The 115,343-nt window shown below is 56.4% G+C and carries 101 protein-coding genes and 7 tRNA genes (2 of these 108 only partly in view); 52 read left to right on the top strand and 56 right to left on the bottom strand.

The window, feature by feature from the left end; translation table 11 throughout:
* Both KIF87_RS05335 and fabB read right to left on the bottom strand, forming a co-directional pair.
* Positions 1–321: the 5' end (the start) of an MFS transporter gene (locus KIF87_RS05335; RefSeq protein WP_213328128.1), read on the bottom strand. It extends 858 nt beyond the left edge of the window; the window shows 321 of its 1,179 coding nt (coding positions 1–321); its start codon is at positions 319–321; its stop codon lies beyond the left edge, outside the window.
* 68 nt (positions 322–389) lie between these two features.
* Entirely contained in the window at positions 390–1,607 is a 1,218-nt protein-coding gene (gene fabB / locus KIF87_RS05330) for a beta-ketoacyl-ACP synthase I (protein ID WP_023312571.1), read from the bottom strand.
* A 158-nt stretch (positions 1,608–1,765) separates the two neighbouring features.
* Between fabB and mnmC the strand changes: the two genes are divergently transcribed.
* Entirely contained in the window at positions 1,766–3,763 is a 1,998-nt protein-coding gene (gene mnmC, locus KIF87_RS05325) for a bifunctional tRNA (5-methylaminomethyl-2-thiouridine)(34)-methyltransferase MnmC2/FAD-dependent 5-carboxymethylaminomethyl-2-thiouridine(34) oxidoreductase MnmC1 (protein WP_213328127.1), read from the top strand.
* A 57-nt stretch (positions 3,764–3,820) separates the two neighbouring features.
* Here mnmC and KIF87_RS05320 read toward each other — a convergent pair whose 3' ends face one another.
* The 6 genes from KIF87_RS05320 to prmB are packed head-to-tail and all read right to left on the bottom strand — an operon-like array spanning position 3,821 to position 8,372.
* A complete protein-coding gene (locus tag KIF87_RS05320) occupies positions 3,821–4,099 on the bottom strand; it encodes a YfcL family protein (RefSeq protein ID WP_029740204.1) in 279 nt (92 codons plus the stop codon).
* 13 nt (positions 4,100–4,112) lie between these two features.
* Positions 4,113–4,658: an elongation factor P hydroxylase gene (locus KIF87_RS05315; protein ID WP_033146101.1), complete on the bottom strand. Its 546-nt coding sequence runs from the start codon at positions 4,656–4,658 to the stop codon at positions 4,113–4,115.
* On the bottom strand, positions 4,658–5,467 hold the full coding sequence (locus tag KIF87_RS05310; protein ID WP_121425240.1) for a sulfite exporter TauE/SafE family protein: 810 nt from the start codon (positions 5,465–5,467) through the stop codon (positions 4,658–4,660). The genes KIF87_RS05315 and KIF87_RS05310 overlap by 1 nt, the downstream gene beginning before the upstream one ends.
* Positions 5,467–6,291, bottom strand: coding sequence for a penicillin-insensitive murein endopeptidase (mepA, locus tag KIF87_RS05305; RefSeq protein ID WP_024908935.1), 825 nt, complete (start codon positions 6,289–6,291; stop codon positions 5,467–5,469). Before mepA ends, KIF87_RS05310 begins: the two co-directional genes overlap by 1 nt.
* Positions 6,292–6,293: 2 nt before the next feature.
* Entirely contained in the window at positions 6,294–7,379 is a 1,086-nt protein-coding gene (gene aroC / locus KIF87_RS05300) for a chorismate synthase (protein ID WP_029742149.1), read from the bottom strand.
* 60 nt (positions 7,380–7,439) lie between these two features.
* Complete coding sequence (gene prmB, locus KIF87_RS05295) at positions 7,440–8,372, bottom strand: 50S ribosomal protein L3 N(5)-glutamine methyltransferase (protein WP_008502612.1); 933 nt, start codon at positions 8,370–8,372, stop codon at positions 7,440–7,442.
* Positions 8,373–8,517: 145 nt separating this feature from the next.
* On the opposite strand from prmB, the gene smrB reads away from it, so the two are divergent.
* Positions 8,518–9,069, top strand: coding sequence for an endonuclease SmrB (gene smrB / locus KIF87_RS05290; RefSeq protein ID WP_032643455.1), 552 nt, complete (start codon positions 8,518–8,520; stop codon positions 9,067–9,069).
* A gap of 46 nt (positions 9,070–9,115) precedes the next feature.
* On the opposite strand, the gene sixA is transcribed toward smrB, so the two are convergent.
* The 4 genes from sixA to KIF87_RS05270 all read right to left on the bottom strand — a co-directional run bounded on the left by sixA (position 9,116) and on the right by KIF87_RS05270 (position 13,789).
* Positions 9,116–9,601 (bottom strand): phosphohistidine phosphatase SixA, encoded by a 486-nt coding sequence (gene sixA / locus KIF87_RS05285; RefSeq protein WP_045330962.1) that lies wholly within the window; start codon positions 9,599–9,601, stop codon positions 9,116–9,118.
* 209 nt (positions 9,602–9,810) lie between these two features.
* Positions 9,811–11,958: a fatty acid oxidation complex subunit alpha FadJ gene (gene fadJ / locus KIF87_RS05280; RefSeq protein WP_213328126.1), complete on the bottom strand. Its 2,148-nt coding sequence runs from the start codon at positions 11,956–11,958 to the stop codon at positions 9,811–9,813.
* Positions 11,958–13,268: an acetyl-CoA C-acyltransferase FadI gene (gene fadI, locus KIF87_RS05275; RefSeq protein WP_063145391.1), complete on the bottom strand. Its 1,311-nt coding sequence runs from the start codon at positions 13,266–13,268 to the stop codon at positions 11,958–11,960. Before fadI ends, fadJ begins: the two co-directional genes overlap by 1 nt.
* Positions 13,269–13,504: 236 nt before the next feature.
* Positions 13,505–13,789 carry a YfcZ/YiiS family protein gene (locus KIF87_RS05270; RefSeq protein ID WP_024907659.1) on the bottom strand — a complete coding sequence of 95 codons (285 nt, stop codon included), beginning with the start codon at positions 13,787–13,789 and terminating at the stop codon, positions 13,505–13,507.
* 366 nt (positions 13,790–14,155) lie between these two features.
* Between KIF87_RS05270 and fadL the strand changes: the two genes are divergently transcribed.
* On the top strand, positions 14,156–15,484 hold the full coding sequence (gene fadL / locus KIF87_RS05265; protein ID WP_029740162.1) for a long-chain fatty acid transporter FadL: 1,329 nt from the start codon (positions 14,156–14,158) through the stop codon (positions 15,482–15,484).
* 44 nt (positions 15,485–15,528) lie between these two features.
* Here fadL and mlaA read toward each other — a convergent pair whose 3' ends face one another.
* Complete coding sequence (gene mlaA, locus KIF87_RS05260; protein WP_213328125.1) at positions 15,529–16,281, bottom strand: phospholipid-binding lipoprotein MlaA; 753 nt, start codon at positions 16,279–16,281, stop codon at positions 15,529–15,531.
* 315 nt (positions 16,282–16,596) lie between these two features.
* Here mlaA and KIF87_RS05255 point away from each other — a divergent pair, with 315 nt between their 5' ends.
* The 4 genes from KIF87_RS05255 to ypdK all read left to right on the top strand — a co-directional run bounded on the left by KIF87_RS05255 (position 16,597) and on the right by ypdK (position 19,512).
* Positions 16,597–17,526: a formate/nitrite transporter family protein gene (locus tag KIF87_RS05255; RefSeq protein WP_063145782.1), complete on the top strand. Its 930-nt coding sequence runs from the start codon at positions 16,597–16,599 to the stop codon at positions 17,524–17,526.
* 75 nt (positions 17,527–17,601) lie between these two features.
* Positions 17,602–17,676 (top strand) — tRNA-Arg (locus KIF87_RS05250).
* A gap of 449 nt (positions 17,677–18,125) precedes the next feature.
* Complete coding sequence (lpxP, locus tag KIF87_RS05245; RefSeq protein WP_213328124.1) at positions 18,126–19,082, top strand: kdo(2)-lipid IV(A) palmitoleoyltransferase; 957 nt, start codon at positions 18,126–18,128, stop codon at positions 19,080–19,082.
* A gap of 358 nt (positions 19,083–19,440) precedes the next feature.
* Positions 19,441–19,512, top strand: coding sequence for a membrane protein YpdK (gene ypdK / locus KIF87_RS23455; protein ID WP_099458937.1), 72 nt, complete (start codon positions 19,441–19,443; stop codon positions 19,510–19,512).
* Positions 19,513–19,564: 52 nt separating this feature from the next.
* Here the strand turns inward: ypdK and alaC are convergent, their stop codons facing one another.
* Positions 19,565–20,803 carry an alanine transaminase gene (gene alaC / locus KIF87_RS05235; protein ID WP_213328123.1) on the bottom strand — a complete coding sequence of 413 codons (1,239 nt, stop codon included), beginning with the start codon at positions 20,801–20,803 and terminating at the stop codon, positions 19,565–19,567.
* 386 nt (positions 20,804–21,189) lie between these two features.
* Between alaC and KIF87_RS05230 the strand changes: the two genes are divergently transcribed.
* Both KIF87_RS05230 and KIF87_RS05225 read left to right on the top strand, forming a co-directional pair.
* Positions 21,190–22,896, top strand: coding sequence for a LytS/YhcK type 5TM receptor domain-containing protein (locus KIF87_RS05230; protein WP_213328122.1), 1,707 nt, complete (start codon positions 21,190–21,192; stop codon positions 22,894–22,896).
* 3 nt (positions 22,897–22,899) lie between these two features.
* Positions 22,900–23,631 (top strand): LytR/AlgR family response regulator transcription factor, encoded by a 732-nt coding sequence (locus tag KIF87_RS05225; protein WP_213328121.1) that lies wholly within the window; start codon positions 22,900–22,902, stop codon positions 23,629–23,631.
* A 35-nt stretch (positions 23,632–23,666) separates the two neighbouring features.
* Here KIF87_RS05225 and glk read toward each other — a convergent pair whose 3' ends face one another.
* Entirely contained in the window at positions 23,667–24,632 is a 966-nt protein-coding gene (gene glk, locus KIF87_RS05220; RefSeq protein WP_023332935.1) for a glucokinase, read from the bottom strand.
* 205 nt (positions 24,633–24,837) lie between these two features.
* Here glk and KIF87_RS05215 point away from each other — a divergent pair, with 205 nt between their 5' ends.
* The gene (locus tag KIF87_RS05215) at positions 24,838–26,073 is read left to right on the top strand and encodes an ion channel protein (protein WP_213328120.1); all 1,236 of its coding nucleotides are present in this window, start codon (positions 24,838–24,840) and stop codon (positions 26,071–26,073) included.
* Here KIF87_RS05215 and ipdC read toward each other — a convergent pair whose 3' ends face one another.
* Positions 26,074–27,732: an indolepyruvate decarboxylase gene (gene ipdC, locus KIF87_RS05210; RefSeq protein ID WP_213328119.1), complete on the bottom strand. Its 1,659-nt coding sequence runs from the start codon at positions 27,730–27,732 to the stop codon at positions 26,074–26,076.
* 185 nt (positions 27,733–27,917) lie between these two features.
* Between ipdC and mgrA the strand changes: the two genes are divergently transcribed.
* On the top strand, positions 27,918–28,916 hold the full coding sequence (gene mgrA, locus KIF87_RS05205) for an L-glyceraldehyde 3-phosphate reductase (RefSeq protein WP_213328118.1): 999 nt from the start codon (positions 27,918–27,920) through the stop codon (positions 28,914–28,916).
* Positions 28,917–29,043: 127 nt separating this feature from the next.
* Positions 29,044–29,394: a DUF2502 domain-containing protein gene (locus KIF87_RS05200; protein ID WP_213328117.1), complete on the top strand. Its 351-nt coding sequence runs from the start codon at positions 29,044–29,046 to the stop codon at positions 29,392–29,394.
* A 33-nt stretch (positions 29,395–29,427) separates the two neighbouring features.
* On the opposite strand, the gene KIF87_RS05195 is transcribed toward KIF87_RS05200, so the two are convergent.
* Positions 29,428–30,666, bottom strand: a complete 1,239-nt coding sequence (locus KIF87_RS05195) for an Nramp family divalent metal transporter (RefSeq protein ID WP_063143495.1) — start codon at positions 30,664–30,666, stop codon at positions 29,428–29,430.
* A gap of 349 nt (positions 30,667–31,015) precedes the next feature.
* Here KIF87_RS05195 and KIF87_RS05190 point away from each other — a divergent pair, with 349 nt between their 5' ends.
* Positions 31,016–32,203 carry a NupC/NupG family nucleoside CNT transporter gene (locus KIF87_RS05190; RefSeq protein WP_008501591.1) on the top strand — a complete coding sequence of 396 codons (1,188 nt, stop codon included), beginning with the start codon at positions 31,016–31,018 and terminating at the stop codon, positions 32,201–32,203.
* Positions 32,204–32,248: 45 nt separating this feature from the next.
* Here KIF87_RS05190 and KIF87_RS05185 read toward each other — a convergent pair whose 3' ends face one another.
* The 3 genes from KIF87_RS05185 to KIF87_RS05175 all read right to left on the bottom strand — a co-directional run bounded on the left by KIF87_RS05185 (position 32,249) and on the right by KIF87_RS05175 (position 34,846).
* Positions 32,249–34,438, bottom strand: a complete 2,190-nt coding sequence (locus KIF87_RS05185; RefSeq protein WP_213328232.1) for a sensor domain-containing phosphodiesterase — start codon at positions 34,436–34,438, stop codon at positions 32,249–32,251.
* A 215-nt stretch (positions 34,439–34,653) separates the two neighbouring features.
* Positions 34,654–34,729: transfer RNA gene (locus KIF87_RS05180), tRNA-Ala, on the bottom strand.
* Between the two features lie 41 nt (positions 34,730–34,770).
* Positions 34,771–34,846 (bottom strand) — tRNA-Ala (locus tag KIF87_RS05175).
* 217 nt (positions 34,847–35,063) lie between these two features.
* Here KIF87_RS05175 and KIF87_RS05170 point away from each other — a divergent pair.
* Together KIF87_RS05170 and KIF87_RS05165 are read left to right on the top strand one after the other, a co-directional pair.
* On the top strand, positions 35,064–35,426 hold the full coding sequence (locus tag KIF87_RS05170; protein WP_048992413.1) for a YfeC-like transcriptional regulator: 363 nt from the start codon (positions 35,064–35,066) through the stop codon (positions 35,424–35,426).
* Between the two features lies 1 nt (position 35,427).
* Positions 35,428–35,811 carry a YfeC-like transcriptional regulator gene (locus KIF87_RS05165; protein WP_213328116.1) on the top strand — a complete coding sequence of 128 codons (384 nt, stop codon included), beginning with the start codon at positions 35,428–35,430 and terminating at the stop codon, positions 35,809–35,811.
* A 50-nt stretch (positions 35,812–35,861) separates the two neighbouring features.
* Here KIF87_RS05165 and gltX read toward each other — a convergent pair whose 3' ends face one another.
* Complete coding sequence (gltX, locus tag KIF87_RS05160; RefSeq protein ID WP_213328115.1) at positions 35,862–37,277, bottom strand: glutamate--tRNA ligase; 1,416 nt, start codon at positions 37,275–37,277, stop codon at positions 35,862–35,864.
* A gap of 258 nt (positions 37,278–37,535) precedes the next feature.
* Here gltX and KIF87_RS05155 point away from each other — a divergent pair.
* The 4 genes from KIF87_RS05155 (at position 37,536) to KIF87_RS05140 (ending at position 37,913) form a co-directional block, all read left to right on the top strand.
* Positions 37,536–37,611: transfer RNA gene (locus KIF87_RS05155), tRNA-Val, on the top strand.
* A gap of 41 nt (positions 37,612–37,652) precedes the next feature.
* Positions 37,653–37,728: transfer RNA gene (locus KIF87_RS05150), tRNA-Val, on the top strand.
* Positions 37,729–37,757: 29 nt separating this feature from the next.
* Positions 37,758–37,833 (top strand) — tRNA-Val (locus tag KIF87_RS05145).
* Positions 37,834–37,837: 4 nt separating this feature from the next.
* A tRNA-Lys gene (locus KIF87_RS05140) sits at positions 37,838–37,913 on the top strand.
* Between the two features lie 47 nt (positions 37,914–37,960).
* Here the strand turns inward: KIF87_RS05140 and KIF87_RS05135 are convergent.
* From KIF87_RS05135 to xapA, 3 genes are all read right to left on the bottom strand, one after another.
* A complete protein-coding gene (locus KIF87_RS05135) occupies positions 37,961–38,851 on the bottom strand; it encodes a LysR family transcriptional regulator (protein WP_213328114.1) in 891 nt (296 codons plus the stop codon).
* 67 nt (positions 38,852–38,918) lie between these two features.
* Positions 38,919–40,175 carry a nucleoside permease gene (locus tag KIF87_RS05130; protein WP_213328113.1) on the bottom strand — a complete coding sequence of 419 codons (1,257 nt, stop codon included), beginning with the start codon at positions 40,173–40,175 and terminating at the stop codon, positions 38,919–38,921.
* A gap of 51 nt (positions 40,176–40,226) precedes the next feature.
* Positions 40,227–41,051, bottom strand: a complete 825-nt coding sequence (gene xapA / locus KIF87_RS05125) for a xanthosine phosphorylase (protein WP_213328112.1) — start codon at positions 41,049–41,051, stop codon at positions 40,227–40,229.
* A 207-nt stretch (positions 41,052–41,258) separates the two neighbouring features.
* Here xapA and KIF87_RS05120 point away from each other — a divergent pair, with 207 nt between their 5' ends.
* Complete coding sequence (locus tag KIF87_RS05120) at positions 41,259–41,597, top strand: FlxA-like family protein (RefSeq protein ID WP_029740388.1); 339 nt, start codon at positions 41,259–41,261, stop codon at positions 41,595–41,597.
* Here the strand turns inward: KIF87_RS05120 and KIF87_RS05115 are convergent.
* On the bottom strand, positions 41,594–42,529 hold the full coding sequence (locus KIF87_RS05115) for a LysR family transcriptional regulator (protein WP_213328111.1): 936 nt from the start codon (positions 42,527–42,529) through the stop codon (positions 41,594–41,596). The genes KIF87_RS05120 and KIF87_RS05115 overlap by 4 nt on opposite strands.
* 89 nt (positions 42,530–42,618) lie before the next feature.
* On the opposite strand from KIF87_RS05115, the gene KIF87_RS05110 reads away from it, so the two are divergent.
* Complete coding sequence (locus tag KIF87_RS05110; protein ID WP_023332950.1) at positions 42,619–43,614, top strand: bile acid:sodium symporter family protein; 996 nt, start codon at positions 42,619–42,621, stop codon at positions 43,612–43,614.
* Here the strand turns inward: KIF87_RS05110 and KIF87_RS05105 are convergent.
* The 3 genes from KIF87_RS05105 to zipA form a co-directional block, all read right to left on the bottom strand.
* On the bottom strand, positions 43,611–43,826 hold the full coding sequence (locus KIF87_RS05105; protein ID WP_003861328.1) for a DUF3820 family protein: 216 nt from the start codon (positions 43,824–43,826) through the stop codon (positions 43,611–43,613). The two genes, KIF87_RS05110 and KIF87_RS05105, sit on opposite strands and share 4 nt — an antisense overlap.
* Position 43,827: 1 nt before the next feature.
* On the bottom strand, positions 43,828–45,843 hold the full coding sequence (gene ligA, locus KIF87_RS05100) for an NAD-dependent DNA ligase LigA (protein ID WP_213328110.1): 2,016 nt from the start codon (positions 45,841–45,843) through the stop codon (positions 43,828–43,830).
* 69 nt (positions 45,844–45,912) lie between these two features.
* A complete protein-coding gene (zipA, locus tag KIF87_RS05095; RefSeq protein WP_213328109.1) occupies positions 45,913–46,890 on the bottom strand; it encodes a cell division protein ZipA in 978 nt (325 codons plus the stop codon).
* Positions 46,891–47,120: 230 nt separating this feature from the next.
* On the opposite strand from zipA, the gene cysZ reads away from it, so the two are divergent.
* The 5 genes from cysZ to crr all read left to right on the top strand — a co-directional run bounded on the left by cysZ (position 47,121) and on the right by crr (position 51,914).
* A complete protein-coding gene (gene cysZ, locus KIF87_RS05090; RefSeq protein ID WP_029739991.1) occupies positions 47,121–47,882 on the top strand; it encodes a sulfate transporter CysZ in 762 nt (253 codons plus the stop codon).
* Positions 47,883–48,045: 163 nt separating this feature from the next.
* Entirely contained in the window at positions 48,046–49,017 is a 972-nt protein-coding gene (gene cysK, locus KIF87_RS05085; protein ID WP_014884739.1) for a cysteine synthase A, read from the top strand.
* Positions 49,018–49,334: 317 nt separating this feature from the next.
* Complete coding sequence (gene ptsH, locus KIF87_RS05080) at positions 49,335–49,592, top strand: phosphocarrier protein Hpr (RefSeq protein WP_000487600.1); 258 nt, start codon at positions 49,335–49,337, stop codon at positions 49,590–49,592.
* 44 nt (positions 49,593–49,636) lie between these two features.
* Positions 49,637–51,364: a phosphoenolpyruvate-protein phosphotransferase PtsI gene (gene ptsI / locus KIF87_RS05075; RefSeq protein WP_023332954.1), complete on the top strand. Its 1,728-nt coding sequence runs from the start codon at positions 49,637–49,639 to the stop codon at positions 51,362–51,364.
* Between the two features lie 40 nt (positions 51,365–51,404).
* On the top strand, positions 51,405–51,914 hold the full coding sequence (crr, locus tag KIF87_RS05070) for a PTS glucose transporter subunit IIA (protein ID WP_003861316.1): 510 nt from the start codon (positions 51,405–51,407) through the stop codon (positions 51,912–51,914).
* A 44-nt stretch (positions 51,915–51,958) separates the two neighbouring features.
* Here crr and pdxK read toward each other — a convergent pair whose 3' ends face one another.
* The 10 genes from pdxK to KIF87_RS05020 all read right to left on the bottom strand — a co-directional run bounded on the left by pdxK (position 51,959) and on the right by KIF87_RS05020 (position 60,297).
* On the bottom strand, positions 51,959–52,795 hold the full coding sequence (gene pdxK, locus KIF87_RS05065; protein WP_213328108.1) for a pyridoxine/pyridoxal/pyridoxamine kinase: 837 nt from the start codon (positions 52,793–52,795) through the stop codon (positions 51,959–51,961).
* 5 nt (positions 52,796–52,800) lie between these two features.
* On the bottom strand, positions 52,801–53,712 hold the full coding sequence (cysM, locus tag KIF87_RS05060; protein ID WP_213328107.1) for a cysteine synthase CysM: 912 nt from the start codon (positions 53,710–53,712) through the stop codon (positions 52,801–52,803).
* Between the two features lie 113 nt (positions 53,713–53,825).
* Positions 53,826–54,920 (bottom strand): sulfate/thiosulfate ABC transporter ATP-binding protein CysA, encoded by a 1,095-nt coding sequence (cysA, locus tag KIF87_RS05055; RefSeq protein WP_008501607.1) that lies wholly within the window; start codon positions 54,918–54,920, stop codon positions 53,826–53,828.
* Positions 54,910–55,785, bottom strand: coding sequence for a sulfate/thiosulfate ABC transporter permease CysW (cysW, locus tag KIF87_RS05050; RefSeq protein WP_023308733.1), 876 nt, complete (start codon positions 55,783–55,785; stop codon positions 54,910–54,912). The genes cysA and cysW overlap by 11 nt, the downstream gene beginning before the upstream one ends.
* Positions 55,785–56,618, bottom strand: coding sequence for a sulfate/thiosulfate ABC transporter permease CysT (gene cysT / locus KIF87_RS05045; protein ID WP_004123378.1), 834 nt, complete (start codon positions 56,616–56,618; stop codon positions 55,785–55,787). Before cysT ends, cysW begins: the two co-directional genes overlap by 1 nt.
* Positions 56,618–57,631 carry a sulfate ABC transporter substrate-binding protein gene (locus tag KIF87_RS05040; protein ID WP_045888597.1) on the bottom strand — a complete coding sequence of 338 codons (1,014 nt, stop codon included), beginning with the start codon at positions 57,629–57,631 and terminating at the stop codon, positions 56,618–56,620. The genes cysT and KIF87_RS05040 overlap by 1 nt, the downstream gene beginning before the upstream one ends.
* Before the next feature lie 173 nt (positions 57,632–57,804).
* A complete protein-coding gene (locus KIF87_RS05035) occupies positions 57,805–58,704 on the bottom strand; it encodes a Dyp-type peroxidase (protein WP_039263701.1) in 900 nt (299 codons plus the stop codon).
* Between the two features lie 92 nt (positions 58,705–58,796).
* A complete protein-coding gene (locus KIF87_RS05030) occupies positions 58,797–59,372 on the bottom strand; it encodes an RpoE-regulated lipoprotein (RefSeq protein WP_213328106.1) in 576 nt (191 codons plus the stop codon).
* Between the two features lie 63 nt (positions 59,373–59,435).
* On the bottom strand, positions 59,436–59,885 hold the full coding sequence (locus tag KIF87_RS05025; RefSeq protein WP_032659317.1) for a DUF2919 domain-containing protein: 450 nt from the start codon (positions 59,883–59,885) through the stop codon (positions 59,436–59,438).
* Positions 59,872–60,297, bottom strand: coding sequence for a GNAT family acetyltransferase (locus KIF87_RS05020; protein WP_032643505.1), 426 nt, complete (start codon positions 60,295–60,297; stop codon positions 59,872–59,874). The genes KIF87_RS05025 and KIF87_RS05020 overlap by 14 nt, the downstream gene beginning before the upstream one ends.
* Positions 60,298–60,509: 212 nt before the next feature.
* On the opposite strand from KIF87_RS05020, the gene amiA reads away from it, so the two are divergent.
* Entirely contained in the window at positions 60,510–61,385 is an 876-nt protein-coding gene (amiA, locus tag KIF87_RS05015; protein ID WP_023308739.1) for an N-acetylmuramoyl-L-alanine amidase AmiA, read from the top strand.
* Positions 61,385–62,284 (top strand): oxygen-dependent coproporphyrinogen oxidase, encoded by a 900-nt coding sequence (gene hemF / locus KIF87_RS05010; RefSeq protein ID WP_213328105.1) that lies wholly within the window; start codon positions 61,385–61,387, stop codon positions 62,282–62,284. The genes amiA and hemF overlap by 1 nt, the downstream gene beginning before the upstream one ends.
* Positions 62,285–62,363: 79 nt before the next feature.
* Here the strand turns inward: hemF and maeB are convergent, their stop codons facing one another.
* A complete protein-coding gene (gene maeB, locus KIF87_RS05005) occupies positions 62,364–64,643 on the bottom strand; it encodes an NADP-dependent oxaloacetate-decarboxylating malate dehydrogenase (RefSeq protein ID WP_121425205.1) in 2,280 nt (759 codons plus the stop codon).
* 246 nt (positions 64,644–64,889) lie between these two features.
* Here maeB and tal point away from each other — a divergent pair, with 246 nt between their 5' ends.
* Complete coding sequence (tal, locus tag KIF87_RS05000) at positions 64,890–65,840, top strand: transaldolase (RefSeq protein ID WP_061714673.1); 951 nt, start codon at positions 64,890–64,892, stop codon at positions 65,838–65,840.
* A gap of 19 nt (positions 65,841–65,859) precedes the next feature.
* Positions 65,860–67,848 (top strand): transketolase, encoded by a 1,989-nt coding sequence (gene tkt / locus KIF87_RS04995; RefSeq protein ID WP_213328104.1) that lies wholly within the window; start codon positions 65,860–65,862, stop codon positions 67,846–67,848.
* Positions 67,849–67,913: 65 nt separating this feature from the next.
* Here tkt and KIF87_RS04990 read toward each other — a convergent pair whose 3' ends face one another.
* Positions 67,914–68,246 carry a tRNA-binding protein gene (locus KIF87_RS04990; protein ID WP_024907583.1) on the bottom strand — a complete coding sequence of 111 codons (333 nt, stop codon included), beginning with the start codon at positions 68,244–68,246 and terminating at the stop codon, positions 67,914–67,916.
* A gap of 137 nt (positions 68,247–68,383) precedes the next feature.
* Here KIF87_RS04990 and ebgR point away from each other — a divergent pair, with 137 nt between their 5' ends.
* The 6 genes from ebgR (at position 68,384) to ygjK (ending at position 78,115) form a co-directional block, all read left to right on the top strand.
* Positions 68,384–69,367 carry a transcriptional regulator EbgR gene (gene ebgR / locus KIF87_RS04985; protein ID WP_213328103.1) on the top strand — a complete coding sequence of 328 codons (984 nt, stop codon included), beginning with the start codon at positions 68,384–68,386 and terminating at the stop codon, positions 69,365–69,367.
* 145 nt (positions 69,368–69,512) lie between these two features.
* Complete coding sequence (ebgA, locus tag KIF87_RS04980) at positions 69,513–72,593, top strand: beta-galactosidase subunit alpha (RefSeq protein ID WP_213328102.1); 3,081 nt, start codon at positions 69,513–69,515, stop codon at positions 72,591–72,593.
* Positions 72,590–73,039 (top strand): beta-galactosidase subunit beta, encoded by a 450-nt coding sequence (locus KIF87_RS04975; protein WP_213328101.1) that lies wholly within the window; start codon positions 72,590–72,592, stop codon positions 73,037–73,039. Before ebgA ends, KIF87_RS04975 begins: the two co-directional genes overlap by 4 nt.
* 182 nt (positions 73,040–73,221) lie before the next feature.
* Positions 73,222–74,658 carry an amino acid permease gene (locus KIF87_RS04970; RefSeq protein ID WP_121425196.1) on the top strand — a complete coding sequence of 479 codons (1,437 nt, stop codon included), beginning with the start codon at positions 73,222–73,224 and terminating at the stop codon, positions 74,656–74,658.
* Between the two features lie 38 nt (positions 74,659–74,696).
* Complete coding sequence (ygjJ, locus tag KIF87_RS04965; RefSeq protein ID WP_213328100.1) at positions 74,697–75,755, top strand: protein YgjJ; 1,059 nt, start codon at positions 74,697–74,699, stop codon at positions 75,753–75,755.
* A 14-nt stretch (positions 75,756–75,769) separates the two neighbouring features.
* On the top strand, positions 75,770–78,115 hold the full coding sequence (gene ygjK / locus KIF87_RS04960; RefSeq protein ID WP_213328099.1) for an alpha-glucosidase: 2,346 nt from the start codon (positions 75,770–75,772) through the stop codon (positions 78,113–78,115).
* A gap of 338 nt (positions 78,116–78,453) precedes the next feature.
* Here ygjK and KIF87_RS04955 read toward each other — a convergent pair whose 3' ends face one another.
* The 3 genes from KIF87_RS04955 to aegA form a co-directional block, all read right to left on the bottom strand.
* A complete protein-coding gene (locus KIF87_RS04955) occupies positions 78,454–79,497 on the bottom strand; it encodes a DUF1176 domain-containing protein (protein WP_213328098.1) in 1,044 nt (347 codons plus the stop codon).
* A 79-nt stretch (positions 79,498–79,576) separates the two neighbouring features.
* Complete coding sequence (gene nudK, locus KIF87_RS04950; protein ID WP_213328097.1) at positions 79,577–80,173, bottom strand: GDP-mannose pyrophosphatase NudK; 597 nt, start codon at positions 80,171–80,173, stop codon at positions 79,577–79,579.
* Between the two features lie 66 nt (positions 80,174–80,239).
* Positions 80,240–82,216 carry a formate-dependent uric acid utilization protein AegA gene (gene aegA, locus KIF87_RS04945; RefSeq protein WP_213328096.1) on the bottom strand — a complete coding sequence of 659 codons (1,977 nt, stop codon included), beginning with the start codon at positions 82,214–82,216 and terminating at the stop codon, positions 80,240–80,242.
* Positions 82,217–82,368: 152 nt separating this feature from the next.
* Here aegA and narQ point away from each other — a divergent pair, with 152 nt between their 5' ends.
* Together narQ and acrD are read left to right on the top strand one after the other, a co-directional pair.
* The gene (gene narQ, locus KIF87_RS04940; protein ID WP_213328095.1) at positions 82,369–84,063 is read left to right on the top strand and encodes a nitrate/nitrite two-component system sensor histidine kinase NarQ; all 1,695 of its coding nucleotides are present in this window, start codon (positions 82,369–82,371) and stop codon (positions 84,061–84,063) included.
* A gap of 142 nt (positions 84,064–84,205) precedes the next feature.
* A complete protein-coding gene (gene acrD / locus KIF87_RS04935; protein WP_213328094.1) occupies positions 84,206–87,319 on the top strand; it encodes a multidrug efflux RND transporter permease AcrD in 3,114 nt (1,037 codons plus the stop codon).
* A 109-nt stretch (positions 87,320–87,428) separates the two neighbouring features.
* On the opposite strand, the gene ypfM is transcribed toward acrD, so the two are convergent.
* Positions 87,429–87,488, bottom strand: a complete 60-nt coding sequence (gene ypfM / locus KIF87_RS04930) for a protein YpfM (RefSeq protein ID WP_015572204.1) — start codon at positions 87,486–87,488, stop codon at positions 87,429–87,431.
* A gap of 387 nt (positions 87,489–87,875) precedes the next feature.
* Between ypfM and KIF87_RS04925 the strand changes: the two genes are divergently transcribed.
* The 3 genes from KIF87_RS04925 to KIF87_RS04915 are packed head-to-tail and all read left to right on the top strand — an operon-like array spanning position 87,876 to position 89,586.
* On the top strand, positions 87,876–88,226 hold the full coding sequence (locus KIF87_RS04925) for an ArsC family reductase (RefSeq protein WP_213328093.1): 351 nt from the start codon (positions 87,876–87,878) through the stop codon (positions 88,224–88,226).
* Positions 88,227–88,236: 10 nt separating this feature from the next.
* A complete protein-coding gene (dapE, locus tag KIF87_RS04920) occupies positions 88,237–89,364 on the top strand; it encodes a succinyl-diaminopimelate desuccinylase (RefSeq protein ID WP_121425186.1) in 1,128 nt (375 codons plus the stop codon).
* 24 nt (positions 89,365–89,388) lie between these two features.
* Positions 89,389–89,586, top strand: coding sequence for a YpfN family protein (locus KIF87_RS04915; protein ID WP_014171111.1), 198 nt, complete (start codon positions 89,389–89,391; stop codon positions 89,584–89,586).
* 38 nt (positions 89,587–89,624) lie between these two features.
* Here KIF87_RS04915 and ypfH read toward each other — a convergent pair whose 3' ends face one another.
* The 6 genes from ypfH to dapA form a co-directional block, all read right to left on the bottom strand.
* Positions 89,625–90,320, bottom strand: coding sequence for an esterase (gene ypfH / locus KIF87_RS04910; protein ID WP_048974870.1), 696 nt, complete (start codon positions 90,318–90,320; stop codon positions 89,625–89,627).
* Positions 90,321–90,393: 73 nt separating this feature from the next.
* A complete protein-coding gene (locus KIF87_RS04905) occupies positions 90,394–92,340 on the bottom strand; it encodes a tRNA(Met) cytidine acetyltransferase TmcA (RefSeq protein ID WP_213328092.1) in 1,947 nt (648 codons plus the stop codon).
* Complete coding sequence (gene ypfJ / locus KIF87_RS04900) at positions 92,340–93,209, bottom strand: KPN_02809 family neutral zinc metallopeptidase (protein WP_032659348.1); 870 nt, start codon at positions 93,207–93,209, stop codon at positions 92,340–92,342. The genes KIF87_RS04905 and ypfJ overlap by 1 nt, the downstream gene beginning before the upstream one ends.
* A gap of 120 nt (positions 93,210–93,329) precedes the next feature.
* Entirely contained in the window at positions 93,330–94,043 is a 714-nt protein-coding gene (gene purC / locus KIF87_RS04895; RefSeq protein ID WP_023332985.1) for a phosphoribosylaminoimidazolesuccinocarboxamide synthase, read from the bottom strand.
* Positions 94,044–94,152: 109 nt separating this feature from the next.
* Positions 94,153–95,187: an outer membrane protein assembly factor BamC gene (bamC, locus tag KIF87_RS04890; RefSeq protein ID WP_213328091.1), complete on the bottom strand. Its 1,035-nt coding sequence runs from the start codon at positions 95,185–95,187 to the stop codon at positions 94,153–94,155.
* Between the two features lie 16 nt (positions 95,188–95,203).
* A complete protein-coding gene (gene dapA, locus KIF87_RS04885; RefSeq protein WP_008501633.1) occupies positions 95,204–96,082 on the bottom strand; it encodes a 4-hydroxy-tetrahydrodipicolinate synthase in 879 nt (292 codons plus the stop codon).
* 145 nt (positions 96,083–96,227) lie between these two features.
* Between dapA and KIF87_RS04880 the strand changes: the two genes are divergently transcribed.
* On the top strand, positions 96,228–96,797 hold the full coding sequence (locus tag KIF87_RS04880) for a glycine cleavage system transcriptional repressor (RefSeq protein WP_029739969.1): 570 nt from the start codon (positions 96,228–96,230) through the stop codon (positions 96,795–96,797).
* Positions 96,797–97,267 (top strand): thioredoxin-dependent thiol peroxidase, encoded by a 471-nt coding sequence (gene bcp / locus KIF87_RS04875; protein ID WP_032659360.1) that lies wholly within the window; start codon positions 96,797–96,799, stop codon positions 97,265–97,267. The genes KIF87_RS04880 and bcp overlap by 1 nt, the downstream gene beginning before the upstream one ends.
* Before the next feature lie 96 nt (positions 97,268–97,363).
* Here bcp and KIF87_RS04870 read toward each other — a convergent pair whose 3' ends face one another.
* Positions 97,364–98,428 carry an AI-2E family transporter gene (locus KIF87_RS04870; protein WP_213328090.1) on the bottom strand — a complete coding sequence of 355 codons (1,065 nt, stop codon included), beginning with the start codon at positions 98,426–98,428 and terminating at the stop codon, positions 97,364–97,366.
* A 221-nt stretch (positions 98,429–98,649) separates the two neighbouring features.
* Between KIF87_RS04870 and bepA the strand changes: the two genes are divergently transcribed.
* Positions 98,650–100,113, top strand: coding sequence for a beta-barrel assembly-enhancing protease (gene bepA / locus KIF87_RS04865; protein WP_213328089.1), 1,464 nt, complete (start codon positions 98,650–98,652; stop codon positions 100,111–100,113).
* Between the two features lie 18 nt (positions 100,114–100,131).
* A complete protein-coding gene (gene arsC, locus KIF87_RS04860) occupies positions 100,132–100,488 on the top strand; it encodes an arsenate reductase (glutaredoxin) (RefSeq protein ID WP_213328088.1) in 357 nt (118 codons plus the stop codon).
* On the opposite strand, the gene KIF87_RS04855 is transcribed toward arsC, so the two are convergent.
* Positions 100,485–101,309 carry a helix-turn-helix domain-containing protein gene (locus tag KIF87_RS04855; RefSeq protein ID WP_213328087.1) on the bottom strand — a complete coding sequence of 275 codons (825 nt, stop codon included), beginning with the start codon at positions 101,307–101,309 and terminating at the stop codon, positions 100,485–100,487. The two genes, arsC and KIF87_RS04855, sit on opposite strands and share 4 nt — an antisense overlap.
* A gap of 146 nt (positions 101,310–101,455) precedes the next feature.
* Here KIF87_RS04855 and celB point away from each other — a divergent pair, with 146 nt between their 5' ends.
* Genes celB through KIF87_RS04840 form a run of 3 tightly spaced genes read left to right on the top strand, consistent with a single transcriptional unit; the run spans position 101,456 to position 105,153 of the window.
* Positions 101,456–102,775: a PTS cellobiose transporter subunit IIC gene (celB, locus tag KIF87_RS04850; RefSeq protein WP_213328086.1), complete on the top strand. Its 1,320-nt coding sequence runs from the start codon at positions 101,456–101,458 to the stop codon at positions 102,773–102,775.
* A 3-nt stretch (positions 102,776–102,778) separates the two neighbouring features.
* Positions 102,779–103,735: a glycosylasparaginase gene (locus tag KIF87_RS04845; protein WP_213328085.1), complete on the top strand. Its 957-nt coding sequence runs from the start codon at positions 102,779–102,781 to the stop codon at positions 103,733–103,735.
* Positions 103,735–105,153, top strand: coding sequence for a leucyl aminopeptidase family protein (locus KIF87_RS04840; RefSeq protein ID WP_213328231.1), 1,419 nt, complete (start codon positions 103,735–103,737; stop codon positions 105,151–105,153). The genes KIF87_RS04845 and KIF87_RS04840 overlap by 1 nt, the downstream gene beginning before the upstream one ends.
* An 86-nt stretch (positions 105,154–105,239) precedes the next feature.
* On the opposite strand, the gene KIF87_RS04835 is transcribed toward KIF87_RS04840, so the two are convergent.
* From KIF87_RS04835 to KIF87_RS04820, 4 genes are all read right to left on the bottom strand, one after another.
* Positions 105,240–105,941 carry a DnaA inactivator Hda gene (locus tag KIF87_RS04835; protein WP_211438414.1) on the bottom strand — a complete coding sequence of 234 codons (702 nt, stop codon included), beginning with the start codon at positions 105,939–105,941 and terminating at the stop codon, positions 105,240–105,242.
* Positions 105,942–106,037: 96 nt separating this feature from the next.
* On the bottom strand, positions 106,038–107,327 hold the full coding sequence (gene uraA / locus KIF87_RS04830; RefSeq protein WP_148242414.1) for a uracil permease: 1,290 nt from the start codon (positions 107,325–107,327) through the stop codon (positions 106,038–106,040).
* An 83-nt stretch (positions 107,328–107,410) separates the two neighbouring features.
* Positions 107,411–108,037 (bottom strand): uracil phosphoribosyltransferase, encoded by a 627-nt coding sequence (gene upp / locus KIF87_RS04825; RefSeq protein WP_023308769.1) that lies wholly within the window; start codon positions 108,035–108,037, stop codon positions 107,411–107,413.
* Positions 108,038–108,253: 216 nt separating this feature from the next.
* The gene (locus KIF87_RS04820; RefSeq protein WP_213328084.1) at positions 108,254–109,684 is read right to left on the bottom strand and encodes a 6-phospho-beta-glucosidase; all 1,431 of its coding nucleotides are present in this window, start codon (positions 109,682–109,684) and stop codon (positions 108,254–108,256) included.
* Between the two features lie 266 nt (positions 109,685–109,950).
* Here KIF87_RS04820 and purM point away from each other — a divergent pair, with 266 nt between their 5' ends.
* The 4 genes from purM to ppx all read left to right on the top strand — a co-directional run.
* Entirely contained in the window at positions 109,951–110,988 is a 1,038-nt protein-coding gene (gene purM, locus KIF87_RS04815; RefSeq protein WP_032643593.1) for a phosphoribosylformylglycinamidine cyclo-ligase, read from the top strand.
* Entirely contained in the window at positions 110,985–111,626 is a 642-nt protein-coding gene (gene purN / locus KIF87_RS04810) for a phosphoribosylglycinamide formyltransferase (RefSeq protein WP_213328083.1), read from the top strand. Before purM ends, purN begins: the two co-directional genes overlap by 4 nt.
* Positions 111,627–111,833: 207 nt before the next feature.
* Positions 111,834–113,894, top strand: coding sequence for a polyphosphate kinase 1 (gene ppk1, locus KIF87_RS04805; RefSeq protein ID WP_213328082.1), 2,061 nt, complete (start codon positions 111,834–111,836; stop codon positions 113,892–113,894).
* A 3-nt stretch (positions 113,895–113,897) separates the two neighbouring features.
* Positions 113,898–115,343, top strand: the 5' portion of a protein-coding gene (gene ppx / locus KIF87_RS04800) for an exopolyphosphatase (RefSeq protein WP_121425173.1). The gene runs 93 nt beyond the window's last position; only the first 1,446 of its 1,539 coding nucleotides appear in the window; the start codon lies at positions 113,898–113,900; the stop codon falls past the right edge of the window.

The following is a 115,343-nucleotide window of genomic DNA, read 5'->3' as shown; positions in this document are numbered from 1 at the left end:
GTCTACGGGCAGGAGAGCAGCCAGCAGCCATGCGCCGCCCGCCAGCCCACAGGCAAACATCCCCTGTAACGCCGAACGTTTTGCACCGTGCTGATCCGCCAGCCGTCCGGCGTAACCGCGGGTTAATACCGTGGCTAAAAACTGAATGCCCACGGCAATGCCGACCATGGTGTTGCCATAGCCCAGTTCCTGATGAACGAACAGCGGGATCACCGGCAGCGGCAGGCCAACGGTCATATAGGTTAGAAATACCGCAAAAGCGATGCGGAACAGCGAGGTGTTCCCGGACGTGGCGTTTTTTTCTGAGGTTGCGGCCGTCATGCATAACTCCGAATTCAGGCATAAAAAAAGGGAGCCATCAGGCTCCCTTCTACTATACATTCAAACGCTTATGCTTTCAGCTTACGCATTACCAGCGTGGCGTTGGTGCCACCGAAGCCGAAGCTGTTTGACATAACGGTGGTCAGCGTCGCGTCCATTGGTTTGGTCACGATGTTCAGGCCAGCAGCCTGCTCGTCCATCTCATCAATGTTGATGCTTGGCGCGATAAAGCCGTTTTCCAGCATCAGCAGAGAGTAGATCGCTTCCTGCACGCCAGCCGCACCCAGAGAGTGACCGGTCATGGCTTTGGTCGCGGAAATCGCCGGGCTGTTGTCGCCGAAGACTTCACGGATCGCACCCAGCTCTTTCACGTCGCCTACCGGAGTAGAGGTACCGTGGGAGTTCAGGTAGTCGATTGGGGTGTCAACGCCGTGCATCGCCATCTTCATGCAGCGCACCGCGCCTTCGCCGGATGGCGCAACCATGTCGGCGCCGTCAGACGTTGCACCGTAGCCCACGATTTCAGCGTAGATGTGCGCGCCACGTGCCAGGGCATGCTCCAGCTCTTCAACCACAACCATACCGCCGCCGCCAGCGATAACGAAACCGTCACGGTGCGCATCATAGGTACGGGAGGCTTTATCCGGGGTTTCATTGTACTTGGTGGACAGTGCGCCCATCGCGTCGAATTCACAGGCCATTTCCCAGCCCAGCTCTTCGCCGCCGCCAGCAAATACGATGTCCTGTTTACCCAGCTGGATCTGCTCAACAGCATTACCGATACAGTGTGCGGAAGTCGCACACGCGGAGCTGATGGAGTAGTTCACACCGTGGATTTTGAATGGGGTCGCCAGGCACGCGGAAACCGCAGAACCCATGGCTTTGGTGACCACGTACGGACCTACTGCTTTCAGACCACGCGGGCTACGCATTGCGTCAGCGCCGAATACCTGCGCTTTTGATGAGCCGCCGGAACCGGCGATCAGACCCACGCGCGGGTTGTTCTGATAAACCTCTTCACTCAGGCCGGAATCTTTGATCGCTTCCTGCATGGAGAGATAAGCATAAATAGAGGCATCGTTCATGAAACGAACCACTTTGCGGTCAATCAAACCGGTGGTGTCCAGTTTGACGTTACCCCATACGTGGCTACGCATACCTGAATCTTTAAACTCTTCAGAGAAAGTGATCCCGGAGCGTCCTTCACGCAGAGATGCCAGGACTTCCTGCTGGTTATTACCGATGCTGGAAACAATGCCCAGGCCAGTAATCACTGCACGTTTCATTCAATACCTCTGTAAGTCGCACTATAGTAAGTTTCGAGTCGCACAATAGCGTACACTTGTACGCCGAACAAGTCCGATCAGACATTTTCTGCGGAAATTTGCACCGATGGACTCACATCGTTAAGATCGTGCCACTGCCTGTCAGACGAGTAACTTACGTGAAACAAAACGCTATACAACCCGCCAACCTCGAATTCAACGCTGAGGGTACACCTGTTTCCCGAGATTTTGATGACGTCTATTTTTCTAATGATAACGGACTCGAAGAAACTCGCTATGTTTTCCTCGACGGAAACCAGCTCAGCACCCGTTTCCCGGAGCATCCGCGGAGCCTGTTTGTGGTCGCGGAAAGTGGATTCGGCACCGGGCTGAATTTTTTAACCCTCTGGCAGGCTTTTAACCAGTTTCACGCTGCACACCCTGAGGCTACGCTACAAAGATTACATTTCATCAGTTTCGAAAAATTCCCGCTCACCGCGCACGATCTGCGGCTCGCTCATCAGCGTTGGCCTGAGCTTGCCACCCTGGCGGAACAGCTTCAGGCGCAGTGGCCGCCTCACATCGGCGGCTGCCACCGTCTGATTCTGGACGGCGGACGCGTAACGCTGGATTTATGGCTTGGCGACATCAATGACCTGACCGATACGCTCGATGATTCGATGAATCAGACGGTGGACGCGTGGTTCCTGGACGGCTTTGCCCCCGCCAAAAACCCGGACATGTGGAGCCAGCATCTGTTTAGCGCGATGGCGCGGCTGGCCCGTCCTGGCGCAACGCTTGCCACCTTCACCTCGGCAGGCTTTGTCCGCCGCGGGCTGCAGGAGGCGGGTTTTACCATGCAGAAGACCAAAGGCTTTGGCCGCAAGCGCGACATGCTGGTCGGCAGGATGGAACAGACGCTGGACGTTCCCGCTCAGGCGCCCTGGTTTGCACGCCGCGCCAGCGCAGCACGTGAGGTGGCGATAGTCGGCGGGGGGATCGCCAGCGCCCTGCTGTCCCTCGCGCTTCTCCACCGCGGCTGGCAGGTCACGCTCTACTGTGCTGACGATGCGCCAGCAAGCGGCGCGTCCGGCAATCGCCAGGGGGCGCTCTATCCGCTTTTAAGCGCGCACGACCCGGCCCTGTTCCGGTTTTTCCCGGCGGCGTTTACCTTCGCCCGTCGCCTGTACGACGCCCTGCCGGTGGCGTTTGACCATGACTGGTGCGGCGTGACGCAGCTCGGCTGGGATGAAAAGAGCCAGCAAAAAATCACGCAGATGCTGTCGCTGGGCCTGCCTGACGAGATTGCCCGCGCGGTAAGTGCACAAGAGGTGGCAGACACCGCTGGCGTGGAAACCGGCTGTGGGGGCATTCAGTATCCGCTCGGCGGCTGGCTGTGTCCGGCTGAACTGACCGCGGCGGTCATTGCCCTGGCGCAGTCGCGCGGGCTGACGGCGCATTATGCTCACACCGTTGAATCGTTGAGACGGACAGAACGCTGGAATCTGCGTTTTGCCGATGGCAAAGCGGCGAGCCATGCCTGCGTTGTGCTGGCAAACGGGCATAACATCAGCCAGTTTATCCAGACAGAAACGCTGCCGGTTTATCCGGTCGGCGGCCAGGTGAGCCATATTCCTTCCGCACCCGAACTGAGCAAACTGCGTCAGGTGCTGTGCTATGACGGCTATCTGACGCCGCAAAATCCGTCTAACGGCCATCACTGCATCGGGGCCAGCTACCATCGTGGCGAAACGGATATGCGCTACAGCGACGCGGATCAGGCGCAGAACCGCCAGCGCCTGATTGACTGTTTCCCAGATGCGGCGTGGGCGAAAGAGGTTGACGTCAGCGAGGGGGAAGCGCGCTGCGGCGTGCGCTGCGCCACCCGCGATCATCTGCCGATGGCGGGAAATGTGCCAGACTATGAGGCGACGCTTGAGGCCTATCAGGACCTTGCTGATAACCGGGATAATGCGGTAAGCGCGCCGGTTTATCCGGAGCTGTATATGCTGGGTGGATTAGGATCTCGCGGGCTGTGTTCCGCACCGCTGCTGGCAGAAGTGTTAGCCGCGCAAATGAGCGACGAGCCGATTCCGCTGGACAGGGTTACACTTGCTGGGCTGAATCCGAATCGCTTGTGGGTACGGAAACTGCTGAAGGGGAAGAAGGTTAAGTAGGGTGTGGCCTGGTGCCCTCACCCGTCCCTCTCCCCGTGGGAGAGGGTGGTGAAACACTTACTTCGCTTTCGCCTGCTGGAACAAAGTGTCCCACATGCCCAGCACCAGCGACTGGTCGCGCGGAGAGAGCTCCCCGGCCAAAATGGCTTTTTCCAGACTGCGAGTGACTTCAGCGTGAACGGCATCGGCAGAGTGATCGTCACCCGCTTCCAGCTCGGCTACCGCGAGCGTCAGGTGACCACGCAGATAACCGCTGGCGAACAGCTCATCATCACTGGCGTGTTCCACCATGTCATCAATTAACGCCAGAATGCGTGATTCAAATTCTGCGATCATCTTCTTTCCTCTGTTAAAGATCTTCCGGCCAAGGGAAGCATTCCGCCGTGATAACCGGCGTGTGGTAATAATTCTGTAAGGCCTCGATCAGGCGTGCCGGACGTTCCGGGATGCCTTTCTCAAGATATTCCATCACCTGCGCATGCACACGGCGCTGGAAGACGATACGGTCTGGCTCGAAGTCGCCTTCGAGGTTGTCACAGCTCACGTTGAACGGGAAACCCGCCGCGACGCAGAATAGCCATTCCAGCGCCTGCGGCTTCACTTCCACATCCTCAAACTGCCCCTGCGTTGCGGCGTCACGTCCGTCCGGGCAGTACCAGTAGCCGAAGTCCACCAGCTCGCGCCGCGCTTTACCCGCAATGCACCAGTGTGAAATCTCGTGCAAGCCGCTGGCGTAAAAGCCGTGGGCAAAGACGATGCGGTTATACGGAACCTCTGCATCAGCAGGAAGATAGATCGGTTCGTCGTCGCCTTTAATCAGACGGGTATTAAAATCGTCAGCAAAACAGCCGTCGAAAATCTCAATCAGCTGTTCGTATTTATGCGTACTGTTCATTAGTGCATCCCCAACCAGGTGAGGATCTCCTGTCCATGGCTGTCATAAAGAAGTTTGGCGCTCATTACGGCCGAGACGATGACGATCATCGGGCGAATCAGTTTTTGTCCTTTGCTTAACACCAGACGCGAGCCCGCGCGCGCGCCCAGGAACTGCCCTGCCATCATCACAAATCCGGTTGCCCAGATGACCTTACCGCCGATGATAAACAGCAGCAGGCCGCCGACGTTTGAGGTCGCGTTGAGCACTTTGGCATGGGCAGTGGATTTGGCGAGGTTAAACCCGGCCAGCGTCACGAACGCCAGCGCATAAAATGAACCGGCCCCCGGCCCGAAGAAACCGTCGTAAAAACCCACACAGCCCCCGGCAATCAGCGCAAACGGCAGGCCGTGCAGACGACGCTGGCGGTCCTCTTCACCGAGCTTTGGCATCAGCAAAAAGTAGAGGCCAATGCAGATAACCAGAATCGGCAGGATCTGACGCAAAATATCAGACTGCACGTGCTGAACCAGCAGCGCACCTGAGGTCGAGCCGATAAAGGTCATCAGAATATTCAGCTTCTGATCGGCAAGGTTTACCACCTTACGCCGAATAAAGTAGAGCGACGCAGAGAGCGATCCGCCGCAGGCCTGAAGTTTGTTCGTGGCGAGCGCCTGGGCAGGGCTCATCCCCACCGCCAGCAGTGCCGGAACGGTCAGCAAACCGCCCCCGCCCGCCAGGGCATCGATAAAACCGGCTAACATCGCAACAAAAAACAGTGCCGCCAGCATCCACGGTGACACCATAAACAGATCGACGAAATTATCCATTAAAGTACATGCTCATCCAGTAGCGCCTGGCAGGAAGGCGGCAACGGAGGCGGTGTCTTCTTCTCAGGCTTAGAGGTTCCAGGTTTTGCCGGTTCAAACCAGCTTTGCAGTTCCGCACCGCAGCCATCGCCTGGCGGCGGTAGCGGCTGATCTTCACATTCCAGGCTATTTGCCGGGCAGCGCAGACGAACGTGCATGTGCGCACGATGCTGGAACCACGGGCGCACTTTGCGCAGCCAGTCGCGATCGGTTCCGGCATCCAGACAAAGCTGCTGCTTGATGGCCGGGTTAACGAAAATCCGCGTGACGTCGTTATCTTCCGCGGCCAGCTTGATCATGCTGGATACGTCCCGCGTCCACAGGGACGGCACAACGCGCTTACCGTCGCTCGCCACCAGATCCAGCGCCTGCGGTTTCAGTAGTTGGGCAGAGGTCCAGCGGGTTTTCGGCAGCTGCAGGAAGATATCGACATCCAGTCCGGTCTGGTGACTGGCGTGTCCACCGTTAAAGCGACCGCCGGCAGGCATCCCCATATCGCCAATCAGCATCGTGCCCAGCCCCAGGTTATGCACCTGGTTTCCCAGACGCTGGATGAACAGCACCAGATCCGGGTGGCCGAAATAACGTCGCTGATCGGTGCGCATCACCTGATAGGTATCAGACTGGAGAGGAAGCTCCTGGGCACCGACGATACAGCCGTTGGAAAAGGCGCCAATGGACTGCGCGCTCCCCGCCACCGGGTGGGTGATTTTTTGCCATGGCGTCGCGGCCAGACTGGCTCCACTGGCAAGCAGCGCCAGCAGAGCAATTGCGGTTTTTTTCATGTTTACCAGCGTGGAATGGTGGTCGTCACATCCGCATTCTGCGCGCGCTGGCGCAGGAAGTGATCCATCAGCACGATCGCCAGCATCGCTTCAGCGATCGGCACCGCGCGGATCCCCACGCACGGATCGTGACGACCTTTGGTGATCATCTCAACTTCTTCGCCATCGCGGTTAATCGTGTGGCCCGGCACGGTGATGCTGGAGGTCGGCTTCAGCGCGATGTTGGCAACAATCTGCTGCCCGCTGCTGATACCGCCCAGGATGCCGCCCGCATGGTTGCTCTGGAAGCCCGCCTTCGTGATTTCGTCGCGGTTCTGACTGCCGCGAAGCTGAACCACGTCAAAGCCGTCGCCAATCTCTACGCCCTTCACCGCGTTGATGCTCATCAGCGCGTGGGCAATGTCGGCGTCGAGACGGTCAAATACCGGCTCGCCCCAGCCAGCCGGGACACCATCGGCCACCACGGTGACTTTCGCCCCAATAGAGTCGCCCTCTTTTTTCAGGCCGCGCATCAGTTCGTCCAGCGCCTCCAGCTTGTCGGCATCGGCGCAGAAGAACGGGTTTTGTTCAACCTGATCCCAGTCTTTGATCGCCAGCGGAATGTCGCCCATCTGGGTCAGACAGCCGCGAATGACGATGCCAAACTTCTGCTGCAGGTATTTCTTAGCAATCGCCCCTGCCGCCACGCGCATCGCGGTTTCACGCGCGGAAGAACGCCCGCCGCCGCGATAGTCGCGGAAGCCGTACTTTTGTTCGTAGGTGTAGTCGGCGTGGCCCGGACGGAAGACGTCTTTGATGGCGCCGTAGTCCTGGGACCGCTGATCGGTGTTTTCGATCAGCAGACCAATGCTGGTCCCGGTGGTGCGGCCTTCAAAGACGCCGGAAAGAATTTTTACCTGGTCCGGCTCGCGACGCTGCGTGGTGTAGCGAGAGGTGCCCGGACGACGACGGTCGAGGTCGTGCTGTAAATCGGCTTCGGTCAGTTCGATGCCTGGCGGTACGCCATCAACGATACAGCCCAGCGCCAGCCCGTGCGACTCGCCAAAGGTGGTCACGCGGAATAACTGTCCAATACTGTTTCCTGCCATCACGGCTCCGATATTGTTGTTTGTGTTTGAGCGTTGTGAAACGGGCCGAAGCCCGCTGGATTAATCTTTATAGATGCTGAAGTGTTCGCGCGCGTCGAGCAGCTGCGCTTTGGTCAGCATAAAGACGCCGTCACCGCCGTTGTCGAACTCAAGCCAGGTGAACGGCACATCCGGGTACTGCTCTATCAGATGTACCATGCTGTTGCCCACTTCACAAATCAGAACGCCGTCGTCGGTCAGATAATCCGGCGCGCAGGCCAGAATGCGGCGGGTCAGCTTCAGGCCGTCAGAGCCTGACGCCAGACCCAGCTCCGGCTCGTGACGGTATTCGTTCGGCAGATCGGACATGTCTTCCGCATCAACGTACGGCGGGTTGGTGACGATCAGATCGTACTGCAGCGTCGGCAGATCGCGGAACAGGTCAGAGCGAATTGGCGTAACGTGATGGATCAGGCCGTGCTCTTCAATGTTGTGCTCGGTTACGGCCAGCGCGTCGGTAGAGATATCGACGGCGTCCACTTCCGCTTCCGGGAAGGCGTACGCGCAGGCAATCGCGATGCAGCCGCTGCCGGTACACATATCCAGAATGTGCTGCGGCTGATGGCCGATCAGACCTTCAAAGTGGTTGTTAATCAGCTCGCCAATCGGCGAGCGCGGCACCAGCACGCGTTCATCGACATAGAACTCGTGGCCGCAGAACCAGGCTTTGTTGGTCAGGTAGGCGACCGGAATGCGCTCGTTCACGCGGCGGATCACGCGCTCAACGATGCGGTGTTTTTCGCTGGAGGTCAGGCGCGCGGTGCGCATGTCTTCCGGGATATCCAGCGGCAGGTAGAGGGACGGCAGCACCAGCTGCACGGCTTCATCCCACGGGTTATCGGTACCGTGACCGTACCAGATATTAGCGGCGCTGAAGCGGCTAACCGACCAGCGCAACATGTCCTGTATGGTATGCAGCTCGTTTACTGCTTCATCGACAAATATTTTATCCACTCTTTCCTCCAGGGCATGCTCGCATAATTTTCGGCGGCTAGTTTGCCATGAAGACGGCGATAAATCAGCAATGACGCGTCTCGCTTGAGGTTAAAAAATGCGTTTAGTCGGGTACACTGTCGGAAATACGAGATGAGAATGACGAATGAAAAAGAAAACATCGCTCAGCGAGGAGGATCAGGCGCTCTTCCAACAGCTAATGACCGGGACGCGTAAAATCACGCAGGACACCATCGTCCATCGCCCGCAGCGTAAAAAAATCAGCGAAGTACCGGTCAAACGCCTGCTGCAGGAGCAGGCGGATAACAGCCACTATTTTTCAGATGAATTTCAGCCGCTGCTCAATACGCAGGGGGCTGTAAAATACGTACGCGAAGACGTCAGCCATTTTGAGCTGAAAAAGTTACGTCGCGGAGATTATTCGCCGGAGCTGTTTCTCGATCTCCACGGTTTAACGCAGATGCAGGCAAAACAGGAGCTGGGGGCGTTGATCGCTGCCTGTCGCCGTGAACATGTTTTCTGCGCCTGCGTGATGCATGGCCACGGTAAACATATCCTCAAACAACAGACGCCGCTATGGCTGGCTCAGCATCCACACGTGATGGCTTTTCATCAGGCACCCAAAGAGTACGGCGGAGATGCCGCATTGCTGGTGTTGATTGAAGTGGAAGAGTGGCAGCCGCCAGAGTTGCCCTGACAGAATGGCGGGAAGCACATTGCACCCCGCCATATCGCACGTCACGTCAGATCGCTTTTGCCATCTTCAGGTTGCACGGACTCATTTGCCAGTTGAAGACACCTTTGCCCGTTTCGTCGAGAGAAACATTGGCAATGGCGGATGTCGTGAACATCGGCGGGGTCTCGCCTGGGCACAGCTCAGATACCAGATAGCCAACCAGTGGCAGGTGGGAAATGACCAGCGCGGAAGCGACACCTTCATTGCACAGCGCCTGAAGATAAGCGCTGACAAGGCCTACATCGCCACATGGGGTGAGTTCAGGGAGAACATCCACACTGGATGGCAGGTTCATACACTCCCCTACCACGTCCAGCGTCTGTTCTGCACGCAGGAACGGACTCACCAGAACGCGTTCGATGTCCACTTTTTGACCGTTAAGCCAGGTCGCCATCAGACGAGATTCGTCGCAGCCACAGACGGTCAAAGGACGTACTGAGTCACTGGCGGCATCGAGTGCCGCGTCGCCGTGACGCATGATAAAAACTTGCATATTGCACCGCTTTTGTTAACCAGAATCACCGGCGTTAACTACCCGCGATAAATGCTGCGAGGTAGAAAACCCGATGGTCGGGCATTGTGCCTGATCCATTCGGTGAATGAAACGCTGTTTTTTACCTCAATGGCGTAAGTATAGTCAATCTCTGTTTACAAAATCGCCAGAACAGGTTCATTCACTTCCGGATTTACCCTTCTTTGACCTCAGCTTACGAGGACAGTTTCCCTTGCAGGCCAAAATGTCTGGCCGCGTTCCGCCATCTGCAATAATTCGTCACACGGTGTAAACCGTGGACCATATTGCGAAGCCAGACGTTGCAGGATAGCAACCACTTCACCCGTGCCGAGCGTATCCATGTAACGGAACGGACCGCCAAGGAACGGCGGGAAACCAATGCCAAATACCGCGCCGATGTCACCATCGCGTGCGCTCTTGATCACCTGTTCACCAAAGCAGCGTGCCGCTTCATTGAGCATCATCATCACGCAGCGCTCAGCGCACTGAACGGCGGACAGTTTTCCCTGACCGGTGGTCGAAATAAGCCCATAAACCGAAGGGTCGAGCTGTTTCTTGCTTTTACGCCCTTTCGCGCCGTAAAGATAGAAACCGCGTTCATTTTTTCTGCCTTTGCGATCGTCCTTCAAAATCGCAGAAACAATGTTTGCAGGTGGGCTAAAACGATCGCCATATGCGGCTTCCAGCACTGGTATAATTTTAGTGCCGGTATCTATTCCCACCTCATCCAAAAGTTGGATTGGGCCAACGGGGAAACCAAACTTTACCAATGCCTCGTCGACGTGCTCGATTTTCTCGCCTTCCGTCAGCAACCGCATTGCTTCATTAATGTAGGGAGCCAGAATGCGGTTAACGTAGAAGCCGGCTTTATCTGCTACCACGATCGGCGTTTTACCCTGCTTCTTCGCAAGCTTGACTACCGTAGCGATGGTTTGCGGACTGGTGGTCGCATGCGGAATCACCTCCACCAGCGGCATTTTTTCGACCGGGCTAAAGAAATGCAGTCCGATCACCTGCTCCGGACGCTCGGCTTTCGCCGCGATATCGCCAATGGATAATGACGACGTATTGGAGGCAAAAATGGTATGCGGGGCGCAATGTTGCTCAACGTCTGCCACCATCTGCTGCTTAAGCGCCAGATCCTCAAACACGGCTTCAATCACCAGATCGCGGTGCGCAAAACCGCTGTAATCCGTGGTACCGGAAATCATCGACAGGGTTTTATCACGCTCGCTTGCCTTGATATGGCGGCGTTTGACCTTTTGATCAAGGTTCTGCCAGCTGTACTGCAGCGCGTGGTTGATCCCCTTAGGATTAATGTCTTTGATTCGTACAGGTAATTTGCCTTTGCTGGCGGTAACAAAAGCGATACCGCCGCCCATGAGCCCCCCGCCCAGTACGCCAATGGCACGCAGTGGCGCAGATTCTGCCTCGCTGCCGGGATCTTTTTTCACGTCCGTGCTGGCGAAGAAGATGCTGCGCAATGCCTGTGACTGCGGCGTCATCGCCAGTTCGCCAAAGGCTTTAGCTTCAGCGGCATAGCCGCTGCTGCTGCCTTGCGACAGCCCGGTTTCGATCACGTCGAGGATCCGCTTTGCCGCCGGGTAATTGCCTTTGGTTTTTTGTTCGGTCTTTTTGCCCACCATGCTGAACAGGAGCGTTCTCCCCAGCGGGCCGGCCAGCACGCGCTCACGTACCGGCAGAGGACGTTTTTCCTGACGCCCTTTCAGCGCAAGCTCAACGGCGGCCTCCAGCAAAATGGACTGCGGCACAACGTCATCGACCAGACCGGCTTTCAGCGCCTGACGGGCGCGCAGCTGTTTACCGGTTAAGATCATCTCCAGCGCCGTGCTGACGCCCACCAGGCGCGGCAGTCGTTGCGTTCCGCCGGAGCCTGGCAGCAGGCCCAGCTGCACTTCCGGCAAACCCAGAATGGTTTTCGCATCGTCAGTACAAATCCGGCTATGGCAGGCCAGCGCCAGCTCTAGCCCGCCGCCCAGACAGGCGCCGTGGATCGCGGCAATGACCGGGATCGGCAGGCCGTTAATCTCCGCCATCACCTGCTGGCCCTGACGCGCCAGCTCTTCGGCTTCCAGAGCGCTTTGCGCCCGGGCGATCATGTTGATATCGGCCCCGGCGATAAAGTTATCCGGCTTGGCAGAGATAAACACCAGACCACGAATGGCTTTGTTGTCGCGGATCTGCTTTAGCATCGCGCGCACCTGAACACCAAATTCGGCCTTCAGGGTATTCATCTTTTCATCAGGCACATCAATAGTGATAACGGCCACGTTATCGAGGCGAACCGTCAGATTAAATGCAGATGGCATATCCATTATTCAGCCTCCAGAACCATTGCTGCGCCAAGGCCACCCGCAGCACAGGCGGTAACAAGGCCAAACCCGCCGCCACGGCGACGGAGTTCATGTAATGTTTGTGTGATCATCCTCGCCCCTGTGGCGGCAAACGGATGACCATAGGCGATAGAGCCGCCCAGCACGTTGAATTTACTCTGATCCACTTCGCCCGTGGCGTGGGCGCGGCCCAGCACATCGCGCGCGAAACGCTCGCTTGCCAGCAGCTGTACGTTTGCCAGGGTTTGCGCGGCAAACGCTTCGTGCATATCAATCAGGGTTAAATCAGCCAGCGTCAGCCCCGCGCGCTCCAGTGCCAGCGGCGTGGACCACGCCGGACCTAACAGCATGTCCTGCCAGACATCAATGGCGGTGAAAGCATAGCTGCGTAAATACCCCAGGGGAGTGATGCCCAGCTCCTTCGCGCGGGATTCGGTCATCAGGATCACGGCGGCTGCGCCATCCGTCAGCGGCGTGCTGTTCGCCGCCGTCACCGTGCCGTGCTTGCGGTCAAACGCCGGGCGCAGCTTTGCGTAATCCGCCAGCGTCGAGGTGCCGCGAATATTGTTATCTTCCGCGAGCGGTTCACGGTAAGGCGGGATGTAAGCCGTCATCACCTCGTCGGCAAGTTTGCCTTCCGACCAGGCCTTCGCAGCGAGCTGGTGCGAACGATGCGCCAGGGCATCCTGCTGTTCACGGGTAATACCATACGTTTTAGCCATCTGCTCGGCGGTATCGCCCATGCGCAGGCCGGTGGAGTATTCCGCGACGGCAGGTGGTACAGGCATGAGGTCGCGCAGGCGTAAACGTGAGAAGAGTTTGAGTTTCTGACCCATCGTGCGGGCTTTATTGGCATCCACCAGGATGCGCGCCAGCTTTTTACTGACCCCAATCGGCAGCACTGAAGAGGAGTCCGCCCCACCCGCAATCCCGGCGCGAATTGTGCCTGCCATCAGGCTTTCAGCGACGTTAGCCACGGCCTGGAAACTGGTCGCACAGGCGCGGCTGACGCTGTAGGCATCGGTATGCACGTTCATCCCGGTACCGAGGACGATTTCACGCGCAATGTTGGGGGCTTCTGGCATCTGCACAACCTGACCGAACACCAGCTGTTCAATGACCTCAGGCGGAATTTCGCTGCGAGCCAGCATCTCCCCCACTACCATTTTCCCCAGGTCGACGGCCGGTATGCCATGAAACGCCGTTGCCTGACGCGCAAATGGCGTGCGCAATCCACTGACTATGGCAATTCGATCGCCCTGACGGGTAATAAGCGGTAATGCCTGACTCATAACACTCCCCTGTAAAAAATTTTCTCAAACATAAAGTGGTCTGACCTGATAATAGTCTTAACCATTTTTTTACATTCAGCCAATCGGGGAAACGAAAAAGTGCGAGCTAAGGCACAGAGAAGAAAAAGAAAATGCCCCAAGGAAAAAGCAAAACGGTAACCCGTAGGTTACCGTTTTTAGTGTTTGCACCCTCTCCCGTGGGAGAGGGTCGGGGTGAGGGCATCAGGCCGCAGAGATTAACGCAGGCCCAGCTGGAAAATCAGCGTTTCTGCTTCGCAGGCGAAGACAAAGTCGATGTCCAGCTTCACGCCGCCTTCCACTTCGGTAAAGGTAGACTTGATTTCACACGGATCGGATTCAACGTCACGCGCACGCTTGCTCAGTGCGGTCAGGGTCTCTTCCGCTTCTGCGCGGTTGGTGAATACGCGGCTGTAAGAGGCGGTGCAATCGGTGTTGTCCATAATGGTCCCAACATCCATACAGCAGCAAACCGGGGTTTCATCAGCACTGCATTTACTCATAGCTCAATTTCCTCTGTATTCGCGCAGCGCGCGAGATAAACACGATGCTGCTATTTTACGCCCCGGCGCGGGCTCTCTCCAGCCGTTAATGGCGCAAAATCGGATAAGTGACCAATATCACACTAAAAAATGATCTAAAACAAAAACCACCCTTTTGGGTGAGTCGCGATGGTCACAATTTTGCCAACCAGATCTCGTTTCACGAAACATGTTTGAAAATATTAATAAACAAACTTGCAACATTCAGGCTGGTCAGACCTATACTCTGGCCACTGGTCTGATTTGTCTGTCATACCTCAGACCCTACACTTCGCGCTCCTGTTACGGTATGTAACAATTATTGAATAAAAATAACTCAATGAGGTTATGGTCATGAGCCAGAAAACCCTGTTCAACAAGACTGCGCTGGCAGTCGCAGTGGCACTCGTCTCCACTTCCGCCTGGTCAGCGGGCTTTCAGTTAAACGAATTTTCTTCCTCTGGCCTTGGCCGTGCGTATTCCGGGGAAGGCGCTATTGCTGATGATGCAGGTAACGCGAGTCGTAACCCTGCATTAATCATGATGTTTGATCGTCCGACTTTCTCTGCCGGTGCTATTTTTGTCGATCCAGGCGTTGATATCTCGGGCCGTTCTCCGACAGGTGCCGATCTGAAATCGGATAACATTGCCCCAACGGCATGGGTTCCAAACATGCACTTCGTGGCGCCGATCAACGACCAGTTTGGCTGGGGTGCATCCGTGACCTCTAACTACGGTTTAGCAACCGAGTTCAATAACGACTATGCAGCTGGGGCGTTTGGCGGTAAAACCGACCTGGAAACCCTGAACCTGAACCTGAGCGGTGCTTACCGTCTGGATAATCACTGGAGCTTCGGCGTAGGCTTTGACGCTGTGTATGCTAAAGCGAAGATCGAACGTTACGCGGGCGACCTGGGTAAAGTCGTTGCTGGCTCAGGCGCGCTACCACCAGCCCTGGCACAGCGAGTGGCTGGTATCCCAGCAGACACTCAGATTGCTTATCTGAAGGGCGACGAATGGGGCTTTGGCTGGAACGCCGGTATCCTCTATGAACTCGATAAAAACAACCGTTACGGCTTTACCTACCGTTCCGAAGTAAAAATCGACTTTGATGGCGATTACAAAAGCAGCCTCCCTTCTGCTTATAACCAGATCCTCGGCAACTTCGGTCTTCCTATGGGGACCAATGGCCAAACCACTGGCGGCTCTCTGAGCCTGCACTTACCAGAAATGTGGGAATTGTCGGGTTATAACAAAGTGGCGCCACAGTGGGCAGTTCACTATAGCCTGACCTACACCAGCTGGAGCCAGTTCCAGGAGCTGAAGGCGACCAACAGCAACGGCGACACGCTCTTCTATAAAGATGAGAGCTTCCGTGATGCTTACCGCATCGCGCTGGGGACCACCTACTATATGGATGACAACTGGACATTCCGTACCGGTATTGCCTTCGATGATAGTCCGGTACCAGCAGACAAACGCTCTATCTCTATTCCGGATCAGGACCGCTTCTGGCTGAGCGCAGGTGCGACCTATGCATTCAACAAAGATGCCTCTATTGATGCGGGCATCTCTTATATGCACGGTCAAAAAGTTAACTTCAAGGAAGGTCCGTATGAGTTCTCTTCCGAAGGTAAAGCCTGGCTGTACGGCATGAACTTCAACTACGCGTTCTAATTGCGCTGAAATCAAAAAAGGTGAGCATTGCTCACCTTTTTTATTTATTCCGAATCGATGTCTTTCAGTTCGTTTTCGATCGCCTTCGCGTTTGGATTCTCTTCCGGCTTAAGCTTACCGCCGTTGGCAATAAAGTCATGATTCTGGAAGTACGCTTCACGTACCATAATGTACGGGTCAGAAGACTGGCGCAGCAGACCATCAGAGTCGAGCAGTTGCGCGCGGGTTTCAATCCCTTCCACCGTCCATTTACCCACCGACAGCGGCCAGGTCAGCCATGACAAGACCGGATACAGCGTATCCGCCATATCGCCGCCATCATCACGGAGGGTAAAACTACCGTAGAACGGTAAATGCATGTACGGACCATACCCGACGCCGTAGTGCCCCATCGTGCTGCCGAAACGGTGCGGCTGTTCACGCTGCAGTTTCGGATTAGCCATACCTGCAACATCAATAAAGCCACCCATCCCCAGAATGGAGTTCAGGAAGAAGCGGGTAAAGTGGACCATCCCCTGATACGGGTCGCCCTGAAGGAAGTAGTTCACCATTACCGCAGGCTCTTCGAGGTTGCTGGTAAAGTTACTTAACCCGTTACGCGCAGGTTGTGGAACATAATCGCGCCATGCTACAGCCACCGGACGAACCACATACGGGTCCAGTACGTTGTAGTTGAAGCTATACATTGAGCGGTTAAATCCTTCGAGAGGATCGGAGCGTCCCGTTTGCTCACCGGAGCTGGCGCAGCCCACAAGCATCGTCGCGCCAAGCGCAAGCGCCGACAGCCGAAGTTTCATAAATATCTCCCTGTTCAGTATGGCTATCGTTGATTGCCATCCGTAACGGAGCCGTTGACGCTCCGTCTGTAAACGTGCAAGCGATTGTAACAGCACGTTTACCGATGTCTATGAGCACAATTACGGGCAGTAACCACCGTGACTCTGATCTCAGCATAGCCTGGCTTTTGGAATTCGTTTCGCTGGCAATTTTATAATGACTTTGAAAGAGATGTATCACCTTTGTTGTCATTGCCGCCAATTTAAGAGCATCCCCACAGGCATCCCGATAAAAGCCGCTACGCTTAACAGAAAGATCAACCTCCGGGAGCAAATATGAAAGACGTGGGCGAAGAAAAAATTGGCGAGAACAATGAGGATCTTGAAATTGAAAGCGAGGAGAAAGCGCGCGGCGAGAAGATAGAAATTGATGAAGATCGCCTCCCCTCCCGCGCGATGGCCATCCACGAACATATCCGCCAGGATGGCGAAAAGGAGATGGAGCGCGACGCGATGGCCCTCTTCTGGTCAGCCATCGCTGCCGGGCTCTCTATGGGCGCGTCACTGCTCGCAAAAGGGATATTTCATGTGCAGCTGGAAGGCGTGCCCGGCGGATTTTTACTGGAGAACCTCGGCTATACCTTTGGCTTTATTATCGTCATCATGGCCCGCCAGCAGCTGTTTACCGAAAACACGGTGACCGCCGTGCTGCCGGTGATGCAAAACCCCACCCTCGGCAATTTCGGTTTATTGATGCGGCTTTGGAGCGTGGTCCTGCTGGGTAATATTATCGGCACGGGGATCGCAGCATGGGCGTTTGAATATATGCCGATCTTTGATGAACCCACCCGGGATGCGTTTGTGAAAATTGGCATGGATGTGATGAAAAACACCCCGATCGAGATGTTCTCAAATGCCATCATCTCCGGCTGGATTATCGCCACGATGGTCTGGATGTTTCCTTCAGCGGGGAGCGCCAAAATTGTGGTGATCATATTGATGACGTGGCTGATTGCGCTGGCGGACACCACGCATATTGTGGTCGGTACCGTGGAAATCCTCTATCTGGTCTTTAACGGTACGCTTCACTGGAGCGATTTTTTCTGGCCGTTCGCCCTTCCGACGCTGGCGGGAAACATCTGCGGCGGAACGTTTATCTTTGCGCTGTTAAGCCATGCCCAAATCCGCAACGACATGTCGAACAAACGCAAAGCTGAGCTTAAGGCACGGGAAAATGATGATAAATCGACAAAAAAATCGACCTGAACGGTGACTCTTTGAGCAGTCAGGCGGCAATGCGCTTAACCCAAAGTGTAAATAGAGCTATACTCGTGCCGCCTCGTCCCCTTAGTTAAATGGATATAACGAGCCCCTCCTAAGGGCTAGTTGCAGGTTCGATTCCTGCAGGGGACACCATGCTCAGTCAATCTTTTCAGCGCAACGATAATCCGGCACGCACCGTATCCTTCCGGTAAAATTCTCAAATAACCCTGTTTCAGCCGTAGTAATCCTCATCCAAGCCTTGCAAGGACGTGACAGCTCGGCGGCAATCCGTTGGATCCCATACAAAAAAAGCCCATCTGGTATGGCCACATCCAGCCCGCTCAACAGCGTACACATCAGATACAACTGTTATGCCCCAGCAAAGACGCCATACCACGTTGAAGTCTATAAAATCTGTAAAATCAAACACCTCCCAAACTGCCGCTTTTTTAATCAAAAACGAGTAATAGCACATATCGTATAACGGTGTTACATTATGCCGCCCACCCAATGTCAGCTATGGCCAGGTAACGCCGTAAAGATCGGTAAAGCCTGCAACCATGACCTTGTACTACGGTCTAATAGGCACGTGGTATCGCACTATGCGTTACTTTCACCGGCTCTACATAGGTTTCTCTATTTTGTCTCAATCCAATTTCAAACGCGCATTTTTGCACCCGCGTTACTGGTTCACATGGTTTGGTCTTGGCGTACTCTGGCTGCTGGTTCAACTTCCGTACCCTGTTCTGCGTTTGCTGGGATCTAAACTGGGCAGCGCTTCCCGCGTTTTCCTGAAACGTCGCGAATCCATCGCGCGTAAAAATCTTGAGCTTTGCTTTCCTCAGTACAACGCTGAAGAGCGCGAGAAACTCATCGCTGAAAACTTCAAGTCTATCGGCATGGCGCTGCTTGAAACCGGCATGGCCTGGTTCTGGCCGGATGAGCGTGTCCGCAAGTGGTTTGACGTGGAAGGCCTGGATAACCTTAAGCGCGCACAGATGCAAAAGCGCGGCGTGATGGTCGTTGGCGTTCACTTTATGTCGCTGGAGCTGGGCGGCCGCGTGATGGGGCTTTGTCAGCCAATGATGGCAACCTACAGACCGCACAACAGTGCGCTGATGGAGTGGGTGCAGACGCGAGGCCGCATGCGTTCCAATAAGGCGATGATCAGCCGTAACAACCTGCGCGGTATGGTCGGTGCCCTCAAGAAAGGTGAAGCCGTCTGGTTTGCACCCGATCAGGATTATGGACGTAAAGGCAGCAGCTTTGCGCCCTTCTTTGCGGTGAAAGACGTTGCGACGACTAACGGCACCTTTGTCATTTCGCGTCTGTCTGGCGCCTCCATGCTGACCGTGACGATGGTGAGAAAAGCAGATAAGTCAGGCTATCGTCTGCACATCTCGCCTGAAATGGCTAACTACCCGGAAAACGAGTGCGAAGCCGCAGCGTTTATCAATAAAGTTATCGAAACTGAAATCATGCGTGCGCCAGAGCAGTATCTTTGGATGCATCGCCGTTTCAAAACGCGCCCTCTTGGCGAAGCCTCTCTCTATATTTAAGTCTTCCGGGAAGGTTAGTTTCGCTAAGAAACTAACCTTTTCAATCACCTGTCTTGCCGCTGAAAAACCGTCTTTGATTGCGTCGCCCAAAGTGAATTTATTGCGAAGCGAAATCAAACTGTCGCCGTTCCACGACACTCGTAAGTGACGGAAATTATTTAAAAAAATGCCTCTTGTCACCCCTCATTTTTAGGCGTACATTAGCGCCGTCTGGCAACAGGAAAGCACAGAATTCTGAGCTGGAGTTAACGGCGTAACGGGAAAATTCTCATTTCCGTTTTGACCGGATTTCAGTTCTCTATAATCAGGTGGACTCTGTTTTTAAATGCGTACCACAAGATACGCGGAGCGATGAAACGTGAAATATTTCTTTATGGGCATTTCGGTGATTGTTTTAGTCTGGGCCGGAACCTTTGCCCTGATGATCTAGTGAAGAACATGCAGTCAAAAAAACAGGAGCCATCGGCTCCTGTTTTTTTATGTCATGACGACGCGGGGTGTTCTGCGACGCTCTTTGAGGTGAGAAGACCGTCGGCCCGGAACATACTCTTGATGCCCCTCACCGCCTGACGAATACGGTCGCTGTTTTCAATCAGGGCAAATCGCACATGGGTGTCGCCGTAATCACCAAAGCCAATGCCCGGTGACACACACACCTTCGCATCCTGCAGCAGTTTTTTGGCAAACTCCAGCGAGCCCATCGCCGCATATGGCTCCGGAATTTTCGCCCAGACGTACATAGATGCTTTCGGCATTTCCACCATCCAGCCCGCTTCATGCAGCCCTTTTACCAGCACGTCGCGACGGCGCTTATACTGGGCGGCAATCTCGTGAACACACTGCTGGTCGCCTTCCAGGGCAGCGATAGCCGCGACCTGCAGCGGCGTGAAGGTACCATAGTCGTGATAACTCTTAATGCGCGCCAGTGCATTCACCAGCGTTTTGTTACCCACCATAAAGCCAATACGCCAGCCCGCCATGTTGTAGCTTTTCGACAGGGTAAAGAACTCTACCGCCACGTCACGCGCGCCCGGGACCTGCATAATCGACGGGGCTTTCCAGCCGTCATAGACGATGTCCGCATAGGCTAAATCGTGAACCACCAGCACGTCATAACGCTTGGCCAGCGCGACAACTTTCTCGAAGAAATCAAGCTCCACGCACTGGGCCGTTGGGTTCGACGGGAAACCGAGGATCATCATCTTGGGTTTCGGATAGCTTTCGCGAATCGCACGTTCCAGCTCGTTAAAGAAATCGACACCTTCCACCAGCGGCACGGAGCGGACCTGCGCCCCGGCAATCACCGCGCCGTAGATATGGATCGGGTAGCTTGGATTAGGCACCAGCACCGTATCGCCATGATCCAGCGTGGCAAGCATCAGGTGTGCCAGCCCCTCTTTCGAGCCGATGGTGACAATCGCTTCACTTTCCGGATCGATATCAACCTGATAGCGATCCTGATACCAGCGCGAGATCGCGCGACGTAACCTGGGAATACCGCGAGAGGTTGAGTAGCCGTGCGTATCCGGGCGCTGGGCAACCGTGCAGAGCTTCTCAACGATATGCGGTGGCGTTGGGCCGTCAGGGTTACCCATGCTGAAATCAATGATATCTTCGCCGCGCCGACGCGCAGCCATTTTCAGCTCAGCAGTGATATTGAAAACATAAGGGGGGAGACGATCGATACGCGTAAAACGGCGTTCAGGACTGAATTCAGCCATAGATTCCTCAGATTAACGTTAGCGCCCGGACCGTCCGAGCGACGCTGCCACCGATGTGGCATGTTTAGAAAATAACCTGAAAAAAATCATGCTGTCGAGAGGGAAATGAAAAAAAAGCGATCGTCTGAAAACAGGAACTCGGCTGCGCCTAAAAGCGGAAGCCTCTGTTTCGGGATCGGCTTTCTGATAGCCGTTGTTTAACATGATGATATCAAACCAGTTACCTGACGGTGCGCGGGCATGGAAAAAACAGGACGCATCGGTCACCGCCAGATAATCCCCTTTGCAAATTATGGTTTTTCCTCATTTGATAAACCTGACGGATAGCTGGTCAATACGCGCCAGGTTTTTTATCATGGTTCTTTCCCGTTATCCCAGGTCTACTCGTGCACGAAATATTCACTATGCTGCTGGCGGTTTTTGACCGCGCGGCATTAATGCTGATTTGCCTGTTCTTCCTCATTCGCGTTCGCCTGTTTCGCGAGCTGTTGCACAAATCAGCCCACTCGCCAAAAGAGCTGCTGGCCGTTACCGCCATCTTTTCGCTGTTCGCCCTGTTCAGCACCTGGTCCGGCGTGCCGGTAGAGGGTTCGCTGGTTAACGTGCGCATAATCGCCGTCATGTCCGGCGGGATTTTGTTTGGTCCGTGGGTGGGCGTCATCACCGGCCTGATTGCCGGGACGCACCGCTACCTGATTGATATCGGTGGCGTAACGGCAGTGCCGTGCTTTATCACCAGCATTATCGCCGGGGTGCTTTCCGGCTGGATCAGCCGAAAAATCCCGAAAAAACAGCGCTGGCGCGCCGGGATTGTTGCAGGCATGGTGTGCGAAACGCTGACCATGATCCTGGTCGTCGTCTGGGCCCCCACCACCGCGCTGGGGTTGGATATCGTCTCGAAAATCGGTATCCCGATGATCCTGGGCAGCGTGTGCATCGGTTTTATCGTGCTGCTGGTGCAAAGCGTAGAAGGGGAAAAAGAGGCCAGCGCCGCCCGTCAGGCCAAGCTGGCGCTGGATATCGCCAACAAAACGCTGCCGCTTTTCCGCCACGTTAACGCGGAATCGTTGCGTCAGGTCTGCGAGATTATCCGTCACGACATCCATGCTGACGCCGTCGCCATCACCAACATTGACCACGTGCTGGCCTACGTTGGCGTCGGGGAACACAACTATCGCGACAACGATGACACCATCAGCCCGACCACCAGGCAGGCGATTAACTACGGTAAAATCATTATTAAAAACAATGATGAAGCCCACCGAACGCCGGAGATCCACTCGATGCTGGTGATCCCGCTGTGGGAGAAAGGCGTCGTGACGGGTACCCTGAAAATTTATTACTGTCACGCGCATCAGATCACCTCCTCCCTGCAGGAGATGGCGATTGGCCTGTCGCAGATTATCTCCACCCAGCTTGAGGTTTCGCGGGCGGAACAGCTGCGTGAGATGGCAAATAAGGCAGAGCTGCGCGCGCTGCAGAGCAAAATCAATCCCCATTTCCTGTTTAACGCGCTGAACGCTATCTCCTCGTCCATTCGTCTTAATCCGGACACCGCGCGCCAGCTGATTTTCAACCTGTCGCGCTATCTGCGCTACAACATCGAACTGAAAGATGACGAGCAGATCGACATTAAAAAAGAGCTGTATCAAATCAAGGACTACATCGCGATTGAGCAGGCACGTTTTGGCGACAAGCTCACGGTCATTTACGATATTGATGAAGAGGTCAACTGCGTGATCCCGAGCCTGCTTATCCAGCCGCTGGTCGAAAACGCGATTGTTCACGGTATTCAGCCCTGTAAAGGCAAAGGCGTCGTCACCATCAGCGTGACCGAAAGCGGCAACCGCGTGCGTATTGCCGTGCGCGATACCGGCCACGGGATTGATCCAAAAGTCATTGAGCGCGTGGAGTCTAACGAGATGCCCGGAAATAAAATCGGCCTGCTGAACGTGCACCACCGGGTCAAGCTGCTTTACGGCGACGGACTGCATATTCACCGTCTTGAGCCGGGCACCGAAATTTCTTTTTACGTCCCGAATGAGCGCTCTCTCGCACATACGACGACATCACTGTTGCCCCAGGTGGAGTAGCCTATGAAAGTTATCATCGTAGAAGATGAATTCCTGGCTCAGCAGGAGCTCACCTGGCTTATTAAAACCCACAGCCAGATGGAGATTGTGGGTACGTTTGATGATGGTCTGGACGTGCTGAAGTTTTTGCAGCATAACCGGGTCGACGCCATTTTCCTGGATATCAATATCCCGTCGCTGGATGGCGTATTGCTGGCGCAAAACATCAATCAGTTTGCCCATAAGCCGTTTATCGTTTTCGTTACCGCCTGGAAAGAGCACGCCGTAGAGGCCTTCGAGCTGGAGGCGTTTGACTACATTCTTAAGCCTTATCAGGAGTCGCGGATTGTCAGCATGCTGCAAAAGCTGGAGGCCGCATGGCAGCAGCAGACCGCCCCCGCTAGCGCCACCCCAGCGGTACGGGAAAACGACACCATTAATCTGGTCAAAGACGAGCGCATCATCGTGACGCCGGTCAATGATATCTACTATGCCGAAGCCCATGAAAAGATGACGTTTGTCTATACGCGGCGGGAATCGTACGTGATGGCAATGAACATCACCGAGTTTTGCAGCAAGCTGCCAGCGGCACACTTTTTCCGCTGCCACCGTTCGTTCTGCGTGAATTTAAACAAGATCCGCGAGATCGAACCCTGGTTTAACAACACCTACATTTTGCGTCTGAAGGATCTGGATTTTCAGGTGCCGGTGAGCCGCAGCAAGGTGAAAGAGTTCCGCCAGCTGATGCACCTGTAAAGAAAGCGCCCTCTCCCGCGGGAGAGGGCTATGCGTCAGAGGATTTGACCAAGAACCTGACGCAGATGGGCGCCCGAACCCAGCAGGCCAGGGTTATCATGCACGATCAGATAAACCGGAATGTCCTGCACGTAGCTTCTGAAGCGCCCTTTATCTTCAAACCCGCCGCGGAAGCCCGAGGCTTTAAAGAAGTCGAGGAAGCGCGGTACGATCCCGCCCGCAATATAGACCCCACCGAAGGTGCCCAGCGTTAGCGCCAGGTTGCCGCCAAAACGTCCCATGATCACGCAGAACAGCGACAGGGCACGACGGCAGTCAATGCAGCTGTCCGCCAGCGCGCGTTCGGTGACGTCTTTCGGCTGCAGGTTTTCCGGCAGACGACCGTCAGATTTCACAATCGCCCGGTAGAGGTTCACCAGCCCCGGACCTGAAAGGACGCGCTCGGCGGAGACGTGGCCGATCTCAGCGCGTAATTCTTCGAGGATAATGCCCTCTTCTTCGCTGTTTGGCGCAAAGTCTACGTGGCCGCCTTCACCCGGCAGGCTCACCCAGCGCTGGGCAACATGCACCAGATGCGAAACGCCCAGGCCGGTACCGGCCCCGTAAACCGCAATCGGCTTGCCTTCGACCGGTTCAGCGCCGCCAAACTGGATCAGATGCTCAGGCTTCAGCATCGGGATCGCCATGGACACCGCGGTGAAGTCATTGATGATTTCAAGATGCGAAAAACCGAGGTTTTTTTTCATCTCTGCGATGGAGAATGCCCAGGTATGGTTGGTCATTGCGACCCAGTCGCCGGTTATCGGGCAGGCAATCGCGATGCAGCCGTCTTCAACGCTTACCTGATGCTCGTCCAGATAGACGCGGACAACGGCCTCAAGGCTTGGATAATCCAGCCCTGAGTAGGTTTTCGCCCGGGAAATCTCACCGCTACTTACATCGCATAATGCGAGGCGCGCGTTCGTGCCGCCCACATCACCTACCAAAGCATACTTTGTCATTCTTCTACTGCTCCGCTAAAGTCAGAATAAATCTTTGGGACACTGTAAATTCAAGGCGTGATAACAACAACGGCCGTAAGGTGAATGCCCATGGATTATCGATCTTCGTCACAGAATAACTTTACCGTTTCAGCACCTTTTGCACTATTGCCATAAAGCTTAATGTGCAAAGTAACGTAATACCGTTTTGTACAAGGAAATCATCATGCTCCACCCGCGAGCCAGAACCATGCTGTTGCTGGCCATTCCGGCGTTAATCATTGGCGTGGCCTCAAGCCTGGTGCTCATTGTCGTGATGAAAGTCGCGTCGGTGCTGCAAACAATATTATGGACAGCGCTTCCGGCAAAACTGGGGGCCACTGCAGATTCTCCTGCCTGGATCGTTGTGATGCTGACGTTGACCGGTATTGCGGTGGGCCTGGTAATCCGTTTCAGTCCCGGCCATGCTGGACCAGACCCGGCACAGGAACCGCTGATTGGCGCCCCGGTTTCCCCTTCGGCACTGCCGGGGCTGATTATCGCGTTGATTATCGGTCTGGCGGGCGGCGTTAGCCTGGGGCCTGAGCATCCGATTATGGCGGTGAATATTGGCCTGGCGGTTTTCCTCGGCTCACGCATTTTGCCCCGGGTCGGCGCGCTGGACTGGACCATTCTCGCCTCAGCAGGCACCATCGGGGCGCTTTTCGGCACGCCCGTCGCTGCCGCACTGATCTTTTCGCAGACGCTCAGCAGCAATAACGACGTCCCGCTGTGGGATAAGCTGTTTGCGCCGCTGATGGCCGCAGCCGCTGGCGCGTTGACGACCAGCCTGTTTTTCCATCCCCATTTTTCACTCTCCCTTCCCCACTACGGCCAGATGCAGATAGCCGATATTTTCAGCGGCGCCATCGTTGTCGCCATCGCCATCGCGCTGGGGATGGTCGCGGTATGGTGTCTTCCCCGCCTGCACCGGCTGGTGCATAAACTGAAGCACCCGGTGTTAATCCTGGGGGCCGGAGGTTTGATTCTTGGTATTTTAGGGGCAATCGGCGGGACGGTGACTTTGTTCAAAGGTCTGGACGAGATGCAGCAGCTGGCCTTCAGCCAGGTGTTCAGCGTCTCCGACTATCTGCTGTTTGCCGTGATTAAGCTGGCCGCGCTGGTGGTGGCTGCAGCCTGCGGTTTTCGCGGTGGACGCATCTTCCCGGCGGTCTTTGTTGGCGTAGCGCTGGGGCTGATGCTGCACGAACATGTCGATGCGGTGCCGGCGGCCATTACCGTCTCCTGCTCTATTCTGGGGCTGGTTCTGGTGGTCACGCGCGACGCGTGGCTCAGCCTGTTTATGGCGGCGGTGGTGGTACCCGATTCAACGCTTTTCCCCCTGCTCTGTATCGTGATGTTGCCCGCCTGGCTCCTGCTGGCGGGCAAACCGATGATGATGGCCTGGCGAAACGACAAGTGATCAGGCGTTATTGCGCGCTTCCAGCGCTCTGGTAAGCGCCCCCAGCAGCGGTGGGATATCTGCTTTCGGCAGCATCACCTCAATCAGCGAGAGCCGCTCGTGGTGCGCGACTTTTTCCAGTACGTCCGCCAGCTCCTCCGCTTCACTGACTCGCCAGCTCTGGGCCTGAGGATCAAGGCTCAGGGCCTGCGGGATTTGCGTCCAGTTCCATAGCGCGATGTCGTTATACCGCTGCTCCGGCCCGTGGATCGCTCTTTCCACCGTGTACCCTTCGTTGTTAAGGACCAGAATGATGGGGTGTTGTTTATCCCGCAGCATCGAGCCAAGCTCCTGGATGGTGAGCTGCGCCGCGCCATCCCCCGTCAGCACAATCACGCGCCGGTTCGGGCAGGCGGTTTGCGCGCCAAATGCCGCCGCCAGCGTGTAGCCAATCGATCCCCACAGCGGCTGGACGATAAAATTCACGTCAGCCGGAAGACGAAGGTCGATCGCGCCGAAGGCAGAGGTTCCCTGATCCGCAAGAATGATGTCTCCCGGGCGGATAAACGTCTGCAACGTTTTCCAGAAATTCTCCTGCGTCAGCGAGCCATCCGGCTGCGGATAGGCCATCGCGCTTTGAGAGGCCGGTAGCGGCGTATCGTGCACGTGCTGTTTACACAGCTCCACCAGCGTTTCGATTGCCTGGAGCATGGGGATGCCGGTAAACCAGACGTCGCCGACGCGTGAGGCATGAGGCTGAACTTCAATTGTTTGTGACGGGGTTAACTGATGCGTGAAGCCAGCGGTCAGGGTATCGGTAAATCGCGTGCCGATGCACAGCACCGTGTCTGCCCCTTCAATCGCCTCCTTTACCGCGCCGGCGCTGGCCGAACCGCTGTAGGTGCCGTAAAAGCCGGCGTGACGCTCGTCAAATATGCCTTTCCCCATCAGCATGGTGGCGTGCGCCATCGGCACGTCCTTAACCCATTTCTGCAAGGCATGCTTCAGGCCATGGCGCAGGACAAGGAAATCGGCCAGCAGCGCAGTACGCTTGCTCATGGCCAGCCTGTTCTCTGCGGCATCCCGGAACGCTTTCAGGCAGGCGCTATCGGCATGCGCGTGCCGGAGAGTGAGAGCGTTTACAGGCGGCGTGGCGGCCTTTTTAGCCACGTCGGCGGGCAACATCAGATAGCCGGGGCGACGTTCCCGGAGCATGGTAGTTAACACCCGGTCAATCTCATAGCAGGCGTTTTGTTCGGTCAGGATCGCCTGTGCAGCGGTGATGGGTTCGCTCATATGGTAAAAATGACGAAACTCACCGTCGCCCAGCGTATGGTGCAGCAGTTCCCCTCTTTGCTGTGACGCCGTACCCGGCGCGCCCACAATATGCAGCACCGGAACGTGCTCGGCATAGCTGCCCGCAATGCCATTCATCGCACTTAACTCTCCTACGCCAAATGTCGTCAGCAGCGCGGCGAAGCCCTTACATCGGGCATATCCGTCCGCGGCATAGGAAGCATTTAACTCGTTGGCACAACCCACCCAGCAGATATCCGGGCTGTCTATCACATGGTCGAGAAACTGCAGGTTATAGTCGCCCGGCACGCCAAACAGATGATCGGCTCCACAATCTGTAAGACGGTCCAGCAGGTAATCGGCGACGCAGTATGGGGTACGCATAAACAGGTATCCTTCTAATGTTGACCTCACCTTGAGTATTAAATAAGCGTGATGACTGTCCAGAATTGGCGATAAGTAGGGCATGGAAAGAATGCTTTACAAAAAAGGCTGCGCTATGCTGCTTTTTTTCACGTTAATGTAAACGCATACACTGATTTTTTTCTTCAGCGCCAGAGGTCACAAGAATGGGTTATCAGCCGGACAAAAATCGTTATCGGACAATGGAGTATCTCCGTTGCGGCCAAAGCGGGCTCAGGTTGCCCGCCATCTCGCTTGGGCTGTGGCATAATTTTGGCGACACCACGCTTATCGAAAACAGCCGTCAACTTTTACAGCGCGCGTTCGACCTGGGCATTACGCATTTCGACCTTGCCAACAACTATGGTCCGCCTCCCGGCTCCGCCGAACGTAATTTCGGCCGTATTTTGCAAGAGGATTTCCTGCCCTGGCGCGATGAGCTCATCATCTCCACCAAAGCGGGCTATACCATGTGGGAGGGTCCGTACGGCGACTGGGGGTCACGCAAATATCTGCTGGCGAGCCTGGATCAAAGCCTGAAGCGCATGGGGCTGGAGTATGTGGATATTTTCTATCATCACCGTCCTGACCCGCAAACGCCGCTGCTGGAAACCATGAAAGCGCTTGACCATGTGGTGCGCCAGGGAAAAGCCCTGTATGTCGGGTTATCCAACTACCCTGCAGAACTGGCCCGCAAGGCGATTGATATTCTTGACGATCTCGGTACGCCCTGCCTGATCCACCAGCCGAAATACTCTCTGTTTGAGCGTGCTCCGGAAGCAGGACTGCTGGACGCGCTGCAGGAAAAAGGGGTTGGCTGTATTCCCTTCTCGCCGCTGGCCGGCGGGCAACTGACCAACCGCTATCTGAACGGCATTCCGGCTGATTCACGCGCGGCAAGCGGCAGTCAGTTCCTTAACCCTGACCAGATCACCGAAGAGAAGCTGGAGAAGGTAAGAAAGCTGAACGCCATGGCGGAAGAGCGCGGCCAGAAGCTGTCCCAGATGGCGCTGGCCTGGGTATTACGCCATGAGACGGTGACGTCAGTGCTGATTGGGGCAAGTAAAACGGCGCAGATTGATGACGCCGTGGGCATGCTGGAAAACCGCCATTTCTCTGCGGAAGAACTGGCCCGTATAGAAGGGATTCTGAGCAGCTCAAAATAAAACCGCTTTTAGCAAAAAGTGCTCTCACCCAGGAATTCGGAGTTGAGGCGATGAAACGAGGCTTTACCAACTCGTAATATTGCGTTAACAGGCCCAACAAAGGCCCCGATCGTGAAGGAGAAAGAGTATGTTCAGGTCACTGATTCTTGCAGCGGTATTACTGGCTTCAGCCCCGCTGATCGCCACTGCGGGCGAAATCACCCTGTTGCCATCAGTAAAATTACAAATTGGCGATCGTGACGACTACGGCAGATACTGGGACGGTGGCTACTGGCGCGACCGTGACTACTGGAACCGTCACTATGAGTGGCGCGGAGACCGCTGGTGGAAACACGATAACGGCAGACACCGCGGCTGGTATAAAGACAACGCCTATGAGCGCGGCTACCGTGAAGGCTGGAACGATCGTGACGACCGTCGCGGCGGCTGGGGTCGCGGCAAAGGTCACGGGCATGGCCATCACGGTCATGACGACTAACAGCAAAAAGGAGCCTCCCGGCTCCTTTTTCTTTTAGAGTCCCAACGCTGTGCCAATCAGCAGCCACAGGTTCAGCGCCACCACCACCACCACGATGGCCCACCCGGTCCGTTTCACCAGCGTTGAGTTGACCAGTTCGCCCATCAGGGTTTTGTTGCTGGTAAAGATCAGCAGCGGCACCAGCGCCAGCGCGATACCAAAACTCAGCAGCACCTGGCTCATGACCAGAATTCGCGTTGGGTCGAGCCCCATCAGAATCACGATAAATGACGGGAGCATGGTAACAGAGCGACGAACCCACAGCGGAATATGGAACCGAACAAATCCCTGCATCACCACCTGGCCTGCCAGCGTGCCCACTACCGTAGAAGAAAGACCGGCAGCCACCAGGCTGAGACCAAATATCGTGGCGGCAGCATGGCTGAGCAATGGCTCCAGCGTGAGATAGGCCTGGTCGAGATCGGCAATACCGGTATGACCGTTAAAGTGGAAAGCCGCGGCTGCGGTAGCCATCATCGCCAGATTGACAAACCCCGCAATGGTCATGGCGATCGCCACGTCCCATTTGGTGGCGGAGTAACGCTCTTTGCGCGTCCCACCGTGGAGATGCTGAGTTAGCGAGGAGTGGAGGTAAATCACATGCGGCATGATGGTCGCCCCCAATACCCCGGCGGCCAGGAACACCGCTTCCGAGGTTGGCAGGCTTGGGATCACCATACCTTTACCGAGCTGCGCCAGATTCGGCTGTGAGAAAATCAGCTCGACGATATAGGCCGCCGCAACAAACAGCAGCAGACCGCCGATGACCTTCTCCAGCGGCTTTTGGCCCCGACGCTGCAGCATCAGGATCAGGAAAGTGGCAATCCCGGTCAGTACCGCCCCCTGCAACAGCGACACACCCAGAATCAGCTTAAAGCCGATCGCTGCGCCGATAAATTCAGCGAGGTCAGTGGCCATGGCGATGATTTCAGCCTGAACCCAGTAGAGCCAAACGGCAGGACGTGGGTAATGGTCGCGAATTTGCTCCGCCAGGTTTTTACCCGTGGCAATCCCCAGCTTTGCGGAGAGCATCTGAATCAGCATCGCCATCAGGTTAGCCCAGACGACCACCCACAGCAGCTTATAGCCGAAGCTGGCCCCGGCCTGAATATTGGTCGCAAAGTTACCTGGATCGATATAGCCAATGGCAGCGATGAACGCAGGTCCCATTAATGCGAACCGCAGCTTGCGCGCGGCCCTGCCACTGCTACCCTCTACGCGACTGTTTGTCATTTCTGCCTCTGAAATATAGCCTTTGCTATGTTTAATGCTATCAAAATGAGAATGATTATCAAGATCATTTGTGAAGTTTACAGTGATTTCTCTGATAGCTTTGAACGATAGGCGGGCGGGTAAGTGGGGCGATCTAACAGAAACTGAAATCGCGCGCGCTTTTTGTGAAGACTAGCACACAAACTTAACTTTTCACTCATTTACCTAACATAACAAAAATGTATTGTGGATCACTATTTTTGAGACTCGTCACAGGATGTAACTATAGTGTGTCTTCGATCTCGTTTTCTTTTCGCTTGTTACATAGAATGTGCACGAAAATTAAACCTGCCTCATATTTGGAGCAAATATGGACCGCGTCCTTCATTTTGTCCTGGCACTTGTTGTCGTTACTGCACTTGCATTGCTGGTCAGCACAGACCGCAAAAAAATTCGTATCCGTTATGTTGTCCAGCTGCTGGTCATTGAAGTTTTACTTGCGTGGTTCTTCCTGAACTCCAACGTAGGCCTCGGCTTCGTAAAAGGCTTCTCCGAAATGTTCGAAAAACTGCTCGGATTCGCCAACGAAGGGACCAACTTTGTCTTCGGTAAAATGAACGACGAAGGTCTGGCGTTCTTCTTCCTGAAGGTTCTCTGCCCAATCGTCTTCATCTCCGCGCTGATCGGTATTCTGCAGCACATCCGCGTTCTGCCGTTCGTTATTCGTGGAATTGGCTTCCTGTTATCCAAAGTGAACGGCATGGGCAAGCTGGAATCCTTTAACGCCGTCAGTTCCCTGATCCTCGGTCAGTCTGAGAACTTCATCGCGTATAAAGATATTCTCGGCAAAATGTCCCGCAACCGCATGTACACCATGGCGGCAACCGCAATGTCTACCGTTTCCATGTCTATCGTGGGCGCGTATATGACCATGCTGGAGCCAAAGTATGTTGTTGCGGCGCTGGTTCTGAACATGTTCAGCACCTTTATCGTGCTGTCGCTGATCAACCCGTACCGCGTTGACGCCAGCGAAGAGAACATCCAGATGTCAAACCTGCACGAAGGCCAGAGCTTCTTCGAAATGCTGGGTGAATACATTCTGGCGGGCTTCAAAGTGGCGATTATCGTTGCCGCCATGCTGATTGGCTTCATTGCGCTGATTTCTGCGCTGAACGCCCTGTTCGCCGCGGTGCTGGGTATCTCCTTCCAGGGGATTCTGGGCTACATCTTCTACCCTGTTGCATGGGTGATGGGTGTTCCGGCTCACGAAGCGCTGCAGGTAGGGAGTATCATGGCAACCAAACTGGTGTCCAACGAATTCGTTGCGATGATGGATCTGCAGAAAATTGCCAGCACGCTTTCTCCGCGCGCGGAAGGCATTCTGTCCGTGTTCCTGGTCTCCTTCGCGAACTTCTCGTCCATCGGGATTATCGCGGGTGCGATTAAAGGTCTGAATGAAGAACAGGGTAACGTGGTTTCTCGCTTTGGCCTGAAGCTGGTTTACGGCTCTACGCTGGTGAGCGTCCTGTCTGCTTCCATCGCGGCACTGGTCCTGTAACCTTTACCGTTAAACAAAAAACCGGGAGCCTGGCTCCCGGTTTTTTTATGCCCGCAACGCTTCCAGCGGTTTGGGTTTACCTATCAGGTAGCCCTGCAGGTAATCCACGCCAAAGCGAAGCAGCATCTCGCGCTGGGCCGGTGTTTCTACGTACTCCGCTACGACGCACAGCGATTTCGTCTTCGCCAGATTACACATCGACTGGACGATCATCGCATCCATATCGTCGGTACAAATGTCTTTAACAAAGCAGCCGTCAATTTTAATGATATCTGCCTGCAGGCGTCTGAGACGCTCGTAGTTGGCGTAGCCGGTACCAAAATCATCAATGGCAATCCGGAAGCCGTAATCGCGCAGCTGCTGAATATTGTGCATGCTGCAGCCTGAATTTGAGAAGGCCTGCTCTTCGGTGATCTCAATTACGACGGCCTGAGGCGCAACGCCGTAGCGTTCAAAGAGCGCGCAAATCTCGGTCGCCACCTCTTTTTGCATCAGCGTGAGCGGCATCAGATTGACAGAGAAACGGGCGCCAGCGTGCGTGGCAGGGTTATCGCGCAGCCACAGCAGTAATTTCTCCATAATGCACATATCAAACCGGTGGCTGAGGTTGAACTGGGCAATCAACGGAATAAAGCGGTCAGGAGTGAAGATCTCGCCCTCGCTCTCCATACGCGCCAGGATTTCGTAATACCCGCTCCCGTCCGCCTTCTGGATCGGCTGCGCGTATAAATGGAATTGATCCGTCTCCAGAGCATGCTTAATCCGCGCCAGCATCAGGACGCGCTCCGTTGTTTGTCCTGATGCCGCCTCGAGGCTATTCGTGAGTGCGAGAACGTTTTGCGCTCCGCTGGCCTGCTCTGCCAGCCAGCTCAGCTGCCCCAGCGTGTGATGCAGCTTTTCGCCATTTTCGACCATTCCCCAGGACGCGCCAAATTCAATATCCAGCCCTGCGTTGTTCCAGAAAATCTTACTGCTGTTGAGCCGATCGACCATATGCTGGAGACGTTCAGCAATTTCCGGCCCCAGTAATACCAGCACCAGCTCGCTTCCCGGGAGCTGGAAGAGCTTCTCATCCTTCTGCAAAAGTGGCTGCAGCGACGTGGCGATCGTGCGTTTGCAGTGGACACGCATGAGGATCCCATAGTGGCGGCTCAAAAACTCCAGGTTATCCATACGCAGAATGCACACTTTGGCATCCGGGTGAGTCTCAAGATACTCCTCCAGCGCGCGAATATTGGGCAATCCTGTCAGCGGATCGGTGAGCGCTCTGTCCTGCCAGCCCCGCTTGAGCCATTCGCTACGCTGATAGATCCGCGACATGTAAAGCAGACAGATAGCGAAAGAGATAAGCACGGACAGGATAAAAGAGAGCGAATGGCCCGTTTCCACCCCGTTAAGGAAGTTGTAGTTGTAGGTCAACAGCAGGAGCGCGGATGCGGACCACAGCAGGGAGATAAGCGCATAGGTCAGGCGGCTTATCGCTAAGGTGAAAAGAATAAAAATCAGCGGCATCAAATAGCCGGCAATGACGGGTGATTCAAAAGGACCGCATAAAATGACGAGAATGAAACTTAAAAGCATTAGCCAGACAAAAATATATAATGAATTCTTGTGAAAAAACACGGGCTTCACGCTTTGTCGCCAGAAGTTCCTCGCATAGCGAGGATTAATTATCATTCTTAATGGGTAATAGAACATCATGGTAAAAATCAACGCCGCACAGATCAGGCTCAGTATATCTACAACGTTATAAATTACCGTTCCCTCGCCGAAAAAGGTCGATATTGTCACAGGAAAATCAAATAAATAGCCCGCCATATACATCGACAGCTTAATACCTATCGGCACGATAAAACCTAGCCAGAATATACGTAAACCGATGTGCTTGTTAGGGATACAGTAGCGCCAACGCTTACCCAGCATGATGCGCAGAACGCCGCAGGCCGTGAACAATGCAAAGGTCTGACAAAACAGTAATACTGCATATTGTAGCGGTGCTAAATTAATATAAAATAGATTAGTGACAGTAAAACCTAACACAATGGGAAGAATAGCCCTGCGCCCAAATAGCAGAACTATCGCCAGCATAACGCTCAGCGGTAGCCATGCTAAATAAACGTCGTGACCATTAACAATTGCACGGGGAGAGAGATAACGGGAGACAGGTACCGCAATCAGACAAAGTGTCAGGGCAATTATAAATATCTTTACATTATTGTACGTTTTTCTATTCATTAAGCTGATGAGTATATTATCCGTTCGAATCATTGACCGGATGGATAATAGGTTTATTAATTGCACGAATCAAGTTCAAGTCTATTTATAGACTGGTTTATTGATGTCGATTGAGGTGAGGTATGAGAATACCTGCTTTTTGATAACAAAATACGGGAGAGGGTGTTACAAACACATAAAAAAAACCCTCGTCTTTTGACGAGGGTTTACAATTTTGGTGGAGCTAAGCGGGATCGAACCGCTGACCTCTTGCATGCCATGCAAGCGCTCTCCCAGCTGAGCTATAGCCCCACATGTTACTTTACTAACCGCACTCTGTTGGGTTCAGAGTTTGGTGGAGCTAAGCGGGATCGAACCGCTGACCTCTTGCATGCCATGCAAGCGCTCTCCCAGCTGAGCTATAGCCCCATCGTAAAGCTGTCATGTTGACGGGCGGCATAATATGAATTCCGCTGCGGAGTGTCAACGGCAAAATCAATTCCAGCCATTCAATCGCCGAAAAATCATGCAAATGAATCACTTTGCGAGCCTGCTCGCAGTCAGGAGTTAAGCCTGTCACGTTTTCACGTAAAACGGTGCTATAAAATGAGCCGTTAATTAACCCCACAGATATTCAGGAAATTGCATGATCAAGGAACGAATGACGCCAGAAGAGTTAGCCCTCCTCACTGGCTATAGCCGCCAGACCATCAATAAATGGGTACGCAAAGAGGGTTGGATTACGTCACCAAAGCCAGGCGTCCAGGGCGGGAAAGCGCGCCTGGTACATGTGAACGAAAAAGTCCGTGACTTTATCCGCAGCGCACGTCGGGCAAGTGAAACGTCCGAACTGCCAGAAGGCACCAGCCATGACGGTTCGCTTCACACCCTACTCCTGACGCTGGCCAATGAAATGACGCCGGAAGAGCAGAAGCAGATGACATCGCTGTTAATGCGGGAAGGGATTACCGGATTGTTGCAACGTTTAGGGATTCGCGATCAGAACTGATATGAAAAAATTACGTAGCAAAATGACCACGGAAGAGCTGGCGGAGAGTTTGGGCGTTGCCAGACAAACGGTTAATCGCTGGATACGCCAGCAGGGCTGGAAAACGGAAGGACTCAACGGCGTGAAGGGTGGTCGGGCACGGCTCATTCATGTTGATGCGCGCGTGAAGGAACATATTATGAGCCTTCCGGCGATCCGTAACCGTCAGGCGGTTTACCATCTCGCGGAGGTCACCGCTTCCTACAGTGAACCCTCTTCAAACCTGTCTCCGGGTATTATTGAGACGCTGGAGAGTATGACTCAGCCGGAGCAGAAGCGTCTGGTCGCCTTATTGAAACGCGAAGGCATAGACGGCTTTCTTACGCGGCTGGGAATTACGGAATAAAAGGCATAAAAAACGGCAGGTTACCCTGCCGTTTTTTATCTGAAGCGTAATTACTGCTGATTTTCACGTTCAGCGATAAAATCCAGCGCCTTGTTAATGCGCGCCACGCTGCGTGACTTGCCGATGGCATGAACCGTCACATCCAGCGCCGGAGACTGACCCGCACCGGTCACCGCAACGCGCAGTGGCATACCGACTTTACCCATACCGACTTCCAGCTCGTCTGCCGTCGCCTGAATGGCGTGATGCACATTCTCAGCGGTCCACTCGGTGAGTGCAGCCAGCTTGTCACGCACCACTTCCAGCGGCTGACGCGCAACCGGACGGAGGTGTTTCTTCGCGGCGTCCGCGTCGAACGCATCAAACTCTTCATAGAAGTAGCGGCAGCTTTCGGCAATTTCTTTCAGCGTTTTACAGCGCTCGCCGAGCAGTTTCACCAGATCCGCCAGCTCAGGGCCGGTGCGGGTATCAATATTTGCCTGCTCAATGTGCCACTGCAGGTATGTCGCCACATATTCTGGCTGCATGGTATTGATGTAGTGATGGTTCAGCCACTGGAGCTTTTCGGTATTAAACGCGCTCGCTGATTTGCTCACAGAGCTCAGAGAGAACAGTTCGATCATCTCTTCGCGGCTGAAGATCTCCTGGTCACCGTGGGCCCAGCCCAGGCGCACCAGATAGTTCAGCAGCGCTTCCGGCAGATAGCCGTCGTCGCGATACTGCATGACGCTCACCGCACCGTGACGTTTAGACAGTTTTTTCCCGTCATCACCGTTGATCATGGAGACGTGCGCATAAACTGGCACAGGGGCGTTCAGCGCCTTCAGGATGTTGATCTGGCGCGGGGTGTTGTTGATATGGTCTTCACCACGGACAACGTGGGTAATTTCCATATCCCAGTCGTCAACCACTACGCAGAAGTTGTACGTTGGGGATCCGTCGGTGCGGCGGATGATCAGATCGTCCAGCTCCTGGTTGCTGAATTCAATTGGGCCGCGGATCTGGTCGTCAAAGATCACCGAGCCCTCTTGCGGGTTAGCAAAACGCACCACGCAAGGCTCATCAGCAGCATGCTCGCTGTGGTCGTGGCGGCAGCGGCCGTCATAGCGCGGCTTCTCACCGTTCGCCATCTGCGCTTCACGCAGCGCATCCAGACGCTCTTTCGAGCAGTAGCACTTATACGCCGTGCCCGCGACCAGCATCTCATCAATGACGGCGTTATAGCGGTCAAAGCGTTTGGTCTGGAAATACGGGCCTTCATCCCATTCCAGATTCAGCCAGTTCATCCCATCCATAATGGCTTCAATTGCTTCCGGCGTGGAGCGCTCAAGATCGGTGTCTTCAATACGCAGCACGAACTCACCTTTGTTGTGGCGTGCGAAAAGCCAGGAATAGAGAGCGGTACGTGCACCACCGACGTGCAGATAGCCTGTCGGGCTCGGCGCGAAGCGAGTTTTGATTTTCATGAAATGGCCTTACGTTATAAAGATGCCGGCAATCGGCAAATCCTGGGGAAAAAACGATGGGCAATATTCTATCACTGTGGGGGGAATCCTCAATGTTGATCCCTTTATCGTGACCGAGTTTGCGATTTTTGTTTAGAAATCATGCGCCACAGCCCGTTTCACGATCGTTTTGTTTAATTTTACGACGAACGAATAAAAACTTTAGAAAATGCGTTGACTCATTTTCAACTCTCCCTATAATGCGACTCCACACAGCGGGGGTGATTAGCTCAGTTGGTAGAGCATCTCCTTTACACGGAGGGGGTCGGCGGTTCGAGCCCGTCATCACCCACCATCTACTTCGGTAGACTCGCAGTGTAGATAAGAATTGAGATTGGGCGATTAGCTCAGTTGGTAGAGCATCTCCTTTACACGGAGGGGGTCGGCGGTTCGAGCCCGTCATCGCCCACCATTCTCACCTTATCGCAGCAGTTCCGAAATGGGCGATTAGCTCAGTTGGTAGAGCATCTCCTTTACACGGAGGGGGTCGGCGGTTCGAGCCCGTCATCGCCCACCATTTCGGGTCGTTAGCTCAGTTGGTAGAGCAGTTGACTTTTAATCAATTGGTCGCAGGTTCGAATCCTGCACGACCCACCAATGTAAAAAAGCGCCCTAAAGGCGCTTTTTTTCTATCTGCGTTTTGTCTACTTCACAGCCGTCAACGTCGTAATTAACGTCTTCACCGCGGGCGTCGCCTGCTTCTCGTCATACACCACATATAAATCTGCCGGTATACGCTCTTTCAGCGGGCGGAACACCACGCCCGGCCACTGCATTTGCGCGTAGCTGTCTGCGGCGAGCGTAATCCCCATCCCCATGCTGATCATCGCCAGCACCGTTTGCGGTTCAACGGCTTCGCGCACAATCATCGGCGAAAAACCGGCCTGCTGGCAGACGCGATGTAAAAATGCCCAGTCTGAATGGGCAGACGGCATCGTGACAAAATACTCGTCCTGCAATTCTGCGAGCGCAATGGAAGGCTCCCTGACCAGCCGGTGATCTTCCGGCATCGCCACCAGAAAAGCCGCCTCACGCAACCGCAGGCTGGTAAACCCCGCGGTAGGTTCCGTTGCCATTCGCCAGATCCCGACATCCAGCTCCCGGCGCTCGAGCAGCGCCATCTGCATTACCGGCGATTTTTCGCGAAAAACGACATCAACGTTCGGATGCTCTTTCAGGAAAGCGCGCATCACCGTGCGCACCTCGCTCCACATGGCGGTGCCGACAATCCCCAGCTCAATGCGCCCTGCTTCCCCCCGGCCAATTTGCTCGACGCGAGCCAGAGCCTGGTTTGCGCTGGCGAGCAGCCGACGGGACTCTTCCATCAGCACTTTACCGGCATGCGTCAACGCGACGCTCCGCGAGTGGCGAATAAACAGTAACGTGCCCAGCTGACTTTCCAGCTCTTTAATATGCAGGCTTAACGGCGGCTGAGACATGTTGAGACGGGCCGCAGCCCGTCCAAAATGCAGTTCCTCCGCCACGGCCAGAAAATAGCGCAGCAGCTTGAGATCGGTCCGATAGACGCGTTCCATCAAAACATATCCTGGCGATAACACTTATGCGCCTACCTTAAAGCCTTTCAGCGTCCGGAGGGAAAATTTAGTGCGCAACTGTGCGCATCCCGCTGTTTTTACAGGTGTGGCGGTAGTTAAAGCTGAAGTAAAAGACCACCGCGAGCGCCAGGGCATAGGCCGCAAATACCAGCCAGATCGTCTGCCAGTCCTTCACCCCGTCCACCGAGAAATAATCCACTGCCATACCGCTCAATACCGAACCAAAATACGCCCCGATACCGTTAACGGTCGTCATAAACAACCCTTGCGCGCTGGCGCGGATATCGGCGCTGACCTCCTGTTCAACAAATACCGAGCCTGAAATATTGAAGAAGTCGAACGCGCAGCCGTAGACAATCATTGAGAGCATGAGCAGCACAAAGCCCGTCGCGGACGGATCGCCAAAGGCAAATAGCCCGAACCGCAGCATCCAGGCCACCATGCTCATCAGCATGACGGCTTTAATGCCAAATCGTCCGAGGAAGTACGGAATGGTCAGAATGAAGAACACCTCGGACATTTGCGAAACGGAGAGCAGGATGGACGGATATTTGACGATAAAGCTATCTGCATACGCCGGATTACGCGCAAAATCATGCAGGAAGGGGCTGCCAAACGTGTTGGTTATCTGCAGCACGGCGCCCAGCAGCATCGCGAATAAAAAGAACACCGCCATGCGGGGCTGTTTAAACAGGATAAACGCATTGAGGCCCAGCTTGCTTGCCAGAGACGGAGACGCTTTTGTCTTCGCAACCGGAATAGCCGGTAGCGTCAGAGAATAGAGCGCCAGCAGCAGGGACGCGGCTGCCGCTATATACAGCTGCACGTTGCTCAGCTCCGCCCCCATCAGGCTTATGGCCCACATCGCGGCAATAAAGCCCACGGTGCCATACACCCGCACTCGCGGAAAATGGCTTACCGTATCCAGGCCTGCCTGTTCAAGACAGGAGTAGGAAATGGTGTTCGACAGCGCAATGGTGGGCATGAACGCCATCGCATTCACCAGCATGACCCAGAACATCAGCCCGGGCTCATTGACCTGCGCGGCATAGCAGAGCGCGACGGCACAGACGAGGTGGCAAATCACGTAGGCACGGTCGGCCCGCAGCCACTTGTCGGCAATAATCCCCACCAGCGAAGGCATAACGATCGCGGCAAGTCCTTTGGAGCTGTACACCATGCCCACGTCGGAGCCGGTAAAGTGTAGGGTGTTAATCATGTAAGCGCCGAGGGTAACCAGCCAGCTCCCCCAGATAAAATATTGCATAAAGGACATCATCTTTAAGCGAGTCGTGATGTTCATAACCCATTCCTTATAGCAGTGTGGCCCTGGCGGGCCACTTTATTGTTTTACTCAGGCAATATGGCGAAGAAAACCGCAGATAAGATTGATAAAGTTCTGGCGGGAGAGCTCGGCGGCGGCAAGAGTTTGTTCATGCGAGAGTTTGACCTCACCCAGACCTTCGGCGAGATTGGTAATTGCAGAAACGGCCACGACCTTCAGGCCGCAGTGGCGCGCGGAAATCACTTCAGGCACCACGGACATCCCCACCACATCGCCGCCGATAATCTGCATCATGCGGATCTCGGCCGCCGTCTCAAAGTTCGGGCCGGGATAAGAGACAAACACCCCTTCATGCAGCGGGAAGCCTTCTTTCGTTGCCACGGTTTGCAGAGCGGCACGGTAATCCGCGTCGTAGGCATTGGCCAGAGAGAAGAAACGATCGCCAAAGCGCTCATCGTTCAGCCCCACCATCGGCGTGCCCGGCATGGTGTTGATATGGTCGCTCAGGGCAACCAGGCTTCCTGGCTGAACCTCCGGGCGCAGCGAGCCCGCCGCATTGGTGCTAAACAGCAGCTCGCACCCCAGCAGCGCAAAGGTGCGGATCGCATCGGTCATGATGGTCATCCCGCGCCCTTCATAGAAATGGCCGCGCCCCTTCATGCAGGCCACAGGCACCCCGGCCAGATGCCCGAGCACCAGCTCGCCGGCATGCCCATGCACGGTGCTCACCGGGAAGCCCGGCAGCTTTTCGTAGCTCAGGGAAACGGCGTCATCAATCTGGTCGGCGAGCGCGCCCAGGCCAGAGCCGAGAATAAACGCCACGCGAGGCGTGAAGTTCGGCTTAGCGGCGCGAATGATGTCGGCGCAGTACCACGGGTTATTCGAGAGGGTCATAGAGGCTCCTTAAGGATTAAGATCGCGATAGCGGGGATCGCATGACTTACGTCTTATATCCGCAGCCTGCCGGTGACCTCCAATACACTTTCACCGCACCATCAATACTGATTGTGTATCGATGCAACTCCCTGCCAGATATGGCAGTTTTGCTCAAGCTAATCCCATCGGTGCCGATACCTCTGTTTTATAACGCGAGGAAAAAGTATGACGACCATTCAGGCTTCAACCCAACAGATTCAAACCAGCGGCGCGAGTGGAACTTCGAGCAGTAACGATATCTCTGCACAAATCACACGCATTCTCGACAAGATCAAAAAGCTGACTCAGCAGTTAAAAGAACTGGCAAACAGTCCCGTCAGCACCGATGAGAAGAAGAAGCAGCAGGAACTTATTCAGACCCAGATCAAAGTGCTGCAGGCGCAGCTCGCCGCGCTGCAGCGCCAGCAGGCCGAAGAGGCCCAGAAGAAGCAGGATCAAAAGCTGGGCAAAGTGGAAGGGGTGAACAGCCCGTCAGACACTAATCAGATTGATATCTACATCTAATCTTCTGATGCGTTAAACAGTGGGTCGCGTATGCGGGCTTCGGTTAATCGTTGTGCCTGGATACGCACCACTTCCCAGATAGCCTGCGCCGCCCCCGAGAGTGAGCGATTTTTTCGCCGCACCAGCATCAGCTTTCGCTCGACAACGGGCGTTAATCGCCTGACGGCCAGCCGGCTTCCCTGCGGCAGGGGAAGCGCCAGGGCGGGCAAGACGCTGATGCCAATACCGGCTTCCACCATCGGAAACAGCGTCGCCGGGTGACCAATCTCCTGCACGATAGTTGCTTTTACCCCCTGATTCACCAGCGCGGAATCAATCAGCGGACGGCTGCCCGAGGCATAATCCTGTAAAACCAGGTTCGCGCCCTGCAGGGACTGCCAGCTGACCTCCGGCAACGTGGCCAGCGGATCGTCGTCACGGCAGAGCAGCAAAAAGGGCTCAGAAAGTACGCTTTCGCACGCCAGATCGGTCACCTGACCGGGATCGATAACAATACCAAAATCCACATCTCCCTGGCGGATGCTCTCCAGCACCCACTGCTGCGGCCTGTCATGCAGGACAAAATCAATGTCCGGGTAGCGATGACTGCCCTCGGCAATACACTGCGGGATAAGGTGCGCAGAGATCGTCTGACTGGCCGCGACGCGCACGGTTCCCGAAAGCTGCTGCCCCAGCCTCCCCACGTCTCTGAGCGTACTGTTCAGCTCATCCAGCAGCCGTTCGAGGCGCAGGGCCAGCTGCTGGCCTGCTTCGGTCAACACCACTTCGCGCGTGGTGCGGTCAAGCAACTTCACCCCGGTCTGATTCTCCAGCTCTTTTACGCTGTGGCTGACCGCCGACTGGCTCAGACCGATGATATCCCCTGCCCGGCTAAAGCTGCGGGCATGGGCAACGGTGACGAAAATACGAAGCTGACGTAAGGAGTAATTCATCTGTTTAGTTCATGAATGGATGCAATAAATCAATTTTATTTCTCAAATGGAAAAAAGCACAATAGCGATATCTGATTTCAGGAGTCATTATGAAACTATTTCGTATTCTTGATCCGTTCACGCTTACCCTGGTAGTTACCGTATTACTGGCCTCGTTTTTCCCGGCTCGCGGCGGTTTCGTCCCATTCTTTGAAGGGCTGACCACGGCGGCCATCGCGTTGCTGTTCTTTATGCATGGTGCCAAGCTCTCCCGCGAGGCCATTATCGCGGGCGGCGGACACTGGCGACTGCACCTGTGGGTGATGTGCAGCACCTTCATCCTGTTCCCGATACTCGGCGTACTGTTTGCCTGGTGGGCACCGGTCAATGTCGACCCAGCCCTGTATACCGGGTTCCTGTATCTGTGCATTCTCCCCGCTACCGTGCAGTCTGCCATCGCCTTTACCTCGCTGGCAGGCGGCAACGTAGCGGCAGCCGTTTGTTCAGCGTCCGCCTCCAGCCTGTTAGGGATTTTCGTCTCTCCGCTGCTGGTGGGCCTGCTGATGAACATGCACGGTGCGGAAGGCAACCTGGAGCAGGTCGGCAAAATCTGTCTGCAGCTGCTGCTGCCGTTTGTGCTGGGACATCTTTCCCGACCGTGGACCGGCGCGTTTGTGGCGAAGCATAAAAAATGGATTTCAAAAACCGACCAGACCTCAATTCTGCTGGTGGTTTACTCCGCCTTCAGCGAAGCGGTCGTGAACGGGATCTGGCACAAGGTGGGCGCAGGCTCGCTGCTGTTTATCGTGGTGGTCAGCATCGTCCTGCTGGCGATTGTGATTGCGGTAAACGTCTTTGTGGCGCGCAGGTGCGGCTTCAACAAAGCGGATGAAATTACGATTGTGTTCTGCGGTTCGAAAAAGAGCCTGGCGAACGGTATCCCGATGGCCAACATTCTGTTCCCGACCTCGGTGATTGGGATGATGGTGCTGCCGCTGATGATTTTCCATCAGATCCAGCTGATGGTCTGCGCGGTGCTGGCGCGTCGCTACAAGCGCCAGACCGAGAAGCTGGCGCAGGAAGAGACCCGCGCCGCGAAGGCTTAAGGACGTTTCAGGGGCTGAACCAGCTGGGTCAGCCCCTCGGTTTTGATCAGTAACGTGATAGCCATCAGCTCGCCCAGCCGCCCTGCCGGGAATTCATCCTTGCGGGCAAACCACAGCAGATACTCCTCCGGCAAATCAATCAGCCTGCGGCCCTTGTATTTACCGAACGGCATCTCCGTATTGGCGATCTCAACGAGCTGTTCTTTCTCCACGTTACTCTCCTAACAGACGCATCATTTCCGCTTCATCGATCACCGCAATGCCGAGCTCCTGGGCTTTCGCCAGCTTCGAACCCGCCGCTTCACCGGCGATCACCAGGTCGGTTTTCTTCGACACGCTGCCCGCCACTTTGGCCCCCAGCGCCACCAGACGCGCTTTCGCATCGTCGCGTGAAAGCTGGCTCAGGCTGCCGGTCAGCACTACCGTTTTACCGGCGAACGGGCTGTCGATCTCTTCGGCGTTGACCACCACCGGCGCGGGCCACCTGATGCCCTCTTCCAGCAGCTTGCCGATGACTTCACGGTTGCTCTCTTCGGCGAAGAAGTTAAAGACGTGCGTGGCAACGACGATGCCGACATCCGGAACTTTCTGCAGCTCGTCAATGCTTGCCTTTTCCAGCGCCTCCAGCGTACCAAAGTACGCCGCCAGGCCCGCGGCCGTCGCTTCACCCACTTCACGAATGCCCAGCGCGTACAGGAAGCGGGCGAAGGTGGTCTCTTTCGCGGCTTCCAGCGCGTTAACCACATTCTGGGCTGACTTTGGCCCCATGCGATCAAGGCCAGTCAGTTTACCTGCCGTCAGCCTGAAGAGATCCGCTGGCGTGTGGACATACTCTTTCTCAACCAGCTGATCGATAATTTTATCGCCCATGCCGTCAACGTCCATCGCCCGACGGGAGACGAAGTGCTTCAGCGACTCTTTACGCTGCGCGCCACAGATTAAGCCCCCCGTACAGCGCGCCACCGCTTCGCCTTCCACACGCTCAACGTCAGAGCCGCACACCGGGCAGTGGGTCGGGAAGACGATCTCGCGCGTTTCGGCAGGGCGTTCTGACTCCACGACGTTAACCACCTGCGGGATCACGTCGCCCGCGCGGCGAATCACCACTTTGTCACCAATGCGCAGGCCCAGGCGTTCGATTTCATCGGCGTTATGCAGCGTGGCATTACTCACCAGCACGCCCGCCACCTGCACGGGCTCGAGACGGGCAACCGGGGTAATGGCACCCGTACGGCCGACCTGGAACTCTACGTCGCGGACGAAGGTCATCTGCTCCTGAGCAGGGAACTTAAACGCCACCGCCCAGCGCGGCGCGCGCGCCACAAAGCCCAGCTGTTCCTGCAGCGCCAGTGAATTCACCTTGATGACGACGCCATCAATATCAAACCCGAGCGTCGGACGGTCCTCTTCCACCTTGTGGTAAAACGCCAGTACCGCTTCCGGCGAGTCGCAGAGCTGAACGCGGTTGCTCACCGGCAGGCCCCACGCCTTAAACTGCAGCAGACGCCCGAGGTGCGTATCCGGCAGCTCGCCGCCCTCAAGAATACCCACACCGTAGCAGAAGAAAGTAAGCGGTCGCTTCGCGGTGATACGCGGGTCAAGCTGGCGCAGAGAGCCTGCCGCCGCATTACGCGGGTTAGCAAACACCTTCCCGCCGGTGCGACGCGCCTCTTCGTTAATTTTCTCGAAGCCCGCCTGGGGCAGGAACACCTCGCCGCGCACTTCCAGACGCGCAGGAATGTTGTCACCCTGCAGTCTCAGCGGGATCGCGCGGATGGTACGCACGTTGGTGGTGATGTCTTCGCCCGTCGTGCCGTCGCCACGCGTCGCGGCGCGCACCAGCAAGCCGTTTTCGTAGAGAAGACTGACCGCCAGGCCATCCAGCTTGAGCTCGCAGCACCAGGTGAGGGAGTCGCTGCTTTTCAGGCGATCCTGCACGCGCTTGTTAAACGCCAGAAAGCTCTCTTCATCGAAGACGTTATCCAGCGACAGCATCGGCACCTCATGGCGCACCTGGCTGAAGGCACCCAGCGGCTCAGCGCCGACGCGCTGGGTGGGGGAATCCGGCGTGATGAGCTCTGGATGCTGCGCCTCTAACTCGCGCAGCTCGCGCATCAGGCGGTCATATTCCGCATCCGGGACTTCCGGCGCGTCCATAACATGATAGAGATATTCATGATGGCGAAGCGTGGTTCGCAGTTCAGTGAGTTGTTGTTCGATTGAGTCCATATCGCACCATCAATGAGAAAAAACCCCCGACAGGCGGGGGTTGAGGAGGAGTCGAAGTAAACGCGACGATTACGCGTTAGCTTCCTTAACTTCGCGGATGCGGTCCTGATACTCGCGCAGCTTCTGCGGGGTCATCATTCGACGCTGATCGTCGAGCACCACGCCACCGACTTCGTCAGCGATGTGCTGAGCGGACTGCAGCATCAGCTTAAAGTTTTGCAGTTCGTCGCCGTAGGACGGCACCTGCATAAAGATAGTCACGCCCGGGGTCACGAAATCACCGGTCATTTCCGGATCAAAGGTGCCAGGGTTAACCATGTTGGCCAGGCTGAACAGCGCCGGGCCGCTACCGTCAGGGCTCAGGTGGCGATGGAAAATGTTCATATCGCCAAACTTGAAGCCTGCCTGTTGAATACTGTTAAGCAGCACGTCACCGTTGAGATGGCTACCGTGATGCGCGGCCACGTTCATGATGATCACCGCTTCTTTACGCTGCGGTTTTTCAACAACCGGCTCTGGCTCTACAACGGGCTCAGGCTCAACGTGTGGGGCCGGAGCGGTCTGAGGCGCAGGCTGTACGTGAACAGGCTGCTGCGGCTGTTGTACCGGCTGAGCGGGCTGTTGTTGCACGGGCTGCTGCACCGGTTGCTGGTGAACCGGCTGGGCAGGCTGCTGATAGACAGGCTGTTGCGGCGGCTGGCGCACCGGCTCTTCCACAGGCTGAGGCGCTGGCTGGCGCGGCTGTGCAGAAGCATACGGCGGTTGATACTGGTGCTGCGAAGGACGAGGCGCTTCATGCTCCCCATGGCCTGCGCCGGGCGCAGTATTGACCCGATGAACACGAACTTCACCCACGCCGTCGTCATCGCTGCCGTCGATGTCATCTTCACTGTCATCGTCGTCACGACTGGACTTCATGCGCTTCAGTGGGCGATCGCGAAACATCGAGGAACGCTCTTTACGGCTGGTCCAGAAACCATGTACCAGTAAAGCGATTATGGCGATCGCGCCAACAATGATTAATATCAGACGCAAATCCTGCATCATTATATTCTCTGTTGTTCTAACACCTTGCCACCACGGCAAACATTTACTCACTAAGAGTATTTGCCGTTTACGTCAAGTGCAAGTGTGTGCAGAGCATTCACAGCATAAAGATGAAGGAAATCGTGCTTTTTGCTGGTTTTTCGAACATTTCCGAACTGGTCATTGCTCCGTAAGTGGATAATATAGGCGGGCAATTCCACTGGTTGTGTAAAAAGGAGTACAGCCTGGCTATGGTTTCAACATCTTCTTCTCCCCCGCGCAGCGGCGTCTGGTATTTTTCTCAGGGCTGGAAACTGGTCTCCCTGCCGGGGATTCGACGCTTCGTCATTCTCCCGCTGTTGATCAACATTATTCTGATGGGCGGCGCGTTCTGGTGGCTGTTCACAAAGCTGGAGAGCTGGATCCCGTCGCTGATGAGCTATGTGCCGGACTGGCTACAGTGGCTTAACTACCTGCTCTGGCCGGTGGCGGTGATCTCCGTGCTGCTGGTGTTTGGGTATTTTTTCTCGACGATTGCGAACTGGATAGCCGCACCGTTTAACGGTCTGCTGGCGGAACAGCTGGAAGCGCGGCTTACCGGCGCAACGCCGCCGGATACGGGCGTGCTGGGGATCATGAAAGACCTGCCACGCATCATGAAGCGCGAGTGGCAGAAGTTTGCCTGGTACCTGCCCCGCGCGATCGTGCTGCTTATCCTCTACTTTGTGCCAGGCATTGGCCAGACGGTGGCGCCGGTGCTGTGGTTCCTGTTCAGCGCCTGGATGCTGGCCATTCAGTACTGCGATTATCCGTTCGATAACCACAAGGTGCCGTTTAAAGCGATGCGCACCGCCCTGCGCAGCCAGAAGGTCGCTAATATGCAGTTTGGCGCGCTGACCAGCCTGTTCACCATGATTCCCTTCCTGAATCTGTTCATCATGCCCGTCGCCGTCTGCGGCGCGACGGCGATGTGGGTCGACTGCTACCGTGCTAAGCACGCGTTATGGAAATAATGCAAAAATGTGTAAAGCAGGGGTGGCTTGTGCCGCCCCTTATTCCATACTGATCCCCATTATTTCCTTGCAGTATATAGATATGCGAATTCCTTACTTCCCCCTACCTGCTTAGCAGGTATGCTGGGTCGGTATCCCAATTTCATACAGTTAAGGACAGGCCATGAGTAAGATTTATGAAGACAACTCGCTGACTATCGGTCATACGCCCCTGGTTCGACTGAACCGTATCGGTAATGGACGCATTCTGGCGAAGGTCGAATCACGTAACCCGAGCTTCAGCGTAAAATGCCGTATCGGTGCAAACATGATTTGGGATGCTGAAAAACGTGGCGTACTGAAGCCGGGCGTTGAGCTGGTGGAACCGACCAGCGGCAATACCGGTATCGCTCTGGCCTATGTGGCGGCCGCGCGTGGCTACAAGCTGACGCTGACCATGCCAGAAACCATGAGCATCGAGCGTCGTAAGCTGCTCAAAGCTTTGGGCGCGAACCTGGTGCTGACCGAAGGCGCGAAGGGCATGAAGGGTGCCATTCAGAAAGCCGAAGAGATTGTGGCCAGCGATCCGGCGAAATATCTGCTGCTGCAGCAGTTCAGCAACCCGGCTAACCCGGAAATTCACGAGAAGACCACCGGTCCGGAAATCTGGGAAGATACCGACGGCCAGGTTGACGTCTTTATCTCCGGCGTGGGTACCGGCGGTACGCTTACCGGCGTGTCACGCTATATTAAAGGCACAAAGGGTAAAAAAGACCTGATCACCGTGGCCGTTGAGCCGACTGACTCACCGGTTATTACCCAGGCACTGGCGGGTGAAGAGCTCAAACCAGGCCCGCATAAAATCCAGGGTATCGGCGCAGGCTTCATTCCGGGCAACCTGGATCTGAAGCTGATCGATAAAGTGGTTACCATCACTAACGAAGAAGCCATCTCTACCGCGCGTCGCCTGATGGATGAAGAAGGCATTCTGGCGGGTATCTCTTCCGGTGCGGCCGTTGCGGCAGCGCTCAAACTTCAGGAAGATGAAGCCTTTACCAATAAGAATATTGTGGTTATCCTTCCTTCCTCGGGTGAGCGTTACTTGAGCACCGCACTGTTTGCCGATCTGTTTACTGAAAAAGAGCTGCAACAGTAGTGCCAGCATGTTAATAACGCGTAAAAAAGCACCTTTTCAGGTGCTTTTTTGTGGCCTGCTTCAAACTTTTGCCCCTCCTGGCATTGCTTCACCCCGTTGGGTCTGGTATTTAAACCAGCAATTATTTTGATGCGTGAAATTAATCAGTGAACGAAATAGCCTTGCTGAATCGATTTTATGATTTGGTTCAAGTCTTGCTTTCGCTGCATAATGTTTAATGACGATCGAAACGTCAGCGCTAACAATACAGGCTAAAGTTCAGTCGCCAGGCTAGACTTTAGTTCCACAACACTAAACCTATAAGTTGGGGAAATACAATGTTCCAGCAAGAAGTTACCATTACCGCTCCGAACGGTCTGCACACCCGCCCTGCTGCTCAGTTTGTTAAAGAAGCAAAAGGCTTCACTTCTGAAATCACTGTGACTTCCAACGGCAAAAGCGCGAGCGCAAAAAGCCTGTTCAAACTGCAGACTCTGGGCCTGACTCAGGGCACCGTTGTCACCATCTCTGCAGAAGGTGAAGACGAGCAGAAAGCAGTTGAGCATCTGGTTAAACTGATGGCTGAGCTCGAGTAAGTTTCCGGGTTCTTTTAAATATCAGTCACAAGTAAGGTAGGGTTATGATTTCAGGCATTTTAGCATCCCCGGGTATCGCTTTCGGCAAAGCACTGCTGCTGAAAGAAGACGAGATCGTCATCGACCGGAAAAAAATTTCTGCCGACAAGGTTGATCAGGAAGTTGAACGTTTTCTGAGCGGTCGTGCCAAGGCATCTGCGCAACTGGAAGCAATCAAAACTAAAGCTGGCGAAACTTTCGGTGAAGAAAAAGAAGCCATCTTCGAAGGGCACATCATGCTGCTCGAAGATGAGGAGCTGGAGCAGGAAATCATAGCCCTGATTAAAGATAAAGGCATGACGGCCGACGCGGCTGCGCATGAAGTTATCGAAGGTCAGGCAACTGCCCTGGAAGAACTGGATGATGAATACCTGAAAGAGCGTGCGGCTGACGTACGTGACATCGGTAAGCGCCTGCTGCGCAACATCCTGGGCCTGGCCATCATCGACCTGAGCGCGATTCAGGATGAAGTGATCCTGGTTGCCGCTGACCTCACCCCGTCTGAAACCGCACAGCTGAACCTGAAAAAGGTCCTCGGTTTCATCACCGACGCGGGTGGCCGTACCTCCCACACCTCTATCATGGCGCGCTCTCTGGAACTGCCTGCCATCGTGGGTACCGGTAGCGTCACCTCTCAGGTGAAAAACGGCGACTATCTGATTCTGGATGCCGTAAACAATCTGGTTTACGTCAACCCAACCAATGAAGAGATCGATAAACTGCGCGCGGTTCAGGAGCAGGTTGCGACTGAAAAAGCGGAACTCGCTAAGCTAAAAGACCTGCCAGCCATCACCCTGGACGGCCATCAGGTAGAAGTGTGCGCAAACATCGGTACCGTCCGCGACGTTGATGGCGCTGAGCGCAACGGTGCGGAAGGCGTAGGTCTCTATCGTACAGAATTCCTGTTCATGGACCGCGACGCGCTGCCAACGGAAGAAGAGCAGTTTGCTGCTTATAAAGCCGTGGCTGAAGCGTGCGGCTCTCAGGCGGTTATCGTCCGTACCATGGACATCGGTGGCGACAAAGAGCTGCCGTACATGAACTTCCCGAAAGAAGAGAACCCGTTCCTGGGCTGGCGTGCAATCCGTATCGCGATGGATCGTAAAGAGATCCTGCGTGACCAGGTTCGCGCGATCCTGCGTGCCTCTGCTTTCGGTAAACTGCGCATCATGTTCCCGATGATCATCTCTGTTGAAGAAGTGCGTGCACTTAAGAAAGAGATCGAAATCTACAAACAGGAACTGCGCGACGAAGGTAAAGCATTTGACGAGTCAATCGAGATCGGCGTGATGGTGGAAACACCTGCCGCGGCGACCATTGCGCGTCATTTAGCCAAAGAAGTTGATTTCTTTAGTATCGGCACCAATGATTTAACGCAGTACACCCTGGCAGTTGACCGTGGTAATGATATGATTTCACATCTCTACCAGCCAATGTCACCGTCCGTACTGAACTTGATCAAGCAAGTTATTGATGCTTCTCATGCAGAAGGTAAATGGACTGGCATGTGTGGTGAGCTTGCAGGCGACGAACGTGCTACACTTCTGTTGCTGGGTATGGGTCTGGACGAATTCTCTATGAGCGCCATTTCCATCCCGCGCATTAAGAAGATTATCCGTAACACGAACTTCGAAGATGCGAAGGTATTAGCAGAGCAGGCTCTTGCTCAACCGACAACGGACGAGTTAATGACGCTGGTTAACAAGTTCATTGAAGAAAAAACAATCTGCTAATCCACGAGATGCGGCCCAATTTACTGCTTAGGAGAAGATCATGGGTTTGTTCGATAAACTGAAATCTCTGGTTTCTGATGATAAAAAAGACTCCGGAACTATTGAGATTGTTGCTCCGCTCTCCGGCGAGATCGTCAACATCGAAGACGTGCCGGATGTAGTGTTTGCTGAGAAAATCGTTGGTGATGGCATTGCTATCAAACCAACTGGCAACAAAATGGTTGCTCCAGTTGACGGCACCATCGGTAAAATTTTTGAAACCAACCATGCGTTCTCTATCGAATCTGATAGCGGTATCGAACTGTTCGTTCACTTCGGTATCGACACCGTTGAACTGAAAGGCGAAGGCTTCAAACGTATCGCGGAAGAAGGCCAGCGTGTTAAAGTTGGCGACCCGGTGATTGAATTCGATCTGCCACTGCTGGAAGAAAAAGCCAAGTCTACCCTGACGCCGGTTGTTATCTCCAACATGGACGAAATCAAAGAACTGATCAAACTGTCTGGCAGCGTCACCGTGGGTGAAACCCCGGTTATCCGCATCAAGAAGTAATTCTTGCCGCACAGAAAAATGGCGCCTTCGGGCGCCATTTTTGTTTATGCGGGGAGGATAAGCTCGTCGTAACCTTTCGACTGGGTATAAAGCATCACGTCAGTCACCCGATCGCCGGCCATGCGGATGGCATCGGCAACGGTTTTCCCCTCTACAATTCCGCTCACCAGCTCTGAACAGAACAGGTCGCCCGTCCCTTTCAGATCGGTTTCAACGCGCGGGTGCGCGCTGACGGTCACGCCCTCATTCGTCACCAGCACCACGTGGATGTTTTCCGGGTCGTCAGCGACCGGCGCGCTGGTGATCGCCACCCATTTCAGGGTGTCGGAGAGCAATCCCTGTGCCGCCGCGATGGCGCTTTCCGGCGTTCGGCACGGTTTGCCGCTCAACACTTCCAGCTCATAGACGTTTGGCGTGATCCCCTGCGCCAGCGGCAGCAGGTGCTCCCGATACGCCTGCGGGATCTCGGGCTTCACGTACATTCCGCTGTCGATATCGCCGATAACCGGGTCGACCAGCACCAGCAGGTCGGGATGCTGCGCTTTGACCGCCTTCAGCCACTGCGCCAGCAGAACGATCTGGCTGGCACTGCCCATATAGCCGGTGGTGACCGCTTTAAGCTCGCGCAGGATCTCACGCTCTTCCAGCGCCTTAAGGTAGCCGCTGAACCACTCGTCGGGGATCACTCCACCATAAAACGTGTCGTAGTGCGGCGTGTTGCTAAACAGTACCGTCGGCACGGCGGTAACGTTCAGCCTGTGGGTACGAATATTCGGTACCGCAATGCTGTTCCCCACGCTGCCGTAAACCACCTGCGACTGCACGGCGACAATGTCGGTTTGCTGCGCCCGGGTATTATCCCGGAATAGAATCATCTCCATGACGCTTAAATCCCCGCCCCCTGCGAATAACTCTCTTCACCAAAGACGCCGGTAGAAAGATAGCGATCGCCGCGATCGCAAATAATCGCCACCACCACCGCCCCCGGGTTTCCCTTTGCCACCCGAATCGCACCCGCTACCGCGCCGCCCGAGCTGACGCCGCAGAAGATACCTTCGCGCACGGCCAGCTCACGCATGGTATTTTCCGCCTCGCGCTGGTGAAGATCCAGCACCTGGTCCACAAGCTGGGCATTAAAGATGCCCGGCATGTACTCTGCGGGCCAGCGGCGAATCCCCGGAATGCTGCTCCCCTCTTCCGGCTGTAGGCCAACAATGGTGACAGCTTTTTCCTGCTCGCGCAGAAAACGCGATACACCGGTAATGGTGCCGGTCGTCCCCATGCTGGAGACAAAGTGGGTGATGCGCCCGTCGGTCTGCTGCCAGATTTCCGGGCCGGTCGAGGTGTAGTGCGCGTAAGGGTTGTCCGGATTGTTGAACTGATCGAGCAGTTTGCCTTCGCCGTGCTGAGACATGGACAACGCCAGGTCGCGTGCGCCCTCCATACCCTGCTCTTTGGTTACCAGAATCAGCTCGGCCCCGTAGGCACGCATCGCGGCGCGGCGCTCCTGGCTCATGTTGTCCGGCATCAGCAGCTTCATGCGGTAGCCTTTCAGCGCGGCGATCATCGCCAGGGCGATACCGGTGTTGCCGCTGGTGGCCTCAATCAGCACGTCGCCAGGCTTAATTTCTCCGCGTTTTTCGGCCTGGACAATCATCGACAGCGCCGCGCGGTCTTTCACCGACCCCGCCGGGTTATTGCCTTCAAGTTTGACCCAGATTTCACTGCCGTTGTCCGGCCCCATGCGCTGAAGCTTGACCAGAGGAGTGTTGCCGATGGTGTGTTCTAATGTATTCATGATCGCTGTCCAATAAAAAGCCCGGTGGCGCGCAGCGATCCGGGCCTACAGACGTCATATTGTAGGCCGGGTAAGCGCAGCGCCACCCGGCAAAACTACGTAATCCTAACCTATCAGGCTGACTCCGCCAGAGCAATATCCTCGCGCGTCTCGATGCGCTCCTTCCCGTGATAAATACGGGCGTGCTGCAGCCCAACAAACAGGCGCTCGCCCCGGTGCGGCGGCACGTCGTCGCGCATGACCACGGTCAGCGGCTCGGTATACCAGCCCAGCGGCTGTACCACCAATTGGGTGTAGTGACCTTTAGGGCTAGCTTCCAGCACCTGCACCGGCAGCGGTGAATCCAGGCTGGTTCGGCGGCTTACGTCCACTTCCCACGGACGCAGGAACAGATCGACCGGCCCCTGATGCGCGGAGGTATAGCCCAGCGGCCAGCGGTGCGCGCCAACGTGGAACTGGCCGCCGCGAATAGTGCCCTGAAGACGGTTTACCTCGCCCATAAACTCCAGCACAAAACGGGTCGCCGGTTCGCGCCAGAGCTGTTCCGGCTCGTCAACCTGCTCAATGTTGCCCTGGCTCATGACCACCACGCGATCCGCAACTTCCATCGCCTCTTCCTGATCGTGGGTCACGAAGACGCTGGTGAATTTCAGCTCTTCATGCAGCTGGCGCAGCCAGCGGCGCAGCTCTTTACGCACCTGCGCGTCCAGCGCGCCGAAAGGTTCATCCAGCAGCAGGATTTGCGGCTCAACGGCCAGCGCGCGCGCCAGCGCCACGCGCTGCTTCTGACCGCCGGAAAGCTGGGCCGGAAAACGGTCCGCCAGATGCGCAAGCTGCACCATCTCCAGCAGTTTGGTCACTTTCGCCTTAATGGTTGCCGCATCCGGGCGCTCGCGACGCGGCAGCACGGTCAGGCCAAACGCAATGTTGTCGAACACGGTCATGTGGCGGAACAGCGCGTAATGCTGGAACACAAAACCTACTTTACGATCGCGGGCATGCAGGCGGCTCACGTCGGTGCCGTGAAAGCGGATGTGCCCGCTGGTCTGATGCTCAAGCCCGGCGATAATACGCAGCAGCGTGGTTTTACCCGAGCCAGACGGCCCCAGCAGCGCCACCATTTGTCCGGAAGGGATATCCAGCGAGATATCATTCAGCACCTGGGTGCGACCAAAAGACTTCTTAATATTGGCAATCTCAATGCTCATGATTTCCCTCCTGATGCTGACGTTTTTCCTGATTTTCTAAACGCCACTGCACCACACTCTTCAAAAACAGGGTCAAAATGGCCATCAGCGTCAGCAACGCTGCGGCAGTAAACGAGCCGATGGTGTTGTAGTCCTGCTGCAGCAGCTCAATCTGTAGCGGCAGCGAAAGGGTTTCACCCCGGATGGAGCCGGAGACGACGGAAACGGCACCGAACTCGCCAATCGCGCGGGCGTTGGTCAACACCACGCCGTAAAGCAGCGCCCAGCGGATATTCGGCAGCGTCACGCGACGGAACATCTGCCAGCCTGACGCACCCAGCAGCACCGCCGCTTCGTCTTCGTTGCTGCCCTGGCTTAACATCACCGGCACCAGCTCACGCACCACAAACGGACAGGTCACGAAGATGGTGACCAGCACCATGCCCGGCCAGGCGAACATGATCTGCAGGTTATGCTCGTCCAGCCAGCCGCCCAATGGGCCGTTGGAGCCGTAAAAGAGCAGGTACACCAGACCCGCCACCACCGGCGATACGGCGAAAGGAATATCCAGCAGGGTCAGCAGCAGCTGACGTCCCGGAAAGTTGAAGCGGGTCACCAGCCAGGCCAACAGGGTCCCGAACACGAGGTTCACCGGCACGGTGATCAACGCGATCAGCACGGTCAGCCAGATGGCATGCAGCATATCCGGGTTCGCCAGGTTTTCCAGCGCGGGCATCAGGCCCTTGCTGAACGCCTGAACGAAGATATAAACCGTCGGCACGACGAGAATGAGGGCGGAAACCAGCACGCCCGCACCAATCAGAAACCATTTACCCCAGTTGATGCGGGGTGCATCGTATCGCTTCAATTGCGTAACTTCCGCCATCAGTGACCTACCACACGTCGACCAAAGCGACTTTGCAGAGTGTTAATCGAGTACAGCAGCAGCAGCGAGGCCGCCAGGATCACCGAGGCAATTGCGCTCGCCGCCGGATAATCAAACTCCTGCAAACGGATGAAAATCATCAGCGAGGTGACTTCTGTTTTCCAGGCAATGTTCCCGGCGATAAAAATCACCGCGCCGAACTCACCGAGGCTGCGGGTAAACGACAGCGCAACGCCCGCCATCAGCGCTGGAGACAGCTCCGGCAGAACCACCTTGCGGAAGCTCTGCCAGCGCGTGGCGCCCAGCGTTTCCGCCGCTTCTTCGTATTCCGGACCCAACTCTTCCAGCACCGGCTGCACGGTACGGACCACAAACGGGATGCTGGTAAAGGCCATCGCCACCGCGATACCGAGCCAGGTGTAGGTCACTTTGATGTCAAATTTCGCCAGCCACTCGCCGTACAGCCCGTTCACGGAGAAGAGCGACGCGAGGGTTAAGCCCGCCACCGCCGTCGGCAGCGCAAACGGCAGATCCATCAGGGCGTCAAGCAGCGTGCGGCCCGGGAAGCGATAGCGGGTTAAGATCCACGCCATCAGCAGGCCAAACACGCCGTTAAAAATGGAGGCGACAAACGCCGACAGCAGCGTCACCTTATAGGCCGCCACCACCTGCGGGTTGGTGACCACGTCCCAGTACTGCGCCCAGCTCATCTGAGCAAGCTGCATCACCAGCGCGCTGAGCGGCAACAGCAGGATCAGGCAGACGAACAGCAGGCTGGTCCCGAGGCTTAAGGTAAAGCCCGGCAGCACGCGTTTTGTCGAGACTGCAAACATTACTTATGCCCCGCCGCCAGCAATTTGTCTAACTCACCGCCGCTGGCAAAATGCGTTTTCATCACATCAGGCCAGGAGCCGAAATGATCTTCCACGCGGAACAAATCGGTCTGCGGGAATTTGTCTTTCAGTTTGTTCATCACGTCCGGGTTATTCACGCGGTAGTAGTAATCGGTAATGATGGTCTGCGCCTGCGGGCTGTACAGGTAGTTGAGATAGGCTTTTGCCGCTTTCTCGGTACCGTTTGCCTGCACGTTTTTATCCACCCACGCCACCGGGAACTCGGCCAGGATGTTGGTTTTCGGGATAACGACCTCAAAGCCCTGCGCTTCATACTGTTTGCGGATGTTATTCACTTCCGATTCAAAGCTGATAAGCACATCGCCGAGACCACGTTCTGCGAAGGTCGTGGTCGCCCCACGGCCGCCGGTATCAAACACTTCGACGTTTTTCAGGAACTGGGTCATGAACTGCTCGGTTTTGGCCTTATCGTTACCGTCAGCCTTGTCCGCCGCGCCCCACGCCGCTAAATAGGTATAACGCGCGTTACCGGAGGTTTTTGGGTTCGGGAAAATCAGCTTCACGTCGGAACGCACCAGGTCGCTCCAGTCGTGGATATTCTTCGGGTTGCCCTTACGCACCAGGAAGCCCATGGTCGAATAGAACGGCGAGCTGTTGTTCGGCAATCGGCTCTGCCAGTCGGCCGGAAGCAGCTTGCCTTTGTCGTGCAGGATCTGCACGTCGGTCACCTGGTTGTAGGTCACCACATCCGCTTTCAGGCCCTGCAAAATCGCCAGCGCCTGCTTGGACGACCCGGCGTGGGACTGCTTGATGGTCAGCTTGTCGCCGTTATTGTCTTTCGCCCACTGCTGTTCGAACGGTGGATTAAGGGCGGCAAACAGCTCGCGGGAGACGTCATACGAACTGTTTAACAGTTCAGTCGCCTGCGCCTGTGCCACCAGCAGTAAACCTGCCAGCGCCAGAGTTCCTTTTTTCAGTACAGTAACGGCCATTGCGCACCCTTATAAATGTGATGACTATCTTATAGTCATAATATTTATAACGGGGATGAAAGGAGTAACGGTTTTATATACCGTTTGGTGATTTAGAAGCAGAAAAGGGAATAAGGGGTGCGGCCTGATGCCCTCACCCCGGCCCTCTCCCACAGGGAGAGGGGGAAAGGCCATTACAGCGCCAGCAGACGCTCAACGGACGGCGCAAAGTAGTAGCCGCCGGTCACCGGTTTGGTGAAGCGCAGCATGGCGTCGCGCTTGCCGTCGGTATCGCCGAACATGCTCAGCAGCTGCTGCTCAATGTTATACAGGCGCGCGCAGTAAGCGCAGAAGTAAAGGCCGTGCGTGCCGCTGGCGGTACCGTACGGCAGGCTCTGGCGAACAATCTTCAGCCCTTTGCCATCTTCTTTCAGGTCAACGCGGGTCAGGTGAGAGGTAACGGGACGGTCGTCGCCGTCGATCTCTTCGTTGGCTTCTTTAGTACGACCAATCATCATCTCCTGGTCGTGCACGCTCATGCGGTTAAGCTGCTTGAGGTTGTGCTCCCAGCGCTGCACGAACACGTAGCTGCCGCCCGCGTCCACGCCGTCTTTGATTACCGCGACTTCACGACGCGTCTCTTCCCCAGCCGGGTTTTCCGTCCCGTCGACGAAGCCGCTCAGATCGCGCTCTTCGACCCAGCGGAAACCGTGAACCTCTTCCTGCACCTCAATGCTGTCGCCAAAGGCCGCCACCGCCGCCTGGGCAACGGAGAAGTTCACATCGTGACGCAGAGAAAGAATGTGGATCAGCACGTCGTACTGGGTCGCCGGCGCCAGACCTTTGCCGTAAGGGATGAAGTCTTTCAGCTCTTCCGCCCCTTCGCCACCGCTCAGCTGACGCCAGACGTTATTGCCAAAGGCAACAACGGCGCCGAGGTGGGCTTCCGGGAATTTGGCCTGGAAGGTGGCCAGCTTATCAACAAACGCTTTACTGGCCGCACGCAGGGCATCCACGTCCCCTTTAACATTGGCTTCAATCCAAATCGCCGCGCGGCAATGTTCTGGCAAAATGCCACTCTGAACCTGAGACATCGCTCCTCCTGAAATAAAGATGCCACGTCAGCGTGGCATTGATGGCGGGTATTATACCCGGATTTCAGCGAGGCGGTTTGTTCAGGCGCAAATTACTGCTTCCAGAGTATTTTGCTCACTTTCCAGCTCTTAAGCGTGTCGTCAGACGGCATCAGTCCTTCCGGGCCGCTCCAGGTTCCGGTGAAGACATAGCTGATGTGCTGGCTGCCTTCAGCCTTACATTCCACCGCAACCTTATCGTCAGACGGCGCGCTGGTGCAGTTGCCAAAAGCCTGCTTATAAAGTTCGCTAAACGGCGTACCCACCTTCACACCGCTCGCCGTCGGAATATCTTCATCCATCACGGCAATTCGGTTTACCGTGCCTTTGTCACCGTTGATCACCAGCGCCAGCTTGTCGCCCTTCAGCGCTTCGTAATAGCGAACAATATTGCCATTCTCCGTTTTCATGCCGCTGCGCAGGCGGTAATCGCTGCTGAGCGCATCCTGAATAGCATTCTGATCCAGCGCCGTCGCGGCGGTAATTTTCCCCACGCCCTGCTCGGTCACTTCCGTTGATGAGCCAAACCAGTTCCACGGATACGCGGCGGACCAGTTAATGGAGGAGAGCGTCGAACAGCCGGTCAACGCCAGCGGGAGAGCGCATAAAAGTAAACGCAGCGATTTCATTGAAACGTCCTTTCTTGTTAAATCAACGCTTGTTGGAGTGCGACATCGGCAAAAAGTGCCGGATTAATCATCCTGATGCGCAAAACAGGCGCGAAGACGCGGGTTGGTCAGCAGCCACAGCAGGGCCACAATATCGGCAACTACCAGCGCAACGCCAGTGCCCGTCAGCGGTTCACCGTACCACCAGAGTACCGGCTGCCAGAAGAGCAGCGCAACCTGGGCGAGGATCAGCAGCCAGCGAAGCGCGCGCCAAAAGCGGGGGATCGCCTGCCGTCGTCCGCTGCATAAAAAAGCGATCACCGCCGGTACGCCCGGCAGCAAGCCGAGCCAGAAGGCATCATGATCGGGATAAAAGAGATTCAGCAGCGTATCGCCCTGCCCGCGCGACGCGGCGGCCATCACAAACAGCACCCAGGTCCGGGCCTGCAGCAGCAGAACGCACCAGAATAAAAAGGGCAGCCTGACGCGGCCCTGCGCGTCATAGTCTGCCGGATGGATTTCAGTACTCTTCATCTTCGATCAGACGCTTTCCTAAACTCAGCACGTCAGCGTGTTCATAGCCCAGACGCTCATACATGCCCAGCACCACGTCGTTATCTTCCCGCACCATGATCTGGATTTTCGGACAGCCGCGGGCGATAAGCTTCTTCTCGAGCCGGTTCAGCAGCGCATTGGCGATGCCGCGGCCACGGTATTCCGGGTGGACGCCCAGATAATAGGCCGAGCCGCGGTGGCCGTCGTACCCGCCCATTACCGTCCCCACAACCTCACCGTTGACTTCCGCGACCAGAAACAGACTGACGTCGTGATTCACCTTACGTTCGATATCCATTTCCGGATCGTTCCACGGACGCAGCAGATCGCAGCGCTCCCAAAGGGTGATCACCTCTTCGAAATCTTCCTGGCGAAAAACGCGTATCTCCATGGTATTAACCGCCTTTTCGGGTTTAAAAACAGTGATTATGGCGCGAAGCACGCCTTTAGCCAATAACCGGGGAAAATCTCGCCAAAATTTGGCATAATGTCACTTTGTCACGTATTGAAATGAAAAGTAAAACAATTCTCAATATGGACTGTCGTAACGGGAAACACGATACGATATAACACCAGGACCCCTTTTTTTAGTATTCAGGCCGCATGAGCACATTCAAACCATTAAAAGCACTCACATCGCGTCGTCAGGTTCTCAAAGCGGGGCTGGCGGCCTTAACGTTAACGGGCATCGCAAAGCAGGCTCAGGCGAAAGACGAGAGCACGCTCAAAACCAGTAACGGACACAGCAAACCGAAAACCAAAAAGCCTGGCGCGAAGCGTCTGGTGATGCTTGACCCGGGCCACGGCGGTATTGATACCGGCGCCATCGGCAAAAACGGGTCGAAAGAAAAACACGTCGTGCTGGCAATTGCAAAAAATGTGCGCGCAATTTTACGCAGTAACGGCATTGACGCCCGTCTGACGCGCTCTGGCGATACCTTTATTCCGCTGTATGACCGCGTAGAAATCGCCCACCAGCACGGCGCGGATCTGTTTATGTCGATCCACGCCGACGGCTTTACCAACCCTTCTGCGGCCGGTGCCTCGGTGTTTGCGCTTTCCAACCGTGGCGCCAGTAGCGCCATGGCAAAATACCTCTCCGACCGCGAAAACCGGGCGGATGAAGTCGCCGGGAAGAAAGCCACTGATAAAGATCATCTGCTACAGCAGGTGCTGTTCGACCTCGTGCAGACGGATACGATCAAAAACAGCCTGACGCTCGGCTCGCATATTCTGAAGAAGATTAAGCCGGTGCATCGTCTGCACAGCAAAGGCACCGAGCAGGCGGCGTTCGTGGTCCTGAAATCACCGTCCATCCCGTCCGTGCTGGTGGAAACCTCCTTCATTACCAACCCGGAAGAAGAGCGGCTCCTCGGCACCACGGCGTTTCGTCAGAAGATCGCCAACGCCATCGCCTCCGGCATTATCAGCTACTTCAACTGGTTCGATAACCAGAAAGCGCACTCCAGGAAACGTTGATGAAACCCGATGCTCAACTGGTAAAAACCTTCCTGCTGCAGCTGCAGGATGAGATCTGCCAGAAACTGGCCGCCGCAGACGGCGGTGAATTTCAGGAAGATAGCTGGCAGCGCGAGGCCGGGGGCGGCGGGCGCAGCCGCGTGCTGCGAAACGGCGGCATCTTTGAACAGGCGGGCGTGAATTTTTCCCACGTTCACGGCGACGCCATGCCCGCGTCTGCGACGGCGCATCGCCCTGAGCTGGCGGGCCGCAGCTTCGAGGCGATGGGCGTCTCGCTGGTGGTACATCCGCACAACCCGTTTGTGCCCACCAGCCACGCCAACGTGCGCTTTTTCATTGCGGAAAAACCGGGCGCCGACCCGGTCTGGTGGTTCGGCGGCGGTTTCGACTTAACGCCCTACTACGGCTTCGAAGAGGATGCCGTGTACTGGCACACCACCGCTCGGGACCTCTGTCTGCCGTTTGGCGAAGAGGTCTACCCGAAATTTAAAAAGTGGTGCGACGACTACTTTTACCTGAAGCACCGCGACGAGCAGCGCGGCATCGGCGGGCTGTTCTTTGACGATCTCAACGCGCCTGATTTTGATACCGCGTTCAGCTTTATGCGCGCGGTAGGCGAAGGCTATACCGACGCCTATCTGCCGATTGTGGAGCGCCGTAAAAACACCGACTACGGCGTGCGCGAACGTGAGTTCCAGCTTTACCGCCGCGGGCGCTACGTGGAGTTCAACCTGGTGTGGGATCGCGGGACGCTGTTCGGCCTGCAGACCGGCGGGCGCACGGAGTCGATTCTGATGTCGATGCCGCCGCTGGTGCGCTGGGAGTACTGCTACGAACCAAAAGAAGGCAGCCCGGAGGCTGCCTTGCGTGAGTTTATTCAGGTTCGGGACTGGGTGTAGCTGCCGGATGGCGCTGCGCTTATCCGGCCTACTCAACCCGTAGGTCGGGTAAGCGAACGCGCCACCCGACACCACGCGCTTACAGAGGCTGCGTCTGCGCCTCAACCACCGCCAGCGCCACCATGTTCACGATACGACGCACGGAGGCAATCGGCGTTAACACATGCACCGGTTTCGCCACGCCCATCAGTACCGGTCCTACGGTCACCCCTTCAGAGCTGGAGACGCGCAGCAGGTTATAGCTGATACGCGCCGCTTCCACGTTCGGCATAATCAGTATGTTGGCCGATCCCTTCAGCGGGCTGTCCGGCATACGTTCGTTACGGATGCTCTCCACCAGCGCGGCGTCGCCATGCATCTCCCCGTCAATCATCAGCTCCGGCGCACGCTCGCGCACCAGCTCCAGCGTCTGGCGCATTTTGCAGGCCGCCGCTGATTTAGACGAACCAAAGTTAGAGTGCGACAGCAGCGCCACCTTCGGCTCGATGCCAAAGCGACGGACGGTCTCGGCGGCCATCACGGTGATCTCCGCCAGCTCGTCCGGGGTCGGATCGTCGTTAACGTAGGTATCGGCAATAAAGGTGTTGCCGCTCGGCAGCAGCAGCGCGTTCATCGCCCCGGCGGTATGGACGCCGTCGCGATAGCCGAAGATCTCCTGCACCACGCTAAAGTGCTCGTGGTAATCGCCGATGGTACCGCAGATCAGCGCATCCGCCTCGCCGCGATGCACCATGATCGCGCCGATCACCGTGGTGTTGCTGATCACCGCTTTCTGCGCCTGCTCCTGGGTGATCCCCCGGCGCTTCATGATCGCGTAGTATTCGCTCCAGTACTCTTTGAAGCGCGGATCGGATTCGTTGTTAACGATCTCGAAGTCGACGCCCGGCTTAATCTGCAGGCCCAGCTTCTGGATACGCATCTCAATCACGCTCGGACGACCAATCAGGATCGGTTTCGCCAGGCCTAAGGTGATCAGCTCCTGGGTGGCGTGCAGCACGCGCGCCTCTTCCCCTTCCGCCAGCACGACGCGCTTCGCGTCGGCGCGCGCCTGGGAGAAGATCGGCTTCATGAACAGGTTCGTTTTATAGACAAACTCGGTGAGCTTATCGACGTAAGCGTCGAAGTCCTGAATCGGACGCGTCGCCACGCCAGAGTCCATCGCCGCTTTGGCCACCGCTGGAGCAATTTTGACAATCAGACGCGGGTCGAACGGTTTTGGAATGATGTAGTCCGGTCCGAAGCTCAAATCCTGATCGCCGTAGGCTGAGGCAACCACCTCGCTCTGCTCGGCGTGGGCCAGCTCCGCGATGGCGTGAACGGCGGCAAGCTTCATCTCTTCGTTGATCGCCGTTGCGCCAACGTCCAGCGCGCCGCGGAAGATGAACGGGAAGCAGAGCACGTTGTTGACCTGGTTCGGGTAGTCGGAACGACCGGTACAGATAATGGCGTCTTCACGCACCGCTTTCGCCAGCGGCGGCAGGATTTCCGGCTCAGGGTTCGCCAGGGCCAGGATCATTGGCGCACGCGCCATCTTCTTCACCATCTCCTGGGTCAACACTTTCGGACCAGAGCAGCCGAGGAAGATATCCGCGCCGTCGATCACGTCGTCCAGGGTGCGTTTACCGTCGTCGTCCACCGCATACGCCGCTTTGGTTTCCGCCATGTTCGGCTCGCGGTCTTTATAGATAACGCCCTTGGAGTCGCAGACCACAATGTTGTGTTTCTGCATACCCAGCGCTACCAGCAGGTTCATACAGGCGATGGCCGCCGCGCCTGCGCCAGACACCACCATGCGCACGTCGGAGAGATTTTTCTCAACCACGCGCAGGCCGTTCAGAATCGCGGCGGTGCTGATAATCGCGGTGCCGTGCTGGTCATCGTGGAACACGGGAATGTTCATACGCTCGCGCAGCTTCTGCTCGATATAGAAACATTCCGGCGCTTTGATGTCTTCCAGGTTAATCCCGCCGAAGGTCGGCTCCAGCGCGGCCACCACGTTGATGAATTTGTCAGGATCGAGTTCGTCCACCTCGATATCGAACACATCGATACCGGCGAATTTCTTGAACAGTACCCCCTTCCCTTCCATCACCGGCTTGCCGGCCAGCGCACCGATGTTGCCCAGCCCCAGCACCGCCGTGCCGTTAGAGATCACGGCGACAAGATTGCCACGCGCGGTGTATTTGTAGGCCGCCAGCGGGTCTTTTTCGATTTCCAGACACGGGGCAGCGACGCCCGGCGAATAGGCCAGCGCCAGATCGCGCTGGGTTGCCAGCGGCTTGGTTGGGGAGACCTGGATTTTCCCCGGGACAGGAAACTCGTGAAAATCGAGGGCACTCTGTTTTAACTGATCGTCCATCTTGTTATTCCTTTTACGTATCGGTCAGATAGTATCGCCGCAGGACAGCGCATAAACTTTGAAGGCTGCCAAACTCTCACCATCACACATTAAAAATTGTTATCAATTTATAACAGCCATGTTACCCGTCTCAAAAGCAATGCCTCCCCCGTCTGCTATGCTTTTTTGTTAAGTCCATCATGATTTTTCCAGAAGTGTGAACTAACGCACTCATCTAACTCTTTTATTTCCAAGGAGTAATCATTTATGAACCAGCTAGACGGCATCAAAAAATTCACCACCGTGGTTGCAGACAGCGGCGATATCGAGTCGATTCGCCACTATCAGCCGGAGGATGCGACCACCAACCCTTCGCTGCTGCTGAAAGCGGCCGGGCTTGCCCATTTTAGCCATCTGATTGATGACGCCATTGCCTACGGTAAACAGCGCGGGAAAACGCAGGAGCAGCAGGTCGCCGAAGCCAGCGACAAGCTGGCGGTTAATTTTGGTGCGGAAATTCTTAAAAGCATCCCGGGACGCGTCTCAACCGAAGTCGACGCCCGTCTCTCGTTCGATAAAGAAAAGAGCATTAATAAGGCGCGTCGTCTGGTTGAGCTCTATCAGGAACAGGGAATCGATAAATCACGCATTCTGATCAAGCTCGCCTCCACCTGGGAAGGCATCCGCGCGGCAGAGGTACTGGAAAAAGAGGGCATCCACTGCAACCTGACGCTGCTGTTCTCGTTTGCCCAGGCGCGCGCCTGCGCTGAAGCGGGCGTGTTCCTCGTCTCGCCGTTTGTCGGGCGCATCTACGACTGGTATCAGGCGAAACAGCCGATGGATCCGTACGTGGTGGATGAGGATCCGGGCGTAAAATCGGTCCGTAATATCTACGACTATTACAAACAGCACCGCTACGAAACCATCGTGATGGGGGCCAGCTTCCGCCGTACCGAGCAGATCCTCGCCCTGGCAGGCTGCGACCGCCTGACCATCTCCCCTAACCTGCTCCAGGAGCTACAGGACAAAGAAGAAACGGTGATCCGCAAGCTGGTGCCGACCTCCACAGTTCTGCCAAAACCGAAAACCATGACCGAAGCGGAGTTCCGCTGGGAGCACAACCAGGACGCGATGGCTGTCGAAAAACTGGCGGAAGGTATCCGCCTGTTCGCCGTCGACCAGCGCAAACTTGAAGATCTTCTCGCCGCCAAACTTTAACCTTGCCACGGAGTGAACTATGTCCCGTAAAGAGCTAGCCAATGCCATTCGCGCCCTCAGCATGGATGCCGTGCAGAAAGCCAATTCCGGCCACCCCGGCGCGCCGATGGGCATGGCTGATATTGCCGAAGTGCTGTGGAACGATTTTCTGAAGCACAACCCGAATGACCCCACCTGGTACGATCGCGACCGCTTTATTCTCTCCAACGGTCACGCCTCAATGCTGCTCTACAGCCTGCTGCACCTTTCCGGCTACGATCTGCCGCTCGAGGAGCTGAAAAACTTCCGCCAGCTGCACTCCAAAACGCCGGGTCACCCGGAGATTGGCTATACGCCCGGGGTGGAAACCACCACCGGGCCGCTCGGTCAGGGGCTGGCCAATGCGGTTGGGCTGGCCATTGCCGAACGCACGCTGGCGGCGCAGTTTAACCAGCCGGACCATGAGATTGTCGACCATTACACCTACGTGTTTATGGGCGACGGCTGCCTGATGGAGGGGATCTCCCACGAGGTCTGCTCCCTGGCGGGCACGCTGGGGCTCGGCAAGCTGATTGGCTTCTACGATCACAACGGCATCTCCATCGACGGGGAGACCGAAGGCTGGTTTACCGACGACACGGCAAAACGCTTCGAAGCCTACCACTGGCACGTGGTGCACGAGATCGACGGCCATGACCCTGAGGCGGTGAAAAAAGCAATTCAGGAAGCGCAGAGCGTGAAGGACAAACCGTCCCTGATTATCTGCCGCACGGTGATCGGCTTCGGCTCGCCGAACAAGGCGGGCAAAGAAGAGGCGCACGGCGCGGCGCTGGGTGACGAGGAAGTGGCGCTGACCCGGCAGAAGCTGGGCTGGAAATACCCGCCGTTTGAGATCCCGAAAGAGATCTACAGAGCCTGGGATGCCCGTGAAGACGGTGAGAAAGCCCAGCACGCCTGGAACGATAAATTTGCCGCCTACAAAAAAGCGCATCCTGAGCTGGCGGCCGAGTTTTCCCGCCGCATGAGCGGCGGTCTGCCGGAAGACTGGGACGATAAAACCCAGGCGCTGATTGAAAACCTGCAGTCCAACCCGGCGAAAATCGCCACCCGTAAGGCGTCGCAAAATACGCTGAACGCAATCGGCCCTATTCTGCCCGAACTGCTCGGCGGCTCGGCGGACCTGGCGCCAAGCAACCTGACGATCTGGTCCGGCTCAAAATCGCTCAAAGAGGACATCGCCGGGAACTACATCCACTACGGCGTGCGCGAGTTCGGGATGACCGCCATTGCCAACGGCATCGCCCATCACGGCGGGTTTGTGCCGTACACCGCAACCTTCCTGATGTTTGTCGAGTACGCCCGTAACGCGGCGCGCATGGCGGCGCTGATGAAGGCGCGGCAAATCATGGTCTACACCCATGACTCCATCGGGCTGGGGGAAGACGGGCCCACGCACCAAGCGGTTGAACAGCTGGCGAGCCTGCGCCTGACGCCCAACTTCAGCACCTGGCGTCCGTGCGATCAGGTCGAAGCGGCGGTGGGCTGGAAGCTGGCGGTGGAACGCCACAATGGCCCAACGGCACTGATTCTGTCACGCCAGAACCTGGCGCAGATCGAGCGTACTCCGGAGCAGGTGAAAAACATCGCCCGCGGCGGCTACATTCTGAAGGACAGCGGCGGCAAGCCGGACGTGATCCTGATTGCCACCGGTTCCGAGGTGGAAATCACGGTGAAAGCGGCGGAGAAACTGACCGCCGAAGGACACGCGGTGCGCGTAGTTTCCCTGCCTTCTACGGATATTTTTGACGCTCAGGACGAGGCGTACCGGGAATCGGTCCTGCCGTCCAGCGTCGCGGCTCGCGTGGCGGTGGAAGCCGGTATTGCCGACTACTGGTACAAGTATGTCGGGCTCAAAGGGGCGATTGTCGGGATGCGGGGCTACGGTGAGTCCGCCCCTGCCGATAAGCTGTTCCCGTACTTCGGCTTTACCGTTGAGAACGTGGTGGAGAAGGCGCTGAGCGTGCTGTAGTGCTTTTGCCGGGTGGCGCTGTCGCTTACCCGGCCTACAAAAATCGGGTGGCTTTGCCACCCTTTTTATACCACCCGCACACCCGCCGCCATCGCCCGCTCCGGCGTTAACAACACGCTTTCGCTGGCGTCATCGGTTTCCGCGCAGAGCAACATGCATTCAGACGTTTCGCCGCGCATCTTCGCTTTCGCCAGATTACACAGCACCACCACCGTTTTTCCCATAAGCTCTTCTTCCCGGTAATAGGGCACCAGGCTGGTGACGGTTTGCAGCGTTTTTCCGCCCACATCAATCTGCGCGATATAGAGTTTATCTGCGTTAGCGTGGCGCTTAACGTCCACGATCGTCCCCACGCGGATCTCCAGCTTTGCAAAGTCATCGTAAGCTATCGTGTCCATGCTCTCTCCTTAGTAAAATTTTACTAAATACTAGCACGCAATTTGCCGGAAGCAATGGGCAGGATATTTAGTAAAAACTGATGCATGTCCTGGCCCATCCTTTACAATGGGTTATCACGTGGGGAATAAGGACAAACATGGCTACGCTCAAAGACATCGCGACGGAGGCTGGCGTTTCGCTGGCGACGGTATCCCGGGTTTTAAACGATGACCCAACGTTGAACGTAAAAGAAGAGACCAAACACCGCATTCTGGAGATTGCGGAAAAGCTGGAATATAAGAGCACAACGTCTCGCAAAATGCAGTCTGCCTCGGTGGGTCAGCAACACATTCTGGCACTCTACAGCTACCAGCAAGAGCTGGAGATTAACGACCCTTACTACCTTGCCATCCGCCACGGCATCGAGACGCAGTGTGAAAAACTGGGCGTGGAGCTAAGCAACTGTTACGCCAGTGCCACCCTGCCGGAGAGTAAAAAACTGACCGGCGTACTGATTGTGGGCAAACCTTCATCAGCCACTCGCCGTAGCGCAATGGCCCTGACGGACAACGTCTGCTTTATCGATTTTCACGAGCCCGGCAGCGCCTTCGACTCCGTCGACATTGACCTCTCGCGCATCAGCAAGCAGATCGTTGATTTCTTTATCGATCAGGGCGTTAAGCGCATTGGCTTTATCGGCGGGGAAGATGAACCCGGCAAAGCCGATATCCGCGAAGCCGCTTTTGTCGAGTATGGCCGTTTGAAAGGAGTGGTATCTGAACAGGATATCTGGCGCGGCGGTTTTTCCAGCTCGTCCGGATACGAACTGGCAAAAACCATGCTGGCTCAGACAAGCTGGCCAACCGCCCTGTTTGTGGCCTCTGATTCGATAGCCATCGGCGTCTTGCGCGCTATCCATGAAAAAGGGCTGGCGATCCCGGAGGACATTTCGCTCATTAGCGTGAACGATATCCCGACCGCCCGCTTCACCTTCCCGCCGCTCTCTACCGTACGCATCCACTCTGAAATGATGGGCAGCCAGGGGGTTAACCTGCTGCTGGAAAAATCCCGCGATGGCCGGGCGCTGCCGCTGCAGGTCTTCGTGCCGAGCGTGCTGAAACTGCGCGGCACCACCCGCTAATCCCCTCGTTTGACACGCTGCCGGGCATGCCCGGCTTTTTTTTATTTCGTGATCGAGTTAAAGCAAATCAATTTTACTGATTTTATTTAGTAAAATATTTACTAAAATCCTCAGCAATGATGTTTTACCCCTACAGGGAGATCGCATGAATCGCTGGGAAAATATTCAACTCACGCATGAGAACCGGCTCCCGCCGCGTGCGTACTTCTTCTCATATGACACCGTCGCGCAGGCTCGCTCCTTTGCTCGCGAGGCCAGCAGCCGCTTTTTATCACTCAGCGGCCAGTGGAATTTTCGTTTTTTCACCCATCCGCTGCTGGTGCCGGAAAACTTCACCTCTGAGTACATGGCCGACTGGAGCGACATAACCGTACCCGCCATGTGGCAGATGGAAGGCCACGGTCAGCTGCAGTACACCGACGAAGGCTTTCCCTTCCCGGTCGACGTCCCCTGGGTGCCTGCGGATAACCCAACCGGGGCGTATCAGCGCTACTTCACGCTATCGGACGGCTGGGGTAAGCAGACCCTCATCAAGTTTGACGGCGTCGAAACCTATTTCGAAGTCTATGTGAATGGTCACTACATTGGCTTTAGCAAAGGCAGCCGACTGACCGCCGAGTTTGATATCAGCCACGCGGTGCATGGCGGGCAAAACCTGCTCTGCGTGCGGGTAATGCAGTGGGCGGATTCTACCTACATTGAGGATCAGGACATGTGGTGGACGGCCGGTATTTTCCGCGACGTCTATCTGATCGGCAAAAATCCCACTCACGTGCGCGACGTCACGATCAAAACCACCTTTGACGAAGCTTACAAAAACGCCACCCTCTTCTGTCAGCTTGAGCTGGAAAACCTGGCCCCGCACGCATCAGCCGTGTCGCTGGAGTATGCCCTGTATGATGGCGAAGCAGCGATCCACCAGGGCACAACCGACAGCCTGACCGTAACCCGCAGCGCGGAAACCGCCTTTAGCATTGAGGTCAAACAGCCTCAGCAGTGGTCTGCGGAATCCCCCTATCTCTATCATCTGGTAGTAACGCTAAAAGATGCGAACGGGCAGACGCTGGAGGTTATCCCGCAGCGTATTGGTTTTCGCGACATCAAGGTGCGCGACGGTCTGTTCTACATCAACAATCGCTACCTGAAGCTGCACGGCGTAAACCGTCACGACAACGATCACCAGAAAGGCCGCGCCGTGGGCATGGATCGGGTCGAGCGCGACCTGATCCTGATGAAGCAGCACAACATCAATTCGGTGCGCACCGCCCACTACCCCAACGATCCACGCTTCTACGAGCTGTGCGACATCTACGGCCTGTTCGTGATGGCGGAGACGGATGTGGAATCACACGGCTTTGCCAACGTCGGCGACCTGAGCCGCATCACGGACGATCCGGTGTGGGAACATGTCTACGTTGAGCGCATCGAACGCTATATTCACGCGCAGAAAAACCATCCTTCAATCATCATCTGGTCGCTTGGAAACGAGTCCGGCTACGGCTGCAATATCCGCGCCATGGCGCGGGCGGCAAAGGCGCTGGACGACACGCGCCTGCTGCATTACGAAGAAGATCGCGACGCCGAGGTGGTGGATATCATCTCTACCATGTACACCCGCGTGCCGCTGATGAACCTGTTCGGCGAGTATCCCCACGCCAAACCGCGGATTATCTGCGAATACGCCCACGCGATGGGCAACGGCCCCGGCGGTCTGAGCGAGTATCAAAACGTCTTCGATCGCCACGACTGCATTCAGGGCCACTACGTCTGGGAATGGTGCGACCACGGTATTCAGGCGGCAGATGCCAGCGGCAATACGTATTACGCCTACGGCGGCGACTTTGGTGATTACCCGAACAACTACAACTTCTGCCTCGACGGGCTGATCTACTCCGACCAAACGCCGGGTCCGGGCCTGCGCGAATATAAGCAGGTGATTGCCCCGGTCAAGCTGCGCTGGCAGAACGGCGAGCTGCACGTTGAAAATCGCTTCTGGTTCACCAGCCTGGACGATTACACCCTGCTCGTTGAGGTGCGTGCCGAAGGTGAAACCCTGTACAGCCAGCCGCTGACAATGACCGGGCTGGCCCCCAACAGCACCCGCAGCGTGAGCCTGAACCTGCCCGAACTCGATGAGCGCGAAGCATTCCTGACCGTGCGCATCAGCAAAAACAGCCGCACCCGCTATAGCGAAGCGGGGCACGAGATTGCGGTGTATCAGTTCCCGCTTAAAGCGCGCACGGCTCACGCTACGCCGTTTATTAATGCCAACGCCACGCCGCTGCTGCTGGAAGAGGACCGCCTGAACTGTACCGTGACGGGACACAACTTCCGCGCAAGCTTCTCAAAAATGACGGGAAAACTCAGCGCCTGGCAGGTTAACGGTGAGGATAAGATTACCCGCGAACCGAAGATTAATTTCTTCAAGCCGATGATTGATAACCACAAGCAGGAGTATGAGGGACTATGGCAACCCAACCACCTGCAGATTATGCAGGAGCATCTGCGCGGTTTTGAGATCGAGCAGCAGGACGATGCGGTCGTCATTACAACCCGCACGCTGATTGCTCCACCGGTGTTTGATTTTGGTATGCGCTGCACCTACCGCTGGCGCATCGCCGCAGACGGGCAAATTAACGTTGAGCTGAGCGGCGAACGCTACGGTGATTACCCGCACATTATCCCGTGCATCGGCTTTACACTCGGCATCAACGGCGAATTCGACCAGGTGAGCTACTACGGACGCGGCCCCGGAGAGAACTACCCGGACAGCCAGCAGGCCAGCACCATAGACCTGTGGCACACCGCGGTGGACGAGATGTTCGAAAACTACCCGTTCCCTCAGAACAACGGCAACCGCCAGCAGGTGCGCTGGGCAACGCTCGCCAACCGTCACGGCAGCGGTCTTCTGGTGGTGCCTGAACAGCCCATCCATTTCAGCGCCTGGCACTACACGGCAGAGAACATCCACGCCGCGCAGCACTGCAACGAACTGCGCCGCAGCGATGACATCACCCTCAATCTTGATCATCAGGTACTGGGCTTAGGCTCCAACTCCTGGGGAAGCGAAGTGCTGGACACCTGGCGCGTCTGGTTCAGGCCTTTCCGCTACGGCTTCACCCTGCTCCCGCTGGAAGGCGGACAAACCGCCGCGCAGGCACTGTTACACCATCGGTTCGGCACCGGTTTCTTCTCCATGAATTCGCACAGCGAGGCAGAAAAATGATCGTTCTCGACAGCCTGGAACAGTTCCAGCAGCGTTATCGCACGGGCCGTAAATGGCAACGCTGCACGGAGGCCATTAACAATATCGACCACATCCAGCCCGGCGTTGCCCATTCGATTGGCGACTCTCTGGCCTATCGCGTGACCCATGATGCCAGCACCGACGCGCTGTTCGTCGGCCATCGCCGCTATTTCGAGGTGCATTACTACCTGCAGGGCGCGCAGAAAATTGAGTACGCCGCAAAAGACGCCCTTCAGCTTGTGGAGTGCTACCGGGATGAAACCGACCGCGAATACCTGAAAGGCGTAGGCCATACCGAACTCATCCATGAGGGGCAAATCGTCATTTGTGAGAATCATGAGGCCTATCGCTTTATCAGCGAAACGCCTGCTAAAAAAGTCGTCCTCTATGTGACCATCGAAGACGGCTATTTCCATAACAAATAAAAATCCAGCGGTGCCAATGAAGCACCGCTATACCCTAAATAATTCGAGTTGCAGGAAGGCGGCAAGAGAGCGAATCCCCGGGAGCATAGATAACTATGTGACTGGGGTGAGCGAGTGCAGCCAACGCATCTGCAACTTGAAGTATGACGGGTATCTATCCTCCTCGTACCCGGAGATATATTATGTCTGAAACTACCAAGCGTAATACCATCGGCAAATTCGGCCTGCTGTCGCTGACGTTTGCCGCCGTATTTAGTTTTAATAACGTTATCAACAACAATATCGAGCTGGGCCTCGCCTCGGCGCCGATGTTCTTTTTAGCCACCCTGTTCTACTTCATTCCTTTCTGCTTAATCATCGCGGAGTTTGTCTCCCTGAATAAAAACTCCGAAGCCGGGGTGTACGCCTGGGTGAAAAGCTCGCTGGGCGGGCGCTGGGCGTTTATTACCGCCTACACCTACTGGTTCGTAAACCTGTTCTTCTTTACCTCGTTATTACCCCGCGTCATCGCCTACGCCTCTTACGCCTTTTTGGGCTATGAGTACATTCTTACGCCGTTTGCCACCACGGTCCTGAGCATGGTGCTGTTCGCTTTCTCAACCTGGGTGTCCACCAACGGGGCGAAAATGCTGGGGCCGATCACGTCTGTCACCTCAACGCTGATGCTGCTGCTGACCCTCTCCTATATTCTGCTGGCCGGTGCGGCGCTGATGGGCGGCGTGCAGCCAGCCGACCCGATTACCGTTGACGCGATGATCCCGAACTTTAACTGGGCGTTTCTTGGCATCACCACCTGGATATTTATGGCCGCCGGGGGCGCAGAGTCCGTTGCGGTATACGTTAACGACGTGAAGGGCGGGTCAAAATCCTTCGTCAGGGTGATCATTCTGGCGGGGATTTTCATCGGCGTGCTCTACTCCATCTCCTCGGTGCTGATTAACGTCTTTATCAGCAGCAAAGAGCTGAAGTTCACCGGTGGTTCTGTACAGGTGTTCCACGGCCTGGCGGTATGGTTTGGCCTGCCGGAAGTGCTGATGAACCGCTTTGTCGGCCTGGTCTCCTTTACCGCGATGTTCGGTTCCCTGCTGATGTGGACGGCGACCCCGGTCAAAATCTTCTTCTCTGAAATCCCGAGCGGCATCTTTGGAGCAAAAACCGTGGCGCTGAACGAAAACGGCGTACCGGCGCGCGCGGCGTGGATCCAGTATTTGATCGTCATTCCGTTAATGATTATCCCAACCATGGGATCGAACACCGCGCAGGAGCTGATGAATACCGTCATCAACATGACCGCGGCCGCGTCAATGTTACCGCCGCTGTTCATCATGCTGGCTTACCTGAATCTGCGTCGTAAGCTCGATCATCTCCCGCGTGATTTCAAAATGGGCTCACGCACCACGGGGATGGTGGTGGTGTCGATGCTGATTGTGATTTTTGCCATCGGCTTTGTGGCCTCAACCTTCCCCACCGGTGCCAATATTCTGACGATTATTTTCTATAACGTCGGTGGCATTGTGTTATTCCTCGGATTTGCCTGGTGGAAATACAGCAAATACGTCAGGGGATTATCAAAAGAACAACAACAAATAGAAGCGTCACCTGCCTCAAATATTAATTAACACTTAAGGCATGGATATTTTCTCATTGGGATGAGTGCATGAAAATTAAAGAGAAAACGATTGGGGCACTCGCTGCCCTCTCCTTCTGCTGCCCGTCATTTGCCGCAGAAGAGGCACGGCCAGCAGAGCACGACGATACCCGAACCCCGGAAATCACCTCTCCATCATTTCGTTTTTATGGCGAGCTGGGGGTCGGCGGATATATGGATTTAGAAGGCCAGAATAAGCATAAATACAGTGACGGCACCTATATTGAGGGCGGTCTGGAAATGAAGCACGGGCACTGGTTCGGCCTGATTTACGGCGAGGGCTGGACCGTACAGGCTGACCATCAGGGAAACGCCTGGGTGCCAGACCACAGCTGGGGCGGATTCGAAGGTGGGCTTAACCGCTTTTACGGCGGCTACAAAACTGACGACAGCACCGAGATCATGCTCAGCCTGCGTCAGGACTCCTCCCTCGATGACCTGCAGTGGTGGGGGGATTTCACGCCCGACCTGGGATATGTGATCCCCAACACCCGCGACATTATGTACGCGCTCAAGGTACAGAACCGCTCCGGTAACCTGCGCTACAGCGTCACCGCCACGCCTGCGGGGCACCATGACGAGAGCAAAGCCTGGCTGCATTTTGGCAAATACGATCGCTATGACGATAAGTATACCTATCCGGCGATGGCCAACGGCTATATCCAGTATGACATCGTCAAAGACGTCACCTGGATGAACGGCCTGGAGGTCACCGACGGGACAGGCCAACTCTTCCTGACCGGCATTCTGTCGCCCAACCTGGCGGCGCGAGCCTGGCATCACACCGGACGCGCCAGCGGCAGGGACACCTCCGGCACAGAGACCGGGTATATGGTCAGCGCCATGATTGAAGCGTTAAAAGGCGTCTATCTCTCCACCGCTTACAGCTACGCAAAGCATCGCCCGGACAATGCCGCCGATGAAACGACCTCGTTTATGCAGTTCGGTATCTGGTACGAGTACGGCGGTGGCCGCTTTGCTACCGCGGCCGACAGCCGCTTCTACATGAAAAATGCCTCCGGCGACCCGAGCGACCAGGTCTTCCTGATGCAATATTTCTACTGGTAAAAGGATCTTCCATCATGAAACTCAGCCTTACACCGCTGGCCTGCGCGCTGGCGCTCAGCTTTTCGGCTCACGCCACCACCCCAGCTGATTTTAAAAACGTCATCAACCGCGCCGGTGCACCGGAATACATGCACGATTTCGACGCTGACGACCACCAGCGTTTCAGTCCCTTTTTCGATTTGGGTGCCTGGCATGGGCATTTGCTGCCGGACGGGCCGCAGACCCAGGGAGGATTTCCCGGCGTAGCGCTGCTCACCGAAGAGTACATTAACTTTATGGCGACCAATTTCGATCGCCTGAGCGTGTATCAGAACGGCAAAAAAGTCGATTTTACCCTTGAGGCTTACAGCCTGCCCGGCGCGCTGGTGCAGAAGCTGAATGCGAAAGATGTGCAGATCGCGATGACGCTGCGCTTTGCCACCGCGCGGACCTCGCTGCTGGAAACCCGCATCATCAGCAAGTCACCGCTCGACCTGGTGTGGGACGGCGAACTGCTGGAAAAGCTGGAGGCTAAAGAGGGCAAACCGCTGTCGGATAAGACCATCGACGGCGCGTATCCCGATTACCAGCGCAGGCTGCTCCCCGCGCGTGACGGCCTGAAAGTGACCTTTGGCAAAGTGCGCTCCACCTGGGATCTGCTGACCTCCGGCAGCTCCGAATATCAGGTGCATAAATCCCTCCCCGTTGACACCACCGTCGACGGGCTTAGCTTTACCAGCCGCGCGCACATTACCGGCAGCACCACGCTGTATACCACCTACTCCCATCTGCTGAATGCCGATGAGGTAAAGCGCGAGCAGGTGCAGATCCGCGATATTCTGGCACGCCCGGCCGCTTATATGACGGCCTCGCAGCAGCGCTGGGAAGGCTATTTGCAGAAAGGGTTAACCAACCCTGATGCGACCCCAGAGCAAACCCGCGTGGCGGTGAAGGCCATCGAAACGCTGAACGGCAACTGGCGCTCACCGGGCGGCGCGGTGCGCTATAACACGGTGACGCCATCCGTCACCGGACGCTGGTTCTCCGGCAACCAGACCTGGCCGTGGGATACCTGGAAACAGGCGTTTGCCATGTCGCATTTCAACCCGGAAATCGCCAAAGAGAACATTCGTGCAGTCTTTTCCTGGCAAATCAAACCCGACGATCCGGTACGCCCGCAGGATGCCGGCTTTGTGCCGGACCTCATCGCCTGGAACCTGAGCCCGGAACGCGGCGGCGACGGCGGCAACTGGAACGAGCGTAATACCAAACCGAGCCTGGCGGCGTGGTCGGTGATGGAGGTGTACAACACCACGCAGGATAAGGCCTGGCTGGCGGAAATGTATCCTAAGCTGGTGGCCTATCACGACTGGTGGCTGCGCAACCGCGACCACAACGGCAACGGCGTGCCGGAGTACGGCGCGACGCGCGACAAGGCCCATAATACCGCCAGCGGCGACATGCTATTCACGGTGAAAAGAGGCGATAAAGAAGAATCCCTCTCCGGACTGAAGAACTATGCCAGAGTCATCGACAAGGGCCATTACGACAGTCTGGAGATCCCGGCGCAGGTTGCGGCCTCGTGGGAATCAGGGCGCGATGACGCCGCCGTCTTCGGTTTTATCGATCAATTCCAGCTGGATAAATACATCGCAAACGGCGGTAAACGCAGCGACTGGACGGTGAAGTTTGCCGAAAACCGCGACAAAGAGGGCAAGCTGCTGGGCTACTCGCTGCTGCAGGAGTCCGTCGACCAGGCGAGCTATATGTACAGCGACAATCACTATCTGGCACAGATGGCGAGCCTGCTGGGTAAAGAGCAGGAGGCCAGCCGCTACCGCCAGCTGGCGGATAGGCTCGCGAGCTACATCAATACCTGCATGTTCGATGCGAAGAGCGGCTTTTACTATGACATCCGTATCGAGGATAAACCGCTGGCGAACGGCTGTGCGGGCAAGCCTATCGTCGAGCGAGGTAAAGGACCGGAAGGCTGGTCGCCGCTGTTTAACGGTGCGGCCACGCAGGAGCATGCTGATGCCGTGGTGAAAGTGATGCTGGATCCGAAAGAGTTCAACACGTATGTGCCGCTCGGGACTGCCGCGCTAACCAACCCGGCATTTGGTCCGGATATCTACTGGCGCGGCCGGGTCTGGGTCGACCAGTTCTGGTTTGGCCTGAAAGGGATGGAACGCTACGGCTACCGGGAACAGGCACAAACGCTGGCAGAAAGCTTCTTTAAGCACGCAAAGGGGTTAACGTCCGACGGCCCGATTCAGGAAAACTACAATCCGCTAACCGGGGCGCAGCAAGGCGCGCCTAATTTCTCGTGGAGCGCGGCGCACCTTTACATGCTGTACAACGACTTTTTCCGTAAACAGTAACGGGGAGCTGTCTGCTTTGCCGGGTGGCGCTATCGCTTACCCGGCCTACGGTTCGAGCTTTTGCAGGCCGCAGGATTCGTAGGCCGGGTAAGGCGAAGCCGCCACCCGGCACATTGTCACATAATGCAGGATTGGTAGGCCGGGTAAGGCAAAGCCGCCACCCGGCACATTGTCACAGACCGCAGGATTCGTAGGCCGGGTAAGGCCAAGCCGCCACTCGGCATATTGTCACAGACAGCAGGATTGGTAGGCCGGGTAAGGCCAAGCCGCCACCCGGCACATTGTCACAGACCGCAAGATTCGTAGGCCGGGTAAGGCGAAGCCGCCACCCGGCAAAACTAGCGTGTGATCCACAGCGTGGGCCAGGCATCTGGCCCGTTCCAGCTGTCGCAGCTGGGCTCCTCGGCGTAGCGCACCAGGCGGAAGCGCTGGCCGTCAAAACGCCAGCGCGTCTGGATCCCGCAATCACCCATACCGCGTCCCAGCGCGAGCGTTGTCAGCTCGCGCGTCTTCTCATCGAAGCTGGCGTTCATCAACTCCATTTCACTGCCGTCGCTTGACGGCGTAAACGGCAGACGCAGCCTGACGCTGCGGGCGGTGAACGGTTTTTTGCGTGATACCAGCCACGCCAGATCGACCGTGTTATAGGCCCCCGCCTCGCAGCTGACGATCAGCAGCGCTTTGTCATCGGTTAACGCGGTGACGCGCACTTCCCGGCGGTTAGGATCCAGCGAGCACTGGCTGCTGTTCATCCGTCCGGTACCATAGTCCAGCAGGTCGTTCAGTTCGGCGTGGGAGAGTGGCGTCGGAGTCGGGTTGACGACCGCCACCTTTTTTAAGGCGGGTGCAGGCGGAACGCTTAACGGCGGATCGTCACCTTTCTTGATCCACGCGGTTTCGCTGCCGACGCGCTTTTGCTGCGCATCAATGAACAGCAGCGCGGCTTTCAGACCGCTCAGTGAAATAACCTGCTTACCGCCGCGAAGGGTCAGGGCCTTCCCTTCCTGGATGTTTTTCAGAAAGGCGGTGATGGTGCCCGCATCGTCCGTTTTCAGATGCCAGGGCGTGAGCTGCCAGCGCTGTTTGTCCAGCTTCAGGGGAACGTTATCCAGCAGCAGCCGGGGGGCAATCTCTGGCTCTTTGACCGAGGGCGTATCAAGACCGCCAAGATCGATACGCAGCGTGGCATCCGTTTTCGCCCCGGCGCTTCGGGTGAGCGTCATAACCAGACCACGGTGTTCACCCGTGTTGCGCGCAAGGCAAAAGTTCTGGTTATTGCAGGTCACCTGCCAGTCAGAGAAGGCTTGCTGGGCAGATGCAGCCCGCACCTGCGGCGCGAGGAGCACACAAAACAGGTAAAACAAAAAGACGCTGTAGCGCATGAATGGCACAATCCCGGAACGAAAACGCGTAACTGGGCAGTATCTTCGTGTTCCAGCCGGGGTTGCTCAATCGGATTTATCAGATATACCCGTCGGACTTCAAATTCATTAACCCGGTTGTCTGTAAATACTGCAGTAATATCACTGCCTTACCATCCCTGATTTCCCCTGAACGCATCATCTCCAGCGCCCGGGAAAAAGGAAGTTCCAGCACTTCGATATCTTCATCCTCAACGCCACCGCCCCGGTGGGTGCGCTGCGCGTCGCTGTACTCCGCAATAAAGAAATGGACGAGCTCCGTCACGCCGCCCGGTGACATAAACAGCTCAAAGACCTTTCTGACCTCGCCCACTTCGAAGCCGGTTTCCTCGACGGCCTCTTTGCGGATGCAAACTTCCGGCTCATCATCATCGAGCAGGCCCGCGCAGGTTTCAATCAGACGTCCGTCGGGATTGCCGTTGACCCATGTCGCCACCCTGAACTGACGGATCAGCACCACGCTCTGCTTTTCTCGGTTATAGAGCAGAATGGTTGCTCCGTTGCCGCGGTCGTAGACCTCGCGTTTGTGGCGGATCACTTCACCGTTGTTACGCGTAAGGTCATAGGTGATGTTACGCAGGACAAAGTAGTTTTCAGAGAGAATTTTGTCTTTGATAACGTCAATTTTCAGGGTCATACGGGTTCCACAACACAATGAGTCGTCCTATACTACGCCGTGAATCCCGCTTTGTCGCCCGCCGGTTTAATGATGTTTTGGCGCGTTAACCCCAAGCCAGTCGAGTATCCCTTGCGCCGCATGACGCCCTTCCGCCATAGCGGTCACCACCAGATCGGCGCCGCGTACCGCATCGCCCCCGGCGAAGATCTGTGGGTTAGTCGTCTGGTAACGGTAACGGCTCTCGACGGAGGCAACGATCCGCCCCCAGTCATCCGTTTCGACACCCTGCGCCTGCAGCCACGGCATCGCGTGCGGGTTAAAACCAAACGCCATGATGACCGCATCCGCGGCCATCACGAACTCGCTGCCCGCCACGGGAACGGGCCGACGCCGTCCCTGCGCGTCCGGCTCTCCAAGCTCGGTACGCAGCATCCGAATACCGTTGACCTTTCCGTCAGGATCCAGCGTCAGCTCAACCGGCTGGACGTTAAATTCAAACGCCGCGCCCTCTTCTCTGGCGTTCTTCACCTCTTTCTTCGAGCCCGGCATGTTGGCCTCATCCCGACGATAGGCGCAGGTCACCTTCGCCGCACCGTGGCGTAACGCGGTGCGGACGCAGTCCATCGCGGTATCGCCCCCGCCAAGCACCACCACGTTTGAACCCTGGGTGTCGATAAACGGCTCGCTGGCCGTTGCCTCCAGCCCCATAACATGCCGCGTGTTGCCTACCAGAAAAGGCAGCGCGTCATAGACCCCCGGCGCGTCTTCATGCGGGATACCCGCCTTCATCGAGCGGTAGGTTCCCACGCCAATAAACAGGGCGTCGTAATCGTGCTTTAACTGCGACATCGACACGTCCTGGCCCACCTCGCAGTTCAGCTCGAAGCGGATCCCCATCGCGGTAAATATCTCTCTGCGCCGCGCGAGCAGCGATTTGTCCAGCTTGAATGCCGGGATGCCAAAGGTCAGCAATCCGCCAATTTCCGGATGCCGGTCATAGACCGTCACGCTCACGCCGCTGCGCGCCAGCACGTCAGCGCATGCCAGCCCGGCGGGCCCCGCACCGACGATCGCGACGCGTTTACCCGACGGCGTGACGGCGGACATATCCGGCCGCCAGCCCATCGCCAGCGCCCGATCGGAGATATAGCGCTCGATGTTGCCGATGGTCACGGATCCCGCCTCTTCACGTATTGTGCAGGCACCTTCGCATAATCGGTCCTGCGGGCAGACGCGGCCGGTAATTTCAGGTAAACAGTTGGTCTGATGAGAAAGCTCGACCGCGCCGGTGATGTCCCCCGCGTTGAGGCGCTCAATCCACTGCGGGATGTGGTTATGCAGCGGGCAGGTCCATTCGCAAATGCTGTGCTCGCCGCATTTCAGGCAGCGCGACGCCTCGCGGGCGGCCTGCTCGGCCCGAAACGGCAGGTAAATTTCGTTAAAATGGCCCACGCGCTCTGCGGCCGCGAGTTTGTCAGGCTCGCCGCGTGGCGCCGTCGCCTGCATCTGCTGCAGTTTGGTGCGCGGAGCAGTTTCTCCGACGACTTCCGCATGCCAGGGCTGCGCCTCCAGGCAGGCCGTGTGCTGTCGGCGCGACTTCGCCAGATTATCAAGGACAGCAGGCGTCACCAGTGAGAGGACATCTGCCGGGCAATTTTCGATACAGGCCGGGCCGCGTGGCCGCGTCAGACAGAGATCGCATTTGTTCGCCGAGGCCTTCACGCTGCCGCTGTCGAGCGGGGTGACGATAATCTCCATCGTGCCAAACGGGCAGGCCACCACGCAGGCCTTACAGCCGATGCATTTTTGTTGATTCACCTGTACGCTGTCATCGCATTTACTGATGGCGCCGTTCGGGCAGCTTTGCGCGCAGGGTGCATTTTCACAGTGATGGCAGGTGACGGGGCGTCGCTTGTCGCCGGATTTCAGGACCGTAATACGGGGATGAAAATGGCGCTCGCTCAGGACATGCTGCTCATCGTTGTGCGCCATCACGCAGGCCACTTCACAGGCGCGACACCCAATGCACTGCTGGCTGTTCGCCATAATAAAACGATTCATAACCACACCTGTTTTTGGTTCAATAACCTTATTCTTTGTATGAATATGGTATTTACGCATCACGGCGCGATCGGGCAATGTTCAAATGCCCAGGATGCCCAATTATTTACAGTGAACCTGTGGCAGATCAATTTTATTCAGAGAGCCGTTCTGTGACCGTTAAACGACCCGTTTCCGGAAGCCTTGCCTGGGCTTTCTTTTCGATCATTGTCTTATCCGTGCTGACCAGCACCGTCGCCCTGCTGACGCTTGCCAGCAGCCAGCGTGACGCCGAAGCCATTAATATCGCGGGTTCGCTGCGCATGCAGAGCTATCGCCTGGGCTACGAGATGCAGCGCAACAGCCCTTCCCTTGCCGCGCATCGCGACAGCTGGCAACGGACGCTGAGCGCGCCTGCCCTGCAGAAGCTGAACCGCTGGTACGTCCCGGACAATGTCAAAGCGCGCTACCAGCAGCTGCACGTGGCCTGGCTGGAGATGGATGCGCACATCGCCCGCGGCGACAGCGCGTGGTATCAAACCCACATTGAGGATTTTGTTGGCCGCATTGATGCCTTTGTGCTCGCCCTCCAGCACTACACCGAACATAAAATTCAGACGGTGACCCTGCTCTCTCTGGCGGGCGCTCTCGGGATCCTGCTCCTGACGCTGTTTACCCTGCGACGCATCCGTCGCCAGGTGGTGCTGCCGCTGAACAATCTGGTGGCGGCCAGTGAACGGGTTGAGCGCGGGGAATTTGCGACCCCGGCGCCGGATACCGCCCTGCCGAACGAGCTGGGCCAGCTTTCCCGCGCCTTCAACCACATGTCCGCCGAGCTCGCTACGCTTTACCGTTCGCTTGAGGCCTCGGTCGCGGAAAAGACGCGGCATTTGCATGAAGCCCACCAGCAGCTCGACATGCTGTTCAAGTGCTCTCAGGCGCTGAATACCGGCCAGATAGACAGCCACTGCTTCCGGCATATCCTGCAGATTGTCCATGACTATACGCAGATGAATTATCTGGAACTGCGCACCAGCGACGACTGGCGGCTGTGTGAAGGGACGGAATCTGAGGGCACTCCTCTGCAAAACCTGCCGGTACTGATGCAGGACACCCTTTACGGCGAGCTACGCTGGCAAAGCGAGACGGACAGCGTCCCCCTTCCGCTGATGAGAAGCGTGGCGACCATGCTCGGGCGCGGGCTGTACTTTAACCAGGCGCAAAAGCATTACCAGCAGCTGCTGCTGATGGAAGAGCGCGCCACCATCGCCCGCGAGCTGCACGATTCGCTGGCGCAGGTGCTGTCGTATCTGCGCATTCAGCTGGCGCTGCTCAAACGCGCCGTGCCGGAGGACAATACTCCGGCGCAGACCATCATATCCGACTTCTCCCGCGAGCTGAACAATGCCTGGCAGCAGCTTCGCGAACTGCTTACCACCTTCCGCCTGACGCTGAACCACGCGAATTTACCCGCAGCGCTGCAGGAGTCGCTTGACGTCCTGCAGAGCCAGACGCAGGCGAAGCTGCATCTTGACTGCCGCCTCTCCTCGCTGGCGCTGGACGCGCAAAAGCAGGTGCATCTGCTGCAGATCGTGCGTGAGGCCGTGTTGAACGCCATTAAGCACGCGCAGGCCAGCGAGATCACCGTAAGCTGCGTGACCGCAGCGGACGGTACGCACAGCGTCAGCATTCGTGACAACGGTATCGGGATTGGCGAAGCCAGCGAGCCGCCGGGACACTACGGGCTGAACATTATGCGCGAACGCGCGCAACGACTCGGCGGAATGCTGCACTTTTCGCAGCCGCAAAACGGCGGCACGCTGGTCAGCGTGACGTTCCCGGCGCCCGCGCCGTTAACGGGTAAATAACGGTAAAGAGGGACGCGCAGGGAAAAGCGCATGATAATTTACATTATCTCCTTTATTTCTCCACGTTTGACCTGGCCCTTACCGCTAAAGTTATGCGGGCAATAAACAATAATGACGTGCAGCAAAACGAGGTCACACTTTCATGGCGAATTTTTTCATCGATCGCCCCATTTTTGCCTGGGTGCTTGCCATCCTGTTGTGTCTGACAGGTGTCCTGGCGATTACTTCACTTCCTGTTGAGCAATATCCCGATCTGGCACCGCCTAACGTGCGCGTCACCGCAAACTACCCCGGCGCTTCCGCACAGACGCTGGAAAACACCGTGACGCAGGTTATCGAGCAGAACATGACGGGTCTGGATAACCTGATGTACATGTCCTCGCAAAGTAGCGCCACGGGCCAGGCGACGGTGACCCTGAGCTTTAAGGCGGGCACCGACCCGGACGAAGCGGTGCAGCAGGTACAAAACCAGCTGCAGTCGGCCATGCGCAAGCTGCCCCAGGCGGTGCAGAATCAGGGCGTGACCGTGCGTAAAACCGGTGATACCAACATTTTGACCATCGCGTTTGTCTCGACAGATGGCTCGATGGATAAGCAGGACATTGCCGACTACGTCGCCAGTAATATTCAGGATCCCATCAGCCGTATTAACGGCGTCGGCGATATCGACGCTTACGGCTCACAGTACTCAATGCGCATCTGGCTCGATCCCAACAAGCTGAACAGCGTCCAAATGACGGCAACCGACGTGACGAATGCCATCAAAGCCCAGAACGCCCAGATTGCGGTGGGGCAACTGGGGGGAACGCCGTCCGTCGATAAACAGGCCCTGAACGCCACCATCAATTCACAATCCCTGCTGCAGACGCCGGACCAGTTCCGCAACATCACCCTGCGCGTGAATCAGGATGGGTCGGAAGTGCGTCTGGGCGATGTCGCCACGGTGGAAATGGGGGCGGAAAAATACGACTACCTTAGCCGCTTTAACGGCAATCAGGCCTCCGGCCTGGGGATTAAACTGGCCTCCGGTGCAAACGAAATGGCCACGGCCAAACTGGTGCTGGACCGTCTGGACGAGCTTTCACAATATTTCCCGCACGGGCTGGAGTACAAAGTCGCCTACGAAACCACCTCCTTCGTTAAAGCGTCGATTGAGGACGTGGTGAAGACCCTGCTGGAAGCCATCGCGCTGGTGTTCCTGGTGATGTACCTGTTCCTGCAAAACTTCCGCGCGACGCTGATCCCCACCATTGCCGTCCCGGTGGTGCTGCTGGGGACCTTTGCGGTGCTTTACGCGTTCGGGTACAGCATTAACACCCTGACGATGTTTGCGATGGTGCTGGCCATCGGCCTGCTGGTGGATGATGCCATCGTGGTGGTTGAAAACGTCGAGCGCATCATGAGCGAAGAAGGTCTCTCACCGCGCCAGGCGACGCGCAAATCCATGGGGCAAATTCAGGGGGCGTTAGTCGGTATTGCGATGGTGCTGTCGGCCGTCTTTATCCCGATGGCCTTCTTTGGCGGCACCACCGGGGCGATTTACCGTCAGTTCTCGATAACCATCGTCTCGGCGATGGTGCTCTCCGTGCTGGTGGCGCTGATCCTCACCCCTGCGCTGTGCGCCACTATTCTGAAACCGCTGCACAAAGGGGAGCAGCACGGGCAAAAAGGCTTCTTCGGCTGGTTTAACCGCATGTTCAACCGCAATGCCGCGCGGTACGAATCTGCCGTCGGTGGCGTGCTCCATCGCAGCCTGCGCTGGATGATGATTTACGTTGTGCTGCTGGGCGGCATGGTCTGGCTGTTTATGCATCTTCCCACCTCGTTCCTGCCGATGGAAGACCGGGGAATGTTCACCACCTCGGTGCAGCTCCCGAGCGGCGCAACGCAGCAGCAGACGCTGAAAGTGGTCCAGCAAGTGGAACAGTACTTCTTCACCAAAGAGAAAGATAACGTTGTGTCGGTCTTCTCCACCGTGGGCTCTGGCCCGGGCGGAAACGGACAGAACGTCGCCCGCATGTTTGTTCGCCTGAAGGACTGGGACGAGCGCGATACCAGAACGGGAACGTCATTTGCCATCATTGAACGCGCGACGAAAGCCTTTGCGCACATCAAAGAGGCGCGCGTCTTCGCCAGCAGCCCGCCGGCGATAAGCGGCCTGGGCAGTTCCGCCGGGTTTGATATGGAACTGCAGGATCACGCCGGGGCGGGCCACACGGCGCTAATGGCGGCACGCGATAAGCTGCTAGCGCTGGCAGGCAACGATCCGGGCCTGACCCGCGTTCGCCATAACGGCCTGGACGACAGCCCGCAGCTCCAGGTGGATATCGATCAGCGTAAGGCGCAGGCGCTGGGCGTCTCGATCAACGATATCAATGACACCCTGCAAACGGCGTGGGGCTCAAGCTATGTGAATGACTTTATGGATCGTGGCCGCGTGAAAAAAGTGTATGTCCAGTCCGCCGCGCCGTTCCGCATGCTGCCGGATGATATAAACCGCTGGTTTGTCAGGAATAACGCTGGCGGCATGGTGCCGTTCTCCGCGTTTGCCACCTCGCACTGGGAGAGCGGCTCGCCGCGTCTGGAGCGCTATAACGGCTACTCTGCGGTTGAAATCGTCGGGGAAGCCGCGCCGGGCGTCAGTACCGGTACCGCCATGGATACCATGGAAAAACTGGTGCAGCAGCTGCCCGCCGGTTTTGGTCTGGAGTGGACGGCCATGTCCTACCAGGAGCGTCTCTCCGGCGCGCAGGCCCCCGCGCTTTACGCGCTCTCTCTGCTGGTGGTCTTCCTCTGCCTTGCCGCACTGTATGAAAGCTGGTCGGTCCCGTTCTCCGTCATGCTGGTCGTGCCGCTTGGGGTTATCGGCGCCCTGCTGGCGACCTGGATGCGCGGCCTGGAGAACGATGTGTACTTCCAGGTGGGTCTGCTCACCGTGATTGGCCTGTCGGCGAAAAACGCCATTCTGATCGTTGAATTTGCCAACGAGATGAATGCCAAAGGCCACGAGCTGATGGCCGCCACGCTGCACGCCTGCCGTCAGCGCTTACGCCCGATCCTGATGACGTCGCTGGCGTTTGTCTTTGGCGTACTGCCGATGGCAACCAGTACGGGTGCAGGCTCCAGCAGCCAGCATGCCGTCGGAACGGGGGTCATGGGCGGCATGATTTCGGCCACCGTTCTGGCCATTTACTTCGTGCCGCTGTTCTTTGTGCTGGTGCGTCGCCGCTTCCCGTTAAAGGAACGCGCTGAGTAAGTGATTGAAATAAAAAAAGGCGGCTTTATCGGCCGCCTTTTTATTGTGTGATTAATTCACACTATGGTTATTTTACTTATTTTAGTGCTCTTGCAATTCTTACTGAATGTCATTTACGAAGCATGCCTTCGATAAAATCTTTCCAGTTCCCCAGTTCACGTTCAATCATAACAACCTCTCTTATTATTATGCGCATTCTACAAAAACGGACCATCATTGTGAAGACTATTTAACCAATTGCTGTGATTGTACCCCACGTCCTGCGGGGATTTATGATAAATATGAACGGAGAGCCATCAATTTTTTGTGACGGCTAGCAATATTTTGAAATAACCCCACGGACGGGTGAGTTTTATTTTACCCGCTGAGTTTATTCGAAATTTAAACCTTATGGACATCTATGCTTAAAGGGTGAAATAATATTCAGCGTACAGATGTGAGTTGAATTAAGATGAAGTGTAAATCCAGACGATTCCTGAATGTGTTATATTCCACTTAAGGATATATCTTCGAATTTACTGAACATTTAATCGCCATAAGAGCAAAAGGATTCACCATGGTTGTGATGTACGGCATTAAAAATTGCGACACTATCAAAAAAGCCCGCCGCTGGCTGGAAGCAAACGGCGTGGAGTACCGCTTCCACGATTACCGTGCCGACGGGCTTGATGCAGAATTTCTGCATAACGCGATCGGCGAACTGGGGTGGGAAGCCCTGCTGAATACGCGCGGCACCACCTGGCGTAAACTCGACGAATCTCTGCGCGCCAGCATCAACAACGCCGACAACGCGGCGAAACTGATGCTCGAGATGCCGGCAATTATCAAACGCCCATTGCTCTGCGCGCCAGGGCAGCCTATGCTGCTGGGTTTCAGTGAAACCCTTTATTCCGACTTTTTTCGTTGAGGTGTAGTTTATGTCATGCCCGGTCATTGAGCTGACTCAGCAGCTTATTCGCCGTCCTTCCCTTAGCCCGGACGACGCAGGTTGTCAGGCACTTATGATTGAGCGCCTGCGTGCCATCGGTTTCACCGTTGAACGCATGGATTTTGGCGATACCCAGAACTTCTGGGCGTGGCGTGGCCAGGGTGAAACGCTGGCCTTTGCCGGGCATACTGACGTCGTTCCCGCCGGTGACGCGGATCGCTGGATTAACCCGCCGTTTGAACCGACCATCCGCGATGGCATGCTGTTTGGTCGCGGCGCGGCAGACATGAAAGGCTCTCTGGCGGCGATGGTCGTGGCGGCAGAGCGCTTTGTGGCTCAGCATCCAAACCACAAAAACCGTCTGGCGTTTTTAATCACCTCCGACGAAGAAGCCAGCGCCCATAACGGTACCGTGAAGGTCGTTGAAGCGCTGATGGCGCGTAACGAGCGTCTCGACTACTGCCTGGTCGGTGAGCCGTCCAGTACCGAAGTGGTGGGTGATGTCGTCAAAAACGGGCGCCGTGGCTCGCTGACCTGTAACCTGACCATTCACGGCGTTCAGGGGCACGTTGCTTACCCGCATCTGGCCGATAACCCGGTCCATCGCGCTGCGCCAATGCTGAGCGAACTGGTGGGCATCGAGTGGGATAAAGGCAACGAATTCTTCCCGCCAACCAGCATGCAGATTGCGAACGTCAAGGCCGGGACCGGCAGCAACAACGTGATCCCGGGTGACTACTTCGTCCAGTTTAACTTCCGCTTCAGCACCGAACTGACCGATGAGATGATCAAGGCGCGCATTGTCGCCCTGCTGGAAAAATATCAGCTGCGCTACACCGTGGAGTGGTGGCTTTCCGGCCAGCCGTTCCTGACGCAGCGCGGTAAACTGGTGGATGCGGTGGTGAACGCCATCGAGCACTATAATGAAATTAAGCCACAGCTGCTGACAACGGGTGGCACCTCAGACGGACGCTTTATCGCCCGTATGGGCGCCCAGGTTGTCGAACTGGGTCCAGTGAACGCAACCATTCATAAAATAAATGAGTGTGTCAATGCGGCAGATTTGCAACTGCTGGCCCGTATGTATCAACGTATTATGGAGCAACTCGTCGCCTGACGAACGCTCTGAGAGGAATAGCGAATGGATTGGCTTTCAAAGTACTGGTGGATTCTGGTGTTAGTTTTTCTGGTTGGCGTATTGCTTAACGTGATTAAAGATCTTAAGCGCGTTGACCATAAAAAATTTCTCGCCAACAAACCGGATCTTCCCCCGCACCGTGATTTTAACGACAAGTGGGACGATGACGACGACTGGCCGAAGAAGGACCAGAAGAAGTAATCGTTAAGTTTCCCCTCTCCCCGGGAGAGGGGGAAACCTCACATAAACTCTACGATATCATCGTTATCCGGCTTACCGCCGCTGAGCGCTTCATCAAAGTAGTGCTTCGGTACGGTATAGCGCAAACGATCGAGCGCGAACTGCATGCTACGGTCGTCAATCGCGTGGCCCAGCTCGTCAACGATATCCAGCGTCACATCCCCACCTTCGCGAATCAGCGCTTCCTGGGCGGCAACCGCATGCGAGAGCTCAATCACCCGGTCTTCACCACCGTGGATCAGGTGGATCGTGGTCTGCGTGGTCGCGCTGGTCGGTAACGTCGCAAAACGGCCGTTAAACGCGATGACGCGTGAAACCAGACCCGGCTGCGCTTTAACGCTTTCCAGCGACATGATTGACCCCTGCGAGAAGCCAATCAATGCGGTTGCGTCGGCACCCACGCCGCTCTGCTGCTGCCAGTAGCGGACGATATCGATAAAGGTGGGCATGATGGCGTCGATGCGAGCCTGACGATTCTCTTCCGTCACGCCCTGAACAGAGAACCACTGGCGTCCGTTCGGACCACACGGCTCTACGCCACCGATGCTGACAATCAATGCCTCCGGAAACACGGGCGCAAACCAGCTGCCAATCTGACCCATATTGACGGCATTATCGCCAACGCCATGAAACAGAAGCAGTAACTGTTTAGCCGGTTTGTCAGGGCTTTGAACAACAAAATGGTCGTGTTTCATGGTGGTCTCCTTAATAGATGACCTGGATTCTACGCCTCCCGACGTGAATGACCATGCCACTTTACTGAAGAAGTCATTGAAAAAATTGCCATTGCAAAATATCTTCTTTCAGCTGCTGGCTGCGCGGATAGTCAAGGCTTTCAATCGCTTGCGCGGTTTCACTCCGCAACGTTGCCAGCAACGCTTTTCGCCCGACGTCTTCCGTTTTTCCTTCCATTTTCCCACGCAGGGCCGGAAGCGGCATGTCCACGATTAACAACAGCCGCGTCAGAGCGGCAACCGAGGTTGAAAACGCCCGATGAGCGAAAGCAAACCCCGCCAGCTCCAGCCAGTCGTCATTATTAAGGGTAGCTTCCCAGCCATCCTCCACGGGGATCTTTTCACCGTTCCAGGCCGATAACACCCGCGCATCGCGCTTCAGTCGCCGCTGCGCCTGCTCGCACAGCTGACGCCCTGCCTGACTCTGCGGCAGCAAGGCCATCGCGGTGTAGCAGCCGCTGCTGGCTTCACGATGGCTGCCCATCCGCACCAGCACAAACCCGCACTGCTGCCAGAAATGCCAAAGCTCATCGGTATAGCCAAAGCTCACCGACAGATAATCTTCGCCGCTGGCGCTGCGAACAAGCGCCTGGCCAATCCCTTCCCGCTGACGGTGAGGATGTACGGCAATGCGGGTCACCCGTCGTCCTCTGAGCGTCGCCGCCAGCGGAGAGCCGCCGTGCGCCGCCAGAGACTGCGCTACCAGGTTACCGCGCGGACGCCGGTACCCTGCCCACACGGCGCGGCTAAGCTCGGGGGACAGCCCGCCCTCCTCTACCAGCCAGAGCGCCCCGGCGATATCCGGGTCCGTTTCGGCAACGGCAAACCGCTGTCCGGGCGCGTCCATCATGCGGCGTAAATCGAGCGGCGAGGTGCGATAGTGCGCCGCACAGAGGAGCTCGTACACGCTCGCTGCAAGCGCCGGGCGGCTTTCCCATGCCGCCGGCGTCAGGGACGTTAGACGCACCTCTCCCTCCGGGCGGCGGTCGATAAGCGTATCGTCAAACAGCAGCGCGCTGGCGACAACCCGCTCAAGCGGGCAGCCCGCAGCCCAGCGTACCGGTGTAGATAAGCTGTAGCGCTGCAGCCCGGCAAACCGACCGCAGAATTTTAGTAAGAATCCCCGGCCCGTCCCTTCATATCCCTGCACCGTGGTGGTCAACAGCACGCGAGGGAAACGGACTGCTAACTTTTCCAGCAGAGGTCCGGGGATCGCAGCGGCTTCATCGACAATCAGCCAGTCAGCCCGGTGTGAAGAGGCAAGCAGCGCGTCCGGGGCCATAAAATGAAAATGCTCTCCGGCAAAGCGGGCGATGATATCCGTCGCCCCCTTCGACGGCGCGGTGACCACGGCGCTGCCCGCAATGCGGTTCAGCAGCATTCCCGCCAGGGCTGATTTTCCGCGCCCTCGCGCGGCGGTGACGGCCACTATGCCCTCCGCCATCCCCTGCAGCACATCCAGGATCTCAGCCTGTTCGCGCTGCGGGGCGCCGCTGGCAGGCTGCCAGTCAGGCGCGTCGGGTAAAGGTGGAAGAGATAACGCACGGCCCTGATGCCAGACAATCGCGTCGGGGTCGGCGGCAATCGTCCGGCAGAAATGGTGTACAAAATGCGGAGTGGCTATCGCTTCGGCGCCGTCGCTCCAGCGCAGTGAATCGCTGTCTGGCAACTCGGCCCACGCGTCGAGTGGTGGAACCCGCAGCACCAGAAGGCTTCCGGCGCTCAGCGTTCCGCTCAGGGCGGCAAACGCGGCGACATCAAACCCGGCGCTGGCGTCAAAAACGGCATGCCGGAACTCGCGGCCCAGCAGGCCGCTGATGGCTTTTGAAGGATGTTCGTCCAGCCTTACCCAGTCTCCGGGAAAGGCGTCACGCAGGGCAACCGCCTGGCTTAACGTCCACTGCGCCTCGCCGCTGAGCACCACCAGCCGACGATGGCCGGTGCGCTCAAGCTCGCCTATTAGCTGTTCAAACTCCAGCATTACATCGCTTTGCCGAAGGTATTACACTGCGCCGGATCGCCGCTGTCGAAGCCGCGTTTAAACCAGCTATAGCGCTGCTGTGAGGTACCGTGAGTGAAGCTGTCCGGCACGACGCGCCCCTGGCTCTGCTGCTGAAGACGGTCGTCACCGATAGCCTGAGCGGCATTTAACGCCTCCTCAAGATCGCCGGATTCCAGCACGCCCTGCTGCTGCATGCTGTGGCCCCAGACGCCCGCGAAGCAGTCTGCCTGCAGCTCCATTTTAACGGAAAGGCGGTTCACTTCAGCCTGAGACGCATTTTGCTGAAGCTGGCGCACTTTTGGCTCAATCCCCAGCAGCTTTTGCACGTGATGGCCGACTTCATGCGCGATCACATAGCCCTGGGCAAAATCACCGTCAGCGCCAAGCTTGCGTTTCATGTCATCGTAAAAAGAGAGATCGATATAGACGGTGCCGTCTGCCGGGCAGTAGAACGGCCCCATCACAGATTGCCCGGTACCGCATCCGGTGCGGGTTGCCCCCCGGTACATCACCAGCTTCGGCTGCTGGTAGGTACGCCCCATCTTCTCGAACAGCTGACCCCAGGTGTCTTCTGTTGTGGCGAGAATAACGGAGGTAAATTTGGCCGCTTCATCTTCATTCGGACTGATGGAGCGCTGAGAATGCTCCTGCTGCTGCAGCGGCTGACCGGTCATCAACCCGGTGAGGTCAACGCCGTAGTAACCCGCGACCAAAACCACAATCAGCAGGATTATACCGCCCTTGCCGCTGGGTAACCGGAAGCCTGGCCCACCCATTGAAGGACCGCCGCCGCCATCACTGCGTCTGTCTTCTACATTGTCACTTTCACGACGCCCTTGCCAGCGCATAACCACCTCGAACTATTCCATTTATAATAGCTATGATCGTAGGCGGTTAACGGCAAGATTACCATAGGAAACAAGGGTAAGACGCCAAAGGATGGAAACATCCTTTGGCAAGTGAGGGAGTTAGTCGAGCTTAACGCCTAAACGGTGAGCAACCGCTTCGTACGCTTCAATCAGGCCACCCAGGCTCTGACGGAAACGGTCTTTGTCCATTTTATCCAGGGTTTCTTTATCCCACAGGCGGCTACCGTCCGGTGAGAACTCATCGCCCAGCACCACTTCGCCTTTGAACAGACCAAACTCCAGCTTGAAGTCGACGAGGATCAGGCCCGCGTCATCAAACAGTTTTTTCAGCACGTCGTTGGCTTTGTAGGTCAGCTCCTGCATACGCGCCAGGTTCTCTTTGCTCACCCAGCCGAAGGTTTCGCAGTAGGATTCGTTGACCATCGGGTCGTGCATGGCATCGTTTTTCAGGAACAGATCGAACAGCGGTGGATTCAGTTCGATACCTTCTTCAATGCCGAGACGCTTCACCAGGGAGCCCGCCGCACGGTTACGAATAACGCACTCAACCGGAACCATATCCAGTTTTTTCACCAGACATTCCGTATCGGACAGCAACGCTTCCATCTGGGTCGGGATACCCGCTTCGGCCAGCTTGGTCATAATGAAGTGGTTGAACTTGTTGTTCACCATGCCTTTACGATCGAACTGCTCAATGCGTGCGCCATCCCCTGCTGACGTATCATTGCGGAACTCGAGCACCAACAGATCCGGGTTTTCCGTGCTGTATACGGTCTTCGCTTTGCCACGATACAACTCAGCTTGCTTCTGCATCTTCATTACTCCTGGTGTGATGATTTGTGTTCAAAACTGGGGATATTATGCCACGCACACGTTTGCGTAGCACTAAAATAAAAAGGGCTGGATTCACCAGCCCTCGTATTTATTTGCTGAATGCTGCCTGGAAGACAGCGACCAGCGCATCGTTCTGCGACTGGGTCAGCGTGTGACCTTTTGGATCGATAAACTGCAGACTGCTGCGGTTATCAAGGTCGCCTACCTGAATCTTGTAGTCACCGGAGGCAAGCTGAGGATCTTTCGCGCCCAGTTCCTGCCATGCGCTGTCGGAGAGCGGCTTATACGTTGCCGTCATGCTGCCGGTCGAACGCGTGCTGTCGGTCACTTTCATGCCCACTTTTTCCAGCGTCGCTGGCAGACGCTGCCAGGTCTGGTTAAACGGTGCACGAACCACCAGCATTGGCAGGCCGGTATCATCCGCACCGCTTTGCACATCGAAGGTCGCGCCGTTGCGGCTCTGCGCGGCGTTGGCGGCATCAGTAGCGGTCTTATCCAGACCCGCGGCAATCACGTTCAGCATTTCGGTGCTGTAACGCTGCAGGGACGCGGCATCCGCAACCGGTTTACCCGCCTGCTCCAGGTTCAACAGCTTAACGTTAACCGCCTGCTGATAACCCTGCGGTTTTACGGAGACTTGATAACGACCGCGGTACTGCTGGTCTTCATCCAGACGGTTCCATTCGATCCAGTCGGTGGTTAACGTCTGGCTGGCGTCATCGCGTTTATCGATGGTGTAGTTCTTCGACTGAATGACGCTGACAACCTGCGGCCACAGGGTGCTACCGCGCGCGCTCTCAACCATCAGAGACGCCGTATCACCGGTGAACTGGGTACGCGCCCCGTTGACCAGCGCCAGAGGCTGTGCTGGCGGACGAATATCAAGCGCTTTACCGACCAGGCCGCTGCCGTTGGTCACGGGAATATTATAATCGCCGTTCTGAATCGGCAGGATCATACCAGCCGGTGCGTGAAGTTCAGCAAGCGGGGTCGCATCCAGATAGGATTCATCACCGCTCACCTGGCGCTTGTAGCGCGAATCTGAACTACAGGCAGCGAGCAGCATAACAAGCGAAACACTCGCAACCTTCGCCAGGCGCGACTTCTGTACTGAATAAGCCATCAAATCTCCCTAAACTCTACAGCAAACCGGCATGCTTCAGCGCCGCCCTGACGATGTCACGACCGTGGTCGGTAATCGGTGTCATTGGCAAACGCAGCGTATCGGTTGCTACAAGCCCCAACTCCTTACATGCCCATTTCACTGGGATCGGATTGGGTTCGACAAATAATTTATTGTGCAGCGGCATCAGACGCTGATTAATGACACGCGCTTCATCAAAGTGACCGGCTGCAGCCAGTTTGCACATTTCTGCCATATCGCGCGCCGCAACGTTTGCCGTTACGGAGATCACGCCATGGCCACCGAGCTGCATAAAGTCCAGCGCGGTCGCATCATCACCACTCAACAGGATAAAGTCGTCTGAAACCAGCTCTTTGATCTGATGAACGCGGCTTAAGTTCCCTGTCGCCTCTTTAATACCGATAATATTTTTTACTTCCGAGAGACGACCAACGGTTTCCGGCAGCATATCGCAACCGGTACGGGACGGCACATTATACAGAATTTGTGGCAAGTCAGTATGTTCAGCGATGGCTTTGAAGTGCTGGAACAAACCTTCCTGAGTAGGACGGTTGTAATAAGGGGTCACCGTCAGACAGCCAACGATGCCGCTGTCGTTAAAACGTTTGGTCAGGCTGATAGCTTCTGCGGTTGCATTCGCCCCTGTCCCCGCGATGACCGGAATACGTCCGTCAGCCAGTTCCAGGGTCAGCATCACCACATCGCCGTGCTCGTCGTGGCTCAGCGTTGCGGATTCACCGGTAGTCCCTACCGAAACGATCGCCGAGGTTCCATTGGCGACATGGTAATCAATGAGCTTCTTCATGCTTGACCGGCAGACATTACCTTTTTCATCCATCGGTGTAACAAGCGCGACAATACTTCCCGTGAACATGAGCCATCCTCTGTGCGAACAAGAGCCTCAATGTTACGTTTGGAACTGTAATAAAAGCAAGCGACCTGAGGCTCTCAGGCGGTTGTATGCATGTTTTTTTTATGCTTTCCTTAGGAAGACTTAACCATGCAAAGGAAGAACAGGTTTGACAACCTCATCACAACATTACCTGGTTATCACTGCGCTGGGTGCCGACAGGCCGGGTATCGTGAACACCATCACCCGCCACGTAAGCAGCTGCGGCTGTAATATCGAAGACAGCCGTCTGGCTATGCTTGGCGAAGAGTTCACATTTATTATGTTGCTTTCCGGGACATGGAACGCCATTACCTTGATTGAATCGACCCTGCCGCTGAAGGGGGCCGAACTGGATTTGCTGATTGTCATGAAGCGCACCACGGCGCGTCCGCGTCCGGCACTGCCTTCTACCGTCTGGGTGCAGGTTGAAGTACCTGATTCTCCGCATCTGATTGAGCGTTTCACGGCGCTGTTTGACAGTCATCAGATGAATATTGCCGAACTGGTTTCCCGTACGCAGACAAGCGATGACCAGGGTCTTCCGGTGCTGTTTATTCAAATTACCGCGCACAGCCCTGCCTCGCAGGATGCGTCAAATATCGAGCAAGCGTTCAAAGCCCTCTGTACAGAATTAAACGCGCAGGGCAGTATAAGCGTCGTCAATTATTCGCAGCACGAACAGGATGGAGTTGAGTAATGAACCCACTGAAAGCCGGTGACATCGCACCGAAATTTAGCTTACCGGATCAAGACGGCGAGCAAGTAAATTTGACCGACTTCCAGGGACAGCGTGTTCTGGTCTATTTCTACCCGAAAGCCATGACCCCCGGCTGCACCGTACAGGCCTGCGGCTTACGCGACAACATGGACGAGTTGAAAAAAGTCGGCGTGGAAGTGCTGGGTATCAGCACGGATAAACCAGAAAAGCTGTCACGATTTGCTGAAAAAGAGCTGCTGAACTTCACGCTGCTTTCTGATGAAGACCATCAGGTGTGCGAGCAGTTCGGCGTCTGGGGCGAGAAGACGTTTATGGGTAAAACCTACGACGGCATTCACCGCATCAGCTTCCTGATTGACGCTGACGGTAAAGTTGAACATGTGTTTGACGACTTCAAAACCAGCAACCACCACGACGTGGTGTTGAACTGGCTGAAAGCAAGCGCCTGATAAACAGCAAAACGGCAACCCAGGTTGCCGTTTTTAGTGTTTTCCCCCTCTCCCCGTGGGAGAGGGCCGGGGTGAGGGCACCAGCCCGCACAAAACCTATTTCTCTTCCACCGCAGGTACATCCGGCCACGCGTGGACCACGGCTTTAATCAGCGTCGCCAGCGGAATCGCAAAGAACACGCCCCAGAATCCCCACAGCCCGCCGAAAATCACCACGGATAAGATAATCACCAGCGGATGCAGGTTCACCGCTTCGGAGAACAGCACCGGTACCAGCAGGTTACCGTCCAGCCCCTGAATAATCAGGTACACCGCGAAGCAGCTCCAGAACTCGGTCCCCAGTCCAAACTGGAACAGCGCGACCCCAATAACCGGAATGGTCACCACAAACGCGCCGATGTACGGAATCAGGACCGACAGCCCCACCAGCACCGCCAGCAGCAGCGAGTAGTTCAGGCCGAAAATCAGGAAGCCAATCCAGGTGGCGACCCCCACGACAATCATCTCCAGCACCTTGCCGCGAATGTAGTTGGTGATCTGCTGGTTCATCTCTTCCCAGACCTGCCCAGCCAGCCCGCGGTTGCGCGGCAGAATACGGCGCACGGCGTTGAGCATCTGGTCTTTATCTTTCACCAGGAAGAAGACCATCAGCGGCACGAGGACAAGGTAAACCGCCAGCGTCAGCAGCCCGACCAGCGAGGCCAGAGAGTACTTCACCACTGAATCGCCCATCGTCATGATGCGGGCGCGCATATTTTCGGCCATCGCATCGATAATCCCGGCATCCATCAGGGCCGGGTAACGGCGCGGCAGCGTGGCGGCAAAATCAGAAAGCTTGTTCAGCATGCCGGGCATATCGCGAATAAGGTAGATCCCCTGCTGCCAGGCCACCGGCATCACCACAAAGGCCATTAACAGCAGGATGCCGACAAACAGCACCAGGACGATGCTGGTCGCCCAGCGTCGGGAACAGCCGATGTGTTCCAGTCGCACCGTTGGCCACTCCAGCAGGTATGCCAGCACAATCGCCACCAGCAGGGGCGCGAGCAGGCCGCTGAAGAAGAACAGAATACCGAACCCGGCAACCAGAATAACCAACAAAGCAATGGCTTCCGGGTCGCTGAACCGACGCCGGTACCACTGCATTAACATTTCGAGCATACAACCCTTCCCTGAATCGAATGGCGGGAGTGAGACGGTGAATTGTATCTAACTGTCACAAAAAAGACTTTCGCTTTTTGTATCCCGATCGCAATCCGCAAAAGCCTGATGAATGGGATTTTCTTCATGCTGTAACACGGCTACACTCGCAGAGCAGCAGAGATGAACGATATGCCGGTTCATCGGTCAAATTAGCACATCCAACATACAGGACAGTGGTTATGTTCAGGCAGTTGAGAAAAACACTGGTTGCAACACTGATAGCCGCGGTGACGGTCGGTCAGGTGTTGCCCGCTTTTGCTGACTCGTCCGATTCATTGCCGGACATGGGCACCACGGCAGGAAGCACGCTCTCTATTGGGCAAGAGATGCAAATGGGGGATTACTATGTTCGCCAGCTGCGCGGCAGCGCCCCGCTGATTAACGACCCTTTGCTGGTACAGTACATTAACGGGCTGGGGATGCGTCTGGTTTCGCACGCCGACTCGGTAAAAACGCCCTTCCATTTCTATTTAATCAATAATGACGAAATCAACGCCTTCGCCTTCTTTGGCGGTAACGTGGTGCTGCATTCGGCGTTATTCCGTTACTCTGACAATGAAAGCCAGCTGGCCTCGGTGATGGCGCACGAAATTTCGCACGTCACCCAGCGCCACCTGGCGCGTGCCATGGAAGACCAGAAGCGTAACGCCCCCCTCACCTGGGTGGGCGCGCTGGGCTCTATTCTGCTGGCGATGGCCAGCCCGCAGGCCGGGATGGCAGCCCTGACCGGTACGCTGGCGGGAACGCGCCAGGGGATGATCAGCTTTACCCAGCAAAACGAACAGGAAGCGGACCGCATCGGGATTCAGGTGCTGCAGCGTTCGGGCTTTGACCCGCAGGCCATGCCGAGCTTCCTCGAAAAACTGCTCGATCAGGCACGTTACTCTTCCCGTCCGCCGGAAATCCTGCTGACGCACCCGTTACCTGAAAGCCGACTGTCGGACGCGCGTAACCGTGCCAACCAGATGCGTCCGGTCGTGGTCCAGTCTTCACAGGATTTCTACATGGCGAAGGTGAGAACCCTGGGGATGTACAATTCCGGGCGTAACCAGCTTACCAGCGACCTGCTGGACACCCTGGCGAAGGGCAACGTGCGAGAGAAAAACGCCGCGCAGTATGGTCAGGCGCTCCAGGCGATGGAAGCCAGCAAATACGACGAAGCGCGTAAAGCGCTGCAACCGCTTCTGGCGGCCGATCCGAACAACCCGTGGTACCTCGATCTGTCGACGGATATCGATCTGGGGCAGAAGAAAACGGCCGATGCGATCAACCGTCTGAAAGGGGCAAAAGACGTCCGTACCAACCCGGTGCTGCAGCTTAACCTGGCGAACGCTTACTTACAGGGCGGCCAGCCTGGCGAAGCGGCGACCATTCTGAACCGCTACACCTTTAATAATAAAGACGATCAAAACGGCTGGGATCTGCTCGCTCAGGCGGAAGCCCAGCTCGGCAACCGCGATCAGGAGCTGGCGGCGCGTGCCGAAGGTTTTGCCCTGGTGGGCCGCCTCGATCAGGCGATTTCCACGCTCAGCAGCGCCAGCTCGCAGGTCAAACTCGGCAGCCTCCAGCAGGCCCGTTACGACGCGCGTATCGATCAGCTGCGCGGCCTGCAGCAGCGCTTTAAGCCGTACGAGAAGATGTAATAAAGGAGAATTCACGTCATGACAGACGCCGTAAAAATCTATCACAACCCTCGCTGCTCCAAGAGCCGCGATACCCTGAGCCTGCTAAAGTCTAACGGCGTTGAGCCGGAGGTGGTGCTGTACCTCGACACCCCGCCCGACGCGCAAACCCTCCGCCAGCTGCTGCACATGCTGGGAATGGGCAGTGCAAGAGAGCTGATGCGTCAGAAAGAAGATCTGTATAAGTCGCTTAACCTGGATGACAGCCGCCTCACCGAGGCTGAGCTGATCCAGACGATGGTTGAAAATCCAAAGCTGATTGAGCGCCCGATTGTGGTGGCGAACGGCCAGGCGCGCATTGGACGTCCGCCGGAAGACGTGCTCGAGATCCTTTAGTCCTTATGCCGCAGCGCTTCCAGAAAGGCCTGCGGCGTACTCTCTCCCAGCTTTTTCTGCGTTTTTCCCCGGTTGTAGAATTCGCACAGCTGGATCAACAGCTCGCCTGCCGGCTCACTGTTCAGAGGTGGGATGATTTCACATAGCGGCAGAGCAACCTGAACGGCGCGGCATTGCCGTGGATGCGCTGTTACGGTGGTATTGCGCTCCTCTAGCTTCACCTCTAAACCAAAAGTCTCAACAGATTGAATATCCGCCGGACAGGCTTCCAGCGCGTCGTTCGCCCAGTGGGCCAGCAGCTGTGGAGAAATGCCCGCGTACAGCCGGGCGTAGCACCAGCCGCTCACGGGTTCACGCGCCCAGAGCAGATGCTGTTCCCCGCCATCGTCCATATGCAGAGACAGAGGCTGATGATGTAACAGGAGTTTTTGCGGCACGATGCCTGCCTTCAGCGCCTTTTTCCCCTGCAACGTCGCGCCCTTCTGCTTTACCGAAGCCGGTTTAAGGTAGCGGTTCAGGGTCGCGCGGGATACGGCGATCCCGAGTCCGTTATTGACCATCAGCAGCAGTTCATCCAGCGGGGCGCCCGTGATATCCCGCAGGGCATTGACCAGCGCAACCTGCTCCTGTCTCAATGCTTTGTGTATCACTTTTGGCGTCGTGTGGTTATCCGAAACCTGCTCGCGGTTGCGCCAGCGCCTGACGGTAGTAACCGAAATACCCAGCTCCGTGGCCAGCTCCCTGTCGCTTTTATCTGACTGCTGAAGATAGCGACGGATGCGCGGCGTCGTGGTGGCATTAGCATGCAGTTTAATTTCCATCGCAGGATCCTCAGAACTAATCTTATGAGATTTATACTACACCAGCGATTGCTTTGTGACCGATTTCACCTTTCGCTCGCCACGCTTCACTGATAATCCCCAGACATAACACAAACAACACCCCTCAATCTTGTACGGAGTTCACAATGAACAATGTTCTGGGATTTCTCGAAGCAAAACTGATGCCGCTGGCGGCCAAAACGGCCCAGCAGCGTCATCTCGGGGCCATTCGCGGTGCCTATGTCTCCTTCATGCCGTTTATCATCGTCGGCTCTATTCTGCTGGTGATCTCGTCGTTCCCGAATCAAGCCTATCAGCAGTTTATGTCTCAGGCCTTTGGTGAGAGCTGGAGCGCCATTATCGAAATCCCGTTCAACGCAGTGTTCTCCACCATGTCGCTGTTCATCAGCTTCCTGGTCGCCTTCCGCCTCGCGGAACACTACGGTGAGGATCGCATCTCCTGCGGCATCCTGGCGCTGGTCGCCTTTCTCATCCTGACGCCCTTTATCAAAGTGGCGGAAAACGGCGGTATCACCGTCATTCCGGTGGAGTGGATTGGCAGCAAAGGGCTGTTCGTGGCGATGATTGGTTCCCTGCTGTGGACGGAGCTGTTCTGCTGGCTCAAGCGCAAAAAACTGGTGATCAAAATGCCGGACGGCGTGCCTCCGGCGGTGCAGGAGTCGTTCGCCGCGCTGATCCCGGCCCTGCTGGTGATGATTCTGGTGCTGGCTATCCGCATCGTGTTTGAAAACACCCACTACAACACCATCCACCAGTTTATTTACGAAGTGGTTGCCACGCCGGTGCGCCACTACGGCACCTCCTACTTTGGCGCGCTGATGACGGTTTTCAGCATCACCATTCTGTGGTCAGTGGGCATTAACTCCGGATCGATGATCAACGGCATCATTCGCCCGCTGTGGATGGAGAACCAGACCGACAACATCGCCGCGATTCAGGCAGGCACGACGCCGCCGCACATTATCACCGAACAGTTTTTTGACATGATCTGGATGGGCGGCGCGGGGGCCACGCTGTCGCTGGTGATTGCGATGCTGATTTTCGCCCGCAGCAAAAACATGCGTGAAGTGGCGCGCCTCGGCGCCGGGGCGTCGGTGTTTAACATCAACGAACCGATCCTGTTTGGCCTGCCGGTGATCATGAACCCGATCATGCTTATCCCGTTCAACCTGGTGCCGCTGGTGCTGGTCACCGTGCAGTATGTAGCGATGAAGATTGGCGCGGTTGCCGTCACCACAGGGGTGTTTATTCCCTGGACGCTGCCGCCGCTGATCAGCGGTTTTATCGTCACCGGGCACCTGAGCGGCAGCGTGATGCAGCTTATCAACCTGCTGATTGGCGCCATGCTGTACCTGCCTTTCATGCGTATCGTGGACAAACAGTACCGCGCGGCGGAAATGGCCACCGTTACGCAAACCGACACCACCCTTGCAAAACAGGAGTAAAGCATGTGGGGAATTATCGCTACCTGGCGAATGGCGCTTGAAGGCGTCACGGAGTCTGCGTCCGCGCTGGCTGCGGGGAAACCGGTCTCCGCTGCGGTGGTGGATGCCGTCGCCGCCGTCGAAGACTTTCCGTTTTATAAATCCGTCGGCTACGGCGGGCTGCCCACCGAAAACGGCGAGGTGGAGCTGGACGCCGCCTACATGGACGGCGATACGCTGGCGTTTGGTGCCGTGGGCAACCTGGTGGATATCGCCAACCCGGTGCGCGTAGCGCATGCGTTAAGCCGCCAGCGCTACAACAGCCTGCTGGTCGGTCAGGGCGCGCGAGAATGGGCGCTGAGCCAGGGCTTTGCCGACAAAACCATGCTCACTGACCGCGCCATGCAGCACTACCGCAAGCGCTGCCGCGAAACGCTGGATAAGGGCCTAAGCCCTTACGACGGGCATGACACCGTCGGCATTATCGGCCTCGATAAGCAGGGCTCGATGAGCGTCGCCACCTCCACCAGCGGCCTGTTCATGAAAAAGCGCGGTCGACTCGGGGATTCACCCGTTATTGGCTCCGGCTTTTACTGTGACAGCGAAACCGGCGCCGCCACCGCCACGGGCGTCGGTGAAGATCTGATGAAAGGCTGCACCAGCTACGAAATCGTCCGCCGCATGGCGCAGGGTATGACCCCGCAGCAGGCGGCAGATTCGGTGGTGTTCGAACTGGAGGACAAACTGATGTCGCGCTTTGGCCGCGTGGGCGATCTCTCCGTGGTGTGCATGAACAACAGGGGCGAATTCGGTGCCGCCACCAACATCAAAACCTTTTCGTTCGTGGTGGCGACGGCTCGCCAGCCCCTCACCGTTTTTCGTACCGAACGCCTGCGGGAGAAAACGCATTATCACGCGGTAGACGATGCGTGGATGCAGGCCTATGCCGCGCGGATCCGCGCGCCGATTGAGGAGTCATGATGATTACGTATCAGTTTGTTACCGCGCTTTCTCACGCGGCTCCGCAAAGCCATTTGATTGCCTCCGCCTCCTGTACGCATTTGCCCGAAACGGCGCTGGTCGCGGAAATGCGCGAGTCTGCCAGCATCGCTGACACCCGCTTTGGCTGCGCCCCGTTTGCCCGGATCACCCTGCTGCCCGATGCGCTCTGGCAGGATAGCCTGACCGAAGGATTACTGGCGGCGCTGCGCCCGCTGCTGGCCTCGCCCGTCAGCCCCGAGCTGATACTGGACGTTACCGATATCGACGATGTGGTGCTGGCGCAGGTGCTGCGTTTTCTCTTTAATCAGGCGCACAGGCTAAGCGATTTGCAGTTGAAGAAAACCCGTGACAGCGTCCGTCTTGAGCGCATCACCGCGCTCTGTTTACCCGAACAGCATGACCGACTGGCGGTTATTTTCCGCCAGCAGCAGGCCATCGCCCGCGGCATGGTCGCGGCGCGACGCCTGGCGGATATCCCGTCCGACCGCTGCACGCCGCAGTTTGTAGTGGAAGAGGCGCAAAAACTGTGTGCCGCCTTCCCTGCCCTGAGATCTGAGGTGCTGGATGAAAAGCAGATCGTTGAGCAGGGTCTGGGGCTGCTGCACGCCGTCGGCAAAGGGGCAACCTGTCCGCCGCGCCTGCTGGCGATTCATTATGACGGTGCCAGCGACGACCCGGTGCGCTGCTATGTGGGTAAAGGCATTACCTTTGATACCGGCGGCCTGTGGCTAAAGGAAGGTGCAGGCATGTACACCATGAAATACGATATGTGCGGTGCGGCTAACGTGCTGGGCCTGATGCTGACCGTCGCAGAGCTGGGGCTTCCCGTTCGCATCATGGGCGTGCTGGCGCTGGCAGAAAACGCCATCGGCCCGGACGCCATGCAGCCCGGCACGGTAGCAACGGCCTGCAACGGGACCACCGTTGAAATCAACAACACCGATGCCGAAGGCCGACTGGTGCTGGCGGACGCCATCGCCTGGGCCAGCCAGCGCCATCCGCAGGCGCGCTATATTATTGATATGGCGACCTTAACCGGTGCGGTCGTGAAGGCGCTGGGGTATGAGCTGAGCGGGCTGATGACGCAGGATGAACCGCTGCGCGCGGCGCTGATGCTGGCGGGTAAGCAGAGCGGCGATGAAGTGTGGTCCCTGCCGCTGGATGCGCGGCTGAAAAAACAGACCGACAGCGCGATTGCCGATCTGTGCAACACGCCGACCAACAATGCGGCGATCAGCGCCTCGGCGGCGTGGCTGCTGCATCACTTCTGCCCGCCGACCATTCCGTGGGCCCATCTGGACATTAGCGGTACGGCGCTGTGGCGTGAAAACGGACGGAGCGTGGCGTCGGGAAGACCGATTCCGCTTTTGGTTGAGCATCTGATGGGGGATCTTTAGCCGGGTGGCGGCTACGCCTTACCCGGCCTACAAAGTGCAACGGGTTTTGTAGGCCCGGTAAGCGCAGCGCCACCGGGCGAACAAACTCAAAGCTTGAGAATATCTTTCACAAACGGAATGGTCAGCTTGCGCTGGGCGGTAATAGAGGCGCGATCGAGCTGATCGAGCGTGTCAAACAGCGTGCGCATTTCCCTGTCCAGGCGCTTCAGCAGGAAGCGCCCCACGTCCTCCGGTAGCTCAAACCCGCGCTGCTTTGCGCGCAGCTGTAAGGCCTGAAGCTTATCTTCATCCGATAGCGGCTGGAGCTTGTAGATTTGCCCCCAGTCCAGACGAGACGCCAGGTCCGGCAGCCCCAGATTGAGCTGGCGAGGCGGACGATCGCCGGTGATCAGCAGCCGGGTTTTACCCGATTCCAGAATGCGGTTGTAGAGGTTAAAGATCGCCATTTCCCACGGCTCATCCCCCGCCACGCATTCGATATTATCGATGCAGACCAGCGAGAGATGTTCCATTCCCTCAAGCACCTCAGGCACGAACCAGGTACGTTTATCCAGCGGCACATAGCCTACCGCATCTCCGCGCGCCGAAAGCTCCGCGCAGGCGGCATGCAGCAGGTGGCTGCGCCCCGCGCCTTCGCGTGACCAGATATAGATGTATCCGCTGTGATCCTGGCGCAGCACGTTTTGCAGTGCAGCCAGTAAAGAGGGGTTATCACCCGGCCAGAAACTCGCGAAAGTTTCGTCGTCAGGGAGATAGAGTGGCAGAGAGAGCTGTGCCGGTCCGTTCAGAAATACCTCAACCAGAGATCCTACGTAAAATCGGAATGGAGTTTAACACGGAACCTGCAAGGAGAGAACCGGGCGATCCCTCGCCCGTTAATACGATCAGTGTGACGCTTTTTCGCTGTCGTCCGCGTCCAGAATTTCTTCTTCCGGGCGGATGACCGAGATCAGCTTGAAGATCAGACTCAGGCCCACGCCGACGATGGTCGCCAGCGCCATACCCTTCAGCTCCGCTGCACCAATGTGCACCTTCGCGCCGCTCACGCCGATAATCAGGATCACCGAGGTCAGGATCAGGTTCTGCGCCTTGCTGTAATCCACTTTGGATTCAATCAGCACGCGAATACCGGAGGCACCGATCACGCCGTACAGCAGCAGAGAAACGCCGCCCATCACCGGTACAGGAATGATCTGAATCGCTGCCGCCAGCTTGCCGACGCAGGAGAGCAGAATGGCGATGATCGCCGCGCCGCCGATAACCCAGGTACTGTAGACGCGGGTAATCGCCATCACGCCGATGTTCTCGCCGTAGGTGGTGTTTGGCGTAGAGCCGAAGAAACCGGAGATGATGGTGGAGAAACCGTTCGCAAACATGGAGCGGTGCAGGCCCGGGTCGCGGATTAAATCGCGCTTAACGATGTTCGCCGTCACCACCAGGTGGCCGACGTGCTCCGCAATCACCACCAGCGCCGCAGGCAGAATGGTGAAGATCGCAAACCATTCGAAGCGTGGCGTATAGAAGGTTGGCAGGGCGAACCAGTGCGCCTGAGCAATCGGGGTGGTGTCCACCACGCCCATCACGAAGGAGAGCGCATAGCCCGCCAGCACGCCGATCAGGATCGGGATAATCGCCATGAAGCCGCGGAACAGCACGGAGCCAAACACCGTTACGCCCAGCGTTACCAGCGAGATGATAATGGTTTTGGAATCCGGTGACTGACCGTCAGCAGGCAGCAGACCGGCCATATTCGCCGCGACGCCCGCCAGCTCAAGACCGATGACGGCAACGATTGCGCCCATCGCCGCAGGGGGGAACATCACGTCCAGCCAGCCGGTACCGGCTTTCTTCACAATGAAGGACACCACGCAGAACAGGACGCCGCACATGATAAAGCCGCCCAGCGCGACTTCATAACCCAGCGGCAGCAGCAGTAACACCGGCGAGATAAAGGCGAAGCTCGACCCGAGATACGCCGGGATTTTGCCTTTACAGATAAAGAGGTACAGCAGCGTACCAATGCCGTTGAACAGCAGCACGGTAGCCGGGTTAATGTGGAACAGGATTGGCACCAGCACGGTTGCGCCAAACATGGCGAACAGGTGCTGCAAACTAAGCGGGATAGTCTGTAAAAGCGGCGGTCTTTCACTCACCCCGATAGCACGGCGCGTCATAGTGTTTTCCTCTGTGTAGTATTGTTGGCGTTTTATTCAAAAAAAAGCCGACTATCAAAGTCGGCTTATTTATCGTTATTCGATTATTTTGTACCAAAGATCTTATCGCCGGCATCGCCGAGCCCCGGGATGATGTACCCGTGCTCGTTCAGGCCCTGGTCGATAGAGGCGGTATACAGCTCAACGTCCGGGTGCGCTTTTTCCAGCGCCGCAATCCCTTCCGGAGCCGCAACCAGTACCAGCACCTTAATGCTGTTACAGCCCGCGTTTTTCAGCAGGTCGATGGTAGCGATCATAGAACCACCGGTCGCGAGCATTGGGTCAACCACCAGCGCCATGCGCTCGTCGATGTTAGACACCAGCTTCTGGAAGTAAGGAACCGGCTCAAGGGTTTCTTCGTTACGGTAGATCCCGACCACGCTGATACGCGCGCTTGGCACGTGCTCCAGCACGCCTTCCATCATGCCGAGACCGGCACGCAGGATTGGCACCACGGTAATTTTCTTACCTTTGATCTGCTCAACCTGCACCGGGCCGTTCCAGCCTTCAATGGTGACTTTTTCTGTTTCCAGATCAGAGGTCGCTTCGTAAGTCAGCAGGCTGCCGACTTCAGATGCCAGTTCGCGAAAACGCTTCGTGCTGATGTCATGCTCACGCATCAGGCCCAACTTGTGTTTAACGAGTGGGTGTTTCACTTCCACAATCTTCATTCTCTTTCTCCTCTGAGGTGGCGTCCGCAAAAAAATCGCGGGATTATACCGCTTTTTTCGGATTAGGCCATACCCAAGTTGCTTGACAGGGATCAAGCAAAGACAAAAAAGCCGGAGGCTGGGCTCCGGCTTGGGTGCGGGGTTCTGCCGGGTGGCGCTAACGCTTACCCGGCCTACACGTCCCGTAGGCCCGGTAAGCGCAGCGCCACCGGGCAATTATAGCTGCTCGCCGTTGCTCGCAATCACCTGCTTATACCAGTCGAACGATTTCTTCTTACTGCGGTTCAGCGTGCCGTTCCCTTCATTGTCTTTATCTACAAAGATAAAGCCGTAGCGTTTTTTCATTTCGCCCGTACCGGCAGACACCAGGTCGATACAGCCCCACGGGGTATAGCCCATCAGGTCTACGCCATCCTCCACCACCGCTTTTTTCATCTCGCGAATGTGGGCGGCCAGGTAGTCAATGCGGTACTGGTCGTTCACCGTGCCGTCGCTCTCCTGCACGTCGATCGCGCCAAAGCCGTTCTCAACGATAAACAGCGGCAGTTGGTAGTGATCCCAGAACCAGTTGAGGGAGTAGCGAAGCCCCACCGGGTCAATCTGCCAGCCCCAGTCGGATTTCTGCACGTACGGGTTAGAGACCAGGCTCTTGCTCTCGTCGTAGTCCAGCTGCGGGTTATCCGCCGTCGCCTTGGTGGCGAAGGACATGTAGTAGCTGAACCCGATGTAGTCCACGCAGCCCTGCGTCAGCGCCGCTTTATCTTCTTCGGTAATATCCAGCGCGAAGCCGCGTCGTTCGAAGTAGTTGAGCAGATGCTGCGGGTACCTGCCGCGCACGTGCACGTCGGTGAACCAGTAGCGGCGGTGCATGGCGTTCATCGCCATCATCATATCGTCCGGCGCGCAGGTCAGCGGATAGATAGGACACATGGCAATCATGCAGCCAATCTGCAGCGACGGGTTAATCTCCCGCCCCGCCTTCACCGCCAGGGCGCTGGCCACCAGCTCATAGTGCGCCGCCTGGAACATCACCGGCTCACGATCTTCACCCGGCGCGTACTTCAGCCCCGAGTTCGTGAACGGCGCAAAGTCTTCGTGGAAATTGGCCTGGTTGTTGATCTCGTTGAAGGTCATCCAGTACTTCACCTTATGCTGGTAGCGCTGGAAAACCACTTTTGCGAAACGAACGAAGAAGTCGATCAGCTTACGGTTGCGCCAGCCGCCGTATTCCGTGACCAGGTGGAAAGGCATTTCGAAGTGAGACAGGGTGATAACCGGTTCGATGCCGTGCTTCAGACACTCGTCGAACAGATCGTCATAAAATTTCAGGCCAGCCTCGTTAGGCTCGCGCTCGTCCCCTTTCGGGAAGATCCGCGTCCAGGCAATAGAGGTGCGGAAGCATTTGAACCCCATCTCGGCAAAGAGTTTGATGTCTTCTTTATAGCGGTGGTAGAAATCGATGGCTTCGTGGTTAGGGTAATTTTTCCCGTCCAGCACGCCGTTGGTGATTTCACGCGGCACGCCGTGCGCGCCCGCGGTCATGACATCGGCCACGCTCACGCCCTTGCCGCCCTCTTTCCAGCCGCCCTCCAGCTGATGCGCCGCAACGGCTCCACCCCACAGAAAACCTGCTTTAAATCCTGACATTCGCTTTCCCTCATTCTGCGTTATTTTCTGCAAAAACAATTACAGAAACCGGTTTCAGTTCGATGATGTGCAAAGGGAATAACCGTTGCAAGCAGTTCTCAGAAACCGGTTTCATTTTCGTGAACGGAGTCAAGTTTGGCTGCATTACCGGGGTACACAGAAAAAAAGATCCCCACGTCCAGAATAGGCTCGCAAACGTTTGCCTGGACTGTTAGAATTGCGCCGATTTTTCTTACTAGCTATGCAATCGCGTGGGGATTTAAGCCGTGACCAACAAAACTTCTCTCAGCTACAAAGATGCCGGTGTTGATATTGACGCAGGTAATGCGCTGGTTGACCGAATCAAAGGTGTGGTGAAAAAAACCCGCCGCCCGGAAGTGATGGGTGGTCTGGGTGGCTTCGGCGCACTGTGCGCGCTGCCGCAAAAATATCGTGAACCTGTTCTGGTCTCGGGAACTGACGGTGTAGGCACTAAACTGCGCCTGGCGATGGATTTAAAACGTCACGACACGATCGGTATCGATCTGGTCGCGATGTGCGTGAATGACCTGGTGGTTCAGGGCGCAGAGCCGCTGTTCTTCCTCGATTACTACGCGACCGGCAAACTGGACGTGGATACCGCTGCCAGCGTGATTAGCGGTATCGCCGAAGGCTGCCTGCAGTCCGGCTGTGCGCTGGTCGGTGGTGAAACCGCGGAAATGCCGGGCATGTATCATGGCGAAGATTATGACGTCGCGGGCTTCTGCGTCGGCGTAGTAGAAAAATCAGAAATTATCGACGGCAGCAAAGTGGCCGATGGCGATGTGCTGATCGCGCTGGCCTCCAGCGGCCCGCACTCCAACGGCTACTCCCTGGTGCGTAAAATCCTCGAAGTGAGCGGCTGTGACCCGCTGACGACCGAGCTTGACGGTAAACCGCTGGCTGACCATCTGCTGGCGCCGACCCGCATCTACGTGAAAAACGTGCTTGAGCTTATCGAGAACGTCGACGTTCACGCTATCGCTCACCTGACCGGCGGCGGCTTCTGGGAAAACATCCCGCGCGTCCTGCCGGACAACACCCAGGCGGTGATCGACGAATCCTCATGGCAGTGGCCGGCCGTGTTTAACTGGCTGCAGACCGCAGGCAACGTGAGCTCTCACGAAATGTACCGCACCTTTAACTGCGGCGTGGGCATGGTTATCGCCCTGCCGGCAAGCGAAGCGGATAAAGCGGTTAAGCTGCTGACTGAAAAAGGTGAAAACGCGTGGAAAATCGGTACGATTAAAGCATCCGATTCCGAACAGCGTGTGGTCATTGAATGAAAAACATCGTGGTGCTCATTTCCGGCAACGGAAGCAATTTGCAGGGAATCATAGACGCCTGCAAACAGAAGAAAATCAATGGCACCATTCGGGCAGTTTTCAGCAACAAGGCCGACGCGTTCGGCCTTGAGCGCGCGCGGGAAGCAAACATTCCTGCGCACGCGCTGGAAGCCAGCCAGTTCGCCGGTCGTGAAGCCTTTGACCGCGAGCTGGTGCATGAAATTGATGCCTACGCGCCGGACGTGGTCGTGCTGGCGGGCTATATGCGTATTCTGAGCCCGGCCTTCGTCGAACACTTCTCTGGTCGTCTGCTGAATATCCACCCTTCCCTGCTGCCGAAATATCCCGGCCTGCACACCCATCGTCAGGTTCTGGAAAACGGCGATGAGGAGCACGGCACCTCCGTGCATTTCGTTACCGACGAGCTGGACGGCGGTCCGGTGATCCTGCAGGCCAAAGTCCCGGTCTTTGACGGCGACAGCGAAGAAGATGTGACCGAACGCGTGCAGACCCAGGAACACGCCATCTACCCGCTGGTGGTGAGCTGGTTTGTCGACGGGCGTCTCGAGATGCGCGACGGCGCAGCCTGGCTGGACGGCGTGAAGTTACCCCCGCAGGGTCATGCGGCGGAAGAGTAGTTTGTTATGTCGGGTGGCGCTGCTGCGCTTACCCGACCTGTATATTGCATTACCCGATATCCCCTTCTCCAACCTTCTAAAATCCCCAACAAAAAAAATAACTGTCATACTTTTCTGGCACTGTTGGACATATCGTGGAAATGCTCGCCATAATAAGGACGAGACGGATTTACCACGTCCTGTGATTGAACTGGAGTGTGAGCTGTAATGGGTCAGGAAAAGTTATATATCGAGAAAGAGCTAAGCTGGTTAGCATTTAACGAACGTGTACTCCAGGAAGCGGCAGACAAAAGTAACCCGCTGATCGAGCGCATGCGTTTTTTGGGCATTTATTCCAACAACCTGGATGAGTTCTATAAGGTTCGCTTTGCCGAGCTGAAAAGACGCATCATCATCAGCGAAGAACAGGGCTTAAACTCGCACTCGCGGCATCTGCTGGGCAAAATCCAGTCCCGCGTGCTGAAAGCCGATCAGGAATTTGACGGCCTGTATAACGAACTGCTGCTGGAGATGGCGCGCAATCAAATCTTCCTGATTAACGAACGCCAGCTTTCCGTTAACCAACAAAACTGGCTGCGCCACTACTTCAAACACTACCTGCGCCAGCACATTACCCCGATTTTGATCAACCGCGAAACCGATCTGGTCCAGTTCCTGAAGGATGATTACACCTACCTGGCGGTGGAAATTATTCGCGGTGAATCCATCCGTTACGCGCTGCTGGAGATCCCGTCCGACAAGGTGCCGCGCTTTGTGAACCTGCCGCCGGAAACCCCGCGCAGACGCAAGCCGATGATCCTGCTGGACAACATCCTGCGCTACTGTCTGGACGACATTTTCAAAGGCTTCTTCGATTACGATGCGTTAAACGCCTACTCGATGAAAATGACCCGTGACGCCGAATATGACCTGGTGCACGAGATGGAAGCCAGCCTGATGGAGCTGATGTCGTCCAGCCTGAAACAGCGCCTGACGGCCGAGCCGGTGCGCTTTGTTTATCAGCGCGATATGCCGGACGCCATGGTGGAGATGCTGCGCGAGAAACTGACCATTTCGCGCTATGACTCCATCGTACCGGGCGGTCGTTACCACAACTTTAAAGACTTTATTGGCTTCCCGAACGTCGGCAAGGCCAACCTGGTGAACAAGCCGCTGCCGCGCCTGCGCCATCTGTGGTTCGATAAATTCCGCAACGGATTCGACGCCATCCGCGAACGCGATGTGCTGCTCTACTATCCGTACCATACGTTCGAGCACGTGCTGGAGCTGCTGCGTCAGGCCTCGTTCGACCCGAGCGTGCTGGCGATCAAAATCAACATCTACCGCGTGGCAAAAGATTCCCGCATCATCGATGCGATGATCCATGCGGCGCACAACGCCAAAAAAGTCACCGTGGTGGTTGAGCTGCAGGCGCGCTTCGACGAAGAGGCGAACATTCACTGGGCGCGCCGTCTGACGGAAGCCGGTGTGCACGTCATCTTCTCCGCGCCGGGGCTAAAAATTCACGCCAAGCTGTTCCTCATCTCCCGTAAAGAGGGCGACGATGTGGTGCGTTATGCCCACATCGGTACCGGGAACTTTAACGAGAAAACGGCGCGAATCTATACCGACTACTCGCTCTTAACCGCCGATGCGCGCATCACTAACGAAGTGCGCCGGGTCTTTAACTTTATCGAAAACCCGTACCGTCCGGTGAACTTCGACTATCTGCTGGTCTCACCGCAGAACTCGCGCCGTCTGCTGTACGATATGATCGATAAAGAGATCGCCAATGCCCAGAAAGGGCTGTCGTCCGGCATCACGCTGAAGCTCAACAACCTTGTCGACAAAGGGCTGGTGGACAGGCTGTACGCGGCGTCCAGCTCCGGCGTACCGGTTAACCTGCTGATCCGCGGCATGTGCTCGCTGATCCCGGAACTGGAGGGCATCAGCGACAATATTCGCGTGATCAGCATTGTTGACCGTTACCTGGAACACGATCGGATCTATATTTTTGATAATGCGGGTGATAAACAGGTCTATCTCTCTTCGGCAGACTGGATGACGCGCAATATTGACTACCGAATTGAAGTCGCGGCACCGCTGCTGGATCCGCGTCTGAAGCAGCAGATCCTCGACATCATCGAGATTCTGTTCAGCGATACCGTGAAAGCACGCTATATCGACAAAGAACTCAGTAACCGCTATGTACCGCGCGGCAACCGCCGCAAAGTGCGGTCGCAACTGGCGATTTACGACTATATCAAATCACTCGAGCAACCCGATTAACCTATGCCGATAAATGATAAGACCCCACGCCCGCAGGAATTCGCCGCGGTCGATCTTGGCTCTAACAGTTTCCACATGGTCATCGCCCGTGAGGTGGATGGCGCGCTGCAGATCATCGGTCGCCTGAAGCAGCGCGTGCACCTGGCGGATGGCCTTGATGAACGCAGCATGCTCAGCGAAGAGGCAATGGAGCGCGGGTTAAACTGCCTGTCGCTGTTTGCGGAACGCCTGCAGGGCTTCTCGCCCTCCAGCGTGTGCATCGTGGGCACCCACACCCTGCGCCAGGCCCTGAACGCCCCCGAGTTCCTCAAGCGGGCCGAAAAGGTGATCCCCTACCCGATTGAGATCATCTCCGGCAACGAGGAAGCGCGTCTGATTTTCATGGGCGTTGAGCACACCCAGCCGGAGAAAGGGCGCAAGCTGGTTATCGATATCGGCGGCGGCTCAACGGAGCTGGTGATTGGCGAAGACTTTGAGCCGCGCCTGGTGGAAAGCCGCCGTATGGGCTGCGTCAGCTTCGCGCAGATGTATTTCCCGGGCGGCACCATCACCCGCGAGAACTTCCAGCGTGCGCGTATGGCGGCCGTTCAGAAGCTGGAAAACCTGGCGTGGCAGTACCGTATCCAGGGCTGGAACGTGGCGCTGGGCGCGTCCGGCTCGATTAAAGCCGCGCATGAAGTGCTGCTGGCGATGGGTGAAAAAGACGGGATTATTACCCCTGAACGCCTGGCTCTGCTCACCGAAGAGGTGCTGAAGCATAAAAGCTTCGACGCCCTGAGCCTGCCGGGCCTGTCCGATGAGCGCAAATCAGTCTTCGTACCGGGGCTTGCGATCCTGTGCGGCGTGTTTGATGCGCTGGCGATTAAGGAGCTGCGTCTCTCCGACGGCGCGCTGCGTGAAGGCGTGCTGTATGAGATGGAAGGCCGCTTCCGCCATCAGGATATCCGCAGCCGCACCGCGCAAAGCCTGGCCAACCAGTACAATATCGACCGCGAACAGGCGAAGCGCGTGCTGGAAACCACGGTGCAGATGTACGAACAGTGGGAAGAACAAAATCCGAAGCTTGCGCACCCGCAGCTTGCCGCGCTGTTGAAATGGGCTGCGATGCTGCACGAGGTGGGGCTGAACATCAACCACAGCGGGATGCATCGCCATTCGGCCTACATTCTGCAAAACAGCGATCTGCCCGGCTTCAACCAGGAGCAGCAAACAATGATGGCGACTCTGGTGCGCTATCACCGCAAGGCCATCAAGCTCGACGATCTGCCGCGCTTCACGCTGTTCAAGAAGAAGCAGTTCCTGCCGCTTATTCAGCTGCTGCGCCTGGGCGTGCTGCTCAATAACCAGCGCCAGGCCACCACCACGCCGCCTACGCTGAAGCTGAAAACCGACGACCATCACTGGACGCTGAGCTTCCCGCACGACTGGTTCAGCCAGAACGCGCTGGTC

It is taken from the genome of Enterobacter sp. 120016, assembly GCF_018383635.1.
Taxonomy (GTDB): domain Bacteria; phylum Pseudomonadota; class Gammaproteobacteria; order Enterobacterales; family Enterobacteriaceae; genus Enterobacter; species Enterobacter asburiae_D.
This window is presented reverse-complemented; position numbering and strand designations above follow the sequence as displayed.

What these genes read in the sequence shown, in the direction of transcription:
- ipdC (WP_213328119.1), bottom strand. Translation starts at nt 27,732, where the DNA reads ATGCGTACCCCATACTGCGTCGCCGATTACCTGCTGGACCGTCTTACA.
- ppk1 (WP_213328082.1), top strand. Translation starts at nt 111,834, where the DNA reads ATGGGTCAGGAAAAGTTATATATCGAGAAAGAGCTAAGCTGGTTAGCA.
- ptsI (WP_023332954.1), top strand. Translation starts at nt 49,637, where the DNA reads ATGATTTCAGGCATTTTAGCATCCCCGGGTATCGCTTTCGGCAAAGCA.
- KIF87_RS05200 (WP_213328117.1), top strand. Translation starts at nt 29,044, where the DNA reads ATGTTCAGGTCACTGATTCTTGCAGCGGTATTACTGGCTTCAGCCCCG.
- amiA (WP_023308739.1), top strand. Translation starts at nt 60,510, where the DNA reads ATGAGCACATTCAAACCATTAAAAGCACTCACATCGCGTCGTCAGGTT.
- KIF87_RS05135 (WP_213328114.1), bottom strand. Translation starts at nt 38,851, where the DNA reads ATGGAACGCGTCTATCGGACCGATCTCAAGCTGCTGCGCTATTTTCTG.
- pdxK (WP_213328108.1), bottom strand. Translation starts at nt 52,795, where the DNA reads ATGGAGATGATTCTATTCCGGGATAATACCCGGGCGCAGCAAACCGAC.
- cysK (WP_014884739.1), top strand. Translation starts at nt 48,046, where the DNA reads ATGAGTAAGATTTATGAAGACAACTCGCTGACTATCGGTCATACGCCC.
- aegA (WP_213328096.1), bottom strand. Translation starts at nt 82,216, where the DNA reads ATGAATCGTTTTATTATGGCGAACAGCCAGCAGTGCATTGGGTGTCGC.
- KIF87_RS05120 (WP_029740388.1), top strand. Translation starts at nt 41,259, where the DNA reads ATGACGACCATTCAGGCTTCAACCCAACAGATTCAAACCAGCGGCGCG.
- tal (WP_061714673.1), top strand. Translation starts at nt 64,890, where the DNA reads ATGAACCAGCTAGACGGCATCAAAAAATTCACCACCGTGGTTGCAGAC.
- KIF87_RS05185 (WP_213328232.1), bottom strand. Translation starts at nt 34,438, where the DNA reads ATGAATAGAAAAACGTACAATAATGTAAAGATATTTATAATTGCCCTG.
- glk (WP_023332935.1), bottom strand. Translation starts at nt 24,632, where the DNA reads ATGACAAAGTATGCTTTGGTAGGTGATGTGGGCGGCACGAACGCGCGC.
- sixA (WP_045330962.1), bottom strand. Translation starts at nt 9,601, where the DNA reads ATGCAAGTTTTTATCATGCGTCACGGCGACGCGGCACTCGATGCCGCC.
- KIF87_RS05035 (WP_039263701.1), bottom strand. Translation starts at nt 58,704, where the DNA reads ATGTCTCAGGTTCAGAGTGGCATTTTGCCAGAACATTGCCGCGCGGCG.
- celB (WP_213328086.1), top strand. Translation starts at nt 101,456, where the DNA reads ATGAACAATGTTCTGGGATTTCTCGAAGCAAAACTGATGCCGCTGGCG.
- KIF87_RS05190 (WP_008501591.1), top strand. Translation starts at nt 31,016, where the DNA reads ATGGACCGCGTCCTTCATTTTGTCCTGGCACTTGTTGTCGTTACTGCA.
- smrB (WP_032643455.1), top strand. Translation starts at nt 8,518, where the DNA reads ATGAAAAAGAAAACATCGCTCAGCGAGGAGGATCAGGCGCTCTTCCAA.
- bamC (WP_213328091.1), bottom strand. Translation starts at nt 95,187, where the DNA reads ATGGCTTATTCAGTACAGAAGTCGCGCCTGGCGAAGGTTGCGAGTGTT.
- ygjK (WP_213328099.1), top strand. Translation starts at nt 75,770, where the DNA reads ATGAAACTCAGCCTTACACCGCTGGCCTGCGCGCTGGCGCTCAGCTTT.
- ptsH (WP_000487600.1), top strand. Translation starts at nt 49,335, where the DNA reads ATGTTCCAGCAAGAAGTTACCATTACCGCTCCGAACGGTCTGCACACC.
- ebgR (WP_213328103.1), top strand. Translation starts at nt 68,384, where the DNA reads ATGGCTACGCTCAAAGACATCGCGACGGAGGCTGGCGTTTCGCTGGCG.
- dapE (WP_121425186.1), top strand. Translation starts at nt 88,237, where the DNA reads ATGTCATGCCCGGTCATTGAGCTGACTCAGCAGCTTATTCGCCGTCCT.
- KIF87_RS05030 (WP_213328106.1), bottom strand. Translation starts at nt 59,372, where the DNA reads ATGAAATCGCTGCGTTTACTTTTATGCGCTCTCCCGCTGGCGTTGACC.
- KIF87_RS05025 (WP_032659317.1), bottom strand. Translation starts at nt 59,885, where the DNA reads ATGAAGAGTACTGAAATCCATCCGGCAGACTATGACGCGCAGGGCCGC.
- KIF87_RS05315 (WP_033146101.1), bottom strand. Translation starts at nt 4,658, where the DNA reads ATGAACAGTACGCATAAATACGAACAGCTGATTGAGATTTTCGACGGC.
- KIF87_RS05215 (WP_213328120.1), top strand. Translation starts at nt 24,838, where the DNA reads ATGCTCCACCCGCGAGCCAGAACCATGCTGTTGCTGGCCATTCCGGCG.
- aroC (WP_029742149.1), bottom strand. Translation starts at nt 7,379, where the DNA reads ATGGCAGGAAACAGTATTGGACAGTTATTCCGCGTGACCACCTTTGGC.
- KIF87_RS05130 (WP_213328113.1), bottom strand. Translation starts at nt 40,175, where the DNA reads ATGAACATCACGACTCGCTTAAAGATGATGTCCTTTATGCAATATTTT.
- ypfH (WP_048974870.1), bottom strand. Translation starts at nt 90,320, where the DNA reads ATGAAACACGACCATTTTGTTGTTCAAAGCCCTGACAAACCGGCTAAA.
- KIF87_RS04855 (WP_213328087.1), bottom strand. Translation starts at nt 101,309, where the DNA reads ATGGAAATTAAACTGCATGCTAATGCCACCACGACGCCGCGCATCCGT.
- uraA (WP_148242414.1), bottom strand. Translation starts at nt 107,327, where the DNA reads ATGACGCGCCGTGCTATCGGGGTGAGTGAAAGACCGCCGCTTTTACAG.
- KIF87_RS05170 (WP_048992413.1), top strand. Translation starts at nt 35,064, where the DNA reads ATGATCAAGGAACGAATGACGCCAGAAGAGTTAGCCCTCCTCACTGGC.
- fadI (WP_063145391.1), bottom strand. Translation starts at nt 13,268, where the DNA reads ATGAGTCAGGCATTACCGCTTATTACCCGTCAGGGCGATCGAATTGCC.
- KIF87_RS05040 (WP_045888597.1), bottom strand. Translation starts at nt 57,631, where the DNA reads ATGGCCGTTACTGTACTGAAAAAAGGAACTCTGGCGCTGGCAGGTTTA.
- bcp (WP_032659360.1), top strand. Translation starts at nt 96,797, where the DNA reads ATGAACCCACTGAAAGCCGGTGACATCGCACCGAAATTTAGCTTACCG.
- purN (WP_213328083.1), top strand. Translation starts at nt 110,985, where the DNA reads ATGAAAAACATCGTGGTGCTCATTTCCGGCAACGGAAGCAATTTGCAG.
- crr (WP_003861316.1), top strand. Translation starts at nt 51,405, where the DNA reads ATGGGTTTGTTCGATAAACTGAAATCTCTGGTTTCTGATGATAAAAAA.
- xapA (WP_213328112.1), bottom strand. Translation starts at nt 41,051, where the DNA reads ATGACCCTCTCGAATAACCCGTGGTACTGCGCCGACATCATTCGCGCC.
- KIF87_RS05115 (WP_213328111.1), bottom strand. Translation starts at nt 42,529, where the DNA reads ATGAATTACTCCTTACGTCAGCTTCGTATTTTCGTCACCGTTGCCCAT.
- upp (WP_023308769.1), bottom strand. Translation starts at nt 108,037, where the DNA reads ATGAAGATTGTGGAAGTGAAACACCCACTCGTTAAACACAAGTTGGGC.
- KIF87_RS04925 (WP_213328093.1), top strand. Translation starts at nt 87,876, where the DNA reads ATGGTTGTGATGTACGGCATTAAAAATTGCGACACTATCAAAAAAGCC.
- KIF87_RS04905 (WP_213328092.1), bottom strand. Translation starts at nt 92,340, where the DNA reads ATGCTGGAGTTTGAACAGCTAATAGGCGAGCTTGAGCGCACCGGCCAT.
- hemF (WP_213328105.1), top strand. Translation starts at nt 61,385, where the DNA reads ATGAAACCCGATGCTCAACTGGTAAAAACCTTCCTGCTGCAGCTGCAG.
- ypfJ (WP_032659348.1), bottom strand. Translation starts at nt 93,209, where the DNA reads ATGCGCTGGCAAGGGCGTCGTGAAAGTGACAATGTAGAAGACAGACGC.
- KIF87_RS05255 (WP_063145782.1), top strand. Translation starts at nt 16,597, where the DNA reads ATGAAAGACGTGGGCGAAGAAAAAATTGGCGAGAACAATGAGGATCTT.
- acrD (WP_213328094.1), top strand. Translation starts at nt 84,206, where the DNA reads ATGGCGAATTTTTTCATCGATCGCCCCATTTTTGCCTGGGTGCTTGCC.
- fabB (WP_023312571.1), bottom strand. Translation starts at nt 1,607, where the DNA reads ATGAAACGTGCAGTGATTACTGGCCTGGGCATTGTTTCCAGCATCGGT.
- KIF87_RS04975 (WP_213328101.1), top strand. Translation starts at nt 72,590, where the DNA reads ATGATCGTTCTCGACAGCCTGGAACAGTTCCAGCAGCGTTATCGCACG.
- cysA (WP_008501607.1), bottom strand. Translation starts at nt 54,920, where the DNA reads ATGAGCATTGAGATTGCCAATATTAAGAAGTCTTTTGGTCGCACCCAG.
- zipA (WP_213328109.1), bottom strand. Translation starts at nt 46,890, where the DNA reads ATGATGCAGGATTTGCGTCTGATATTAATCATTGTTGGCGCGATCGCC.
- KIF87_RS05320 (WP_029740204.1), bottom strand. Translation starts at nt 4,099, where the DNA reads ATGATCGCAGAATTTGAATCACGCATTCTGGCGTTAATTGATGACATG.
- KIF87_RS04845 (WP_213328085.1), top strand. Translation starts at nt 102,779, where the DNA reads ATGTGGGGAATTATCGCTACCTGGCGAATGGCGCTTGAAGGCGTCACG.
- cysM (WP_213328107.1), bottom strand. Translation starts at nt 53,712, where the DNA reads ATGAATACATTAGAACACACCATCGGCAACACTCCTCTGGTCAAGCTT.
- KIF87_RS04970 (WP_121425196.1), top strand. Translation starts at nt 73,222, where the DNA reads ATGTCTGAAACTACCAAGCGTAATACCATCGGCAAATTCGGCCTGCTG.
- purC (WP_023332985.1), bottom strand. Translation starts at nt 94,043, where the DNA reads ATGCAGAAGCAAGCTGAGTTGTATCGTGGCAAAGCGAAGACCGTATAC.
- tkt (WP_213328104.1), top strand. Translation starts at nt 65,860, where the DNA reads ATGTCCCGTAAAGAGCTAGCCAATGCCATTCGCGCCCTCAGCATGGAT.
- KIF87_RS04870 (WP_213328090.1), bottom strand. Translation starts at nt 98,428, where the DNA reads ATGCTCGAAATGTTAATGCAGTGGTACCGGCGTCGGTTCAGCGACCCG.
- KIF87_RS05165 (WP_213328116.1), top strand. Translation starts at nt 35,428, where the DNA reads ATGAAAAAATTACGTAGCAAAATGACCACGGAAGAGCTGGCGGAGAGT.
- dapA (WP_008501633.1), bottom strand. Translation starts at nt 96,082, where the DNA reads ATGTTCACGGGAAGTATTGTCGCGCTTGTTACACCGATGGATGAAAAA.
- mgrA (WP_213328118.1), top strand. Translation starts at nt 27,918, where the DNA reads ATGGGTTATCAGCCGGACAAAAATCGTTATCGGACAATGGAGTATCTC.
- maeB (WP_121425205.1), bottom strand. Translation starts at nt 64,643, where the DNA reads ATGGACGATCAGTTAAAACAGAGTGCCCTCGATTTTCACGAGTTTCCT.
- KIF87_RS05020 (WP_032643505.1), bottom strand. Translation starts at nt 60,297, where the DNA reads ATGGAGATACGCGTTTTTCGCCAGGAAGATTTCGAAGAGGTGATCACC.
- KIF87_RS05310 (WP_121425240.1), bottom strand. Translation starts at nt 5,467, where the DNA reads ATGGATAATTTCGTCGATCTGTTTATGGTGTCACCGTGGATGCTGGCG.
- arsC (WP_213328088.1), top strand. Translation starts at nt 100,132, where the DNA reads ATGACAGACGCCGTAAAAATCTATCACAACCCTCGCTGCTCCAAGAGC.
- KIF87_RS04840 (WP_213328231.1), top strand. Translation starts at nt 103,735, where the DNA reads ATGATTACGTATCAGTTTGTTACCGCGCTTTCTCACGCGGCTCCGCAA.
- gltX (WP_213328115.1), bottom strand. Translation starts at nt 37,277, where the DNA reads ATGAAAATCAAAACTCGCTTCGCGCCGAGCCCGACAGGCTATCTGCAC.
- fadL (WP_029740162.1), top strand. Translation starts at nt 14,156, where the DNA reads ATGGTCATGAGCCAGAAAACCCTGTTCAACAAGACTGCGCTGGCAGTC.
- nudK (WP_213328097.1), bottom strand. Translation starts at nt 80,173, where the DNA reads ATGACCCTGAAAATTGACGTTATCAAAGACAAAATTCTCTCTGAAAAC.
- KIF87_RS04915 (WP_014171111.1), top strand. Translation starts at nt 89,389, where the DNA reads ATGGATTGGCTTTCAAAGTACTGGTGGATTCTGGTGTTAGTTTTTCTG.
- KIF87_RS05225 (WP_213328121.1), top strand. Translation starts at nt 22,900, where the DNA reads ATGAAAGTTATCATCGTAGAAGATGAATTCCTGGCTCAGCAGGAGCTC.
- lpxP (WP_213328124.1), top strand. Translation starts at nt 18,126, where the DNA reads ATGCGTTACTTTCACCGGCTCTACATAGGTTTCTCTATTTTGTCTCAA.
- alaC (WP_213328123.1), bottom strand. Translation starts at nt 20,803, where the DNA reads ATGGCTGAATTCAGTCCTGAACGCCGTTTTACGCGTATCGATCGTCTC.
- ebgA (WP_213328102.1), top strand. Translation starts at nt 69,513, where the DNA reads ATGAATCGCTGGGAAAATATTCAACTCACGCATGAGAACCGGCTCCCG.
- KIF87_RS04820 (WP_213328084.1), bottom strand. Translation starts at nt 109,684, where the DNA reads ATGTCAGGATTTAAAGCAGGTTTTCTGTGGGGTGGAGCCGTTGCGGCG.
- fadJ (WP_213328126.1), bottom strand. Translation starts at nt 11,958, where the DNA reads ATGGATATGCCATCTGCATTTAATCTGACGGTTCGCCTCGATAACGTG.
- mlaA (WP_213328125.1), bottom strand. Translation starts at nt 16,281, where the DNA reads ATGAAACTTCGGCTGTCGGCGCTTGCGCTTGGCGCGACGATGCTTGTG.
- KIF87_RS05195 (WP_063143495.1), bottom strand. Translation starts at nt 30,666, where the DNA reads ATGACAAACAGTCGCGTAGAGGGTAGCAGTGGCAGGGCCGCGCGCAAG.
- bepA (WP_213328089.1), top strand. Translation starts at nt 98,650, where the DNA reads ATGTTCAGGCAGTTGAGAAAAACACTGGTTGCAACACTGATAGCCGCG.
- ligA (WP_213328110.1), bottom strand. Translation starts at nt 45,843, where the DNA reads ATGGACTCAATCGAACAACAACTCACTGAACTGCGAACCACGCTTCGC.
- cysZ (WP_029739991.1), top strand. Translation starts at nt 47,121, where the DNA reads ATGGTTTCAACATCTTCTTCTCCCCCGCGCAGCGGCGTCTGGTATTTT.
- cysT (WP_004123378.1), bottom strand. Translation starts at nt 56,618, where the DNA reads ATGTTTGCAGTCTCGACAAAACGCGTGCTGCCGGGCTTTACCTTAAGC.
- ygjJ (WP_213328100.1), top strand. Translation starts at nt 74,697, where the DNA reads ATGAAAATTAAAGAGAAAACGATTGGGGCACTCGCTGCCCTCTCCTTC.
- mepA (WP_024908935.1), bottom strand. Translation starts at nt 6,291, where the DNA reads ATGAAAAAAACCGCAATTGCTCTGCTGGCGCTGCTTGCCAGTGGAGCC.
- cysW (WP_023308733.1), bottom strand. Translation starts at nt 55,785, where the DNA reads ATGGCGGAAGTTACGCAATTGAAGCGATACGATGCACCCCGCATCAAC.
- KIF87_RS04955 (WP_213328098.1), bottom strand. Translation starts at nt 79,497, where the DNA reads ATGCGCTACAGCGTCTTTTTGTTTTACCTGTTTTGTGTGCTCCTCGCG.
- KIF87_RS05270 (WP_024907659.1), bottom strand. Translation starts at nt 13,789, where the DNA reads ATGAGTAAATGCAGTGCTGATGAAACCCCGGTTTGCTGCTGTATGGAT.
- KIF87_RS05110 (WP_023332950.1), top strand. Translation starts at nt 42,619, where the DNA reads ATGAAACTATTTCGTATTCTTGATCCGTTCACGCTTACCCTGGTAGTT.
- KIF87_RS04990 (WP_024907583.1), bottom strand. Translation starts at nt 68,246, where the DNA reads ATGGACACGATAGCTTACGATGACTTTGCAAAGCTGGAGATCCGCGTG.